Source organism: Nonomuraea sp. NBC_00507, from assembly GCF_036013525.1.
In the GTDB taxonomy this organism is placed as follows: Bacteria; Actinomycetota; Actinomycetes; order Streptosporangiales; family Streptosporangiaceae; genus Nonomuraea.
Map to the genome: position 1 here is coordinate 8,594,112 of NZ_CP107853.1, position 108,680 is coordinate 8,702,791.

Genomic DNA, 108,680 nt, shown 5'->3' on the forward strand with positions numbered 1-108,680 from the left:
CCAGATCGTCGGCAGTCTGCGCAAGAGAGCCCCCAATGCAGCCGTCGAGGCCCCGCCCGGACTCGCGTCACTCGACACCTTGATCGCGCACCACTCGGCAGCGGGGTTGCACGTGACAGTCGCCACCTCCGGCTCGCCGCACGTCCTCAGCGGCCCCGCCGACCAGGCCGCGTACCGGATCCTGCAGGAGGCGCTCACGAACGCGGCCCGCCACGGAACGGGCACGGCCGGGATCGAGTTGACCTTCGGCGAGACGGCCGTCAACGTCAGCGTCACCAACCCCGTACGGGTCAACAGCATCCCCCGCAGGAGCGGAGGGCATGGGCTGATCGGCATGCGGGAACGCGCCACCCTGCTCAACGGTAGCCTTGCCGTCGAGCACGCCGACGACAAGTTTCGCGTACGCGCGTGCATCCCCTACGGAGGCCACCGCCCATGACGCGGGTGCTGATCAGCGACGACGACGACCTGATGCGCGCCGGACTCATCGAATTGCTGTCCAACGATCCGACGATTCAGATCATCGGCCAGGCCTCGACCGGGCGGGAGGCGATCGAGCGTGCCTGCCGACTCAGGCCCGATGTCGTGCTCATGGATATTCGCATGCCCGACCTCGACGGGATCGCGACAACCCGCGAGCTGTCACGTATGGCCCCGGACGTGAAGGTGCTGATCCTCACTACCTTCGACCAGGACGACTACATCTTCGGCGCGCTGCGCGCCGGCGCTTCCGGCTTCCTGCTCAAACGCACCCGACCCGAAGAGCTCATCACCGCGGTGCATGTGATCGCCGCCGGCGATTCGCTCCTGTCGCCGCCGGTCACCCGGCGCGTCATCGACCGCATGGCGCAGCAACCCACCCCCGACCTCACCGATCAAGCCCGGGTGGCCGGGCTGACCCCGCGCGAGAGGGAAGTTCTCCAGCTCATCGCCCGGGGCCTGTCCAACCGCGAGATCGCGGCCGCCTTTGTTGTCGAGGAATCGACGATCAGGACCCATGTCAAACGACTCCTCATGAAGCTCGATCTACGCGACCGCGTCCAAGCCGTGATCTTCGCGTACGAGAGCGGCCTGAACCAGCTACAACGGTGAGCTAGCCTCCATATCTACGACAGCCCCGCGTTGAGCCTGGGCACGCTCGTACCGCGTGAGATCTCCTCCGCGCCCAGGCGAATGTCCCCCGGGCCTTAACCGGGACTCCCCACGTCTCCCCGGAAGGCCGCTGGCAGGCAGGCGAGCACCTGCTCAGCCGAGAGTTGCCATGAGATCCCGGCAGGCACGCTCGCAGTCGCGGCATGCCTGAGCGCACACGGCGCAGTGGGCGTGCATGCTGTGCCGCTCGCACTCGTCGCCGCAGGCCCTACATGCTTGAGCGCATGCTTCGAGGACGGCACGGGTGAGGTTTGCATCATAGCCGGTGTGCCGTGCCAGCACTCGTGCGGTCGCCTCGCAGATGTCCGCGCAGTCGAGGTCGGTGCGGATGCACTTGGCCAGTTCCTTGACGTTTTCCTCGCTCAGGCAGGCGTCCGCGCACGCAGTACACGCCTCGGCGCACCGGAGGCATTCCTCGATGCACTTGGTGAGCTTCTCCCGGTCAACGCGGCCGAGATCCCGAGGGTAGGCGGAGAGCATCTCCGCGACTTGCAGTGTCATGTGTTCCTCCTGGTTCTGTGTGACCGCGCCTACCCAGGAGCCGGAGCGACCTAACGCGGATCTACTATGTCTATCCGTAGGAGCAATCTTTCCGGTACTCACCATGTCGAAGGGGTAGAAGGGCCTAGCCAATACGAGATCTACGATGAACCATCGTGAAGCAGGCAGCTTCGTGTGGAGGGGGACAGTCCATGAGCGACCACGCCCAGGCCCAGCATGACGACGGCAAGACACGCAGCACCGCGGTCCTCGACGTCAGTGGGCTGCAGTGGGCCTCCGAACAGAACGTCGTCGTGGCCACGCTGAGCCGCCGCCCTGGTGTGCTGCACGTGGAAGCCAACCCCGTTGCCCAGACGGCGACGGTGAGCTTCGACCCGCGCCGGACCTCTCTTGCCGAGTTGCGCACGTGGGTGATCGAGTGCGGGTACCACTGCGCCGGGCAGTCGGTGCCCTCCCACATCTGCGATCCGATGGCCGAACCCGACCCGCCGGGTACGGCTCCGGTGGAGGCTCCGCACGCCGGTCACCCGGCTCACACCGAAGAAGCGACCTCCCCCCACGACATGATGGGGCACGGCGGGCATGCCGGGATGTCCATGGCCTCGATGGTGGCCGACATGCGGAACCGCTTCCTGGTCGCCGCGCTCTTCTCCATCCCGATCGTGTTGTGGTCGCCGATCGGGACCGAGGTGTTCGGGCTGGACCTGCCAGTCCCGTTCGGGCTTCGCCAAGACGTGTGGGCGCTGCTGCTCAGCCTGCCCGTGATCTTCTACTCGTGCTGGATCTTCTTCGACGGAGCCGTACGCGCGCTTCGAGCACGGACGCTGGACATGATGGTGCTGGTGGCCGTCGCGGTCGGCGCGGGCTGGCTGTACTCGCTGATCGTGACCCTCACCGGTGGTGGCGAGGTGTTCTACGAGGCCGCGACCGTGCTGGCCGCTTTCGTGCTGCTGGGCCACTGGTTCGAGATGCGGGCGCGGGGTGGCGCCAACGACGCCATTCGCGCCCTGCTCGATCTGGCGCCCCCGAAGGCGACGGTCATTCGCGGCGGCCAGACCGTAGAGGTGCCGACGGCCGAGGTGATGGTCGGCGACCTGCTCCTGGTACGTCCCGGCTCCAAGATCCCCGTCGACGGAACGGTCGAGGAGGGTCAGAGCGAGGTGGACGAGTCGATGGTCACCGGCGAGAGCCTGCCGGTGCACAAAGAGGTCGGCTCGGCGGTCGTCGGCGCGACCATCAACCGCAACGGCACCCTGCGAGTACGCGCCACCAAGGTAGGGGCGGACACTGCCCTGGCGCAGATCGTCAAGCTGGTCCAGCAGGCCCAGAACTCCAAGGCGCCGGGACAGCGGCTGGCCGACCGGGCGGCGTTCTGGCTGGTCCTGGTCGCCTTGATCGGGGGCGGTCTCACGTTCGCGGTCTGGCTTCTCCTGGCGGGTCAGCCGTTCGGCGTCGCGATCCTGTTCGCCATCACGGTTGTCGTCATCACCTGCCCGGACGCGCTTGGGCTGGCGACCCCCACGGCCATCATGGTCGGCACCGGCCTTGGAGCCAAGCGCGGGGTGCTGTTCAAGAACGCGATGGCGCTGGAGACGTCCGCCCGCATTCAGGTCGTGGTGATGGACAAAACCGGCACGTTGACGAAGGGCGAGCCGGAGGTCACCGATGTCGTGGTCGGCGACATCGTGGCGGAGGATGAGCTGCTGCGCCTGGTCGCGGCCGTGGAGCGAGAGTCGGAGCATCCGCTGGCGGAGGCGATCGTCCGGCATGCCGACGGTCTGGGCCTGGATGCGGTGAGAGCCGAGCGGTTCGAGAACGTTCCTGGCCATGGCGCCATCGCGGAGGTGAGTGGGCACAAGGTGGTGGTCGGCAACCGGCGGCTGCTGGAGCGCGAAAGCGTGGCGCTCGGGAAGATGGCGAGCAGGAGACAGGAGCTGGCGGAGGGCGGCCGTACGGCTGTGATGGTCGCCGTCGACGGCATAGCGGCTGGCGTCATCGGCATCGCGGACGCGGCTCGCGAGTCCTCCCCGGCAGCGGTGGCCGCCATGCACGAGCTCGGCGTCGAGGTCGTCATGCTCACGGGGGACAACGCCGCTACCGCGGAACGCATCGCCCAACAGCTCGGCATCGACACTGTGATTGCCGAGGTGCTGCCGGGAGACAAGGCGGCCAAGGTCGCCGAGCTTCAGAAAGGCGGACGCAGGGTCGCCATGGTGGGAGATGGCGTCAACGACGCCCCGGCCCTCGCCCAGGCCGATCTGGGCATCGCCATCGGGGCCGGCACGGATGTGGCCATCGAGACGGCGGACGTCGTGCTGATGCGGTCGGATCCTCTGGACGTGCCCACGGCACTGCAGATCGGCCGTGGCACCCTGCGCAAGATGCGGCAGAACCTCGCCTGGGCGATCGGCTACAACACGCTCGCCCTGCCCATCGCCGCCGGGGTGTTCGAGCCGGCGTTCGGGCTCGTACTCCGGCCTGAGATCGCCGCGCTGTCGATGTCAGGCTCCAGCGTCATCGTCGCCGTCAACGCCCTGGCGCTCAAACGACTGCGTCTGCCCGCTACGTGAGAAGTCCGGGCAGGATGACCGTGACGAGACGGCGGGCGGCGTCCTCGGAGGGCAGTTCGCCGGCCGCGGAAACGGCGTGCAGGCAGAAGGTGGCGAGTTCTTCCGGTGCGACGTCGTTGCGGAAAGCGCCGGCTCGCGCGCCTTCTGCCAGGAGGTCCCGGATCATGTCGTGGAGCTGTCGCTGGGCTTGGGCGACCTGCTCGTCGCGGTGCAGGAACGACACGAGCGCGTTGTCGCCGTGTCCGCGGGACCGCTGGGTGATGAGGGCGTAGGCCTCCAGCACGGCTCGAAGCCGCGATTCGGCGTCGCCGGCCCTATCGCGGACTCCGGCGAGGTGTTCGAGGTGGGTGGCGATCTGCCGTTCGTGCCAGGCGAGCAGGATCGTTTCCACGTCCGGGAAGTATTTGTACAGGGTCGCGCGCCCGATGCCGGTCTTCTCCGCGATCTGGGACATGGTGACCGATCGCAGCCCGTGCTCGGCCACGAGCGCCGACGTGTGGTTGAGGATCGCGTCGCGTACGTCACGGCGATGCGCCTCGATCGTCTCGTTCCACAGTCTCGGCACGACATGAGCATACGGCATGACATGGTCGATACGCGATGCATTGACGAAGACATAGTGTTTCGTAAAGTATGGGGCCGCGCCCGCTCCCGCCGACCATGGAGGACAGTCACATGGCAGACGCACACGACCGAACCGACGGCGATGTCGGCATGCCACGCTGGGTGAAGGTAGCGGGGATCATCGCCGCCGTTCTGGTTGTGCTCTTCGTCGTCCTGCTGCTCACCGGCGGCCATGGACCCGGCCGCCACTTCGCTGCGAACTCGGCCATTGCCGTCCTCATGCCCTCATGAGGACGATGGCGCCTGCGCTCCGCAAGCTGGTTCTCACCACCCACATCACCTCGTCCATGGGCTGGCTGGGCGCGGTCCTCGTCTTCATGGCTCTCGCCATCATCGGACTCACCAGCCGGGACGCTCAGACAGTCCGGGCCGTCTACCTGGTGATGGAGCCGGCCGCCTGGTACACCCTCATCCCGCTGGCCGTCGCCTCGCTGCTCACCGGGCTCGTCCAGTCCCTGGGAACCACGTGGGGTCTGTTCCGTCACTACTGGGTCTTGTTCAAGCTCCTGATCAACGTCGGGGCTATCATCGTCCTCCTGATGTACACCGAGACGCTCGCCTATCTGGCAGGGGTCGCAGCAGTACCGGACTCCGCATCGGGCATGCTGAAGAGCCCCTCCGTCCTGATCCACGCCGTTCTCGCACTGGTGTTGCTGCTGTTGGCCACCGTGCTGGCGGTGTACAAGCCACGCGGCCGCACTCGATACGCGATCAGGACACGCCCCGGTTCGGCGGCCGGCGGACTGCCCTCACAGGACGCGCGCATGTCGGCAGGTGACCGGAGTGCGGACCTTGACGCTAGGTGAGCGGGATGGGCAGGCTCTGTTCGCTGTCCTGACGGGGCCGAATATGCGGCGTAGCGCCGCGGTGATCGCCAGGTCGTTGATGCCGGCTTCCCGCCGTCGCATCAGCCCGCCTGCGTCGAACTCCCAGAGCGCGTTGCCGTAGCTGCGCCGCCATTGCCCGTCGGTGTCGTGCCATTCGTACTGGAAGCGGACGGCGATCCGGTCATCGGTGAAGGTCCGGAGCTCTTTGCGGAGCGCGTAGTCGAGTTCCTTGGCCCACTTGCGGGCCCAGGAAGGCGATGATCTCCTCGTCAAGGTGGACCTGCTCCACCTGCCCGGCACCGGCGGCGGTGATGACGCGGCACAGCCGGGGATTCTCATGATCAAGTAGCGTCCCCGGCGATGGCGAAGGCCGCCACGATTCGTCGATGGCTCCGAGCCGGTGTTCGCTCGGAGCCATCGACGGACCTCCTACTTGAATCGGCGTAGCCGCAGGCTGTTGCTGACCACGAACACGCTGGAGAACGCCATCGCCGCCCCCGCGATCATGGGGTTGAGCAGGCCGAGGGCCGCCAGCGGCAGGGCGGCCACGTTGTAGGCGAAGGCCCAGAACAGGTTGCCCTTGATCGTGCTGAGGGTGCGGCGCGACAGCCGGATGGCGTCGGCGGCCACCCGCAGGTCGCCGCGGACCAGGGTCAGGTCGGAGGCCTCGATGGCGGCGTCGGTGCCGGTGCCCATCGCCAGCCCGAGGTCGGCCTGGGCGAGCGCGGCGGCGTCGTTGACGCCGTCGCCCACCATGGCCACGACCTTGCCCTCGTTCTGCAGTTCCTTGACCACGTCGACCTTGTCGGCGGGCAGCACCTCGGCGATCACCTCGTCGATGCCGACCTCGGCGGCCACGGTCTTGGCCACGGCCTCGTTGTCGCCGGTCAGCAGCACCGGGGTGAGACCGAGGGCACGCAGCTGCGTGATCGCCTCCTTGCTCGTCGGCTTCACCACGTCGGCCACCACCAGCACCGCCCGGGCCTGGCCGTCCCAGCCCACCGCGACCGCGGTACGCCCTGCGGCCTGCGCCGTGAGCAGGGCCCGCTCCAGGTCGGGGGTGAGGTGCTGCGACCACTCCTCCAGCAGCCGAGGCCGGCCGACCAGGACCGCGTGGCCGTCGACGATGCCCTGCACGCCGAGTCCTTCGATGTTGGCGAAGTCTTCGACGGTGGCGTCGGAGCCGGCGGCGCGGGCGATGGCCTGGGCGATCGGGTGCTCGGAGGCGTGCTCCAACGCGCCCGCCAGGCGCAGCACCTCCTCCCGGCTCTCACCCTCGGCCACGACGTCGACGAGGGTCATCTTGCCCTCAGTGACCGTGCCGGTCTTGTCCAGCACCACGGTGTCGATCCGGCGGGTGGACTCCAGCACCTCCGGCCCCTTGATCAGGATGCCGAGCTGAGCTCCCCTGCCAGTGCCGACCAGCAACGCCGTCGGGGTGGCCAGGCCGAGCGCGCACGGGCAGGCGATGATCAGCACCGCGACTGCGGCCGTAAAGGCGGCGCCCACGCCGTCGCCGGTGCCGAGCCAGAAGCCGAGCGTGCCGAGAGCCAGCGCGATCACGATCGGGACGAAGATGCCCGAGATGCGGTCGGCCAGGCGCTGCACCTGGGCCTTTCCGGTCTGGGCGTCCTCGACCAGCTTGGCCATCTGGGCGAGCTGGGTGTCGGCGCCGACGCGGGTGGCGCGGACGATCAGTCGGCCGCCCGCGTTCACCGTCGCACCGGTCACCCCATCGCCGGGCTTGACCTCGACGGGCACGGACTCGCCGGTCAGCATCGAGGCGTCGACCGCCGAGGTGCCTTCCTCGATCACCCCGTCGGTGGCGATCTTCTCGCCAGGGCGGACGATGAACCGGTCCCCGGCTGAAAGCTCCTCGACCGGCACCCGCCGGCCGTCGGCCAGTTCCACGTCTTTGGCGCCCAGTTCCAGTAGGGCTCGCAACGCGGCCCCGGCCCGCCGCTTGGAGCGGGCCTCGAAGTAGCGTCCGGCCAGGATGAAGGCCGTCACCCCCGCCGCGGCCTCCAGGTAGATGTTGCCGGAGCCGTCGGTGCGCTCGATGGTGAACGCGAACGGGTGCGTCATCCCGGGGGTGCCTGCCGTGCCGAAGAACAGCGCCCACAGCGACCAGCCCAGAGCGGCGATGGTGCCGATCGAGATCAGCGTGTCCATCGTCGCGGCGCCGTGCCGCAGGTTGGTCCAGGCGGCCTTGTGGAACGGCCAGCCGGCGTACACCACCACAGGCGCCGCCAAGGTCAGCGACAGCCACTGCCAGTTGGTGAACTGCAACGGCGGGATCATCGCCATCGCGATGACCGGCACGGCCAGCACCACAGAGGTGATCAGGCGGTTGCGCAGGGGGCGGAGTTCGTCCTCGGGCTCCCGCTCGGCCGCCTCCGCCTCAGTCTTGGGCGGTGCAGGTAGGGCGGCGGTGTAGCCGGCCTTCTCCACCTCGGCGATGAGCTGCTGTGGGTCGACCCCTTCGGGGAAGGTGACCTTCGCCTTCTCGGTGGCGTAGTTGACCGTCGCGGTCACGCCGTCCATCTTGTTGAGCTTGCGTTCGATGCGGTTGGCGCAGGACGCGCAGGTCATGCCGCCGATCGAGAGCTCGACCGCGTTGGTCCGGTCATCGGTGAGGGAGGACATCACCGTTCTCCTTTCTCTCGCTCAGTGGCTGTGGTCGCCGTGCCCGCTGGCACTGGGCGTGGGGGTGGCGTCCGGGATCGCCGGCCGCTCGCCCGCACCGAGGGTGAAGTCGGCGGTGCGGACCTTGCCGTCGTGCTGGAAGTCGAGGAAGAGCCGGTAGTCGCCGACGCTGGGCACCTCGGCGAAGAAGACGATCTCGGGGCCGGCCATGGTCTTGCCGTCGCCGGGCTCGCCGTCCGGGTGGACGTGCAGGTAGGCGAGGTCTCTGGCGCGCAGGGCCACCAGGTGGCCGTAGGCGCCGAGGTAGGGCTGCAGGTCGGTGACCGGCTTGCCATCCTTGCTGACCTTGAGGGTGAGCTTGCTCGCCTGCCCTGGCGCCAGCTCGCCGTCGAGGGTGACCTCGTATCCGTCGACGCTGGCCGTACGGCCGGTCTCGGGAAGCGCCTTGGGCTCGTAGTCGCCGGCGACGAGCAGGTCAGTGCCCAGGGTCAGAGCGCTGCCGCCAGTGGGGGCGAAATCGGCGAATGCACGATACGTTCCCGCGTCGGGAAGGGTGAGCTTGACCGACCAGACGCCGTCGGACGTCATCTCGGGGTGGAGGTGCTGGAAGGTAGTCAGGTCGCGGGAGACGACGATGAAGTGCAGCTTTTTGTCGTGCTCGACCTGGTAGTCGGTGACCGGCTTGCCGTCCGGACCGGCCACGGTGAAACGGTAGTCGGTGGGCTCATCTGGCTTGATCGCCGCGGTGAGCGGGGTGAGGGTGTAGCCGTTCTCGGACACTTGGAGCCCTCCGGGGGTATCGCTCTTCGCCGGCTCGGTGGCGTGCTCCCCATGTCCCGCGCTCGCCGTCGGCGTCGCCATGGCCATCGTGGCGTGGTCCTCGGCCTGAGGCGTCCCGACCGGTCCCACCACCGTGCCCACGCCCAGAGCGCCGCCGAAGACGACCGCCAGCCCCAGGACGTAGGAGCCGAGCTTGGCCGCGGTGTTCACGGGTTCGCCACCTCATATCCAGCCTCCTCGACCGCGGCGACGATCTTCGCCGTGTCGATGGGGGCGTCGCTGTCCACGGTCAGCAGGCCGGTGGCCAGGTCCACCTCGACGTTGGTCACGCCGGCCACTTCGCTGACCTCTTCCTTGACCGAGCTGACGCAGTGGCCGCAGGTCATGCCCTTGACGGTGTAGGTGGCGGTGCTCATGGCGATCTCTCCTTCGATCAATGCGGTCAGGAACGGACAAGTCTGGCGATGGCGTCGGAGGCTTCCTTGACCTTTGCGTCGGCCTCCGGGCCGCCCTTCTTCGTGGCCTCGGCCACGCAGTGGGCCAGATGCTCTTCGAGCAACGACAGGGAGAACGACTTCAGCGCGCTTGTGGCCGCCGACACCTGAGTCAGGATGTCGATGCAGTACTTGTCCTCGTCGACCATGCGCTGCAGGCCACGGATCTGACCTTCAATGCGGCGCAGTCTCACCGCATGGTCCTGCTTGGTGTTGGCATATCCGGGCATGTCGGTCCTCCCTCGGGTTCGTCACCCAGGACAACACTATACCCCCCTATGGTATTTCTAGAAAGCCCGGTGAGTTTTCAGGGCAGCTTGCCCGTCCCCGCCGGCACCCAGAACGCAGCCATCCATCGCGAAACCGAGGAGATCGACATGCCACACGTGATCCGCAGGCCAGGCGTTCTCGGCGGGACATCGCTCGCCGTCTTTCTCGCCACTGTTCACTTCGTCAACGACGCGATCACCGCGATGCTGGGCGCCTTGCTGCCCACGTTGCAAGCACGATTCCAGCTCGGGCCGACCTTGCTGGCCCTGATCGTCGCCGTCTATTCGATCTCGTCATCGTTCACCCAGCCCTTCTTCGGCGCGGTAGCGGAAGATCGCAGCTTGCGCCTGGTGGGGGCCACGGGCGTGCTGCTGGCCTCGTTGTTCCTCAGCCTGATCGGCGTCGCGCCCACACTCGTGGCGGTCTTCGCCCTGCTGATCGTCGGTGGCATGGGCTCGGCCGCGCTGCATCCCGTGGGTACGGCGATCGCGGGCGGCCCGACCGTGCCGAACCGGGTGCTCGGCGTGGGGTTGTTCACCGCCGGCGGGATGATCGGGTTCGCCCTGGGCCCGGTGCTGATCCTTTTCATCGTTTCGGCGTTCGGTATCGCTGTCACCCCGTGGCTGATGGTCCCGGGCGTTGTCCTCGCCCTACTGGTCTTCGTGCTCCTGCCCGACTGGGAGCCGCATGGCCACCGGCCTCTGCGGACGCTTCTTCAGCCCCGGTTGCTACGCGGGCCCATCGGCGGGCTCACGCTCGCATCCAGCCTGGCGAGCGTCGCCTTCGTCACCTTCACCAGTTCGGTCCCCATCTGGCTGGTCCGCGAACACGGCCTGGCCACCGACGACGCACTGATCGGATGGACGCTGGCCGCCTTTTCGCTGGCGGCAGGGGCGGGTTCGCTACTGGGCGGCGTGCTCGCGCCGCATCTCGGCCGCCGGACGACGTTGGTGGGCTCGCTGCTCGCCGCCGCCGTGCCGCTGATCGCCATCGTGTGGCTCGAACCGGGCGGCGTCCCATACTTCGTCGCCGCCATCCTGGCGGGCGCACTCCTGTATGTGAGCAGCCCGATCAACGTCGTGATCGCACAGGACCTCGCGCCCGATGCGCCGGCGAGCGCAGCGGGCATGGTGCTCGGGGTGTCGGTCGCCGTGGCGGGAGCCCTGTATGTGGCTCTCGGCTGGCTCCAGGAGCTCGCGGGGCTCGGCATCGGGATGGTCGTCGGGTTCGCGCTGGTCATCCCAGCTGCGGCGATCGCCCTGGCGGTTCTGTGGCGGCACCCGGAGGCCAATCGCACTTGACATATACCCCCGGGTGGTATTGATTAGCCGTCGTTCTCATACCCCTTGCGGGTATAGCGAATCTCATTCGCTATACCCTACCCCGGTAGGGATGATCGAGGAGAATGCTCATGTCCGCACCATCCCCCCGGCGATGGGCCGCCCTGGCCCTGATCGCCACCGCTCAGTTCATCGTCATCATGGACACGTCGATCATCGGCGTTGCCCTCCCCCGCATCCAGGAAGACCTCGGCTTCTCCCAGGAGAACCTGTCCTGGGTCTTCAACGCCTACGTCGTCGCGTTCGGCGGCCTCCTGCTGCTCGGCGGACGCCTGTCGGATCTGTTCGGCGCCCGCAGACTGTTCGGGGCCGGCTGGCTCATCCTGCTCATCGGCTCACTCATCGCGGGCATCGCCCCCGAGGTGTGGGTCGAGCTGACCGGCCGCGCCGTTCAAGGGGTTGGCGCCGCGCTGATCGCGCCATCGGCCCTGACCCTGCTCATGATGCTCTTCGGCCACGACCCCAAGGAGCTCACCAAGGCTCTGGCCCTGTACGGCGCCGCCGCGCCCGCAGGCGGCACCGCCGGAGTCTTCCTCGGCGGCGTCATCACCGAATACCTCAGCTGGCCCTGGGTCTTCTACATCAACATCCCCATCGCACTCGTCGCGCTGCTGGCCACCGGCCCGCTGATGCCCGCCGCCCGGCCCCAGCGCGGCTCCGTCGACATCACGGGCGCACTGACCGTCACCCTCGGCCTCGGCGCCGCCGTCTACGCCATCGTCCGCGCACCGGAGATCGGCTGGGGCTCCGCGCAGACCTGGCTCGCACTGGCCGGCGCCGTGGTGCTGCTCGGGGCGTTCATCGCCATCCAAGCCCGCCGCCGCCAGCCACTCATGCGCCTGTCCATCTTCCGCACCCCGAACCTCGCCGCCGCCAACCTCACCCAGCTGCTGCTCGGGGGCGCATGGATCCCGATGTGGTTCTTCCTCAACCTCTACCTGCAGCAGGTCCTCGGCTACAGCGCCTTCCCCAGCGGCGCCGCTCTGCTGCCGATGACCGTCCTCATCATGATCGGCATGATCGTCCTGGCGCCCCGGGCCATCAACCGGTTCGGCCCCCAGGCCACGACCGTCACCGGCCTGGCCCTGCTCGCCGCCGGCATGGCCTGGCTCGCACTGATCAGCCCGGACGGCAGCTTCGCCGCCGACGTCCTGCCCGCCAGCCTGGTGGCCGCCCTCGGCATGTCGCTGGCCTTCATCCCCTCCCTCGGCACCGCCATCTCCTCCGCCCGGCCCGAGGAAGGCGGCCTGGCCTCCGGCATCGTCAACACCAGCTACCAGGTCGGCTCCGCGCTCGGCCTGGCCGCCATGACCGCGGTCGCCGCCGCCAACGGCGCCGCACAACTCGGCAACCTGCCCGCCCTGACCAGCGGATTCTCCGCCGCGTTCATCGGAGCCGCCGGCATCGCCCTCGTGGGTGCCCTGCTCGCCGCGGGAACCCTGCGCTCGCACACATCCGTGCCCGCTGACGAGGTCGCCACCTCCCACAGCTGACACCCCATACGCGAAAGGAGAATCCCCATGTCCACGCCCATTCTCATCGCCTACGACGGCTCACCCGACGCGAGGCACGCCATCGAGGAGACCGCACGGCTCTTCCCGGGCGCCTCTGCCGTCGTGCTCTACGCCCGCCAGCCGTTGGAGAGCCTGGCAGCCCACCTCGAGGGCCATCCCGCCCTGGAAGACCTGCGTGACATCGACGCCAAGACCTTCGACGCCTCCGAACGGCTCGCAGCCGAAGGCGCCGAGCGCGCCCGGGCTCTCGGGCTCAAGGCCGAACCTCGCGTCGCCTCCATCCCGGAGGAGATCGTCGCCGACGCCATCGTCGACGTCGCCGAGGAGCTCGACGCCTCACTGATCGTCCTTGGCTCCCGCGGGCGGCACGGGGTGCGGGCGGTGCTGTCCGGCAGCACCTCCACCCGCGTTGTGCACTCCACCGGCCGACCCACGCTGGTCATCCCGTCCACACCACTCGCGGCTGCCCGCCGCGCCGATCGCTGAGGCAGCGTGCCCCCGGCTCCGGTACTGTCGCGGAACCGGGGGCACGCCACTGAACGTCGTGTTCCCCCTGCGTCACGGATCCTGCACGCCGCAACCGGCGGCCTCGAACGCCGCCTCGACGAGCCCCTGGTCTACGGGACCGTCGGTGAGCACGCTCACACGCGAGCGCTCCGGGGTGACGTCCACGCCCACGACGCCTGGGACCTGGATGAGCTCGGACCTCAAGGCCGATAGGCAGTGCTCGCACGTCGCCACCGACAGGCCACTGACCTCGTAGGTGACCAGGCTGTACGCAATCGTGATCAACCGGATTCCTCCTTCGCGCCGGGGCGGTGATCGGATCTCGCGCCCTCCAGACGGATCGTGCATCAAAACGGGAGGCCCGGGAGCCATCGGAGGCTTCCGGCATACGCCATGGCGGAAACCGGAAGCGGCTTTGCCGGAGCAACGCCAGATATGTCATGGTTCGGCGGGAATCATTCTGGAAGGGAGTGCGGTGGACGATTCAACGGACGATGACGTCGCGCAGGCCCTGTACGCACGCATGCACGGCCGCGGCGAATCGCTGCCCGAGGCCGCGCGGGGACTGAATCTGGCCGTCGCGGAGGTTGAGCGGGCGCGTGACCAACTCACCCGGCTCAACCTGCTGACCCCCGATACACAGACCGCCGTCAACGCGACCGCCGCGCTCGCCCGTACCCTCCAAAGCAGCCATCGCACGCTCGACCGCCTGGTCGAGCAGCACGTCAGGACGGCGGCGCTGGCCCAGCACTACCTCGACCTGCCCCGGCAGGCAGGCGGCGACGCACACGTCGAGTTCTTCCCCCGCGCCGACCTCGCCCGCCTGAACCAGCGCATCAACGAGCTGGCGGAACTGAGCAGCCACGAGGTCCTCGGCCTGCACCCACCGGCCGACTGGACGCGCGAGAACCTGGAGGCGGGCCTGGCGCGCACCAAAGTCACCACGGGCAACGGGGCGCGGACCCGGGCTCTGTACGCGCAGATCTCCCTGTCCAACCCGCTGATCCGCGAATACATGGGCCACTGGCGACAGCACGGCGTCGAGGTGCGTGTCGCACCGGTGATCCCCACCCGCGTGCTCGTCTACGACCGGCGAACCGCGATCATGCAGGCCGACCCGGACGACCTGGAGGCCGGCGCGGTCCTGATCAGCGGCTCGAGCGTGGTCAGTTCGATCGCGGCGATCTACGACTACTGCTGGATGACAGCCTCGGAGCCAGAAGAGGTGCCGGGGTCGCCGGACGGCTCGGCACTCACCGACCAGCAGCGCGCCGTGCTTCGCCTGCTGGCCACCGGCGCCAAAGACTCGGCCATTGCGCGCAGCCTGGGCGTCTCGACACGCACGGTCACGCGCCTGGTGAGCGAACTGACGGCGGCTCTCGGGGCGAGCAGCCGGTTTCAGGCGGGGGTGCGGGCGGCCCGGCTCGGCTGGCTCGACTGACCGCCCGGCCCACCGCCGCTGGCGAGCACGGACACCTTCTCTCGTGAAGCTAGGGGGTTACGTCGCTGAACGCCACGCAGCCAGCACGCGTATCTCCCTATAGCCGGTGCTATCGCGGCTAGTAGATATCGGCCTCCCTGCAGCGAATTACTGCGATCGGGCCAATCACCCGTTGCACTTCTGTACCATTTCGCCCAGGTTTGGAGACTTACGAGGAGGCATCGTAGTGGTCGTGCTGGCAAGGCTTGGTCGAACAGCGTTGGCCGCAGCGTTCGCCTTGATCGCACTGACCACGAACGCCCATGCGGAGCCATCACCCGTCAAGGCCAGGGCAAAGCTGGTGAAGCTGAACGAGAAGGCTGACCAGCTCGTCGAGCGGTACAACCAGGCCACGGAGGCGTACAAGAAGGCCAAGAAGAAGTACGACACCGTCAACACCGAGTACGGCCGCAAGGGGGCGCAGGCCGACGCCCTGCGCAGGGACCTCGTCACGGTGGTGGTCAACGATTACCAGTTCGGCCCTTCGACGGGCTGGCAGCGCTTCGTCGCCCAGGGCAGCCCCGAGCAGATCCTCGCCGGCATCGCCACCGTCCAGCAGATCGCCCAGGCCAGGGCGGAGAAGGTGCGGGCCTTCGAGGCGGCGACCATGGAGCTGCGCGACCGGCGGGAAGAAGCTCAGAAGGCCCTGGCAGAGGCCGAAACCGCACGCGCCAAGGTAGGCGACGATAAGGCTGAGGTCGACAAGATGGTCAAGGAGCAGATCAAGCTCTTGCGCAGGCTCGGCGCCTTCCAGGCCGGCAACCCCACCAGCCCCGGCATCCAGTACACCGGCCCGGCCTCCGGCAACGCCCGCTCTGCCCTGGAGTTCGCCTTCGCCCAGATCGGCAAGCCCTACCAGTACGGCGGCACTGGGCCGGGCTCCTTCGACTGCTCCGGCCTCACCCAGGCCGCCTGGCGCACCGCAGGAGTCGAACTGCCCCGCACGACCTATACGCAATGGGCGTGGGGCGCCAGCCGCCGCGTCTCGCTGGACGCTCTGGAGCCTGGCGACCTGCTGTTCAGCAAAGGGCTCGGACACATGGGCATGTACGCCGGCAACGGCAAGATGGTGCACGCGCCGCAGACCGGCGACGTCATCAAGGTGTCCGAGCTCGACGACTACTGGCGCAACCGCCTCCTCGGCGCAGTCCGCCCATAACAGTGCCGGCCACCCGGCTAGCCGTCCACCTGCAGGTCGAGGCGGAGGTCGACTGTGCCAGAGGCGAGTTCGGTCAGGAAGGCGACCGGGTCCACCAGTTGCTCGATGTGCCGGACGCCCGGCGGCATGGCGGGCAGGTCGCGGATGAGCAGTGCGGCGGCGCGTCCGGTGGCGCGGCTCTGCAGCCGCCCGCTGAAGGATGCCTGCGCCGTGCCTGAGCTGACCGTCACGGCGAACCCATCGCTGCCGAGGTGGATCTTCTCCAGCGCCTTCAGCAGCAGGTCGCGAACCGCGCGGCGGCGCAGCAGGCGGGCGACGGCGGGCCGCCCGGCCGCAGCCAGCAGGCCGGTGAACAGGCGGGAGTCCAGGCACAGCCCGGTGCGCGCGGACGGCACGCCGAGTGTGGCAGGCAGCGTGTACTGGTCGGAGAACGGGAACCGGTGGACGGTACGCGTGCCGTACGGCGCGGGAAAGCTCATTGTCCACGAGCCGTCGAGCGCGCCCAATCCGTCCAGGGTCCAGGCGATCGCCGCCGGGCCGTGCTGCTCTCCTGAGCCAAGCAGCACCCCGATGTGTACCTCCGAGGCCGGTGAGCGCTCGGCACAGATGCGGGCCAGCAGATTGGTCACGCCGGGGACAAGGCCAACGCTGAGGGCCGCGGTCGCGCCGCTATCCCGGGCCACATCGTCGAGGTCCTGAATGCCGGCCAACAGGCCGTGGGAGGCCGACACGTCCACGTACCCGATGCCGCGTTCCAGGCAGGCGCGGGCGACCCGAGCGTTGTCGATCTCGGCGCACATGAGGACGGTAGTGACGCCATCCAGCGCCCTGGCCAGGTCGTCGGGGTCGGCGGCATCAACACGCATCGCGGCGGTGGCGGGGCCGGGCCGGGCCCGGCCAGGGTTGCGCCCGGCCACGATCACCCAGGTGTCGGGGTATCCGGTCAGCGCGGCCGCGGCCTCACGGCCGACCGCCCCGTACCCGCCGAGGATGAGAACGCTGTTCATCGCAGAGGTGCTCCTTCACGCTGTACGGGGGAGGCCGCCGGGTCCGTTTGGGGGAGGATCCCGCCGAGCGGCATGGCGCTCCACACGCCGAACACCCGCCGGTAGGAGGCGGGCTCGGTGAAGATCGCCGCCAGCAGCGCCAGCTCGGCCGGGACGACGAGCGCGACGCCCTGCACCGCGCGGCCCGCCAGGAGCGTCCACTCGTCCGGCGCGCGGCCGCACGGCAGAGACCCGATGGTGAACAGCGCGATGCCGGCCTGGAACATCCGCCCCCGGCCGAGCACGTCGGCGGCACGCCCGCCTACCAGCTGAAAGCCCCCGAACGTCAACTGATAGGCGTTGACCAACCAGGCCAGGCCCGCACTGGTTAAAGCCAGGGAGGCGCCGATGGCGGGCAGCGCGACGTTGACGATCGACACTTCCAGGAACACCACGAGCTCGACAGAGGTCAGGAGGAGCAGTGCCGCGAAGCCGCCCCGACCCAAAGTTTCTGTAGTCACACTATAAGAATGTTTTTAGAGTGGCGCTATAGTCAAGTCGTGAGCGAAACACCACCACGACGGCACGACCGCGACGGACGGGCTCCCAAGAAGGAAGATGGGCGGGCCGCGCGGGCCCGATCCACCCGCGCCCGCATCATCACGGCAGCCACCGACCTGTTCACCACCGCCGGGTACACCACCACGAGCATCGCCGCCATCGCGGCCAAAGCGGGGGTGAGCGAGCAGACCGTCTATTACGCCTTCAGCACCAAACGGGCCATCCTCACCACCGCCCTCGACCTGGCCATCGCCGGCGACGACGAACCCATCCCCACGCTCCAACGCCCCTGGGCCCGCGAGGCCATCGCCGACGCGGACCCGCTCGGGCAGCTCGGCCGCCAAGTAGCCGGCGCCGCCGACATCTACCTGCGCGCCGCGCCGCTGCTGGACGTCGTACGCAGCGCCGCCACCACCGACCCCGACCTCGCCGAGGTTTGGGCCACCAACATCCAGCAACGCCTCACCGTCCAACGCGCCTTCGCCGACGCCCTGGCCCGCAAGACGCCCCTGCGCGACGGGCTCACCGCCGAAGCCGCCGCCGACATCGCCCTGGCCGTCCTGTCCCCCGAGACCTACAACCTGCTCGTCCACACGCGAGGATGGAGCCGCACGCGATGGCGGGACTGGACCCTCGACGCCCTCGTCGGCCAGCTCACCTCCCTGCCCCGCCTCACGTCATCGCCAGATGGATGATCAGCCGCTCGATGAGAGCCGGCACGTCGACCAGGGATCATTTGCATCGCGCCGAGCGCGTCAGCAAGCCGTGCCAGAGGCAGCTTCACACCGTGCGGGTCCTGTTGGAGCAGCACCTCCAGCGTTGCCCCGGGCACATCCTCAACCACTGCGATGTCCGCCGGGTAGTGGCTCTTGCTCTGGTCAGCCAGATGAATTCGCGGGGTGCGGAGGATCCCAAGGGCGTCCAGGCGCCTGTGAGCGGCCTCGAAAAAGTCCATGCCTGAGGCGTGCATCGACCTGCGTTGGTCGTCAGCGTCTGCGGGCGGCGAACGCCAGCACGTGTAGGCGCCAGGGATACCGGAAGGCGAACCACCGCTGAGGGGCTGATCGCCATCACGCTGTCCCCCGCTGGCCGGCGGTGGTGAGGGTGAGGAACTGCTGGGAGAGCAGCGGATCGGTAAGGAACCGGCCGCCGACGTGCACGGTGGAAGTGAGGGCCGTCTCCATCCGAACGCCGCGCATGCTCATGCACAGGTGCACGCCGCGCACCGTGACGGCCACGTCCTCGCTGCCGATGGCGGCGACTACCTCGTCGGCGAGCTGGCGGGTGAAGCGCTCCTGCATCTGGAGGCGCCCGGCGTGGCGCTGCGCAATCCGGCCGAACTTCGATAGCCCCAGGACAGTGCCGTCGGCGCGGTAGCCGACGTGCGCGTGAGGTCGACGAGCAGCGGCACCCCGGCGCCGGTGCGGTCGAAGTCGTCCAGCGTGAGGTCCACACCGAGCCGGCCGGCGATGGCGAGCAGGTGCACGACGGCGTTGGTGGAGCCGCCGACGGCGGCCAGCGTCACGATGGCGTTGAGGAACGAGCCATCGTGGAGGCGGTGCCCATGGTGTTGCAGTGGCCGCGACTGCGGATCACGAACGACTCGGACACGAGGAACGCCTCCCGGGAGAGCGTCCCGGCGCACCTCCCCGCTGAGCCGCCACACGTCGGTGCCGCAGCCGAGCGGAGTGCCCGGAAGTGGCCGGTCAGCATGGGGCCGCCGGGGACCACGACGGCGGGCAGGTCCACGGAGGCGGCGGCCATGGCGGCCAGGTTGCGCCAGAGCATCGCGGTCGGGCGCACGTTCGTCTCGCCGAGCGAGACGACGGGCAGGTTGAGCGGTACGCCGCCGGCCTCCCACTCGCCGTGCATGACGCTCTGCGCCACCTCGTTGAGGTGGGAGTTGCACGGGGTGAGGTCGGAGGCGGTGTGGGCGATATTCGGCACCTTATGGGCGGTTCGGGGGATTCAGCATGTTCTGTGGAGGAAGCAGCAGGGGCATGGACCATATAGACGCGTACTGGCGGGCGGCCAACTACCTGTCCGTCGGGCAGATCTACCTGCTGGACAATCCGCTGCTCGCCGAGCCGCTGCGCCCGGAGCACGTCAAGCCGCGCCTGCTCGGCCACTGGGGCACCACGCCGGGGCTCAACTTCTGCTTCGCCCATCTCAACCGGGTCATCAAGGAGCGGGACCAGGACATGATCTACATCTGCGGTCCGGGGCACGGCGGCCCCGCGGCCGTGGCCCACGCGTGGCTGGAAGGGTCGTACTCCGAGCGTTATCCGGACGTTTCGCAGGACGTCGAGGGGATGCGGCGGTTGTTCCGGCAGTTCTCCTTCCCTGGCGGGGTGCCGAGCCACGTCGCCCCGGAGACGCCGGGCTCGATCCACGAGGGCGGCGAGCTGGGGTACGCGCTCGCCCACGCCTACGGCGCCGCGTTCGACAACCCGGACCTGGTGGTGGCGTGCGTCATCGGGGACGGCGAGGCCGAGACCGGCCCGCTGGCCGCGAGCTGGCATTCCAACAAGTTCATGGACCGCCGCCGCGACGGCGTCGTGCTGCCGATCCTGCACCTCAACGGCTACAAGATCGCCAACCCGGCCGTGCTCGCCCGCATCCCCGAGCAGGACCTGCTCAAGCTCATGGAGGGGTACGGCTACCGCCCTCACCTGGTCGGCCCCGACCACCAGGAGATGGCCGGCGCTCTGGACGCCGCGTTCGAGCAGATGGCCGACTACAAGAGCGGCGACGCCGACCGGCTGCCGATGATCATCCTGCGGACGCCGAAGGGCTGGACCGGCCCGCGTGAGGTGGACGGCAAGCCCGTCGAGGGAACGTGGCGCGCGCACCAGGTGCCGCTGGCCAAGGTCCGCGAGAATCCGACGCACCTGGCCATGCTCGAGGAGTGGATGCGCTCGTACCGCCCCGAGGAGCTGTTCGACGCCGGCGGCCGACCCAGCCAGGACATTCTCGGCACGGTGCCGCGGGGGACGCGCCGGATGAGCGCGAACCCGCACGCCAACGGCGGCGAGCTGCTGGAGCCGCTGCGGCTGCCGGACTTCCACAGGTACGCGATCGAGGTCAAGTCGCCCGCCACGCAGACGAGCGAGCCGACCAGGGTGCTCGGCGAGTTCCTGCGCGACGTGATCGCGGCCAATCCGCGCACGTTCCGGCTGATGGGCCCCGACGAGACGGAATCCAACCGGCTGCAGGCCGTGTTCGAGGCGACGGACCGGGCGTGGGACGCCGAGCTGCTGCCGACCGACGAGCACTTGGGCGCGGGCGGCCGCGTGATGGAGGTGCTGTCGGAGCACCTGTGTCAGGGCTGGCTGGAGGGCTACCTGCTGACCGGCCGGCACGGGCTGTTCAACTGCTATGAGGCGTTCATCCACATCGTGGACGCCATGTTCAACCAGCACGCCAAGTGGCTGGAGTCGTCGCAGAAGATCTCGTGGCGGCGGCCGGTGGCGTCGCTGACGTACCTGCTGTCATCGCACGTGTGGCGGCAGGACCACAACGGCTTCAGCCACCAGGACCCGGGCTTCCTCGACGTGGTCGTGAACAAGAAGGCGTCCGTGGTCCGGGTCTACCTGCCACCGGACGCCAACACGCTGCTGTCGGTGGCCGACCACTGCCTGCGCTCCCGCGACTACGTCAACGTGATCGTGGCCGGCAAGCAGCAGGTGCTGGACCTGTTCACCATGGAGGAGGCCGTCGCGCACAACACGCGCGGCCTCGGCATCCTGCCGTGGGCCTCCACCGACGAGGGCGTGGAGCCGGACGTGGTGCTGGCCTGCGCGGGCGACGTGCCGACCATGGAGACGCTGGCCGCCGCCGCGCTCATCCGCGAGCACCTGCCCGAGCTGAGGGTCCGGGTGGTCAACGTGGTCGACCTGATGCGGCTGCAGCCGCGGTCGGAGCATCCGCACGGCATGACGGACGCCGAGTTCGACACGCTGTTCACGACGGACAAGCCGGTCATCTTCAACTTCCACGGCTATCCATCGCTCATCCACCAGCTCACCTACCGCCGGCACGGGCACGGCAACCTGCACGTGCGCGGTTACAAGGAGGAGGGCACCACGACGACGCCGTTCGACATGGCCATGCTCAACGACATCGACCGGTACCACCTGGTCATGGACGTCATCGACCGCGTCCCCGGCCTCGGCTCCAAGGCGGCGCACCTGAGGCAGTGGATGAGCGACGCCCGGCTGCGCGCCCGCGCGCACACCCGTGAGTACGGCGAGGACCCCGTGGAGATCAGCTCGTGGACATGGCCGGCCGCATCCTCGTCCTGAACACCGGCTCCTCGTCGATCAAGTACGAGCTGGTGGACGTCCGCACCCGGGACCGGCCGGCCCGAGGGCTGGTGGAACGCATCGGCGAGGCCGGCCCGGGGCGGCTCACACACCGGGCCGGCGACGGTCCGCCGTACGTGCGCGAGCGGCCGTTCCCCGGGCACGGCGAGGGGCTGGAGGCGATGATGGAGGCGTTCGCCGTGGCGGGACCCGACCTCGCGCCCGTCGCGGTCGGGCACCGCGTCGTGCACGGCGGCACCCGCTTCACCGAGGCCGTGCTGATCGACGACGGGGTGATCGCCGCCATCGAGGAGCTGGCACCGCTCGCGCCCCTGCACAATCCGGTCAACCTCACCGGGATCAGGGTCGCGCGCAAGGCGTTTCCCGGGGTCCCGCAGGTGGCCGTGTTCGACACGGCGTTCCACCGCACGCTGCCGCCGGAGGCGTACACGTACGCCGTGCCGCGCGAGTGGAGGGTGCGGCGCTTCGGCTTCCACGGCACCTCCTGCGCCTACGTCTCCCGCCGCGCCGCCGCGTTCCTCGGCCGTGACCTGGCGGACCTCGACCTGATCGTGCTGCACCTGGGCAACGGCGCGAGCGCCACCGCGATCTCCAGCGGACGCAGCGTCGACACCTCCATGGGCATGACGCCGCTGGAGGGCCTGGTCATGGGCACCCGCTCGGGCGACGTCGACCCGGCCCTCGCCGGCTACCTCGCCCGGGTGGACGGGCTCGACGCCCAGCAGATCGAGCAGGCGCTCAGCCGCCGCGGCGGCCTGCTCGCGCTGACCGGGACCGGCGACATGCGCGAGGTACGCGGCCGGGACGACGAGGCGGCCCGGCTCGCGCTGGAGATCTACACCCGGCGGATCCGCAAGTACGTCGGGGCCTATTACGCGCTGCTCGGCCGGGTGGACGCGATCGTGTTCACCGGCGGGGTGGGCGAGCACGACGCGGCCACCCGCGCCGCGTCCCTGACCGGGCTCGACCGGCTCGGCATCACCGTTGACCCGGCGCTCAACCTGGCCGGCGCGAGCGGTGAGCGGGCCGTCTCGCCGTCGGGGGCGGAGGTGCCCGTGCTGGTCATCCCGACCGACGAGGAATGGGAGATCGCCCGCCAGGCCCTCTCCCTCATCCCCGGCTCCCCCTGACGGCCCCCACCCCCTCCGCCAGCGATGTTCGGGGTGAGGACGGGTCACCGTGGGAGGATGGGGATCGTGTCCTCCGCGTCCTCAGCGCTGCGGCTGTCGAGGGCCGTCGTGTTCGCGACGGTCTGCGGCGCCGTGTCGGCCGGCGGTCATGCGCTGGCGGGCGGCGGGCTGGTGCCGTTCGAGATCTACCTGGCCGGCGTGCTGGCGGTGCTCGCGTCGGCGTACGTGATCGACGGCCGCGAGCGCGGGCCGGTCGCCGTGCTCGCCGCGACCGCGGGCGCGCAGACGGTGCTGCACCAGCTGTTCGAGCGGCTCGCCCCGGTCGCGGGCGGGGAGGCCGGGCACGGGCATCCGGCGCCCGGCATGACGCTGGTCCACCTCACCGTGGCGGCGTTGACGGCGTGGTGGCTGCATCGGGGCGAGCGCGCCCTGTGGCTGATGATCCGCCTGTACGGCACGCCGCTCCCGCTCATCCGCCTGCTCGTCACCGTCCCGGCCGCCTGCGCCGTGCCGGTGGGGCGGCCGGTGAGCACTCCAGAGGTCCCCATGCACGCGGGAAGGATCGTGTCCCGCGCGGTCAGCAGGCGAGGCCCGCCGGGGCGCTTCAGCTGAAGCACGTCCCAGCGCGCCGGCTCTTCGGCGCGTGCCTCTGCCCGCACCCCGGACCGTGCGGTCCGGGCGGCCATCTCTGGAGACCGGACCATGACCTTTTCCCTGCACCGTCACATCCGCACGGCGGCCGCGGCCGGGCTGGCCTGTGCCGCCTTCCTGGCCGCGACCCCGTCGCCGGCGTTCGCCCACGACGCGCTCAAGAGCAGTTCGCCCGCGAAGAACACGCAGGTCTCCGCGAGCTCGCTGGAGGAGATCGAACTGGAGTACACCGCGCGCGTCAAGTTCCCGTTCGTCGTGCTGCGCGACGCCAAGGGCGCGCAGGTGCCGCTCGGCAAGCCACGACTCGCCGGACCGAAGGTGGTCGCCGACGTCAACGGCCCGCTCACGGCCGGCGCGTACGTGATCGCGTGGCGGGTCGTCTCGTCGGACGGCCACCCCATCGAGGGCGAGATCCCCTTCCGTGTGAAGGGATCACCCTCGCCCACGCCGACCGGCGAGAGCACATCCTCTCCGTCGTCCGCCCCGCCCGCCTCGTCGCCCGCCCAGGCGTTGGCGCCGTCGGCCGCCGATGGCAGCACGCCCGCCGCCTCGTCGGCCGGCGTCCCCGGCTGGATCTGGGCCGCACTGGCCGCGCTCGTCGCGCTGGGAGCGTTCATCGGGCTCAGGGGTGCGCGCCGTGAGCCCGAGCGGGAGGACGTGAACGCGGATTGACCAGGCCAGACATCTCGCGCGGCGCTGGGTCGCGGAGGAGGGCGTCGCCCTGCCCGGGTTCGGCGGCGCGTTCCTGACCGGGTCCGCACGCGACGTCCTCTGCGACTACCACCTGGCCTGCAGCTTCCGCCTCCCGTGCGTGCTCGCGGACCCCACGGGGCAGCTCACCGAAGTGCAGCGGGTCGTGGCCCGCGACTTCGCGGCCCAGCCCTGGATCCTGGCCAGATGCCGCAACGCCATGGACCGGGTACGCACGTGGATCACCGGCATGGACGCCTCCGCGCCCCTGCACGGCGGCTCGACTATCACGAGGTGCTGCTGGACCTGCTCGGATGCGCGGAGCTGAGCCCGGAGCGCGTGCAGCGGCACCTCGTGGCGCTGGAGAGGGCGTTCGCCGTGCATGCGCCCTCCTACCGGTTCGCCTCGGACATCAGCGAGGCGGGCTGAGGGGTCAGCGGCCGTCGAGGCGGTGGATGGCGTCGCCGTACAGGTCCGGGCTGCGGTCGCAGGCCTCGATGAAGTCACGGGGGAAGCCCAGCTCGAACTCCACCGCCGACTCCAGCCGCCGCACCGCCTCCTCGGGTAGCGCGAGCCCCGCCGCACCCAGGTTGTCCTTGAGCTGCTCGGCGCTGGAGGCCCCCACGATCGGGTGCACGCCCCGCCCCAGCACCCAGGCCAGCGCCACCTGCGACGCCGTGGCGCCCACTTCCCCGGCGACCTCCACCACCGCCCGCGCCGCGGCCAGGTCGCGGTCACCGAGCGAGTCAGGCGACACCCGCGACGCCGGCGCCCCGGGGTCGTTGTACCGGCCGGACAGCACGCCCCGCTCGAGTGTCCCCCACGCCGCCACGCTCATCCCGTACGCCTCCGCCATCGGCAGCAGCTCCCGCTCCACGTCCCGCCGCAGCAGGCTGTAGGGCGCCTGCAGCCCCGCGAACGGCGTCCACCCCCGGAACTCGGCGACGGTGTTGGCCCGGCTGACCAGCCACGCCGGAGCATCCGATATGCCGACATAGAGCACTTTCCCGGACCGCACCACGTCGTCGAGCGCCCGCATCGTCTCCTCGACCGGGGTGTGCCGGTCCCACACGTGCACCCAGTAGAGGTCGATGTAGTCGGTGCGCAGCCGCCGCAGGCTCTGCTCCAGCGTCAGCACCAGGTTCTTGCGGTGGTTGCCTGCCGCGTTGAGATCGGTGCGGTCACGTGTGCCGGTGTACTTGCTGGCCAGCACGAAACGATCACGCCGCCCCTGCAGCAGCTCGCCGACGACGCTCTCGCTGTCGCCGTACATCGACGCCGTGTCGATCACGTTGCCCCCCGCGTCGGCGTACGCGTCGACGATGCGCCGCACCTCCGGCGACGCCGAGCGGAAGGTCATCGCGCCCAGGAACAACTCCGAAACCCGCAGCCCGGTACGGCCGAGCAATCGGTAACGCATCACGTCAACTCCTCCCCTGCACGTCAGGCCTGGTACGGCGTGGCGAGGCGGGCCTCGCGCAGCACCCTGCTCCACCAGCCGAGCTGGTCCAGCATGGCCTTGGCCGCGCCGTCCGGCCCCTCAGGATCCATCAGCCGGCCCTCGGCGTCGAACCGCGTCCAGTGCTGGTCGAGACTGATCCAGTTGCGGATGGTGACGGCGTGCATCTCGCAGAAGACCTGCCGCAGGTGCTCGGCCGCGCGCACGCCGCCCCCGTAGCCGCCGTAGGACACCAGCGCGACCGGCTTGGCCTGCCACTGGACGGGGTGCCAGTCGATGAGGTGCTTGAGCGAGGCGGGGAAGCTGTGGTTGTACTCCGGCGTCACCACCACGTACGCATCCGCCTGTTCCAGCCGCGCGGCCAGCCGCCTGAGGTCCTCGGGACGGCCGTCCACGTCGTAGAGCCGCTCTGCTGTGCCGGGCAGTTCCAGCGGCAGCGGCGTGTCCGCCAGGTCGACGACGTCGATGTCGAACAGGCCGTGCTGTCGCGCGTGTTCGGTGAACCACCTCGTGATCGTCGGGCCGAAACGGCCTTCGCGAACGCTGCCGGTGATCACCGCGAGTTTCATGTTCGTCATGGCGTCCAACCTGCTGCGGTTCGCGCCGCCGAGGAAGGCCGGGCGGAGACTGGCCCTGGCAGGGCCACGATAGGGCCGGGCCGGCCGCCGTACACTCGGGGCGTGAGTGACAACGAGCTGGGGGCTTTCCTGCGGGCCCGCCGTGAGGCACTCAAGCCCGCCGACGTCGGGCTGCCCGACGGACCCCGGCGGCGCACGCCTGGGCTGCGCAGGTCGGAGCTGGCCACCGTGGCGGGACTGAGCGTCGAATACCTGACAAGGCTGGAGCAGGGCCGCGACCGCAACCCGTCCATGCAGGTGCTCACCGCGCTCGCCGACGCCCTGCGCATGACGCCGGAGGAGCGGATCCACCTCCGCTCCCTCAACAAGATCGCCAGCGGCGCCATCGGGCTGTGCCCCGGGGCCGGCCATGGGCCGGCCCGCACGGTGCGGGCCACCGTCCGTGCGGTGCTCGACCGGCTGGAACCCGCGCCCGCCGCCGTGATCAACCGGCTGAGCGAGGTGGTGGCCCGCACCACCGGCCACGAGCGGCTCTTCGGCCCCGTCGGGCTGCTGGACGGCGACCCGCCCAACATGATCAAATACGTTTTCGCCGACGTGCGCGCCAGGGTCGCCTTCCCGGACTGGGATCGAGTGGCCGACGAGTACGCCGCCGCCCTGCGCCTGGAGGTCGGCCAGGGCGACGAGTACGCCTCCGAGCTCGTCTCCGAGCTGTCCTTCGCCGCGGGCGAGCCCTTCACCGAGCGGCTGTCGCGGCCGCCCGAGCCGCCGCGCATAGCCGCCGTGGAGCGGCTCGCGCACCCGCAGGCCGGCCAGCTGCGCCTGGCCCGCGAGGTGCTCGACCTCGACGGCGGCGAGCTGCGGCTGCTCGTCTACCTGCCGGCCGACGCGGCCACGTCGGCCGCCCTCGACCGCCTCACCGGCCGCCACCCGGGCGCCCTGCGCGCCGTCACGGCGTAACCGGCCCGGCCTCGGCGCTGCCTCGGCGTGCTGATCGCCCGCCGCCCGCCTCGCCGCCGCAACCGGCGCGCCCCGGGCTTCGGGCGGCGCTACTCGCGGACGATGAGGCCCAGCGCCGTGGCCACGACCGTCGCCTGGAACGGATCGATGATCGCGTCCTTGAACGTGACCTGCTCCAGGTCCAGCGTGCTGAGGTCGCTGCCGCGCAGGTCGCACTTGGTGAGGTCGGCTCCACGCAGCCACGCCCCCGACAGGTCGGCCCGCCGCAGCTCGGCCCCCTCGAGCCGGACCCCGTTCAGGTCGGCCTCGCGCAGCCGGGCGCCGTCGATGGAGCTGCCGCGCAGGTCCGCGCCGGACATGACGACGTACGACCAGTCGCCGCCCTCAACCTTCAGCAGCCCGTACGTGCACCCCTCGAACACGCTCCCGGTGAGCTTGCACCCCCTGAACGTCGCGTCGAAGAAGGAGCAGCCGATGAACGTGCAGTTGAGGAACTGCGCGTCATCGTGCTCCGACACGTTGAACCGCACGTTGCCGAACGTGCACTCCTCGAACGAGCAGCCCCGGTCGAGCAGCTCGGTCAGGTCCACGTCCTGGAACAGGACTCGCCGGTAGCTCTCGCCGGTGAGCTCCAGGGGATCGTCCCAGTCGGCGGCGCCGATCGTCTTCTCGATGGGGAACGCCGGTCTCCTGTTGGCCATGCGAACAAGTTATCGGCTCAGGCCCGCTTGGCGATGGCCGTGATGAAAGGTTGCACGAGTTTGGCGGCGAGCGGGCCGAACGCCGCCAGGATGAGCACGTACGCCGCCGCCAGCGCCCCCAGGTCGGGGTGCACGCCCGCGCCGACCGCCAGCCCGGAACACCGCCGCGAACAGGTCCCGCAGCGGCGCCAATGGTCGTCAGCACCGGCAGGTAGACCGCCATCGTCAGGTCCTCGAACACCAGGAGCGACAGCACCGTCGGCGTCTCCCTGTTGCCGATCCACCCCAGCTCGGACAGCACTTTGGCGGCGATGCCGGAGGAGGTGGCGTAGGTGACGCCCGCCATGGCCACCGCCGCGACCGGCCCCCAGCCCAGCAGCAGCGCGCAGATCGCGCCGGGCGCGGAGTTGAGCACCAGGTCGACGAGGCCCGCGCGGGCGTTGCCGGTCAGGCTCGTCACCAGCTCGTCGGCGTTGTACTCCAGGCCCAGCGTCAGCAGCAGCAACACCACGCCGAGCTCGGCGCCGACGGAGATGAACTCCTCGCTGGTCGCCAGCGGCAGCACGCCGCCGGTCCCGAACGCCAGGCCGGCGATCAGATAGAGCGGGATGGGAGAGATGCCGATGCGCAGGGCCAGCGCGCCGAGCACACCCAGGCCGAGAAGGACAGCACCGAACTCGAGGAAGATGACCGCGGTTTCGTGCAACCCGCGCCCCTACCCTCGCGCCAGGACGCCGGCCGCCTCTGCGGTGCTGTCCTCACTGCCCACGATGACCACGACGTCGCCCACCTGGAACAGGAAATCGGGCCCCGGGCTGGCGACCACCCGCCACCGCGCACGACCGCGACGGTGGAGGCGCCGGCGCGGGTGCGCACGCGAGCCTCTCCCATGGGGCGGCCCGCGTAGGGGGAGCCTGCGGGGATCGGCAGCCGCACGCTGACCAGGCCCTCGACCTGCTGTTGCAGCTGGTTGAGCCGCTGCACGATGCGCGGCGCGCCGAGCAGCTCGGCCAGGGCGTCGGCTTCCTCGTCGTTCAGCTTGACCGTCTGGCAGGCGCGGTCGGGATCGTCGTGTCGCGTTTCAGCCCGTTTCCGGATAGCCCTACCAATAGAGCGATCAGCGACTTCCCGCGCGGCGCAGCGGACGGCCCACCTCGTGCAGGTGGCGCATAGCCTGCCCCCACGACGCGAACAGGCCGCACTCGGCGTAGTCCACGCCGATCGACCGGCAGTAGTCGCGGACGATCGGCCGGGCCTTGCGCAGGTTCGCCGTGGGCATGCTGGGGAACAGGTGGTGCTCGATCTGATAGTTCAGCCCGCCGAGCGCGGTGGTGACCAGCCGGCCGCCGCGCACGTTCCTGGAGGTCAAGACCTGGCGGCGAAGGAAGTCCAGCTCGTCCTCGGCGGTGAGCACGGGCATCCCCTTGTGGTTGGGCGCGAACGTGCACCCCAGGTAGACGCCGTAGCACCCCAGATGCACGGCGAGGAACACCAGCGCCTTGCCGGGAGAGAGCACCAGGAAGACCGCGCCGAGGTAGGCCAGGTTGTGCGCGACCAGCAGCAGCCCTTCGACCTTCCGGTTCTTGAGCGACTCGCGGCGCAGCGCGCGGAAGCTGGCGACCTTCAGGTTCAGCGCTTCCAGCGTGATCAGGGGAAAGAACAGGAACGCCTGCCAGCGGCCGATGATCCTGGCAAGCCTGCTGGCGCCGGCAGCCTGGTTCTCCGACCAGACCAGCACTTCGGGCGAGACGTCAGGGTCGTGGTCCTCGTGGTTGGGGTTGGCGTGGTGCCGCGTGTGCTTGTCCATCCACCAGCCGTAGCTGAGCCCGATGGCCAGATTGCCCACCAGGAGCCCGGCCATCCTGGACGTGCGCCGCGACCGGGAGATCTGCCCGTGCGCCAGGTCGTGGGCCAGCAGCGTCACCTGGGCGAACGCGACGGCGAGCAGCAGCGCGACCGGCATCTGCCACCAGGAGTCCCCCACTGCGGCGAACAATGCCCAGCCCCCGGCGAACAGGCCCGCCACGAGGCCGATCCTGGCCGTGTAGTAGCCGGGACGCTTGTCCAGCAGCCTCGCCTCGGAGATGCGACGCGCCAGCCTCGCGAAGTCGCTCCCCCGCTCCCCCGATGGCCTGGCGCGGGAGGTGTCCACTACAGTCACATTAATCTCCGATGCTGGTGAGTCGTATGCGAATACCCATCAGCATCGCTGGGCTGGAGTCTATGCGAACCCCGGCGGTCACCCGTCCCTGTGGTAGTGCAGGCCCTACCACACTGACGGCACGCTGCGGGTAACCGGGTCGCCGTTCACCAGGAGCAGGTCGGCACGTAGTCCGGGCGCGATCCGGCCCCGGTCCGCCGCTCTCGTCGCGCTCGCTGATTCCTCGTTGGCGTGCCCGCGCACGTGTTCAGCAGGTCGAGGAGGCTTCATACCGTCCGCTCAGAACATTCCGTGGGGAACCTCTGCGGCTTCTGGCACCGGCTGCACGACATCCCAGTGCTCAACGATCTCCCCGTCGACCAGCCGCCAGATGTCGACGACGGCGACACCGCGCGGGTCGTCGTCCGTGGCCATGTGATAGTGCATCACGACATGATCGTCGTCGGCGATGACCCGTTTGAGGTCGAGCCGGGCTCGGGCCACGCGAGCCTCGGCGATGAACGCGATGAACGCCTCCCGCCCGGAGGGATTTCCCGGACTGTGCTCGACGAAGTCCTCGTGCACGAGGGTACGGAGCACGTCGATGTTCCCCGCCGCGAACTGGGTGAAGCCGTGGAGGGCGAGGTGCTTATTGCGTGCGGCTTTGCTGCTGTCGCTCATGAGGGCAACCGTCCCAGCCGCCGCCCGGCCCTGTCGATTACCTGGCGTGTAATCGAGATGATCAACGCAGCGGGGCGATAATCGCCGCATGATGCAGGACCGGCCGGTCGGCGAGCTGCTGCGCGAGTGGCGGCGCCGCAGAGGGCTCAGCCAGCTCGATCTGGCGATCCAGGCAGAGGTGTCCACCAGGCACGTCAGCTTCGTGGAGACCGGACGGACCATCCCCAGCAGCGCGATGGTGTTGCGTCTGGCCGAGCAGCTGGGCGTCCCGTTGCGGGAGCGCAACCGCCTCCTGGTCGCGGCCGGCCACGCACCCGTCGTCCGGGAACGGCCACTCGAAGATCCGCACCTGGCGTCGGCGCGGAATGTCCTGAAGCAGATCCTGCGGGGGCACGAACCCTACCCGGCGCTCGCCGTGGACCGTCGCTGGAACCTGCTGTTCGCCAACACCGCGATCGACGTCTTCCTGGAGGGCGTCGATGCGTCTTTACTGCGACCGCCGATCAATATGATGCGGCTGGGCCTGCATCCGAACGGGTTCGCGCCGAAGCTGCGCAACCACGGACAGGTCCGCGCTTACCTGCTGCCCCGGCTCGCCCGCCAGGTGGCGCAGACCGGTGATCCCGAGCTGAGCGCGCTGTATGAGGAACTGCTGTCCTACGGCCCCGAAGGTGACCAGGCGCCGCCCGACCCCGCCGACATCGCGCTGCCCATCCGCATCTGCCATCGCGGAGCGGAGCTGTGCTTCATCAACACCGTCACGACGTTCGGCGCCGCCTTCGACGTCACGCTGGAAGAGATCGCCGTCGAGGCATATTTTCCCGCCGATGACAACACTGTCCGCTTCTTCCGGACAGGAGCCGCAACCAACCGTGTTCATCGACCCCCTCGCTGACATCAGCCTGCCGGCGCACCCGGCGCCTGTGCCGGGAGGCCGCCGCCTCCACCCGCAAGTACGGAGTCGGGTTCGTTCGTCGGTGGAGCAGCGGCGGACCCTGGCCGGTGTGGAGGTGGGTACACGGGAAGGGCGGATGGTCGATTGTTCGACGCACATGAGGGGCGCGCTCAGTCTTTCCACCGATACGGCCGGCTACTCGTCCACTTCCTGCGACTGCGGCACGTCGACCTCCCGGTCGGTATTGAGGTCGCCGCGCAGGATGACTGTCCCCGTGCGCGCGAGTCGCCCGGCCAGATCGTCGAGGATCGCCGCAGTCGCGGTGGCGCCGAACCGGACGGCGCCCGCCGCGGTCATCGCCAGCAGGACGTCAAGGGTGCGTACGCCGCCGGCGGCTTTGACCTTGACGCGCTTGGAGACATTGGCGCGCATGAGGCGGATGTCGGCCAGGGTGGCGCCGCCGGGGGCGAAACCGGTGGAGGTCTTGACGTAGGCGGCGCCCGCCTGCTCGCTCAGGTGGCACGCGCGGATCTTCTCGGCGTCGGTCAGGTAGGCGTTCTCGAAGATGACCTTCACCACGGCGCCTGGAGCCGCTTCCACGACCGCCCGGATGTCGGCGAGCACGGCCGCGTCGTCACCGCCGCGCAGGCGCCCGATGTTGAGCACCATGTCCAGCTCGCGGGCGCCTTCGGACACGGCGGCACGGGCCTCGGCGGCCTTGGTGCGGGAGGACGAGGAGCCGTGCGGGAAGCCGATCACCGTGCCGGTCGCCACGCCCGTCCCGTCGAGTCGCGTGGCGGCGAGCGTCACGTCACACGGTTTCACGCAGACCGAGGCGACGGCGTAACGGGCGGCCAGGTCGCATCCCGCGCGCACGTCGTCGTCGGTCAATTCCGGGCGCAACAGGGAGTGGTCGATCATCTTGGCGATATCGGCGACGGTGGAGGGCATGAGCGTGGCTCCTTCGCACGGGAGGCTCGGCAGAGGGCGGGTCACGGGTGGACGGTGTCCATGCCCGGGGACTCGACGGTGAAGGCGACGTCGAGGCCGTATCGGGCGGCGACGTACAGGGAGTCGGTGAGCTCCAGCGGCTCGTCGTTCTGGTCGAGGATCAGGCGATGCTCCACCAGAAGCGGCGCGCCGGCGTCGACGGCGAGCAGGCCGGCCTCACGCTCGCCCGCGACGGCGGCTCCGATGCGGGCGTGGCCGCGGGCCGGGGTGCGGCCGAGCGCGTTCAGAGCAGCGTGGAGGGAGCCCTGCTCGAGATCAGCCTCTAGCAGGGCGCGCAGGCTGCCCGGGAACACCGCCCTTTCAAGAGCGACCGGCAGGTCGTCGGCGAGCCGGACGCGCTCCACCGCGATGACCTGTCCGCGTCTGCCCAGCCGCAGCCTGTCGGCCTCCTGCGGGGTGGCGGCGCGGGTGGTGGCCGACAGCAGCCGAGAGGAGGGCCGCTGCCCCCGGCGGCGGATCTCCTCGCTGAAGCGCACCAGGCTCTCGGCGCGGCGGCTGCTCGGCGGTGGGGCCACGAAGGTGCCCCGGCCGGGGCGCCGGACCACCAGGCCGTCGGCGACCAGGCGTTGCACGGCCGCGCGGGCGGTCATCCTGCTGACGGCGAACTCCTCGCTCAACTCGCTCTCCGAGGGCAGCGCGTCGCCCGGCCGAGCGGCGGCCACGCGCTCGCGCAGCGCCTGTTCGATGACGAAGTAGCGGGGTGCGAAGTCCTCGAGCCGCTTGCCTGTCGCGTTCATCCCTCGATTATAACGCTAGCTGTCTATACAGCTATACTAGCGATGCAGTCCAGAGGAAAGGTGAACATGAGGCCGGAATTCGAGCACCCCATCCGCCAGATCTCCACGAGAGTCGCCTACACGTCCCCGTACATGCGGCTGCGCGAGGACAGGATCGTCCGCCTGGACGGCTCCGAGGGCATCTACACCTACGTGGACAAGCCCGACTTCGCGCTGGTCATCGCCGTGGAGGACGGCGGCTTCCATCTGGTGGAGCAATACCGGTATCCGGTGCGCTCGCGGTCGTGGGAGTTCGTGCAGGGGTCGCTGCCCGGGCTGGCCGTGGGCGACCCCGAGTCGCTGGCCCGGCAGGAGCTGCTGGAGGAGACCGGCATCACGGCACGGGTGATGCGCCGCCTGGGACGGCTCAACTGTGCGACGGGCATGTCGTCGCAGGGGTTCGATGTCTTCGTGGCGTCGGAGCTGTCCCACGGTAAGGCCGAGCCGGAGGTCGAGGAGCAGGACCTGCGCCGCCAGTGGTTCTCGCGGGCGGAGCTCGAAGGCATGATCCGCGACGGGCTCGTCACCGACGACTCCACCCTGGCCGCGTACACCCTGTTCCTCCTGCACATGCCGTCGGCCTAGGCGCTACAGCGGAACCTGCGAGCCGGGAGGGCTCATGGCGTGAAAGGGCGCCCCCGCCGCCTGTGGGATCGGGCTGCCCAACCGCACTCAGCGGGGCACTGGACGACCTCACCGGTTCGGGATAGCGGGCGGCGGGGGGGCGCCTGCTCAGGTGAGCTGCAAGGCCGGCATCTCGGCCGGCGCGGCCGCTTCGCCGTAGATGTGCAGGTCCGGGCGGAAGGCGGCCAGGTACGCGTCCCGGTCGCGGAAGGTCGCGGCCAGGGCGTCGCCGTAGTCGATCAGCTCCCGGTGCGCGTGCCTGCGCGGCTCGTACCGGGCGTACAGCAGCCGGTCCAGCAGTTCCGCGTCACCTCCTGCCGCGCTGATGACGTCGGCGAGGATCTCCGCGTCGTGCAGCGTGTAGCTCATCCCCATGCCCGTCATCGGGTGGCAGGCGAACGCGGCCGAGCCGAGCAGGGCGGCGTTGCCCTTGTGGTACGCCGACACCCGCAGCGACGAGACCTTGATCAGCTGCCACTTGGCGGGCTGGAGCGCGTTGAAGGCGTCGGAGCTGTCGGTGACGAACTTCTTGAGCTCGTCGATCAGGGCGGGGATGCCGTCCTGGAAGATCTCCTTGTCGTCGTCGGGGGGCAGGCCGACGAACACCCTGGCCTGGTCCCTGTTGAGCGGGTAGAGGTAGGTCAGCCAGCCGTCGGAGCTGAAGTACAGCCGGTTGAGCCGGGCGACGCTGGCCGTCAGCGGCACGGTGGCCACCCGCATCAGCAGCCGCTCGTACGGCATCGTGACCTGCTCGATGCCGAGCGCCTGGCGTACGGCGGACTTGGTGCCGTCGGCGCCGATGACGACGTCGGCCCGCAGCCGCCGCCCGTCGGAGAGGATGAGCTCCTCGACCCGGTCGTCGCCGACCGCGATGTCGGCGATGTCGGCGTCGAACCAGAAGTCGACGCCTTCCATCGCGCAGCACGTGTAGATGAGCTCGACGAGCTCCTTGTAGGGGCGGATGAGGAAGCCGCCGTCGGGGAAGCGGCATTCCCTGATCGGGTCGCCGTCGTGGTAGTAGCGGATGATGTCGCGCCGCAGGCCATGGCGTTCGACGAGGTTCGCCAGCCCGTGACGGGCGAGCACCCGCAGGCCCGGGGGTTTGAGGAAGTCGGCGCCGGCGCTGGGGATGGAGGGTCCCTGCTCGATGACGACGACGCGCCGGCCGCGCCGGCCCAGGAGTAAGGCCAGGAAGCAGCCGCCGAGCCCGGCGCCGACGATGGCTACGTCGCACGATGTGGTTGCCATGACGAGAGCCCTTTCGGTGGTTCGAACTAGTGCGTATTCCCGCGGGTCCCGGCGAGCGGTCCGGCCTCGGCCGCCCGCGGCCGCGGGATGTGGTCCATGGGGGGTGTGCGGGTCTCGACAGGCAGCAACGCGTCCGCCTCCGCCGCGACGGTGGCGAGGGTCATCCGCAACTCCAGCAACATCCGGCGCGGCACCTTGATCATGACGTCGCCGGGGTCGGGCCGCAGCCGGGTGATCTTCGTGAGGGCCAGCGCGCCCATGAGGACCGAGATCGCCACGCAGATCGCCAGCGCGCCGGCCAGGCCGGCGAAGGGTCCCGCGAAGGGCCCGGCCACGAAGGGGTGGTCGATGACGACTGATACGACGGCGATGCCGACGGCCCCGCCGACCATGCGGGCCATGGTGGCCGCGCCGACGGCGGAGGCGTACTGCTGCGGGCGGGCGGCCAGGGTGGTGGCCACGGAGGTGCCCGGCGCCAGCGCGCCGACGCCCATCCCGAGCACGACGCTCGCGACCAGTCCCCAGACGGTGGGCCCGACCTGGGTGAGCACGAGCACGCAGGCGCCGCCGCAGAGCAGGGAGCCCGCGTAGATCAGGCCGTACGCGCCGATCCGTTTGACGATCTTTCCGGCCAGGAAGCTCGTCACGACGACGGCCACCGACGTGGGCGTCAGCCACATGGCCACCTCGAGCATCGGGTAGCCGAGGTGGAGCAGGTACAGCGGCTGGACGGTCAGCAGCCCGTACGAGAGCGCGCCGAACCCCCAGGTGGCCAGCCAGCCCCAGACGAACTTGGGCCGCCGCCACAGCGCCAGGTCGATGGCCGGCAGGCGGTGGTGCTTGGCCTGCGCGAGCGCCCCGCCCAGCAGGAGGAGGGCGGCGAGCGCCAGCCACACCACGTCCATGCCCCAGGCCATGGCCTTGGAGATGGCCAGCACGACGACCGCGATCCCGGCGGCGAGCAGCCACGCGCCAAGCACGTCCGGCAGGCCCTTGGCGCCGGCGCGCCTGCCCGAGGGCAGCCCGAAGCAGGCGATCAGGAGCGCGACGCCGATCACGACGTCCGGGATGAACAGGGACCGCCAGCCGACGGCAGCGGCCAGCCAGCCGCCTCCCGCCTGCATGAGCAGGCAGCCGAGTCCCGAGGCGGAACTCCATAGCGCGATCGCGCCGCGCCGCTGCGACTCCGGCAGCTCCCCGAGCAGCAGCCCGAGGCTGGCCGGGATCATCGCCGCGGCTCCCGCGCCCTGGACGGCCCGCGCGGCCAGCACGAGCGACCAGGAGTCCACAGCGACGGTGGCGATGCCGCCCAGCACGAACACCACCAGCCCGACCGCCAGCACCCTGCGGCGGCCGAACAGGTCGGCCCAGCGGCCCGCCGTGGCCAGCAGCGCCGCGATCGGGATGAAGGCCGAGCTGGTCAGCCAGACCAGGTCGCCGAGGGGCATGCCGGCGCCTGCCGGTGTGTAGCGCAGCACCCCGACCGCCAGGGTGGTGGCCGTGGTGTCGGCCATGACCGTGAACATGACACCCGCACCGACCAGCCGCAGCATCACCGCGTGGCGGCGGCTGACGCCGGCCGTGCTCGTCCCCCGTGCCGGTGACGAACGCACGTGGTCACCTCCAAGCTATGCGTGGTCTCCGCCGGCCGGCACACTCCGGCTGTGCGACCGGCGAGGATGGACATGTCGTTGATGGCGAAATAAGTCAGGCGCCGTACCGGCCAGGTGAGAGCAGGCCGTCCGGGTCGAGCGCGGTCTTGAGCCGGTGGAGCATGCCGAGGCTGGCGGTGCTGGTCTCGGACCAGACGTCGGCCGCGGCGTGGTCGATGTCGGAGCGGTAGATCGCGCAGCCGTGGCCACGCAGCAAGCAGTTGCCGTCGTTGCGGAGCTGGTGCGCCCGGTAGGGAGCCTCCGGCGCGCCGCGTTCGAAGAAGATCTGGATGACGCCGTTGGCCATGTGCGTGCTGACAAGATTCCACTCGACCATGAGGGCGGTGGTGTGCGCGTCCACGGCCGTCTGCAGGGCGGCCACGATCTGCTCGGTCTTGCGCGCGTTCGTCGGCATCAGCGGCATCAGCGCCAGGAAGCCCATCCGGCCTTCGTCGATCTGGTCGCAGGAGCTCACCCCGAGCGCGTTGCGTACGCCCAGGCACGTGGGGATGCCCTGCGCCATGAGCGACCTGGCGTACAGCGGGTCGCCGGGCCGCACCTCGGCGGCGTCGAGAACGCGCAGCGCCTCGGCGCCCTCGACCTCGACCAGCGCCTTGCGCAGCAGCTCCTCGGCCAGTTCGACCGCGGCGTCGCTGCCGAACAGCGGCCCCATGATGGTGAACAGGCCGGGGTCGGCGCCCTTGGGCAGCAGCCAGTCGCCGTGGCTTGGGACGAGCGCCAGCTCGCGCACGCGCAGCATCCCGTCGGCGGGGTTACCGCGGCGCAGGAAGCCGGCCATCGCGTCGAGCGCGACGCCGGCCTGGTCGCGCGGGATGCGGCCGTGCACGAGGCCGACGGTCTGGGGACGCGGCACCAGCGCGACCGCCATGGCGGTGACGATGCCCAGGTTGTGCTGGACGAACGCGGACGTCAGGTCGGGTCCGGCGACCCGGCCGTGGTAGCGGCCGGACGGGTCGAGGCCGCCGGTGGTGACCACGCTGCCGTCGGCCAGCACGGCCTCCAGCCCGGCCACGTCGTGGACGCGGGAGCGGAAGGTGCCGTCGCCGCGGTCGAGGGCGTTGCCGACGACGGAGGTGTCGGCACAGGAGTTGGTGACGTTCAGCATCCACGGGGTGTCGCGCAGCACCGCGGCGAGCTGCGCCTGCGTGACCCCGGGCTCGATGACGGCGAACCCGGCCTCCAGGTCGAGGCTGCGGATGCGGTTCATGCCGCTGAGGTCGACGACGACGTTGTCATCGGTGACCGGCATGGACGAGCCCATTCCCCAGTTCCTGCCGGTGCTGATCGGGTAGAGGCGGCGCCTGGCCGTCGTGGCGCTCCGTACCAGGGCGCGGACCTCGTCGAGGGTGCGCGGCGCCTCGGTGCCCGCAATGGAGCGAGGCTGGTGCCCCCCGACGTCACGAGGCATCAGCTCCACTCGCGTGAGCTCCTGCATGTCTCTCCTCAGGCTTTCTACGGGCTAGGCGGTGTGCTGGAGCAGGTCGTCGATGGAGCCGATGGCCTGGTTGGACATCTCCCTGATGCCGAGCAGCCGCTGCTCGACGAAGATGTCGGCGTCGGGGAGGGCGTCGGGGATGTCGAGCGGGCCGGAGCCCGCGGAGCCTGCGGAGCTCGCGCGCGGCGGGGACTGCACGGGAACCTCGTGCAGCGCGTAGGGGTGACGCCGCGGGCGGACGGTGTCGGTGTCGTGGGACTCGTGCCTGGCGCGGCCGGGCAGGTGCGGGGGGGTTCGCATGACGGGAGCTCTCCTACCGGATGTGAATGGGGTTTTCCGGGCGGCCGCTCTCCGTTGAGCGGCGTCAGTGTCAGCGCGCCGGAGCTCGGCCCTCCTCGTGACCGGGATGTCCGGCCCGTGGGCTGACCGCCGCGGGGATGGCCCGCGGCACGCCATGGTTGATGACGCTCGCGGCGATCCGGCGTTCCGCCAGCCCCATGTGGGGGCGGCCGCCGCCGGTGGAGCTCGGCCGGGCGGCCGAGCCACGGATCATGGAGCTGGCGTGCACCCATCGGCGTGACTCGGCCAGCACGTCCCGTTGTGCGCGGCGCAGGTCGGAGTGCCGCGCGTACTGCTCGCAGACGGCGCCCGCAAGCACCCGCGCCATGACGAGGTGCTCGTCGCAGGCCGTCGCCAGTTTCGACTCAAGGCCGATGACCTGGGCCAGGAGCAGCTGCAGGTGGGGCAGTCCTGAGCTGCGCTCGAACCCGGCGAGCTCGGCCAGCCGCTCGGGCCAGCGCAGCCGGCGCTGGATCGAGGCGCACGTGGCGGCCACGACCTGCGCGGCGGGCTGGTCGTCCGGGTTGTGTCCCTCGAGCTGCACGGCCCGCTGGGCGGTGTGCTCGAAGTCGGACAGGCGGCGCAGGCCGCTCTGCAGCAGGCGTACGCGGTTGTGCAGGCAGGCGGCGCTCCAGCCGAGCACCAGCAGCCGGTTCTGGTCGGCCTCGCAGTGCCAGCCGACCAGGGACACCTCGCGGGCCATGCGGTGGTAGAGCACCCAGGCCTCCGGCGGGGCGGGCGGCGCGGGGGTGTCGATCCACACCTGCAGGCCGCCCGGGGGCAGCTCGCCGACGCCGATGTCCATGCCGTCGGGCGCGACCCTGGCGCAGATGCGCCGGACCACGCTCGTATGCTCCGGAGCCGCCGGTACCGGGCCTTCTAAGACAGGCGGCACTCGCTCGGGGGCCACCTTCGCCCTTGGCTCGATGCTCATCTGAGGCCACCTCCTGACCCGAGGGCCATATTCGATCTCTGTAAATTCACACTTAATGTTGCCGCTCTGATCGTGAGCAGCGGGCGGTTTTCTGTCAACTGGCACTTAACAGATACGGTATGGATCCCTCGCCCCGAGGCCAGGCGGCGGCGTGAACGGGTGACTTCCCGCAGGTGAATCCGGTGTTACGGGCCGTGGCCGATCCAGAGTCCGGACGGTTCCGGCACGCGCGAGGGACCGGCCGGGAGCGGTCCGCGCCGGCGCCTGGAACAGTGGTCGCGACCAGGTCGCCGGCCTTCGTACGACCCCTCGGCGACCGGCGCGGCGCTGACAGGAGGCGGCTACTGCCCGCTACCGCGGCACTCCCCCAGGTCCCGGCTCTTACCTGATCGATAGTGATTCGTCACTAGACCGGATTCGTCGCAATCGCCCGCCCTGCGCGGACCCGGCTACAGCGGATTGTCGTGGTCGCCGGTGCGCTGCGCCGGAATGCTCGGCCCCATTCCGTAATGGCGGTAGAGCTCGATCTCCTCCGCCGCGCTCAGGTGCCCGTCGACGTCGATGTGCGGCGCCGTGTGAACCGTTTCCCGGTCGAAGGGAATCTGGATCTCGTGGCCCGCGCGGTGACTGCCGGCCAGCGGCACGAAGGTCTGCCTCATCCCGAGGAACCCCGTGCGCACGGTCACCCACTCGGGCTCGTCGGTGCGCTCGTTGAGATAGACCTGGCCGACCTCGCCGATCGGCTCCCCGTTCGGCCCGATGACATGGCATTCGAGCAGGTTGCGAATCTCGGTCTGCGTGGCCACGACGATCCCCCCGATGCGATGACCCTGCCCTAAATGGGGCGAATACCCCATATCACCCCATTTGCACACTCACTCGCCATGGGCGCCGCGCAGCGCGGACAGGTGCTGCTCGAGCGTCGGGGCCACCTCCTTGGCCAGGGCGACGACCGCCGGGGACGATCCGCGGGAGATCTCCATCTTGGTGGCCGCGATCGCGGCCATGTGCTCGTTGGTCATGGTCGCGAGGAACTCCTGGTCGAAGTCCTTACCGACGGCGGCCCGCAGCTGGAGGATCTCCTCCCGCTGATGGGCGGAGATCGACTTGGGCAGCTGGACGCCCAGCCGCGTGGCGAGCTGGGCGACCTTGATGTCGAAGGCGGTGTGGTCCTGGACGAGCGTTTTGCCGATCGCCTTGATCCGCTTCGTGGAACCCTTGCCCTGCGCCAGCCGCCCCGTCTGGATCTCGGCGACATTGCCCTGATGGATGGCCCGCATCCAGGCCCTGTCCTGTTCGGACGGCGGCGTGTCGGTCTTCGGCGCCAGGGCCGCGGTGTTGGTCGGCGCCTCGGCGCATCCGGCCAGCGCGGCGGCGGCCAGCAACAGGGTCAGGCGTGTACGCATGGGCGGTCCTATGACATGGCGACACTTTTCCACTACGCACAGTAACCGCAACCCCGTGGACGACCCAGGCATTCCGGGGGCCCGGGCGCGCCCCGCGCCCGGCCGGCCGGTTCCCCCGCCGCCAGGGATCGCCCGATGACGGGGGCGATCTCGTCGAACGGCACCGTGACCATGCCCTTTCCGCCCGGGGCCGGGTTCACCGCAGAGCGTGCAGGCGTGGCGGGAGGCCGACGGGATGGGGCAGGACGGTCAGCGGAAGCTCAGCTCCAGGGTGGTGTGCTGCTTGCGGATGACGATCCCCTCGGCGTCCGCCTGCCCCGGGTAGGCCGTCACCCGCAGGTCCCCCGCCTGCGGGCGGCCCGCCTCGTCCCAGGCCGCGACGTGCGCGGCCAGCTCGGCCGCCAGCCTGGCACCGGCGCCGCCGTGGCCGCGGGCGACCAGGAACCCCTCGGCCGCCAGCACGGCAATGCTGTCGCCCTCCACGATGCCCGCGCTGAACGTCGGCCCGGCGGCCGTCTGACCGCTGAGCGCGCACCAGCGCGGCTCGTGCAGGGCCAGCCACAACGACATGCCCATGCCGATCACGGGCATGGGTGCGGGCTCCTCGACCTTGGTGGTGATCTCGGTGGGCACCGCGTCGAGCGCGGCGGCCACGTCACCGAGCTTGCGCGGCCCGGGAAGCGCCATGATCAGCTCGGGATCCCGCCGCAACACGATGATCACCTCGGGACCGGCGAACGGCCCCCGCATCCGCATGAACCCGCACGGCGCCACCGACCGGCTCACCCAGTGCCCGTCCTCGCGCTCCATGGCCACGGACACCTGCACGCCGCGCAGGTCCAGCGGCACCACCAGCCGCCCGTCCGGGCGCAGTTGCTCCAGCCAGGCGGGCGCCAGGTCCCACACGCCGACGGTGGCGATCAGGCGGTCGTACGGGGCCAGCTCGGGGTGGCCCGCGGCGCCGTCCCCGTGCACCACCTCCACCCGGGACTCCCCCGCGGCCGCCAGGTGCTCCCTGGCCCCGGCGACCACGTCCTCGTCGAGGTCGAGGCTCACGACACGCCCCTCGGGACCGACGAGGCGGGCGAGCAACGCCGCGTTGTAGCCGGTGCCCGCGCCGATCTCCAGCACCCGGTGCCCGAGGGCCACGGCCAGCTGGTCGAGCATGGTGGCCATGATGGCCGGCTGCGACGAGGAGCTGATCGGCCGGCCCTCGTCGTCGCGTTTGGTCACGATGGGCTCGTCGCGGTAGGCGTCCTCGGGGGCGACGCCGGGCACGAAGAGATGGCGCGGCACGGCCCGCATGGCCGCGGCCACGGGCTCGCTGACGTCCTGGCGCTCCCGCAGCAGCGCCACCATGGCTTCCCTCTGCGTCGCGACGTCCATGCCCCCATTGTCGCGCCTGCAGCACAGAGAATTGTTGGTAAAGAACGAGTCATGAAGGGTTGGGAGCCGATTGAGGGGGAAGGGCAGCCAACTCCTGACCGTCGACCGTGAGGAGGAGCCGTAGTGCTCACCCTGACAGCCAACGCAGCCCAGGCGATTCGCGATTTGACCGCGTCCGCGCCCGAAACGGCCCAGAGCGGGATCCGCATCTCGTCTCAGGGCGAGGGCGCGAGCTCGCTCACCCTTTCGCTGGCCACCGCACCGGAGCCGGCCGATGCGATCGTGGAGGCCGAGGGGGCGCGCGTCTACCTGGATCCCGTCGCCGCCACCGTACTGGAGGACAAGTCTCTCGACGCCGGAGCCGATGACCAGGGAAGCGTGTCGTTCCTGGTCACCGACCAGACGGCCTGACTCCACACGGGCGCGCCCCCGCCGCGGCCTGCCAGGTCGCGGCGGGGGCGGTCGCTCAGCCGCCGGACAGCAGCTTGTGCAGATAACGCAGCTGCTCCTCGGACTGGAAGCCGCCGCCGCCCTCGTGGTTGTTCCAGGGCCAGACTGTGATCTCCTTGGGGCCCTGCCAGTGGTTGTATCCGGCGAACACCGTCGACGGTGGGCACACGTCGTCCATCAGCGCGACCGAGTACAGCGCGGGCACTCGGCCACGGGCGGCGAAATTCAGGCCGTCGAAGTATGACAGCGTGCGGAACACCTGCTCGGCGCTGTCCCTGCGGGTCGCCAGGAACCTGACCAGCTCCTGGTACGGGTCACGCCCGGTGATCTCGACCGCCCTCCGGAAGTGGGTCAGGAACGGCACGTCGATGAGGGCCGCCTTGACCGCCGGGTGCAGCGCGGCCGTGGCCTGGGCGATGCCGCCGCCCTGGCTGCCGCCGGAGACCACGATGCGGCTCGCGTCGACCCCCGGGTGCGCGAGCGCCGCGTCCACGGCCCGGACGGCGTCGGTGAAGACCCGCCGGTAGTAGTAGTCCTCCGGGTCGAGGATGCCGCGGGTCATCATGCCCGGAGCCTGCGGGTTGGCGCTGCCGTGCGGGTCGCCGGTGGTGCCCGGGCTGCCCACGTTGCCGCCGCCGTGGCCGCGGGTCTCCATCACGAACACCGCGTACCCGGCGGCGGGCCAGAACAGGTGGTCCTTGGGGAACCCGCGGCCGCCGCTGTAGCCGATGTAGTGCATCACGCACGGCACCGGGCCGTCGGCGCCGCGCGGCAGCAGGAACCAGCCGTTGATCCGGTGCCCGCCCCAGCCGGCGAACGACACCTCGTGCACGTCCACGGCGGCGAAGGGCAGGTCGTACGGGACGTACTCGGCGGCCAGGTCGTACTGCCCGGCCTCGGCCAGGGTGCGGGACCAGAAGTCGTCGAAGTCGGCGGGCTCGTCGCGGTCGGGGAGGTAGGCGCGAAGCTCCTCGAGCGGCAAGTCGAACAGTGGCACGGGTTCTCCAATCCCATCGAAAGATGGTGATATTTCATCCCATCGTGACGGAAAGCGCTATCCCGGCCCTCCAGCTTTCCGCAGCAGCCGGTGAAAGCGACGCTCCTGGGTAGAGGCGATCACGTGAGCAGACACGTCGTCCAGATCCCCTACTCCCACCTCCATCCCGGCCTGATCCTGGACGCCCCCGCGGGCGCCCACGACTTCCTGGTGCACTTCGGCGACGACTCCGAGTCGCGGGCGCAGTTGCTGAGGGACGACACGGGGCGGCCTGTGCTCAGGATGGGCGGCTACATGACGGCCCAGGGCACGGTCGTCGACGAGCGCGTGTGGACCGTACGCGAGGCCGCCCGGCACGGCGACCACATCCGGCTCCGCCTGGGCCGCTCCCTCGCCTAGGCCTGGCCACGCCGGGCCGTGTGAGCGACCGGGCCGGTGAGGCGGTCCTGCGCGGGGCGCGGCCCCGGACAGGGCGCGTGCCGGTTCAGGATTGGGCCTGGGGGTGGGGGGACGGACGGGCGGTGCAGGAGCCGGCCTTCGTGGAGGCGACCTTCCACTCCGCCCCCGGGAACGGGCTCATGAAGTGCGTCAGCAGGTCCACCGCGTAGTCCGGCGCCTGACCGCCGGGATCGAGCAGGGACACCATCTGGGGCCCGTCGGCGCCGCGCAACGTGATCGAGTTGCCGGTGCCGCCGGCCGCGAAGCCCGGCTTGGCGTCGACGGTCACGCAGGCCAGGCTGATCCCGGCCGCCTCGATCTCCTGCTTGGCCCCGATCCGCCGCATCCGCTGGTCGTAGCGGCGCAGCGCGAGCGACGTCGCGGGCCCGAGCCGCATGGAGTCGCGGAAGACGTCGTTGCCGAGATCCCTGCTCAGCTTGACCTCCATGGCGACGTCGGGCCGCAGGTCCACGCCCTTGGCGGAGATGTCGAGCCGCTCGTAGTTCCCCTCGAAGCCGGGGGCGACGTACCCGAGCGCCGGTGGCGCCTTCAGCCCGAAGGGGATCTTCCCCGGGCGGACGCGCAGCCACGACACCCGCCGGGCCGACAGCCTCAGGTCCTCGACCGAGCTGGCCCCCAGCCCGAAGCTCCCGCCGAGGTGGTACGTCAGGAACCCGGTCGTGTACGGGATCTCCTGGCTCATCGTGATGCTCTGCCGGGCGACGGGGTCCAGCTTGAGCCCGCCGCGCACCGCGATGCGGCCCGTGGGCACCGGCCTGGAGACGAGGTCGAGGGTCTGGTCGGGATTGAGCCTGATCGTGGTGTCGGCGGCCAGATCCTGCACGGAGAGCGACACGTCCCCGTACCGCCCCGAGGGATCGACGAGGCCGCCCTCCACGCCGAGGTACCCGTCAAGGGTGCTGACGCCGCCCTCCGCCTTGTACGTGACGGCCGGCACGCCGAGCGCGGCCGCCGAGGCGTCGGCGTCCACGCCGAACGTGCCGGGCACGTCGCCGAGCCGCAGCTCGCCGGTGCCCTTGCCGGCCAGCGTCACCTTGGCGACGAGGCGCTTGACGGCGGCGGAGTTGCGTACGCGGATGCGGGTCTGCGCGCCGTACGTGCCTTGGACGGACACGGCGGCGGGCACCGGGTCGATGGCCACGTGGCCGCGCAGATCCCCGGCCTCGGCCGTCACGGCGAGCGCGCCGAGCGTGGCCGCGGGCTCGATGCGGTACGAGGCCTGGACCGTGTTGCCCTGCCCGACGCCGAACGGCCCCAGCGACATGCTGGTGATCTTGGAAGGCAGACCGGTCAGCGTGGCCTTGGCCTTGATCGGCACGGGCGTCAGGACGCTGCTGGCGAGATACACCCCCAGGCTCCGGCGACGGGGGCTGAAGCCCGAGAACGCGAACGTCTTGTTCGCCAGGTCCACCGACACCTGATCGGGCAGCCCGGTGACGTCGAGGTAGCCCTGCAGCCCGAAGCAGCCGCGGTCGGGCGTGCAGAAGGGCCCTGGGGCACAGCCGGATGAGCCGGGCGCGCAGCCGCCGTCCACCAGCGACACCCCGCCCGGCAGGGCCGGCGCGGCGCGCATCTTCTGCAGCGCCCCCGTCTTCCCGAGCCAGGCGCGGGCGCGCACGTCGAGGCGGGAGCCGGAGTACGTGAGCTTGCCGTCGGCGACCGAGACCGCCAGGCGGCCAGGTACGGGCCCGAGACTGCCGGCCAGGCCGAAGCGCACGTCGCCCTGCGTGACGTCGGCGTCCACGGCGAGGGTCTGCCTGGCCGAGCGGAAGTCGGCGGTGAACCCCTGCGCGGCCGGGCTGAACTCCACCTGCGACAGCCCCTTGACCAGCACGCTGGCGTCCAGGTCGCCGGACGCCTGGTCGTAGTGCGCCGCCAGGTGAGGCCCCGTGGGCGACGTGGCGTCGTCGTGGTTGGTGAAGGCCAGCGCCGCCGAGCCGACCGGGCCCGACAGGCCGCGGAAGCGGTACGACGCGGCGTTCCACGAGGCGTCGAAGCGGGCGGGCACGCCGGTCACCTCGGCGGCGGCCCTGGCGTAGCGGTCGCCGAGCTTGGCTCTGGCAAGGGCCGACACCTTGGCGACCGGCGTGTCCGAGTTCCAGGTGAGCGTCTGCGCCTTGGTGTCGGCGACCAGCTCGACGTGCTTGCGCACGCCTTCGACGGTGGCCCGCAGGTCGTCGCCGGTGCCACCGGTGGAGGTCACGTGCTCTTTATTGGCATAAATCTGTATTTGGCGGATCTTCGAGGACGCGTCGATCTTGACCGTCGTGCGTTCGCCCAGCTGCCACGACGCCTTCACGTCGTCGCGCACGCCGAGCACGGTGCCGTCGATCGTGGGTCCCGACTTGACGTTCGCGTACGCGGCCCGCAGCTTGTCGATCAGACCGCTGGCCTGGTATTCGGCTTTCCTGGCCGCCGGGTCGAGCGTGACGTCCACGGTGGCGGGCGTGTTGGAGATCTCCAGCCGGGCCAGATGGGCGCCGTCGATGCTGGCCGCGCCCACGAACGACCGGCCGCTGGAGTCCACCTCCAGGTGGACGTGGGGCGCGGCTCCGTACGTGACCTCGAACCCGGACAACCCCGTCAGCAGCCCCGACACCCCGACCGCGGCGCCGTTCTTGATCATGGTGACGTGGCCGCCACGCGGGCTGGAGATCGCGCCCTCGTTACGCTGCAGCACCACCGCGAACCTGCCGATGGGCGAGCTGGTCGAGTGCGTGACGCGGTGCTCGGCCAGGTTGTTGACCAGGCGCACCTTGGCGGGCAGGTCGCTCAGCTCGGCGCGCAGGACGGTCTTGTCGGCGTTCCTGTCGAAGAAGAGCAGCTCGGCGGCGCCGGCGCGGGGGCGGCCTGAATCGACGGACAGGGTCTGGCGGCCGTTCGCGGCGGCGTACTTGGCGGTGAGGGTGGGCGGGACCTTCCGGAGCTCGGCGCTCACCGCCCTGGCCAGCCGTCCGTCGCGGTAGGTGTAGTGGTGCACCCGGGCGCGGGCGACGGGCGACGGGCCGGCGAAGCGGATCTCGCCGCCCGCCAGCCGCACTTCGGCACGGGTGGGCATCCGGTCGAGCACGGCCTGGGTGAACTGGCGTCCGGTCACGGCCAGCGCCTCCAGCTTGGCGGGCGCGGAGGCGGTGACGTCGAGTGTGGGCGGGTCGAGCGCGGCGCTCACGGTGAGCTTGTCGGTGGCCGGCGTTTGGCGCAGGCTCACCGCGCTGCGGCCCGTCAGCCCCGCGATCACGGCCGCGGACGCGCCCGGATCCTTACGCCGGACCGAGGCCTTGACCCGCTTGCCCGCCAGGTCCACGGTGAAGGTGCCCCAGTCGTAGTCCGACAGCGACGAGCCGCGCCGCAGCCCGTCGAACCCGACCGACACCTTGCCGTCGTACTCCGCCCAGACCTGCGCCTTGAGGTTCTCCCGCGTCAGCCGCTTGACCGCGAAGCCCAGCCCGACCGCGCCCTCTGCGGGCATGGCCGCCGGGACCAGGTCGGCGGCCAGGTCGGGCAGGCCGTCGCCGGTGACGTCGGCGGCCGCGGGCACGCCGACGGGTTGCTGGATCGAGCAGGACACCGGCACCTCGGCGCTCTGGACGCAGAGCCGGTACGTCAGCCCCGGCACGGCCTTGCCGAGCCCGTCGAACACCTTGACCACCGCGGCCAGCGGCTTGATCAGCGACAGCGTCTCGGCCTGCGCGGTGTCCGGCAGGATCTTCCGCACGTCCGGCACCTGCCCGCCCACGCCCTCCTCCTCCAGAACGGCGGCGGCGTCGGCGGTGACCTGGTTGATCAGCCCGGGTCCGGCGGCCGTGGTCACCTCGGGCTCGGCGGGGCCCACCTGCGCGTTCACCGCCGGCCGGACCGCGAGCGACGGCCGCGTGGGAACGGTCACCGTGGCGGCCGGCGGCTCCTCGACGGCGGGCACCGGCCGGACCGTGACGGCCGTCCCCGCTGATGTGCGCACCTCTGCCTGGGCGGCGGGCGGCACGGCCACCAGGACGGCGGCGGCGATGGACGTCGAAGCGAGCACGCGCAGAAGGGCGTGCGGCATGAAGCTTTCTCCCCCGGACCGGTCTAATTCATCCCATCAGAAACAATGGTCACGAGACGACCATATTTCCTCACCGGTAGTCAAACCGTCACGGAAATGGAACTCCAACCTCCGGGAGAACCGCAGACCCCTCAGGAGTGCTACGGACGCAACCGCGGCCACCACCCAGGCACGTGAGCGCCGAGCGGGAGCGGCTTGCCGCGGCGTCAGGACGCGTCGCCGGGCGGCATCACCACCGCGTCAGGGCCCGGGAAGACGAGCTGCTCGTGCCCGTCGTCGTAGCGGACGACGAAAGGCGGCGAGCCGCCGGCGCCGCGGACCTCGATGATCTGGCCCTTCCTGTCTTTCTGACCGACGACGTGGCCGTGCACGAGCAGGATGTCACCGACATTCGCGTGCATGATCGCTCCTCTCAGCTGGACAAGGACAACTTTGAGGTTCCTCCCCACCTTGCATCAGCCGTAGCACCGAGGGAAGGCCGGCATCCGGGACCTCGGCATCTTCTCCGGCGTGGCCTAAGGTTGACGTATGAAGGCTTCTTCAAATAACCAGGTGTCGGATCTTGAGAGCTGCAGCACCCGGGTGGTGGACGCCGAGCGGGTCGCGGTGGTGCGCTCGCGCATGCCCGGTGACGGTGATCTGGCGGACACCGCGGATGTGTTCGGCCTGCTGTCCGATCCCGGCCGGTTGCGGCTCTTGCTGGCGCTGCTGGAGGGCGAGCTGTGCGTCTGCGATCTCGCCGTGGTGAGCGGGCTGAGCGAATCGGCCACCTCACACGCGCTGCGGCTGCTTCGGGCGCATCGCGTGGTGTCGGTGCGGCGGGCCGGCCGGATGGCCTACTACCGGCTCGACGACGCGCATGTCCGGATGCTGCTGGATCTGGCGGTGGCGCACACCGAGCACACGCAGGCCATCCATCCTGAACGCGACGGGCGCAAGCAGGGCTGAGCTCGCCTGCGGCTCGGCGGCGGCCGACAGCCCGTCGTGTTGACAGGCCCGTGACAGATGTCGCTATCGTTCATATGTGAACAGCTATTCAGGAGTTGAGAGCGCAGGCCGGCCCGCCCGCCACCGGCCTGGCGACGTGCGGCTCGACCTGTCCGGCAACGTTCGCATGCATCTAGGCTCTCGAGACGGCGAGGTCACCGGATGAGCGCCGGGCACGGACACGGACATGGCCACGCCGGCGGCCGCCACCGCTGGCGGCTGGCCGTCTCCTTCGTGCTCATCGGCCTTTTCTTCATCGTCGAGCTCGCCTTCGGGCTGCTGTCGGGATCGCTGTCCCTGCTGTCGGACGCCGGGCACATGGCGGCCGACGTGGTCACCCTCGGCGCCGCGCTGGTCGCCACCCGCATCGCCACCCGGCCCGACACCACCGGCCGGCGCAGCTACGGCTCCTACCGGGCGGAGGTGTTCGCCTCGTTGCTGGCCGTGGCCATGATGCTCGGCGTCGCCGTCTACGTCGTCATCGAGGCCATCAGCCGCATCGGCGGCACGGCCGAGGTGTCCTCCGGGCCGATGCTCGTCGTCGGCGCGATCGGCCTGATCGTCAACGTCGTGGCCCTCCTCCTCCTCCGGTCGGGCGCCGCCGAGAGCCTCAACGTGAAGGGCGCCTACCTGGAGGTCGTGGCCGACACCGCGGGCTCGGTCGGCGTCATCGTCGCCGGCTGGCTCGTCGCCACCACCGGCCAGCCTGTCTGGGACACCCTCGTCGCCCTGGCCATCGGCGCCTTCGTCGCCGTCCGCGCCGTCTCCCTCGGCCGCCAGGTCTTCGCCGTGCTGGGTCAGCACGTGCCGGAGGGCGTCGACGCCACCGCGGTCGCGGCCGACCTGTCCGCCATCGACGGCGTATGCGACGTCCACGACCTCCACCTGTGGACGCTCACCTCCGGCATGAACGTCGCCACCGCCCACCTGGTCACCAGCGACCCGAACGACAACCACGCCGTCCTGGACCGGGCCCGCGACGTGCTGCTGCGCCGCCATCACATCGCCCACGCAACCCTGCAGGTCGAGCCGACCGATCACCAAGGATGCGACGAACTGGGCTGGTGAGTGGTTAAGGGCGCAAAAAAAACGGGTGGTGCAGGAGTCTTTCCTGCACCACCCGTTATTTTCTGGCGACCTGCCTTGGGGTCAGGCCTTGTACTCGGGGTAGCCGTAGCCCACGACGTGGGCCTTGGGCCGGATGCGCTGCTCGACCTTGCCGTTTCCGGTGTTGCCCTCGATCGCGGTGATGGTGCCGTCGCCGTTGTCCTTCTTGACCATGCCGACGTGGTCGATGCCGTCGGTGCCCTGGCCGTTCCAGTCGTAGAAGACGACGGCGCCGGGCTTGGCCTCGGCGCCCCAGTGCTTGTTGGCCTGGAACCACTTGGCGTAGCTGACGGTGTAGGCGTCCCAGCCCATCGTGGGGCGCGCGCCGGCCTGCTCGCCGACCCAGGAGACGAACATGGCACACCACGGGGCGTTGGCGTAGGCCTGCAGGCTGCCGCCGTCGCGGGCGACGGTCTCGGCTGCCCGCGGGGAGGACATGTACCAGCTGTGGAAGGGGGTGCCGCCGCCGGCGGCGTTCTCGCTCACGCCGATCTGCGACTCGGCGATCTTCAGTACGGTGTCGGCGCTCACCTGGCCGGCGCCCTTCTGCGGGATGGCCTGGGAGGCGGGGAGGTTGGACCGCGCGGGTTGCGTGGACTGCTGGTCGGCGGCGAAGGCCGGGGATCCGGCGACGACGGTCGCGGTCATCCCGGCGGCGACCAGGGAGAGGCTTGCGGACGTCAGGGCACGAGCGAAGACGTTCTTGGCCATGGGTGAAAAATGCTCCTAGCTTCCATGCCGCCTACCGGGTTAGCTGACGGGTTCGGGCGTGGAAGTGCCCTACGGGGCGCTCGTATCGAGCGCGCCGATTCACCCCAGATGAAGTGGGTCCCCGGTTCCGCAGATTGCGAATTCGGCGGCCGCGTCATGGTCACGGACTCGAAGGTCCATGCCGATGAGACGCGGTCTCGGCAATACGGAGGACGTTACGCGGCACTGCCAGGCGTACGTCCTGATTCCTCAAGGTAAGCGAACGGCATAGAGAGATGCAAACCCCGATGGGGTGCAGGCAACAGAATGCCCTATGAGATAGGCGATCGGGGCGAAATCTTTTACCTACTCCGGGCCGTTGACGGGGTTTGCCAAAGGCGCCCGGCAACGGCGACTTCTGCCCGGCCAGGAACCGTCATGGCGAGCGCTGCGTGCCTGGTCATAGCCTCACGGGAATGCATTGGGCCCCGCTTGCGCTATCTGTGGATAGATATATACCTTTTGCGTAATCGCGGTATACGTTGTGGCGAGCTGTCGTCACCGTCGTTGCCGTTTTGTTGACCGGACCGCGCGTCCCGAGGGGATCTCTGGGATGGCGTTCGTCCGCCGAATCCGCGCCTCGCGGAGCCGGGGATCCCCATCTTTCTGCGCGCGTAGGGCGCTTCCACGCCCGAACCCGTCAGCGAGCCCGGTAGGCGGCATGGAAACAAGGAGTCAATACCCCATGCCCAAGCCCCGGCTTGCCGCAGTCGCCCATTCCCTCAAGGCCCTCAAGAACCGTCTCGACCTTCCCACCAAGGCGCTCAGCCTCGCCGTCGGTGGCGCGATCCTGGCCGCAACCGCCGCCCTCACGGGTGTGGTCGGCACAGCCATCGCCTCATCCCCTGAGCACAGTCCGGTGCAGGAGGCTCAGCCCGCGTCCCGATCCCTGGCCTTCGGCCTGGACATCTCCAACCACGAGCCGCTGTACGACTGGAGCGCGAGCTCGGCCCAGTTCGGCATCATCAAGGCCACCGAGGGCACGAGCTTCCGTGACGCCTCGTTCGCCAGGCACTGGCGCGAGCTCGACAAGAAGCAGATCGTGCGCGGGGCCTACCACTACGGCCACCCCGGCAACGACCCCATCGCCGAGGCGGAGCACTTCCTGTCCGTGGTGAACTCCCAGCCCGCCAAGCAGGGCGACCTGCTGGTCCTGGATCTGGAGACCACCGACGGCGAGTCCGCCGGCGAGGTCAACGCCTGGGCGAAGGCGTGGTTGTCGCACGTCAAGGCCAAGACCGGGGTCACCCCGATGTTCTACAGCGGCTGGAACTTCGCCGACACCTACGGCAAGGGCCTGGCCGAGTATCCGCTGTGGGTCGCCCACTACAGCAAGCCCAAGGGCGCGCTCACCCCGCCCGCCGACTGGAAGTCGTGGACCATCCACCAGTACACCGACGTCCCGGTCGACGAGAACGTCTCCGCGCTGACCACCGAGGAGCTGCGTGACCTGGGCCGCCCCGCCGCCTGACACCCTCCCCTCGGCCCACGGTCGCGGACGCCGGGGGTGGCGTCTCCCCGTTCGCCACCCCCAAGGCCCTCAGGGACGGATGAGGACCTTCAGCGCCTCGCGGGCGGCCATCGCCCGATAACCGTCCGGCACGTCCTCCAGGCCGACCGTGCGGTCGAAGACACGGCCGGGCTCGATCGTCCCGTCGAGCACCTCGGGAAGCAACTCCTCGATGTACGCGCGAGCCGGCGCCACCCCGCCGGTCAGGGTGAGGTTGCGCAGGAACTCGGCAAATCCCATCGGCACCTGCTCATACTGCGGCACACCGACCCGGCTCACCGCTCCGCCGTCGCGGGCCACGGCGAAAGCCGTCACGATCGCCTCTTCGGTGCCGACGCACTCCAGCACCGCGTGGGTGCCGTCGCCTCCGGTCAGCTCACGTACCCGTTCGACGCCCTCCTCGCCCCGCTCGGCGACGACGTCGGTGGCGCCGAACTCGCGCCCCAGAGCGGTGCGGCCCTTGTGCCGGCCCATGAGCATGATGCGCTCGGCACCGAGCCGCTTGGCCGCGAGCACCGCGCACAACCCGACCGCGCCGTCGCCGATCACCGTCACCGAGGTGTGCGGCCCGACGCCGGCCGTCACCGCGCAGTGGTGGCCGGTGGGGAGCACGTCCGACAGGGCGAGCAGGGACGGCAGCAGCGGAGAGTCCTCGCCGACGGGCAGCTTGACCAGGGTGCCCTCGGCCTGCGGCACGCGTACCGCCTCGCCCTGGCCGCCGTCCACGCCGTCCGCCGCCCAGAAGCCGCCGTGCCGGCAGGACGTCTGCAAACCCTCGCGGCAGAAGTCGCAGGTGTTGTCCGACCACACGAACGGCGCCACCACCACGTCGCCGGTCTTCAGCCGGGACACCTCCGCGCCGACGTCCTCCACCACGCCGAGGAACTCGTGGCCGATGCGTTCGCCCAGCTCGGTGGCGGGCCTCGCCCCGTACGGCCACAGGTCGCTGCCGCAGATGCATGAGCGCAGAACGCGCACCACGGCGTCCGTGGGGTGCTGGATCTCCGGGTCGGGGACGTCCTCCACGCGAACGTCACGGGCACCATAGATCAAGGTTGCTCGCATGAGGGCCTCCCCGTCGTGATTCTCCCGTCGTCACAGGTACCCGGGGCCGGCCGAGATCGCGTGATCGGCGCGTCTGCACCAGGTCCGTTGTCGTTAAAAACGCCCCGCATTGACATGCAAGTCGCTACTTGCCTATCGTGGGGTCCGTGGGCGACGTGTTCAAGGCCTTGGTCGACTCCACCCGGCGCAAGATCCTCGACGAGCTGACCGAGAAGGACGGGCAGACCTTGTTCGAAATCTGTACGCGCCTGGCGATGAAATATCAGCTCGGCTCCTCGCGGCAGGCGATCTCCCAGCACCTGGACGTTTTGGAAGCCGCCGGCCTGGTGGAGACGCGCCGCGAAGGCCGCTACAAATTCCACTTCATCAATACGGCGCCGCTCGAGCCCATTGTCGACCGATGGCTCAGGCGCGCCCCGAAGGAGTCACCATGAAGATCCACCTGTCCAGCGTGTTCGTGGACGATCAAGAACAGGCCATGCGCTTCTACACCGACGTGCTGGGCTTCACGGTCAAGCACGACATCCCGCTGGGTGAGGACCGCTGGCTCACCGTCGTGTCGCCGGACGACGTGGACGGCACCGAACTCGTCCTCGAGCCCTCCAGCCACCCCGCCGTGCCGCCCTTCAAGGAGGCACTGGTGGCGGACGGCATCCCGATGACCTCGTTCGCGGTGTCGGACGTGCATAAGGAGTACGAGCGTCTGAAGGGCCTCGGCGTGCGCTTCACGCAGGAGCCGGCGGTCATGGGACCGGTCACCACGGCCGTCTTCGACGACACCTGCGGCAACCTCATCCAGATCGCCGCCCAGGGATAGCCACCAGCGGACCAAAGCGCTGTTCTCTGCGCCGATGGTGCCGCGCCGGGGCCCGGTGAGGTGGTGGCGCTTCTCCGATGGAGCACCCCAAGGAAGGCGGGTTGAGCGGAAGAATGCGTCCTATGTCTCAGGCGACCCTGCGCACCGACCGCATCACGCTTGTTCCGCTGTCCGACGAGCACCTTGAGCACGAGATCGAACTCGACGCCGACCCCGAGGTCATGCGTTACCTCGGAAACGGCCGTGCCCGTAGCCGTGAGGAGGTTGAGGTGCTCCATCGCCGGCGGCTCGCGGTCGCGAGCCGCGTGGCGGGGCTTGGCTTCTGGGCCGGTCTCGTCGACGGGGAGTTCGTCGGCTGGTGGATCCTGGAGCCGCCCACGCGCACCGACCAGGGCCCGGTCGAAGGACAGGCCGAGCTCGGGTATCGGCTCCTGCGGCGCCGCTGGCGCCAGGGTCTGGCCAGCGAGGGAGCCCGCGAGCTGATGCGCCATGGGTTCGAAGACCTTCGGCTCACCCGGATCTTCGCCGAAACCATGGCGGTCAACACCGCCTCCCGCGCGACGATGTCGGCCATCGGCATGCAGCACACCCGTACCTTCCACATGGACTGGGAAGATCCGCTCCCCGGCAGCCATCTTGGCGAAGTCGAGTATGCGATCAGCCGGGAGCAATGGCTCGCCCACCGAGCGGGCACCCCATAGGGCCACGTCAGCGGCGGCCCTCCCGGCATCGAGGACGGGCTACGTCACCGCGACCACCGCGTAACGTTCGTCGTCGATCTCCTTGCCCCACAACGCCGGGTCGGCGAGCACCTCGACGCGCACGTCCGCGAGGTCGGCGACGGTCAGGCGCACCGCCGCCACCAGATCGCCCGCACGCACCCCGCCGTCCCACGGCATGCCCGCCTCTGATCCCGCCTCACTCCGCGAGCCCTCACCGCTCTCGCCGGGCGTGCTCCAGCGCCCCTCCACGAGGACCAGCCGTCCGCCGGGCCGCAGCAGCGCCGCCCAGCGGGTCAGCGCGGCCTCCGGATCGGGGATGGTCCACAGCAGGTGCCGGGCCAGCACCACGTCGAAGCGCCGCTCCCCCACGGGTGGCCGGGCGGCATCCCCGACCAGCACGATCGCGTCCGTGCCCGCCAGCTTCGCCCGCGCCCGGGCCACCATCCGGGGCGCCAGGTCCACGCCCACGACCCGATGCCCGCGCTCGGCCAGCAGCAGCGACAGCGACCCGGTGCCGCACCCCAGGTCCACGACGTCGAGCCGGTCCTCGGGCAACCAGGCGGCGAGCCGATCGGCCCAGGCGTCCCTGACTCTGGGGTCGCGCAACCCGTGGTCCGCCTCCTCGTCGAAAGCGTCGGCGGCGGCGTCCCAGTGTGCGGCGATGTCATGCATGGCGCCCATCGTGGCACCCGGCACCGACATTTCGCGGAGGCAGACACCTGGTGCACTGGTCAGACCAGTCGATAGTCTGCCTGTCATGGGATATGACGCGCTGTTCCGCCTGGACGGGCGGCGAGCCGTGGTGATCGGGGCAGGGAGCGGGATCGGCAGGGAGGCGGCCCAGGCCATGGCCGCCCACGGGGCGTCCGTGGTGTGCGCCGACCGGGACCTGGCCGCGGCGGAGGAGACCGCCGCCGCGTGCGGGGGATCCGCACGGCTGCTCGACGTGCTCGACACCGGGGCCGTTGGCCGGGCCGCCGCCGACCATCCGGCGGACGTGCTGGTCTTCACCGCCGCCACGAACGTCCGCAAGCGGCTGCTCGACTACTCCGGCGAGGAGTTCGACCGGGTGGTGGGGCTGAACCTGCGGGCCTCGTTCGACGTGGTGCGGGCGTTCGGCGCGGGCATGGTGGAACGGGGACGCGGGTCGATCATCGGGTTCGCGTCGATCCGGGCAAGCGTCACCGAGCCGGGGCAGAGCGTCTACTCGGCCACGAAGGCCGGCCTCGTGCAGTTGCTGCGCACGGCCGCCGCCGAGTTCGGCCCGCACGGGGTGCGGGTGAACGCCATCGCGCCCGGCGTGGTCGAGACGCCGCTGACCCGCCAGATCAAGGACCACCCCGACTGGTACGCCGCGTACGCCGCCAAGAGCGCGCTCGGCCGCTGGGCGTCCGCGGAGGAGATGGCCGGAGCGGTCGTCTACCTGGCGAGCGACGCCGCGAGCTTCGTCACAGGATCGGTGTTGTACGTGGACGGCGGCTGGACCGCCGTGGACGGCCGTTTCGACCCGCCGAATTGAGATGAATATCCCTGCCGCACCAGGGCAGCGGGCACGGTTCCGTCCCAAGCAAGAAGGAGGGACCTGACCGATGAGTACAGCACGGAAATTAGCACCCGCGACCCTCGCGGCCGTGCTGGCGTTGACCATCGCCCCAGCGGCGCAGGCCCAGACGGCCGCCGCCCCCGTGAACGCCTCCATCGCGGAGTCCGGCACGGCTCTGCACCTGTCCAGGCAGGACAAGTCGTACCTGCGGCAGGCGCATCGCGGACACCTCGCCGAGATCGCGGCCGGCAGGGCCGCGCTACGCGAGTCCCGCGACCGGGGCGTGCGCGAGATCGCCTGGCGGCTGATCCGCGATCATCGCAGGCTGGACGCCCGGCTGCGCGACGTCGCAGACCGGTTCGACGTCCGGCTGCCGGACGCGCCGAGCGCCGAGCAGCAGGCCGCCCTGCGTGACGTGGTCGCGAGGTCCGGTGAGCGCTTCGACCGGACATGGCTGCGGCTGCAGGCCGACGCCCACTACCGCTCGCTCCGGCTGGTCCAGGTGGAGCTGCGTCTGGGTCATTCGAACTGGACGAGGGACCTGGCGCGGGACAGCGCGCCGGTGATCCGGCACCACCTGCGGATGATCCGCGCCGAGCAGTAACCGGCGCATTCCCCCGGTGGCCGTGGCCCGCACCCACACGGGCGGGTCACGGCCGCACGGCGGTCACGAGCGGGGAAGGAGCGGCCCGAGAGGGCCCAGGTCGATGGTGAGGTCGTCCGGCGTCAGGTCGAACCGCTCGCACAGCTCCGTCATGGCCTGGGGTTTCGGGCTGATGCGGGGCGCCTGCTTCCTCGCGAGCCCCGTAAGCCCCTGTGGTTGCCTCTGAAATGGGCACACAAACACATATTTGGCGATAAAGGGCGTCCTAATCCCGGTGTACGGCCGCCTCTCAGCGGGAGTGGGCGCATCCGAGAAGCGCGTAAGCGCCGGATCTTCGGGCAGAGGGAGTGCTGCGATTGCAGGACCTCGGACAATGCGCCGCGAGGGGGAGGCTGATATGGCTCGGAAGGAAAAGGCCAGGGGGAAGGCCGAGGAGGTCAAGGGCACGGCCAAGGAGCGTGCCGGTGACCTCACCGGCAACGAGTCTCTGCAGGCCAGAGGCAAGGCAGAGAAGGCCAAGGCCAATCTGAGGCAAGCGAAGGAGAAGGCGAAGGACGCCTTCAAGAAGTAGCGATCCTCCGGCACTGAACGACCGCGGCGCAAGGCCTTCGGGGAGTGCCTTGCGCCGCGGTCGGCTGGAGGCGGCCCGCCGTCCGGGATGCCTCGCGCGCGAACGCCGTCACCTTTCAGGGACGGATGATCGCCATTCTGGTGACCGTCAGCTCCTCGATCGCGAAGCGGGGGCCTTCGCGGCCGGTTCCCGAGTCCTTGACGCCGCCGTACGGCATGTTGTCCGCCCGGAAGCCGGGCACGTCGTTGACCACCACTCCCCCGGCCTCGATGCGCTCGATCGCGGCGAACGCCGTGGCCAGCGACCGGGTGAAGACCGCCGCGTGCAGGCCGTACCGCGAGGCGTTGACCGCGGTGAAGGCGGCCTCCAGGTCGGGCACCGCGCGCACGCACACCACGGGGCCGAAGATCTCCTCGTCCCAGGCGGCGGCCCCGTCGGGGACGTCGGCGAGCACGGTCGGCGCGATGGCGCGGCCGTCGCGGAGCCCGCCCGTGATCGGCTCGGCCCCGGAGGCGGCGATCCACTCCAGCACCCGGTCCGTCGCGGCCTCGTCGATGAGCGGGGCCACCCGGGTCCCGGGCAGGCGCGGGTCGCCGACCGCGACGGTCTTGACGCGGTCGGCCAGCAGGGACAGGAACGCCTCGCGTACCGGCTCCTCGACCAGGACCCGCTGGACCGAGATGCACGCCTGGCCGGAGGCGTAGTAGCCGCCGCGCACAACCGCGTCGGCGGCGGCCTCCAGGTCGGCGTCGGCGGCCACGATGAGCGCGGCGTTCGAGCCGAGCTCCAGCAGGACCTTCGTGGGGGCGGCGCCGCGGGCGATGGCGTGGCCGGCGGCGGCCGAGCCGGTGAACGAGACCGCGCCGATCCGCCGGTCCTCGACGAGCGTGCGGCCGACCTCGACGTCGCCGGTGACGAGCTGCACGGCCGCGGCGGGCAGGGCGCCGGTGGAGCGGAGGAGGTGGACCAGCCAGAGCGTGGCGAGTGGGGTGGCCGGGGCGGGCTTGACGATCACGGGGCAGCCGGCCGCCACGGCGGGCGCGATCTTGTGGGCGGCGAGGAGCAGCGGATAGTTGAAGCCCGTGATGCCGACGACGACGCCGATGGGGCGACGCGTCCAGAAGCCGATCAGGCCCTCTCCGGACGGCAGGAGGTCGAGCGGCACGGTCTCGCCGTGCAGCCTGGCCACCTCCTCGGCGGCGGTGGCGAGCGTGACAAGCGTCCTGGCCACCTCGACCTTGCAGTCCACGAGTGGTTTGCCGGTCTCCATGACGAGCAGGCGCTCGAACGCGTCGCGGTCGGCTTCGAGGGCGTCGTGGGCCTTCATGAGGGCGGCGCGGCGGGCGTGCGAGGGCAGCGCGGCCATGGCGGGGGCGACGGCCAGGGCCTCGTCGACGGCTCGGGCGGCGTGGGCGGGGGTGCCCAGGGGGGCCGTGGCCACGCCGGAGCCGTCGTAGGGGAAGATCACGTCCGAGGTTCGGCCGGTTTGCACCCACCCGTCGCCGATGGGCAGGCCGTCCGGCCAGGTGGTGTCGATGGTCATGAGATTCCCCCTGTGGTGGCTGCTGCGCTCGGGAACACGTCGAGGTACGCGGGCGCGCCCTCGCGGCCGGTCGCGGCGAGGACGGCGTGGGCGACGGCGCGGCTGAAGACGTCCGCCGCGGCCGCCAGGATGTCCTGGAACTCGTCCTGGGCGGGGGCGGGGGCAGCGCACGTGGACAGGCCGAAGATCGTGTCGCCGTCGGTCATGGTGTGGGCCGGTCGGATCGCCCTGGCCAGACCGTCGTGGGCCACCGCCGCCAGCTTGCCGCACTGGGCCTTGGTGAGGGTGCGGTCGGTGGCGACCACGCCGATGGTGGTGTTGAAGGACGGCGCCTTCTGCGGATTCCAGGCGTGGACTTCGTGCGGGGCCGGGGGGTGGAGGTGGTCGAACTCGCCTGGGAGGCCGTACCGGGCGCCGGCCAGGGTGCCGTCGGCGGGGTCCAGGACGGAGCCGACGGGGTTGGCGACGGCCAGGGCGGCGACGGTGGTGCCGTCGGGGAGGACGGCGCTGGCCGTGCCGATCCCTCCCGCCAGGCCGCCCGCCATCGCCCCGGTCCCGGCCCCGATCGACCCGCTCGCCGTCGGGGGTGCCGTCCCAAGGACGGGTACGGCTTCAGGACCCGCCGCGACGTTCCCGCCGACCGGGGTTGGGGTCCCTTCGGAGGGAGAGGCGTGGGTGAGTGCGCCCGACGCGCTCCCAACGCCGTCCGCGCCGCCCGACGCGTTGGGCACCGCGTTGGGCACCGCGTTGGGCACCGCGCCGGGCACCGCATTGGGCACCGCATTGGGCACCGCGTTGGGCACCGCGTTGGGCGTGGTGGCGGGTGGCGCACCGGGCTCCACGTCTGGCGTCGTGGCGGGCGGCACGGCAGGCGCCGTGGCGGGCGGCGTTGCCGACGGCATGACGGGCGGCATGACGGGCGGCACGGCAGACGGCGTGGCAGGCGCCGTGGCAGGCGCCGTGGCAGGCGGCATGACGGGCGGCACGGCAGACGGCACGGCAGACGGCACGGCAGACGGCACGGCAGACGGCACGGCAGACGGCACGGCAGACGGCACGGCAGACGGCACGGCAGACGGCACGGCAGACGGCACGGCAGACGGCACGGCAGACGGCACGGCAGACGGCACGGCAGACGGCACGGCAGACGGCACGGCAGACGGCACGGCAGACGGCACGGCAGACGGCACGGCAGACGGCACGGCAGACGGCACGGCAGACGGCACGGCAGACGGCATGGCAGACGGCGTTGCCGGCGCCGTGGCAGACGGCGTGGCAGACGGCGTTGCCGGCGCCGTGGCGGCCGGCGGCGGCGTGGCGGGTGGCGCGCCGGGCACCACGTCTGGCGTCGGGGCAGGCGCCGTGGCGGCTGGCGTCGTGGCGGGTGTGGGAGGGCCGGAGGCGAGGGCGTTCGGCGCAGGTGCGGGGTGGGTGGCGGCGTCGTAGGCGGCGGTGCCGAGCGAGGCGTCGGGGACGGCGCGGAAGGCGCCGCCACGGCCCAGGTCGAAGATGACGGCCGCAGGGACGATCGGCACCACGCCGCCGCTCACCGGGTAGCCGATGCCCGCGTCCGCCAGCCGGTCCACCACCCCGCACGCCGCCGCCAGCCCGTACGCGCTCCCGCCCGTCAGCACCACGGCGTGCACGCGTTCGACCAGGTTGCGCGGGTCGAGCAGCTCCGTCTCCCGCGTCCCCGGCGCGGCCCCGCGCACGTCCACCCCCGCCACGGCGCCCCCGGCGGGGGCCAGGATGACGGTGGTGCCGGTGCGGTGGCCGGCACCCACCCGGTGGGCGTGGCCGACCCGCAGCCCCGCCACGTCCACCAGCGAGTTCGTGGGACCGGGACGCATCAGAAGTCGCCGTTCAGGAACCGCCGCGCCGCCTCGGCGAACACCCGGGTGCACCGGACGATCTCCTCGACCTCCACGTATTCGTCCGCCTGGTGCGCGATCCACTTCCCCCCGGGCCCGTACACGACGGACGGGATCCCGCCCCAGTGCGTCAGCACGGTTCCGTCGGTCGACCCGGGCACCCCGCCGTACACCGGCTCCTCCCCCGTGACGGCGCGGTGGGCGGCGGCCAGCGCGGCCACCACGGGGTCGGACACGGGCACGTCCACCGGCGGCCGGTCCACCAGCACCGACACCTCCGCCCCGATCCCGTCGCAGGAGGCCAACGCGGCCACCCGGTCGGCGATGTCCTTGTGCTCGACGCCCGGGATGGTCCGCACGTCCACGAACACCGAAGCGCCGGCGGGGATGACGTTGACCTGCTCCTCGGAGCCGGCCTGGAGCACGGTCGGCGTCACGTAGACCTCGCCGAGGTGCTCGTGCGCCGGATGCCGCCCCTGCAGCTCCTCCTGCAGCGCCCGCAGGCCGACCAGCAGCGGGCCGATGGCCTGGATGGGGTTGCGGCCGTGCTGCGGCATCGCGCCGTGCGCCATCTTGCCCGCGAGGTCCACGCGCAGCCGCAGCGCGCCCTTGGCGACGGCGCAGATCTCGCCCGCCTCGGGTTCGGCCACGATCGCGCCGTCCACGCCGGCCGCGAGCCCTTCGGAGACGAAGTGGTGGGCGCCGATCATGAGGCCTTCCTCGTCGGCCAGCGCGCACACCTTGATCCGCCCGGGGAACGGCCCGGCGAGCTGCAGGGCGCGGGTGGCGTACAGGGTGGCGGCCAGGCCGGATTTCATGTCGGCGCTGCCGCGTCCCCACAGCCTGCCGTCGCGGATCTCCCCGCCGAACGGGTCCACGGTCCACTCCGACAGGTCGCCTTCGGTGACGACGTCCGTGTGGCCCTCGAACATCAGCGTCGGCCCGTCACCGCCGCCGCCCTCGACGACGGCCACCACGTTGGGCCGGCCGGGCGCGGCTTCGTACACGGTGGGCTCCCAGCCCCAGTCCCGCATGCGGGCGGCCACGAGTTCGGCGGCCGGCTGCTCGCGCCGTCCGGGGTCGTTGGTGCTGGGGATGCGCACCAGCGCCTGCGTGAACGCCACCACTCCATCGGCATCGACGTCGATCACAACAATCCCTCCAGAGTCGGTACGGCCTGCAGCAACGTTTGGGTGTAGGGGTGGGCGGGCGCGGCCCACACCTCGTCCACGGGCCCGGTCTCGACGATCTCGCCCTGGCTCATGACCGCGACCGTCTCGCAGACGTGCCGCACCACGGACAGGTCGTGCGAGACGAACACGAGTGTGAGCCCGAGCTCGTCGACGAGGTTGGCCAGCAGGTTGAGTATCTGCCCACGGACGGAGACGTCCAGAGCACTGACGGGTTCGTCGGCGACGAGCACCTTCGGGCGGGGCGCGAGCGCGCGGGCGATGGCGATGCGCTGCCGCTGCCCGCCGGAGAACTGGTGCGGGTAGCGGTCGGCGGCGGCCCCGGGCAGGCCGACCTCGTCGAGCAGTTCGGCGACCCGGTTGCCGACGGGCAGGCCGAGGGCGACGAGCGGCTCGGCGACGAGGTCGCGCACCCGCATGCGGGGGTCGAGCGAGCTCATCGGGTCCTGGAAGACGATCTGGAGGTTCTCGCGCAGGAACCGCAGTCTCCGCTCGGGGCGGCCGGTGATCTGCCGGCCGTCGAACGTGATGGTGCCGCTCGTGGGCTGGTCGAGCGCGCAGAGCAGGCGCAGGAGGGTGGACTTGCCGGAGCCGGACTCGCCGACGATGCCGTACCGCTCGCCCTTGCCGATGGTCAGCGACACGTCGTTCAGCGCGTGGACGGCGGCGCCCGGCTGGGTGAGCGAGGTGCGGGGGCGGCGGTAGACGCGGGTCAGGTTGCGGGCGTCAATCAGCGGGGTGCCAGCATGCGTGGGCATGGCCGTCTCCTGTCAGCGCCGGTGCCGTCTCACAGTCGGGGGCGGCGTGCGCGCAGCGGTTGCTGAACACGCAGCCGCCGGGGAAGTGCCCGGCCGCCGGGACACTCCCCTGGATGGTGGGCAGGCGGGTGCCACGCGGGGTGAGCTTCGAGGCGGCCAGCAAGCCCTCGGTGTAGCGGTGGCGGGGCCGGGTGAAGACCTCGCGGATGGGGCCGCTCTCGACGACGCGGCCGCCGTACATGACCAGGACCCGCTCGCAGACGGAGGCGACGACGGCGAGGTCGTGGGTGATGAACAGCAGCGCGGGCGCGACCTCGGCGATCAGGTCGAGCATCTGCTTCTGCACGGTGACGTCGAGCGCGGTGGTGGGCTCGTCGCAGATGAGCAGCTGGGGCTCGTTGGCCAGGGCGATGGCGAGCATGACGCGCTGGCGCTGCCCGCCGGACAGCTGGTGCGGGTACGCGCGGGCGATCTGCCGGGGTTCGGGCAGGCGGACCCGTTCGAGGAGGTCGTACGCGCGGGTGTGGGCCTGCGGGCGGGGGACGCCGTGCAGGGTCATGACCTCGGCGACCTGGGCGCCGATTCGCATGAGCGGGTTGAGCGCGGTCATCGGCTCCTGGAAGACCATGGAGAGGTCGCGGCCGCGCAGCCGCTTCAGCCGCTTCTCCGGCACGCCGACGAGGTCGCGGCCGTCCAGCGCGGCCCGCCCGGAGGCGGTGACGCCTTCGGGGAGCAGGCCCATGAGCGACAGCGCGGTCAGCGACTTGCCGGACCCGGACTCGCCGATGAGCCCGACCCGCTCGCCGGGCCCGATGTCGAACGACACGTCGCGCAGGAGCTCGACCGCGTCCGCCCGCACGGAGAGTCCCTCAACCTTCAGCACGGATCCTCCTGAGCTTGGGGTCGAGGTAGTCGCGCAGCCCGTCGCCGAGGAGGTTGAAGCCGAGCACCGCGAGGGCGATCGCGATTCCGGGCCAGAGCGCCAGGCGCGGGGTGGAGAACAGCAGCTCCTGCGACTCCTGCAGCATGCGGCCCCAGGACGGGGTGGGCGGGCGGGTGCCGAAGCCGAGGAACGACAGGGCCGCCTCGGCCAGGATCGCGATCGCGAACGACACCGACGCCTGCACGATCAGCACGGATCCGATGTTCGGCAGCACGTGCCGCACGGCGATCGCGGTGCGGCGGCGCCCTGCGGCACGGGCGGCGAGGATGTAGTCGGTGACCATGACCTGGAGTGTGGCGGCGCGGGCCACACGGGCGAAGGCGGGCACGGTGGCCACGCCGATCGCGATCATCGCGGTGAGCGTGCCGGCCCCGTAGACCGCGCCGAGCATGACGGCCAGCAGCAACGCGGGGAAGGCGAACACGAGGTCGTTGACCCGCATGATCAGCTCGGACAACCAGCCCCACGGCGACATCCCGGCGATCATTCCCAGGGGGACGCCGAGTACGGCGGCGATGCCGACGGCCACGATGCCGACGTAGAGGGTGGTGCGGGCCCCGACCATGAGCTGGCTGAAGGTGTCGCGGCCGAACTTGTCGGCGCCGAGGAGGTTGCCGTCGCCGGGCGCGCGGAGTTTGCGTGCGGCGTCGACGAGCGTCGGATCGTGCGGCGTCCAGAAGAACGACAGCAGCGCGGCCAGCACCACCAGTGCCACGAGCGTGCCGCCGACCAGCAGGGCGGCGTTCATGCGGCCTCTCATCGCAGCCTCGGGTCGAGGAGGTGGTAGGTGATGTCCACCACGAAGTTGATCAGCAGGACGGCGGCGACCAGCACCATCACCACTCCTTGGACGAGCAGCAGGTCGCGCCCGGCCACGCCGTTGAGCAGCAGGTCGCCGAGCCCCGGGATGACGAAGACGCGCTCGACCACGACCGCGCCGATCAGCAGCGTGGCCAGTTGCAGGCCGAGCACGGTGACGACGGGGATCGAGGCGTTGCGCAGGCCGTGCCGCCAGAGCGCGCCGGTGCTGCCCCGACCCTTGGCGCGGGCGGTGCGCAGGTAGTCCTCGCGCATCACGTCCAGGACGGCGCTGCGGACGTAGCGGGTGAGCACCGCGCCCTGGACCAGGCCGAGGGACAGCCACGGGAGCAGGAGGCTACGCAGCCACTCCCCCGGGCTCTCGGCGATCGGCACGTATCCGCCGGACGGCAGTGCCTGCGCCTGCACCGCGAACACGAACACCAGCAGGATGCCCGCCAGAAAGGCCGGGACGGCGATGCCGACCTGGCTGGCCGCGCTGATGGCGGCGCCCAGCGGGTTGCGGTGGTGCACGGCGGCGAAGGTGCCGAGCGGCACCGCGATGACCAGCGCCACCACCATGCCGCCGAGCACGAGCACCGCCGTCACCCCCAGGCGGTCGCTGATCTGGGGGCCGATGGGCGAGCTGGTCACGTACGAGGTGCCGAAGTCGCCCTGGGCGAGCCCGCCGGCCCAGTCGAGGAACTGCGCGACGGGCGGCCGGTCGGTGCCGAACTGCTGGCGTAGCTGGGCCACCGCCTCCGGGGTGGCGTTGACGCCGAGCGCGATCTCGGCCGGGTCGCCGGGCAGCAGTCCCATGAACGCGAACACCACCACGGCGGCCACGACGGTGCTCGCGAGCAGCACCGCCAGCCGTTTGAGCAGGTAAACGATCACTGCTTGGCGAGCGCGGTGAAGTCGAAGGACTCCGCGATGGCGTTCTTCGGCAGCCCGGTGACGCCCTTCTTCGCCACGATCAGGTTGGGGAACAGGAACAGCCAGTCGGCCGCGGCGTCGTCGGACAGCAGCTGGGCGGCCTTCTTGAGGTCGCCGGTCTGCTGCTGCTCCGTGCCCTCGTCGGCGGAGGCGAGCAGCTTGCCGAACTCGGGGTTGTCGTAGTGGAAGTAGTACGACTTATCCGCGAATATCCCCATGTCACGGGGTTCGACGTGATTGATGATCGACAGGTCGTAGTCGCCCTGCTTGAACACCACGTCCAGCCAGCGGGCCGGGAACTCCAGGGGCTCGATGTCGGCCGTGATGCCCACCTGGGCCAGCTGCGACTTGACGACCTGGGCGCTCGCCACCGCGTACGGCAGGTTCGGGATGCGCATCTTGACCGTCAGCGTCTTGCCGCCGAGCAGTTCCTTGGCCTTGGCTGGATCGTACGGGTAGTCGCCGGTGCGGTCCTCGTACCACGGGTCGGTGGGCGGCACCATCGAGCCGATCAGCTGGCCGCGCCCGGCCCAGGCGGTGTCCAGCAGCGCCTTGTGGTCGATGGCGTGGCGCACGGCCTGGCGGGCCTTCTTGTCGTTGAACGGCGCGCGGGCGTTGTTCATCGACAGCACGACCTCGCCGTTCGTCGTGCCCTCGACCGTCTGGAAGCGGTTGGGGTCGGCGAACTGCTGCAGCGACTCCGGCGCCTGGACGCTGGAGATGACGTCGATGCCGCTGGTCAGCAGCGCGTTGTTCATCGCCGTGGCGTCCTTGAAGTACTTCAGCGTGATCGACGACAGCGGCGGCTTCGTGCCCCAGTAGGAGGGGTTGGCGTTGAGCTGGATGGAGTCGCCGCGCCGCCACGAGCCCAGCACGTAGGGGCCGGTGCCGACGGGCTTGTTGGCCAGGTCGGCGACGCCGGTGCGGCTGAACATCGCGCCGAGCCTGGTCGCCATCGAGTAGAGGAAGCCGTTGCTGGGGCGCTTGAGCGTGACGACGGCGGTGGAGTCGTCCTTCTTCTCCACCTTGTCGACCACGTCGAGCTGCGACTTGATCTTCAGCTTCCAGTCGGTCTTGACCCGGTCGAGCGAGAACACCACGTCATCGGCGGTGAAGGCCGCGCCGCTGCTGAACTTCACGTTCTTCCGCAGCGTGAACGTGTAGGTCTTCCGGTCGTCCGAGACCTCCCACTTCTCGGCCAGCAGCGGGACGATGTTGCCATCCTGGCCGAGCTTGACCAGGCCCTCGTAGACGTTGACGAGCAGCGCCTGCGGGATGGCGGCGCCTTCGGTGGCGGTGAAGTCCAGGTTCGCGGGCTCGGCCACGAATCCGACGGAGAGAGATTGGGCCGCGGGGGTCGAAGTGCCGCCGCCGGCCTCGCCGCCACAGGCGGCCGCGCTCAGCAGGAGACCGCCCACGGCGATCCAGATTCCGATGCGCCTCATGTCTTGCAGCCTCCTGGCTAGTGCACTGGTCCGACCAGTAGGCTAAGCACATTGCCAGCCGACGGCGGCGCGGGTCAAGGGGGACATCCATGAGTGGTCCGCAGTTCGAGCCGGTACGCACCGTACGCGCCTATGAACGGGTCGTGGAGCAGATCGAGGGGGCGATCGAGAGCGGCGCTCTGTGCCCGGGCGGGCGGCTGCCCAGCGAGCGCGAGCTCATGGTGCAGTTCTCGGTGAGCCGCTCCACCGTGCGCGAGGCGCTGCGGGTGCTGCAGGCACGCGGCCTGGTGCGCTCGCGGCCCGGCGACCCGAACGGCGCCGAGGTGCTGCCGTTCACGCCCGCCGCCTTGCACAAGTCGATGACCACGCTGGCCCGGGTGGCGGAGTTGTCGCTGGGCGAGCTGGTCCAGTTCAGGATGGTGCTGGACGCGGCGGCCATCCTGCTGGCGGCGCGGCTGCGCACCGAGGAGCAGCTGGAGGAGATGGCGGCGGCCGTGGAGCGCATGAAGGAGGCCGCGGCCGTGGAGCGCATGAAGGAGGCGGACAGCGCGGCCTTCAGCGCCGCGGACGTCGCCTTCCACGACGCGCTGGCGCGGGCCAGCGGCAACACGCTCATCCAGGTCTGCACGGACGTCGTCCGGTCGGTCGTGGTCGACCTCATCGCCGGCCGGATCGCCGCCGCTCCCGACCAGGAGGCGCTGATGCGCCGGAGCATCGCCCACCACGAGGAGGTCCTGGCCGCCGTGCGCGCCGGTGACGGCCCGCTGGCCGCCCGGCTGTTCCGCAGGTCGGTGTACGACTACTACGCCGGCTACGTGCCCGAGGAGGAACGAATCGCTCTGCAAGCCCTTCTGGAGTGATTTGCCCCACACAGTGCTATCTTGCACGCGTGGGCCGCGGGGACGACAACGGGCTGACAGAGGCCTTCCTGCGCGAGCCGCGCCGCTACACCAGCCACCAGGTCGCCGAGATGGCGGGGGTTCCGGTCTACCGCGCGCGGCGCTTCTGGCGTGCCCTGGGGTTCGCCAACGTGGCCGACGACGCCGTCGAGTTCACCGACTCCGACGTCGAGGCGCTCAAGACGCTGCTCGGCATGGTCAGCTCCGGCCTCTACGACGAGGAGCACGTGCTGCTCATGGCCCGCTCGCTCGGCGGGGCCACCGCGAGACTGGCCGAGTCGCAGGCCGAGCTGGGCGTGGAGGCCCTGGACCAGGCGGGCGTGCCGCTGGCCGACCGGCCACGGGCCTGGCGCCGGCGGGCCGAGCGGGTGGTGCCCGACCTGGCGAAGCTGCTGGTCTACGCCTGGCAGCGCCAGCTCGCCGCCGCCGCGGGCCGCATGGCCGACCAGGACATGAGCGCGGTACGGCTGGCCGTGGGCTTCGCCGACCTGGTCGCCTTCACCCGGCTGAGCAGGCAGATCACCAGCAGCGAGCTGGCCCGGCTGATCGACAGGTTCGAGGGCGGATCCGCCGACATCGTCACCTCCACCGGCGGCCGGGTGATCAAGACGCTGGGCGACTCGGTGTTGTTCGTGGCCGACAAGGCGCACGTGGCGGCGGAGATCGCGCTGCGCCTGGTCGAGACGCACGCGCGCGTCAGGGGCCTGCCGGAGCTGCGGGTGGGGCTGGCGTCCGGGCCGGTGATCTGGCGGATGGGCGACGTGTTCGGCACCACCGTCAACCTGGCGAGCAGGCTCACCGCGCTGTCGCTGCCCGGCACGATTCTGGCCGATCCGGCGCTGGCCGAGGAGCTCGAGGGCGACCGGGCCTTCCGGCTGCGGCCGGTCGACAAGCTGTCGGTGCGCGGGCTGGGCGAGATGGCGCCCTTCACCGTCATGCGGGCGGGAGCCCGCTGACGTGTCCGGCATGATCGCGGGGCATCCGCTGAAGTGATCCGCGGTTTCGGGCGGCGGGCTGAGCGGGCATGGACTCCCGGCAACGACTTCACCTGACCCCCGGGACATCTCTCCGTCCCCGTCGAGAGAGGCCGCTGACCGCATGCCGAGCTTCCCTGAGATCATGCATCGTACGTTCTTCCGCACGCTGTCCCTGCTCTCGCCGGCGGCGCAGGGCGTGCTGCTGCGCCGCTACTTCAACTGGTGGCACCGCAACCCGGACCCGTGGAAGCTGGCGACCGACAGCTACGAGCAGCAGAAATACCTGTCCACGCTGCAGCTCCTGCCGCCCAGGCCGTACCAGCGGATCGTCGAGGTGGGCTGCGCCGAGGGCGTGTTCACGCACGCGCTCGCGGCGGCCTACCCGGACGCCGAGATCACCGGAGTGGACGTGTCCGAGCGGGCGCTGGCGCGGGCGCGCGAGCGGGTGCAGGGCAACGCGCGGGTGCGCTTCGTGCAGGCGGACATCCTCACCCACCGCCCGGACGAGCGCTTCGACCTGGTGTTCTGCTCGGAGACCCTCTATTACCTGGGCCGCACGGAACGCCTGCGCCGGGCCTCGGCGCGGCTCGGCGAGCTGCTCGCGCCCGGCGGCGTCCTGGTGGCGGTCCACCCGTGGCCGGAGGCCACCCGCCTGCACCGCTACCTGGACAGGTCGCTGCCCCGGCTCGGAGAGGAGGTCTACACCGCCACCTACCGGCCGTTCGCCGTCTCGATCTACGGCACGGATCCGATCTGACGCTTGCCCAGCAGGTCGGCGGCGATGTCCCGGACCACCACGCGCTGGATCTTGCCGGTGGCCGTCTTCGGCAGCGCGTCCACGACCAGCACCTCGCGCGGGCGCTTGAAGGAGGCCAGGCCGTCGCGGCAGAACGCGACCAGCTCCGTGGCGTCCACGGCGCGGCCCGCCGCCGGCACCACGCAGGCCACCGGCTTCTCCAGCCCGTCGGGGTCGATGTAGGCCACCACCGCGCACTCCCCCACCGAGGTGTGCTCCAGGAGCCTGGCCTCGACCTCCATCGGCGACACCCAGATGCCGCCGGCCTTGATCAGGTCGTTGGAGCGGCCCAGGCAGTGATAGAAGCCGTCCGCGTCGCGGGTGTAGGTGTCCCCGGTCCGCAGCCACTCCCCCTGAAACACCTGGCGGGTGGCGGCGGTGCGGCACCAGTAGCCGGTGGCGATGGAGTCGCCCCGGACGTACAGGTGGCCCGGCTCACCGTCGGGGACCGGCGCGCCGAGGTCGTCGAGCAGCCTGGCCTCGTAGCCGGGCACGACCGTGCCCGAACTGGCCTGGCGTACCTGGCCGGGGCGGTTGGAGATGAAGATGTGCAGGGCCTCGGTGGAGCCCAGGCCGTCGATGATGTCCACGCCGAACCGCTCGGTGAAGCGCCGGTAGATCTCGGCGGGCAGCGCCTCGCCGGCCGAGACGGCCAGCCGTACCGACTCGAACGCGTCGTCGGGGGCGCCGGGGGCGAGCAGGGCCGCGTAGAACGTGGGGCCGGCGAAGAACAACGTCGGCCGGTCCGCCGTCACCCGCGCGATCACCCCGGCGGGAGTGGGCCTGGCCGGGTCGAGGATCGCGGTCGCGCCCGCGGCGAGGGGGAAGAACAGGGAGTTGCCGAGTCCGTAGGCGAAGAACAGCCGGGCGACGGAGAAGCACCGGTCGCCGGGGCGGATGCCGAGGACCTGCTTCCCGTAGGTCTCGCAGACGTCGCGGATCGCGCCGTGCCGGTGCATGGCGGCCTTGGGCGCTCCAGTGGTGCCGGAGGTGTAGAGCCAGAGGGCGGGCGAGTCGCGCCAGCTGTCGTACGCGGCCCCGGCGCCCTGGCCGTGGGCCGCCACGGCGCCGCGGCCGGCCTCCAGCACGTCCGCCCAGCGCCGGACCCGCACCCCGGCATCCCACGCGCCCGCGTCCTCTACGGCTGGGGCCCCTTCGTCCGGGTCTGTCAGGACGAGCGTCGTTACGTCGGGGGCGGTTGCCAGCGCCTCCCGCACGGCCGGCGCGAACTCGGGCGTGGCCACCACGACCCGCCCCCGCGCGTCCCGGAACAAGGTGGCCAGCTCGGCGCCGTTGTACATGGTGGAGATCGGCACGGCGACCGCCCCCATCCGCATGACCGCCAGGATGGTGACCACCGTCTCGGGGCGGTCCGACATGACGAGCAGCACCCGCTCCTCAGGCCGGACGCCCAGCTCCCGCAGTCCGGCGGCCAGCTCGGCGACGCGGGCGGCGAGCTGCGCGTACGTGACGGAGCTCGGGGCGCCCGCGGGCCCCGTCACCGCGATCTGATCACCTCGGCCGGCTTCGACCTGCCGGTCCACGAGGTAAACGCTGGCGTTGAACGACTCCGGCATCGTGGCCGTCCCCATCCGCAGGCGGACATTCGTAGGCGCATCCTCCACAGAGAACAGATGATCCGTCAACCGCCTGTAGCATCACAGATGCACGTACTCGTAGTCGAACGGCCGCCCGTTGATCCCGTTGCGCGGCGGCGCCACCCAGGCGGCGATCTTTCCCGGCTCGTACACGGGCCGCATCAGCGCCTTCACGTGCGCTTTGTCCGCGCCCGTCGGCAACCACCGGCCCCTGGCCGCCTCCCATGACCCTCCGTCGAGGACGCGCCCGCCCGGGGAGATGTGGTGCCCGGCGAACACGCCGACCCGGCGGTTGAACCCCACGTGCGGCAGATAGAGGGTCGCGTCGAGGCCATGCCCGGCGAGGATGCGGTTCCACCGGTTCACGCCGGTGGCGCAGTCGGCGATGTACTCGCCGCGCAGGTCCGCGTTGAGCGCCGTGAGCGCCGGAAGGTGCACGTCCACCAGTCGGCCCCGCTCGACCTGCGGCACGACGGCGAAGGCGTCGGTGAGCCGGTGGTCGTCGGCGCGCCGCTCCTCCTGCCAGCGGCCCTTGAGCCCGGCCGTGAAGTAGTTGGCCACATTGGTGGACGTCTCGCCGCCGAACAGGTCGAGGCTCACGCTGTAGTGGAAGTTGATGTACTTCTGGATGACATCCAGCGGGATCCCGCCGTACGGCCCGATGTCGTCGGTGTCGTGCTCGCGCATCAGCTGCGCGGTGCGCTCCACCACCCGGTCCACGCCCGTGGTGCCCACGAACATGTGGTGGGCCTCCTCCTTGAGCATGAACTCGCATGTACGGCTCAGCGGATCGAACGCCGACTCCTTGAGCGTGCCGAGCTGATACTTCCCATCCCGATCGGTGAAGTACGTGAACATGTAGAACGACAGCCAGTCCGGCGTCTCCTCGTTGAAGGCGCCCAGGATGCGCGGCGAATCCTCGCTGCCCGAGTTGCGCTTGAGCAGCTGCTCGGCCTCCTCACGGCCCTCCCTGCCGAAGTAGGCGTGCAACAGGTAGACCATGGCCCACAGGTGCCTGCCTTCCTCCACGTTCACCTGGAAGAGGTTGCGCAGGTCGTACAGGGACGGGGCGGTCAGCCCGAGCCGGCGCTGCTGCTCGACGCTGGCCGGCTCGGTGTCGCCCTGGATGACGATGAGCCGCTGCAGGTCGGCGCGGTGCTCACCGGGCACCCGCTGCCAGACCGGCCGGCCCTTGTGCTCGCCGAACGCGATGCGGCGGTCGTCCTTCGGCTCGGCCAGGAAGATGCCCCAGCGGTAGTCGGGCAGCGGCACGTGATCGAAGTGCGCCCATCCCTCGCGGCCGACCGAGACGGCGGTGCGGAGGTAGACGTCCCTGGTCGGCAGCGCCGGGCCCATCTCGGCCCACCACTGCAGGAAGCGCGGCTGCCACGACTCCAGCGCCCGCCGCAACCGGCGGTCCTCCGAAAGGTCGACGTTGTTCGGTATGCGCTCGGTGTAGTCGATGGACACCTCTCAAGCGCAACATCGCCATGTAGTCGCGTCAAGGGGATGTAGACCAATGGTGCTGGGCGAACGGGATCCGGCCGAGGATGTTCGCGATAGCCGCGGCCGGATAGTCGATCATGTCGGCGGGCAGGGCGTGGACGGGCCACCAGGCGATCTCCGAGCACTTGTGGGGTTCGGCGTTGTACGGCTCGCCGGTCCACTTCCCGGTGGTGAAGAAGAGGCCGACCCGGTCGGGCGCCCGGTGCATGACGTGGGCGAACGTCAGGTCGGCCGGGTCGATGGTCACGCCCAGCTCCTCGGCCGCCTCCCGGGCGGCGCCATCGGTCGCCGGTTCACCCTCCTCCAGGTGTCCCGAGGGCAGGTGCCAGAGCCCGTCGCCGTAGCCGGTGCCGGAGCGGCGGGCGAGCAGGAGCTCGTCGCCACGCAGCAGCACCACGTGGACGTCGACGATGGCCCGGAAGCGGTCCGGCGACGCGGCGGCCGAATCAGCAGAGGGACGGCCGAGGACGTCCCTGCGCTGGTCGGAACCGGCGGGACCCTGCTCGAGGCCGACAGGGCACTGCTCGAGACCAGTTGGGCGGCGGTCGAGGGCTTGGGCCCATTTGACGGCCACGGCGGCCACCTGGATCAGCTCGGCACGCAGCCGGTCCGGGTCGGCTTCGGCGAACGCCTCCAGCACCTCCTCAGCCAGGACGTGCCTCCAGGTCAGCGCCCCGTCCTTCGCCGCCGTCGCCGTCTCCTGCCTGGCCAGGTCGGACTCGGCCGTCGTACGCGCACCTCCGGTGCCGTCGGGCAGCTCCTGCATGCCCCACCTCTCGTCCTGGGCCGCCCGCTCAGCCGCCACCTCGGCGAGCACCCTCGCCAGCGAGCCCGGTACGCCCGCGTCGCCGTCATGTGTCATGGCCCCCAGTGTGGCCTGGAGACTCAGCTCACGAGGCAGCGGGCCGGAAGCCGGGGCCCAGGTCCATGGTTTCCGAGCACACATGGTCGCGGAACGCCCGCGCCGCCGGGGTCAGCCGATCTCCCGCGGGCCAGCTCACCCCGATCGTCCGGAACATGGGCGGCGACAGGGGGATCTCCACGACGCCGGAACCCGGCATGGCCGGACGGGGTCCCGGCTGGGAACGGGGCAGGACCGCGACGCCGAGCCCCGCCGCCACCAGCCCGCGCACGGTCTCCGACTCCTGGCACTCGAAGGCGACCAGCGGCTCGAACCCCGCCGCCGCGCACAGGTCGTCGACGATCTGCCGCAGGCCGTACCCGTGCTCCAGTGCGACCTGCGCCTCCCCCGCCAGCTCCGCGGCCCGCACCCGCTCGCGCGTGGCGAGCCGATGTGCCACCGGCACGGACAGGACCAGCTCCTGATCGGCGAGCGGCCGGCTGTCCAGGCCCGGGTCGTCCAGTGGCATCGGGGCGACGAACACCAGGTCGCTCTCGCCCTCGTGCAGGTTCCGGAGCATGTCCTGACGCGAGCCCTGCGCCAGGCTGAAGCGGGCGCGCGGGTGGCGCTCGCGGAAGCCGCGGATGAGCGACGGGACGAGCGTGCGGCCGAGCAGATGCAGGAAGCCCAGCAGGATGCGGCCGCTGTCCGGATCGATCTCCTCGCGTACCTCGCGGGCCGCGCCGGTGACGGTGCTCAGCGCGCGGGCCGAGGCGGCGGCCAGCGTACGGCCCGCCCTGGTCAGGCGGATGCCGCGGCCGGCCGGCAACACCAGCGGGGCGCCGACCAGGTCGGACAGGGCGGCGAGGCGGCGGCTGGCGGTGGGCTGAGGGATGCCGAGGAGCTCGGCGGCACGCGTCACGTGACCGGTCTCGCCGACCGCGGCCAGCAGGGCGAGGGTGGGCGCGAGGTGGGCGGCCAGCTGTTCATCAGATTCATCCATCATGGTATGAATTATTGCTCATTTCAGTATTAGACGTATTTATTAGTCTTGCTTAGCGTTGTGCGGGTGGTCATCCAAGCGCAGAGCGCGCCTCCACAGGTGGACACCCGGCGGGTGGGCGCGGCCGTCGCGGCGGCGGGGCTGTCGTCGTTCGCGCTGCTGTACGCGCCGCAACCGGTGTTGCCGCAGCTGGCCGCCGCGTTCCGGCTCGATCCTGGCAGCGCGTCGCTCGCCATCGGCGTGGCCACCGGCGCGCTGGCGGTGGCCGTGCTGCCGGTGGCCGCGCTGGCCGAGACCTTGGGGCGGCGGCGGATGATCGTCTGGTCGGTGGTGGTGTCGGCGGTGCTCGGGCTGCTGCTGCCGCTGGCGCCGTCCTTTCCTGTGCTGCTGGTCATGCGGGCGGTGCAGGGGGTGGCGATCGCCGGGTTCGCGGGGGTGGCGGCGGCCTATCTGGCCGATCAGGTGGGCATCGGACGGCTGGCGGCCGCGGTGGGCACGATGATCGCGGGGAATTCGGTCGGGGGGATGCTGGGGCGGCTCGGCACCGGATTCGCCGCCGGGCCGCTGGGCTGGCACGGCGCTCTGGCCGTGGTCGCCGGGGTCGCGCTGGCGTGCGCGCTGTTCGCGTCCCTGACGCTGCCCCGCACCCCGAGTCCGCTGCCCGCCCCCTCACCCGCCCATGACCCCACGTCGGCGCGCAACCCCGCGTCCTCCGGCGAACCGGCCGACGCGGCGGCGCACGCCGTGCGCTCCCCGCCGCTCCAGACGCACGCCGAGCGGCCCCCGCTCGGCGTGGCGCGGCTCGGGCTGTCCAGAGCCGGATCGGGCAGTGGTGGCGTGGGCGTAGCCGGGCGGACGCGTGGCGGCGTGGGCCGGGCCGGGCGGAGAAATGCCGCGGCGGGGGTGCTCGTTCCGTGTGTGGTCGGGGCGCTTGCCACGGGGGCGTTCGTCGCGCTCTACAACGCCGCCGGGTTCCGGTTGGCCGCGCCTCCCCTCTCGCTGGCCCCGGCCGCCGCCTCTCTGGTCTTTCTCTCCTACGCCATGGGCACCGCCTCCTCGGCCGCCGCCGGTCGGCTGACGGCGCGCCTGGGCCGTACGGCGGCCCTGGTCACGTCGCTGCTCGTCACGATCGCGGGTGCGGCGCTCACCCTGCACGCCTCGTTGCCCGTGGTCGCGCTCGGCTTCGCCGGGCTGACCGCGGGGTTCTTCGCGGCCCACGCCATCGCCAACGCCTGGGTAACCGCCCAGGCGACCCCGCGGGCCCGCGGCAGGGCCGCCGGGCTCTACACCCTCTGCTACTACCTGGGCAGCGGCGCCGGCGGCACGGTGGGCACCGTCGTGTTCGGCCACGCGGGCTGGCCCTGGCTGATAGCCCTGACCTCAGCCTGGCTGCTCCTGGCGGCACTCGCCGTGCTGCTCGCCCGCAGCCCGGCCGCTGTCTTGAGCCGGTGACTCACCGATGGCCGCCCCACCGGCCGCCTGGTGGCGAGCCGGCTCGGCCTTGACCGCAACTACTCCCGCTACCAGGAGATGAGCGCCGGATGGGCGGTGATCTTCGACCAGCGCCCCGAGGCCCCACCGCCCTCCACCAGAATCCGATGGCCCGCCGCGCAACCTAGCCAGGCGGGGTGTGCAGCAAGGCCGGGCCCAGCCGCGTGACGGTCACCGTGATCTCCTGGCGGCTCCCCGGCGGCCCCTGGTAGATGCCCTTGAGCGGCGGCACGTCCGAATAGTCCCGCCCCCGGGCCACCACCACGTGCGCCTCCCCCACGTACGTCCGGTTGGTGGGATCGAGCGGCAGCCACTCCCCCGCCCAGTACTCCACCCACGCGTGGCTCTGCCCCGCGACGGGCTCGCCGATCCCGGCGGTCGGCCGCGGATGCAGGTAGCCCGAGACGTACCGGGCCGGCAGCCCGGCGGCCCGCAGCAGCCCCGCGGTGAGGTGCGCCATGTCCTGGCAGACGCCCTTCCCCAGGTCCCACGCCTCCTGCGCGGAGGTCTGCACACCGGTCGAGCCGGGCATGTACTCCACCCGGGCCGTGACCAGCTCACAGATCGCCTCGGCCGTCTCGTGCGGGTCGCGGCCCAGCGCCTGCGTCTTGGCCAGCTCGTCCAGCTCGGCGTTCACGGCGGTCATCGGGGTGCGCCGCAGCAGCTCCTCCATCGACGGATGGGCCAGCGTGACGGAGACCTTCGGCGTGCGCGGCCCGCTCGTCTCCACCCTGCTGACGGCCTCGACGGTCAGCGACCGGTGCGGCTCGGGCACGTCGAACGCCGTCACCGTGGTGCCCCAGTAGTCCTCGTACGAGTAGGTCGGCACGGCCGGGGTCACTTTGACGCGGCTGGACAACACCCCGTACGCGGGCGTCATCCTGAGCTCGTTGTAGGAGGAGCGCGCCTCACCGTCGTACTCCACGTGCGTCACGTGGGAAACCTTCACGCGCCAACCCATGCCATCGCCTCCCTGTGCTGGAAGAACCGCTTCGTGATCGCCTCGCCCGCGGCCGCGCACGCCTCCTGGAGGGTGCCGAGCAGCTCCGGCAGCCGGTCGCTGAGCTCGTCCAGGTCGCTGTACTCGAGCCCGGCGCGCACCCGCCCGATCGCGGCCTGCGCGGAGTCGGCCACCCCGGCCCTGGCCGTGTCGGGGGCGAGCGCCCGCAGGCACTTCTCCGCGGTCAGCAGCGAGTAGACGACCGAGCGCGGGAAGAGCCGGTCGAGCAGCAGGAACTCCAGCACCGCGCCGTCCCTGGCGCCGTGCGTCCTGGTGAACGACTCGTCGGCGCCGCTGGCCTGCAGCACCAGCCGCCAGTCGCTGGCCAGGTGCACGGCCAGGAGCCGGGTGGTCATGTCGACGCGTTCGAGGCTGCGGCCGAGCACGATGAAGCGCCAGCAGTCGTCCCTGCTCATGGTGGCATCGGCGAGACCGAAGAACAGGGCGGCCCGCTCGCGGACGAACGCCAGGTAGGCGTGCGGGGGCAGCGTCTCCAGCTTGGACAGATGGTGCCAGGTGACGTTGAGGCACTCCCACACCTCGCTGGACAGCACCTCGCGCACGCCGCGCGCACTGTCCCTGGCCGATCTGACGGAGGAGGCGATCGAGGCGGGCTCGTCCAGGTCGTAGGCCAGGCGCCGGATGGCCGCCTGGGGACTGGCGGGAGCAGCGGGGCTGAGACCGAGCACCGCGTAGAGGGAGTGGTTGGTCTCGGGCTCGTCGAGCATGCGGTGCACGGACACGTCGAGGAGCCGGGCGGTGTCGTCGGCACGCTCGACGTACCTGCCGATCCAGTAGAGCGTCTCGGCGATGCGGCTGAGCAGCGGGCGCGTCATTGCTGTTCCCCTTCCCAGGCCGCGGTCCTGCTGGGACTCCACTGCGCGGCGCTGGGCGCGGCCACCGCGACGGAGGCGGCGGGCGCGCTGGCCTCGCCGAGCACCCACGTGTCCTTGGAGCCGCCGCCTCTGCTGGAGTTGACCACCAGCTCGCCCTCCGGCAGCGCGACGCGGGTCAGCCCGCCGGGCAGCAGCCACACGTCGTCGCCGTCGTTGACGGCGAACGGCCGCAGGTCGATGTGGCGCGGCGCCGGGCGCTCGCCGACCAGGGTGGGCGAGGTGGAGAGCAGCACCGGCCGCTGGGCGATCCAGCCGCGCGGATCCTCGCGTACGGCCTGTCGCACGGACGCGAGCTGCTCGGGTGTGGCGACGGGCCCGATCACGATGCCCTTGCCGCCCGCGCCGTCCACGGGTTTCAGCACCAGCCGGTCGGCGTCGGCCAGGGCCTGGTCGCACACGTCCGGCTCGTCGAGCCGGTAGGTCTCCACGTTGGGCAACAGCGGCGTCTCCCCCAGGTAGTAGGCGATCAGGTCGGGCACGTACGTGTAAATGAGCTTGTCGTCAGCGACCCCGTTGCCCACGCCGTTGGCGATCGTGACGTTGCCGGCGCGGGCGGCGTTCACGATGCCGGGGCAGCCGAGCACGGAGTCGCCGCGGAAGTGCAGCGGGTCGAGGAAGTCGTCGTCGACGCGGCGGTAGACGACGTGGACGGGGCGGCGGCCGTACGTGGTGATCATGTAGAGGCGGTTGTTCTCGCAGACCAGGTCGCGGCCCTCGACCAGTTCGATGCCCATGAGGCGGGCCAGCAGCGCGTGCTCGAAGTAGGCGGCGTTGTAGACGCCGGGCGTGAGCAGCACCACGGTCGGGTTCGCGACGCCCGCGGGCGCGGCGGCGCGCAACGCGGCCAGGAGCCTGGCGGGATACTCCTCGACCGGGCGCACGAACTGCTCGGAGAAGAGCGTGGGCAGCGTGCGGGTCATGGCGAGCCGATTCTCCAGCACGTAGCTGACCCCGCTGGGGGTGCGGACGTTGTCCTCCAGCACGTGCAGGACGCCCTGCTCGTCGCGGATCAGGTCCGTGCCGCCGACGTGGATGCGCACGCCGTTGGGCGGGCGCCAGCCGTGGGCGACGCGATGGTAGTGGGGGCTGGAGTGCAGCAGGCGCCAGGGGACCACGCCGTCGTGGAAGACCTGGCGGTCGCCGTACACGTCGTCGAGGAACGCCTCCAGGGCGCGGATCCGTTGCCGCACGCCGCGCGTCACGAGGTCCCACTCGGCGGCGTCGATAACTCGCGGGATCAGGTCGAGCGGGAAGGGCCGCTCGACACCCGCGTAGTCGAAGGTGACCCCGCGATCGGTGAACATCCTGGCGAGCTGGTCGGCCCTGGTCCGCAGCTCGCGGGCGCCGAGCGGCTGGAGCGCGGCGAACAACGCCTGGTATTGGCGACGGGGCACGCCCGGCCGCTCGAACATCTCATCCCACGCTCCGGCCATGACATACGTATCAAAGATGTCCGCCATGACCGATTTATAGGAAAAGTATGTTTCGGACAATGACGTCGTATGTTACATAGAACGCCACCCTTCAGAGTTCAGCGGGACGAACGTTGTTGCTCGACGTACTGCTCGATGATCGACAGGGGTGCTCCACCGCAGGACGCCGTGAACTAGGACAGCGACCAGAAGTGACCATGCATGTTGGCCGGTTGACGCGTCCCGTGAACTCCTTGCGCAGGCAGCGCGGCCCGCTCGGCCGCCACGACCTCGCCCACGGAGCGTTCTCCATCAAGCACGCGTCTGATGGAGACGAATCCGAGCCCGAGCCCGCGCAACCTCCTGACCAGGCCGAGCCGGTCCACGGCCGCCGGGTCGAATCTGCGGTGCCCACCCGTGCTCCGCACGGAGTCGATGAGGCCCTCGTCGCAGTAGAAACGGATCGTCCGCACTGGCACGCCGACCAGCCGGGCCAGGTCGCCGATTCCGAGGGTGTCATCCCGTAAAGGCACTTGAACCTCCACTTGAGCGCCGTCGTGCCCGACTGGAGGCGGCCGGGGTGCCGGACCGGCGGGCAAGCTGAACGTTCCCTGTGAACGAAGTGGCACGGCCGGGCCAGCCCACCCAGGTGTCCGCTTGGCCGCGCGGCCCGCGCCGCCCCGGCTATTGACCGCTCACTATTCTCGGTTCACCATCGAGGCTGCCAGGAATTCTCGAATAGAGGGAGGTCCGAGCATGAGGCTACGGTTCCTCGGCAGCACGTCGGACGACGGCCAGTGCCCCACCTTGTACGAGACCGACCGCGGCACGATCGTGGTCCAGGGCGACCAGGTGACCGACCCGGAGGCGCTCGAGCACCTGCGCAACGTCCTCCCCGGCGAGACGTTCGTCGAAGTCCCCAAGGAGCTCTTCCGCTTCATGGAGGGATCCTGAGTGCCCCTGCTCTCCCCTGCTGAGTTCGGCGAGCTCTGGGACACCTTCCAGCACACCGCGTTCAAGTTCGAGGCCCGCGACCGTTACGACGTGCCCTCCGAACACGAATCGTTGCGCCGGTTCCTGGCTGGCGAGCCGGATCCTGAGCGGGCCACGCGCCCGTGGCTCGCCAAGATGAAGGCGGCGACCGGGGAAGGGAAGCGCGTCGAGCGCGTGCGCGTGGTGACGGAACCACACACCGACTACGTGCGCTTCCTGCTGGCTGGCACACCGCTCAACCTAGAGTCGGGCGAGGACATCCGGTATCTGCCCCGCGCGCGTGCCGCAGACCTCGACCTGCCAGCGCACGACTTCACGATCTTCGACTCCGCCCGTCTCGTTCTCCTCCACTTCGACGATCAGGACCGCCCCCTCCCGCACGAGCTGGTCACCGATCCCGAGACGGTGCTCCTGCACTGCCAATGGAGGGACGCGGCCTGGCACTACGCCATGCCGTGCGAGCAGTACACGGGAAGGTAGACGCGCCATCCCGTGACCCGCGTGCAAGAGGCCCGCGAGGGCCTGGGACGGCAGCTCCGCGAGGCCCGCCAGAGCGCCGGATTCACCGGCACGGCCCTCGCGGAGTTGCTCGCCTGGCCACAGTCCAAAGTCTCCAAGATCGAGACCGGGCGGCAGACGCCGACCAGGGACGACATCCTCGCCTGGACACGGGCCACCGGCTGCGAGGGCGACGCGGAGCGGCTGCTCGCCAGGCTGGAAGTCCTGGAGACCATGTACGCCGAGTGGCGCCGCCGACTCGGCGCAGGCACATCAGCCCGCCAGCAGGAGAGCATCACGCTTGAGGCCGGCGCCACGCATATTCGCGCGTTCGAAACGACGGTGGTCCCTGGCCTCCTGCAGACTCCCGACTACGCGCGCCACCGGATCGCCCAGTCGGTGGAACGGCACGGGCTCCCGGATGACGTCGACGAGGGCGTACGGGGCCGCATGCAGCGGCAGGAGGTCCTCTACCGGCCAGGGAAGCGCCTGCACTTCGTGCTGACCGAGGCGGTACTGCGGTACCGCCTCTGCCCTATTGACGTCATGGCGGGTCAGCTCGACCGGCTCGTGGCGCTGTGTGCCATGAGCACCATCCATGTGGGCATCATCGGATTCGACGCGGAGCTGACCGAATCTCCCAAGCACGGCTTTTGGATCTTCGACGAAAAGCGCGTCCTGGTTGAGACGATCGGCGCCGAGTTGACGCTGACGCAGCCCCAGGAAATCGAGCTGTACGGGCGCGTCTTCGACAAGCTGGCCGCCAGCGCCAGCTACGGCGCCGCGGCGCGGCATCTGATCACTCGCGCGCTGGATGAGCTGCCCCGCTAATTCTCCGCTTTCTCGCCTCGGATCATGCTTCAGTGGAATTCGAATATTCGAGAATAATCGTTGCCCGGCCAATACCGGCCGCTTACCGTCCTGCACATGGACAGTCACGGGTCCGCATCCCCCACACCTTCGCCCGCACAGGGCGCCACGAGCAGGTCTACCGGCGGCGACGTGACTCGGCGCCGGCAGCCCGGGCCAGATTCGAGCGCTTGCCAGATCCCCGGGTTCCGAGACGTAAAGCGGCGGTCGGACGGCATGTGGACTGCCGTTCACAGAGCCAGTGGTGAGGTCATCACGGCGGCGACATTCGAGCGGCTGGGGGCCAAGGCACCGCAGGAGCGCCTCGCCCACACCTGGCGGCGAGCCTCATGAGTGGCCAGGCGACCCCAGACCGGCACGGCGGCGATAGCCCCCAGGCGTCCGCCGTCGTGCCGCCGCGCCCAGGGTCGGCGCGGCCGCGGCGGCACGACACCGACTACAACATCGCTGCTGGTAGTTGTGCCGCCGCATCCATGAAGCGGCTCCGTCCGGCGCGGGCCCACTCCGGCGAGATCTCATTCCAGGCGGGAGACCTGCCATGACCTTCGCGCTAGGTGAAGTGCAGACGCCAGACACGTCCAAATGGTCACGCCACGCTGTGCGCACCGAGGAATCCAGACCGAGCTCATGGGCGCGCGGCATATGCCCGGCTCAGCCGCTCGTGTGGGTGCATGAGATCGCTGGTGAGCCTGTGCCGTTCCCTGGCTACGTTGACGCGCTGGCCGCAGGCGAAGCCTGCCCGGAGTGCACGATGCTCACGGCGGACGCCAAGAAGACATACCTGCGCGGGTTCCGCCCGGAACGTTGAAGACTCCAGCCTGAGCCTCAGGAGGCATGACCGTGACCATCGCACCTCCTGAGCCCGAACTGGGCTTTCTCTGGCTCGAAGTCACCGGCAAGTGCCAGCTTGAGTGCGCGCACTGCTACGCCGACGCCGGTCCAACCGGCACCGACGGCAGCATGGGCTATGACGACTGGGTCGCCGCGATCGACCAGGGCGCCGCCCTCGGCGTGTCCACGGTGCAGTTCATCGGCGGGGAGCCCACCTTGTACGCCCGGCTGCCTGGGCTGGTCTCCCACGCGCTCAGCCTGGGCGTCGAGGTGGAGGTGTACTCGAACCTCGTACACGTCACCGACGTCATGTGGGAGCTGTTCGCCCAGCCCGGCGTCAGGCTGGCCACCTCCTACTACACCGACGACCCCGGCCAGCACCGGCAGATCACCGGCCGCAAGAGCCTGCACCGCACCCGCGCCAACATCGCCCAGGCGATCGCCATGAACATCCCGCTCCGGGTGGGCATCATCGGCCTCGGCGACGGCCAGCGCGTCGAGGAGGCCCAGGCGCAGCTCGCCGAGCTCGGCGTCACCAACATCGGCATCGACCGGATGCGCCTTCTGGGCAGGCCCGCCCGGCGCGCCTGCGACTCCTCCGAACTGTGCGGCCGGTGCGGCGACGGGGTCGCGGCGATCCTCCCGGACGGCAGCGTCACGCCGTGCCCGCTCGCACGTTGGCTGGCCGCCGGGGCCATTACCGGTGCCCCACTCGCCGAGCTCGCGCCCCGCGTGCGCCAGCTGGCCGACCGTCACATCGTGCCCGCGCTGCCGCAGGCGTGCCGACCGCCGTGCGAGCCGCAGTGCACGCCGGGCTGCGACCCGTCGGTCAACAAGCCCGGCGGCGGCGACGGCTGCCTGCCGCAGAAGAACTGCGGCCCGAACCAGCCCTGTAAGCCCAAGGCTGCGTGCCAGCCCGACGTATCCTGCAAGCCCCGGTAGAGGTGAACGCCATGAGCATCGATCCTTGGGTCGCCGGGCGCATCAGCGACCTGGCCGCCTACCTGACCACCTCCGGCGTGCTGTCCCCTGGCACACCCGATGGCGCCTGCTGGCTGACGGCGCTACACCAGGTACCCCGCCACCTCTTCGTGCCCGCCCGGGCGTGGATGCAGCCGCAGGATGAACGCTCCGAGGGCCTGATCGACAGGAACGCTTACAGCGACTCCTGGTGGCGCGCCGTCTACTCCAACACGGCGATCATCACGCAGCGCGGCGACGGCCAGCCCAGCATCACCGACACCAGCGCCGCGCCGACGTCGTCCACCTCCTCGCCACACGTCGTGTTCGACTTCCTCCGCCTCCTCGATCTCGACCACCATCACCGCGTGCTCGAGATCGGCACCGGCACCGGCTGGACTGCCGCCATGCTCTCCTGGCGGCTCGGCGACGACCTGGTCACCACGATCGAGGTCGATGAAGCCGTGGCGGCCACTGCGACGGAGAATCTCAAGGTGGCCGGCCTCTCACCCACGCAGCTCGTCGGCGACGGTGCACTCGGGGCACCGGATGGCGCACCCTACGACCGGGTGCACGTCACGTGCGGGGTGCGCGACATCCCGTATGCGTGGATCGAGCAGACCCGGCCTGGAGGCGTCATCGTGCTGCCGTACATGCCGCCCCACGGCGGATGGGGCGAGCAACTACGGCTCGACGTTCTCGACGACGGCACCGCGGTCGGCGCGTTCCGCTACGGCTGCCGCTACATGATGATGCGATCCCAGCGCGTCGACACGTGGCCGGCGTACCAGGGCGACGGCGTCGAGAGCAGCACGCGGCTCGACCCTCGCGCCCCCTGGGCGGCGCTCGACTACGGGTTCGGGCTGGCCCTGGCCGCCGCGGCGCCACATGTCACCATCACCACCGCCGGTTGGGAGGGCCAGGACGGCCACGCGGCGGCGTGGGTGATGCGGCTGCGGGACCTGCAAGGCGACGGGTGGGCGATCATCATTATGCGCCCCGGTGAGGACACGCACGTGATCCAGAGCGGCGGTCGGCAGCTCTGGAACGCACTGGAGGGCGCCTTCATGGAGTGGCTGGGGGCTGGACGGCCCGGCCGCGACCAGTATCGGATGATCGTCACCCCAGCCGGGCAGGATATATGGCTGCCCTAGTCGCGCTGGACGACGTACACGCCCATACCGACCACAGTCTCGACCAGCCCCTCCTCCTTGAGGACCTTCACCGCCTTGCGCAGGGTGTCGCGGGCGACGCCGAGCTCCTCCTCCAGCTCCACCAGGGAAGGGATGCGGCGTCCGGGCGGGATCTTCCCGGTCTCGATGCGCTGGCGCAGCGTGTTCGAACCTGCTTGTACGGCGGAATCGGCCCCTCCCTGTCGATCATGAACAGAGCCCATGGGCCCATGGCCGACAGACCATAGCTAGCGTGGACCACCCCAGGGGCTAGCCGGGCCCCTCCCCCACGCCGTCTCGGTGCCTGCCTCGTCCAGGCCGCGCAGCTCGCCGAGCGGCACCACCTCAGCGAGCGCTTCCACGTCGCGGTAGTAACCCGCGCCCACGGCCTGCCCCTGCGGGCCCGTCACGCGGAACCACTCCTCGCCCTGCCTCGCCTGGGGGTCCACGAGCCGGGCGAACAGCAGGTGAGCACCGGTCAATCGTACGGGCTCCACACGGATCCCGCCCAGACCAACCAGGTAACGCGCCATCGTCAGCCGGCCACCGCGCGGATCTGGTCGTGCCGCAGCTCCATCAGTTCGTCGGTGGCGGCGTCGACGGCGGTCCCGACCCGACCCCGCGGAGTGCTCGCAGCGCCTCGGGGACGTCTGTGCCCGTCGAGGCCCGCGACCGCCTCGTGCACCTGCCGGAGAATTTCGGTGATGGCCTCTCATTGGTCGTCCATAAGGCGACGTTACGTCTGGCTCGCCGCCTCGTCACTAGCGGACTCGACTGTCAGGGTTTGGCGGGCTTTCGTGCCGCCGCTCGCCGCCATCGGCGCAGCCTCCTCAGCCGCAATTCAGTGAAGATCGCCGCCGACCTGCACAACGCGAAGAAGCCGCCCTCCCCATGCAGGGGGAGGGCGGCTTCTGGTTTGTCCTACAGGCCCTTGCACCACATCCAGACGCCGTCGATCTGGCATTTGTACCAGCCGTCATTCGCCGGGTTCCACGCGTGCGCAGGACTGCTCGCCATACCGATGGTCAGCATGGTGGTGACGGAGACGAGGGCCAGAGCCAATGCCCGGCGGATGCCCCGGGCCGCAAACATGTTTCTCATGGCCCTCATGCAACACGCCGCCCCTTGGACTCCCCTGGGGTTCCGCTGGGCCTGACTTGGGCCCCTCCTGAGAGCTGCCTTGTCTCGGGGCCTGGCGATCAGGCAGCCAGGTCGTAGTTCGGCTTCTTCCCGGTCAGCCCGGCAGCGAGCAGGGTCCGGCCGCCCGCCGGCCGATTGCCGTCATCCTTCGGGAGCGGGCCACTGGTGACCCTCGCACCACCGCGCGCCACGACCGCCCCCTCTCCCTATGAGCTCGACGGATCGGTTCAATCAGCGTGCGAGCGGTCTGAACCCGTACAGAAAAAGAGCAGCCTGGCGGACGGGTCCTTCCGCGCGGGCATTTTCGCGATGCCGACCCCGCCCCCTACCCCTTGGGCGTGGCCCGGTTGCCGCGGGACAAGTTGCAGGTTGCGCATGCTGGAACGTAGTTGTCGATCTCGTTCGATCCATTGTGCGAGCGATGCTGCACTTGGCGGCGGCTCTTGGTGGGGACGGCTCGCTTGGCCGGCTGGTGTGAGGGGCGGAAGCGTGGCATGGCCACCTCCCGCAGTTACTCCCGGGTCTGTTTCACCTGGCTGTAGTCGACGCCGGGGACTTTCTCGACTTCGTGGGCGCAACCAGACCGCTCGGGGCTCTCGGAGGCCGCCGCGGTAGCCGGGAGCGTCTTCGACGATCTCGACGAGCGCTATCCGTTCGCCATCGGCTTTGCGGTGCCACTCCAGGAGGGTGCCGACATTGACGTGGTGGCCGGGCAGTTTGACGGCGGGTGGCAGCGACACGCTAGCGAGCATACCCAGCGTGCGAACGCGTATTCGAGTGCGGCTAGGAGGCGAGCAGGTCGAAGTGGAAGCCCAGCAAGAACAGCCCCAGGGATATCCACCGCGCCACCGGAGAGAACTCGGGATGCTGAAGTGCGAATCCGATCATGACAGTTGCCGCGCCAGCTGCGCCGCCGGCGGCGGTCGCGAGCCAAAACCGCAACGGGGAGTCTGTCCCCATTGGTCCAGTGGCCACGTCGACGAGCACTCCCGCGATCACCCCTGCGAAGAGCCCAGCAATGAAGGGGCGTAGAGGGCCCTGGGCCATGGACCGTACCAGGCGGTCGCCATACCGGAAGAGCTTCTCTGGGCCGACCAAGTCGATCAGGACTGCGGCACCGGCCAGAAATGAGAGGATCTTGCCGAACCGGCCCCACCAGATCACCGGCATCCCGAGCATGTCGTACCCGAGAGTGGATCGGCCCTGCAGCCATTGGCCCCACGCCTCGAAGTAGCTGATGTCCGCCACGAACGGAGCATAGAAGCGGCCCCGGGTGGCTACCTAGGAGGCAGGGCCGTTACTTCTTGTCGCGGTCGATCAGGATGTGCCAGCCGAGCCACACCAGCCCGCCGAGGAACGCGAGACCAGCGGCGATGCCCCAGGGCTTGCCGGGTTCGAGCCCGAGGATGAGCCGCAGGTGCGCGCTGAGGGTGTTGTCCATGTCGCCGGACGCGAGCGCCAGGCCCTCGATGATGGCGAAGCCCAGCACGGTGAGAGCGCCCAAGATGATCCATGCGCGCCGGTACGGAGACATGAACGTCACCTCCGTCAAGCCGCGAGCTGTCTCCGAAGTTCGATGTAGGCCACCAGGTCGTCGCCGGGCTGGAACCACTCGCGCAGACGCCGTCCACCCGTTTCCGTGCCTACGCGGAGATGGCGAAACGCGCGATGGAGCGCCGCCTCGTCCTTCTGCGTTCCGGGCTGCACGTGGAGGACCTCGTCGGGGCGGAGAGCCTTCATTCGCGATCGAATGTTCGTCGTCCAGCCGATCTTGATGAGGCCGTCGCGCTTGATGAAGTAGACGTACTCAGGCATCGGCTGCGACGGTGATGGTCCTCGCTGGAGGAGTGCTTGACGTGCCTCGTCCATGGACTCCCGGACGAAACGGTATGCAGCAACGAGGTGCTTCAGACAGATTGGGGAAGGGCGTGCCCGGGCACGATGTCCCAGTCGCATCCGCTTGAATCGGCGGCGGCGAGGTGGCAGTGCGCCGCTTCGTCGGTCGGCTCCCAATCGGACGACTCGATGTAGCCGGCCTTCCTCACGACATGCTTGGCTCGCATTACGCTCATGGTGTCGGCGCTCCTCAGACAGCGTCGGCCCACCCCAGGACCAGTGACGTGATCGTTACCACTGTGAACAAGAGCAGCCTGACGACGGCTGGACGTACGTCTTCACTCATCCGCTAGCAGCAAGAGTGAAGACCCCAAAGGAGGCCATTCCTTTGGATGGGCTATCGGAATATATTCGCGATAATAACCGAATTGTTGTGTAGATGTGTGACAACTTTCTGTATAAAGCGCAGACACCGACTTCGAGCTAATCATCGATATAAACGACAGCGGAAAGAATGACTCCCTCGCCATACGGGGCCGATGGCTCGATACTTTGAGCATCTAATCCCCTTGTCTACAACAGCGCGGGAGATATCATCCGCACCGACGGGCAACACGCTGGTCGCCCCTTCCGAAATCCTGGATATCCATCTACCGGCTGGAAAACGCAGTTCTCTTGCGACGTTGGGGAACCATGCTTTCGATACTAGGCGAAGCGGAAATGCCAATGCGTCGCCACTATGCTGCCCGAAAATAGGCCAAGGCCAACACGGGCGCGCATGACGACGGCGTGCGCTTCCTGGAGTGCGCTCGGGTCGTACGTCGGGAGCGGCCGGCCCCGCCGCCCGGTACGGCGAACGCCAACGGCCGAGATCCCGAATAGCTCGATCATTGCGCGCACCTCAGTGGCGGCCAGCATGGGGTACAGCAGCGCCGCCGCGTCGTCGATCGTCCAGGCGTCCACGTCATCATGATGCCCCGCCTGGGGCGGGCTCGTCTCGGCCACGCTCTACAAGCTCGCGTCCCACTGCAATGGCCACGCTCTGTGCGTCGAGCCTTCTCCTGCCAAGGGCATTGATCAGCATAAGCCCAATCGGCAACGCGATGGAGGCCACGATCAGCATTATGAAAGACCTATCGATCAGGATGCCCGTCGGGACACCAGTCATGATCGCCAGTAACCACGCGGCGTACCAGATCGACTCAACGGTGCTCAGATGCATGAAAGCGCGATGCGCAACGGGATTGTCTATGTAGAACTGGACCCTTTCGCGAAGCTCGCGCTCCCTCTCTGCTTTATTCGTCGCAGCCGTTCGGCTCCGCTTGGCGTTCCAAGCCTGGAACTTGGGCGTCAGGATGTTCGCGAGGATGCTCAGGGGGATGCTGATCAACGCACCCACGATCAAGCTCGTCATGTCCACGAGCAGGACACTAAGCCCGCAGGCAAGCGCCAGATGTCGGCCTTGTCCATTCCGTAATACCCAGACGTGCCTGAGGGCCGGAAGCGAGTCGGCGGGACGTTATCCCGGTCGCGTATCCGGGCCTCAGGGGTTCGGGTGGTCAGGGCCCGCTGTGGTGCGCGTCGCCGGAGTCGTCGTCAACGGCATGGGCCTCGATCCAGATGGTTGCGAGGTCGGGGCGTCCGAGCGCGGTCAGTAGCTCGGCGAGCGCGTCCACCTCCTCGCAGTTGAGGCGGATGGCGTCGTCGTGCGCGCAGGAGCCGTCGAAGGTTTCGACGAACGAGGCGGCGACGGTGTCGGGGATGGTCACGGGGCGGCCTGCTGTTCGAGTCGTCGGCCAGGCGGGCGATGATGTTCAGGATGTTGGCTCCGTCCATGCCGTGATGGGCGAACGGGCCCAGTGAGAACGCGACGTGCAGCAGCACGTCCACGGCGCCGGGGTTCGGCCCGAGCTCGCGGACGAACTCCGGCCGGATCATGGCCACGGCGTCGTCGATGGCCTGCGAGGCGTCCTCGTGGGCGTAGCGGCGGCGGCTCTCCCGGATGCTGTCGAGGATGCGCTGGCGGTCGTAGCCGTCGATGGCGACCAGGCCGCGCTGGGCGTAGTAGGTGGCGATCTCGTCGGGCGTCATCGGTTTCTCCTCAGGTGAGGGGCGGCCCGCCCTCCAAACAGGCCGCCCGGGGGTGGTCAGCGGCGAACCAGGGTCATGAGCCGCTTGTGGGCCGTGTTCTTGATCTCGTCGTCCGCGCCCTCCAGCAGGGCAGTGGCGCGGGCGATCTCCTCGGTCATGGTCTTGGCCGGGGCGGCGCGGCGCGACGTGGTCCAGGTAGGGTGACCACGCGCTCCGCGGCGTACGCGGTCCGCCCGAGGCGCTCCGACTCGGCGCGGTACATCGCACCGAGCTGCTCGCTGCGGCGGGCGGCGGCGTTGCGGGTGCGCAGAGGCCGCGTCGTCCTTGAGCGGCCACAGGTCCGTGACCAGCCGCTCGAAGTCCCGCATGGCGATCTCGGTCTGCGCGAGAAGGGTCTCCTCGGCCGCCCACTCTTCGTAGTACTCGACGGTAAGCCCGAGCGTGCGGCGGGCCTCGGCGATCCGGTCGAGGGCGCTCGCAGTGTGGCGGACCTTCCACGTGCTGTGCGCGTCACGCACGGCGAACCGCTTGGTGTTGGCGCAGACGACCCGCCACGGCGTGACGAGGGCCTGCGCCGGTGAGCGTCCGCAAGCCGATCGCCGAGCTGGCCGCGGACAAGAACTGGTTGGGCATCGCGGTCCGGCGGTGGCTGGCCACTTGGGAACGCAAGAGCGGCCGACCTCGAGCGTCGTGGGGCTTACTCAGCTACGCACGATCCGGTAACAGATCGCCCAGAGCGCTCCGCTATGCGTGATGATGTCGGCTGTGCTCAGCCAGCTCACCCCCTCACCAGCTCCGACCGTCACTGTGACCGAGACCGTTGTGGTGGCACCGGCCCCGCCGGTCGTGAACGTTCAGATGCCGCCAGACACGCTCGATGTGTGGAAGGACATCGTCTGGGGTGACTTCGGCGGCGCTGTGCTCGCCGTACTCGGAGGGCTCGTAGCCGGGTGGCTCGCCTCGCGCCTCGTCGTACGCGCCGATCGCCGGGCGCGGGATGAGGACAATCGACGGACCCTTGCGCTGGAGTACGCCGATGCATCCCGACAGCTTGCGAAGCTTCTGTACCCGGGTGTTCAGTCCAACATCCTGGAAGACGCGCTGGAGAGATTCGAACTGATCACCGGGCGGATAGCACGGTTCTACTCAGAACATCGCGAGCACGAAAGGTACGCCAGTTGGATCAAGTTGTCCGCCAGTCCCATCGGCACCCGCCTCTACCTCGCCATGCAGGACACTGAAACTGCCTATGGCCCTACCTCCGATCCGGACAAGCTGGCCGAGCTTTCCGAACTACGGACGGACCTGAAGGTCATCGAGCACAGCACGTTGGAGTGGGTCAGGTCCCCCGAGAACTGGAAGCTCGACGAGTCTGCCCGCGAGGCGCACACGCGGGTGAAAGAGATGTTCTCGTCCTCGCCCGCGGAAGACCCACCTTCCGAATGAGGCGCTAGAGGTCCGGATGGCGTTCTGACGCGGCTCATCTGGTTTCGACGGGGCGGATCTCGACGGTGGGGCAGGCCGGCCAGGTGCGCACCATGCGCAGCGCCTCGTCCAGGTCCTCGACATCGATCTCGCAGAACCCGCTGACCACCTCTTTGCCCTCGACGAACGGCCCGTCGGTGATCATCGGCTCCGCGTCGCCCCGCAGGCGAACGGTGGTGGCGGTGTGCGGGGGCTGGAGCTTGCCGCCCATGCGGGCCTTGCCCGCGTGGGCGGCGAACCACCGCTCCACCTGCCGCACGGCCTCCGCGCGTTCCTCGTCGCTCATGGCCGCCAGGTCCTTCTCGTACGGCTCGGTGTCGGCGAACATCAGCACGAATTTCATGGCATGTCTCTCCTTCTGCTCTTTATCAGAGAGACGATCGGCGGCACCTGGCATTCGACACCCGGCTCGGATGCTGCTCGAGATGGTCGCTAGACGAGGGCGACGCGCACCACCGGTGACCAGCGGGTGCAGCTCGACTTCTGGCCGGGAATGCCCCTCCTGCAGAGCTGGACCATGACGTCCACGTACGACCCGGCGGGAGCCGCGAAGGTGAACTTGCGGGCGACACCCGCCTTCACCTCCCGCTGCGCTCCTGCACCGGTGCGGAGGTTGTAGTAATAGCCGGGCGCGTCACCATAGCCGCCGTAATACAGGGTGACGTTGTTCGTGCACGAGTTGTACCGGGCGCCCAGGTACGGGGTGTCGTTGTACTCGTACCTGGTGGGGTTGCTGCCGGTCCGGTAGCCGGTCCGCGACGTGCCGTCCCGGATGTCGCAGTTCTGCGCCGTGACGGCGGCCTGTACCGTCGTGGTGGCCCCTGCCTGCGTTGCGGATGCCGACAGCAACCCGGCGGCCATCAAGGACGACGCCATGGCGGCGCCGGCGAGCATTCTTGCCTTCATGAGATTCCCCTGTGTCGGAACTTCCTACTCCGATGACTTTGAAGGCGCGGCACCCCGGGCCGCATGAGTAGCCCCTACTCAAAAACCGGCGGGGCTCCGCGTCGGAGGGATGGCCGAAGGTCCGTGCGCACACCGACGAGGGGTTGGTGGCGGCCGAGCGGATCAGGGCGGACCATCCTGGGGTCGGGGTGCTCGTGTTGTCACAGTATGTCGAGCCGGGCTACGCCCTGCGGTTGCTCGAAGAGCGCCCAGAACAGGTCGGCTACCTGCTGAAGGAGCGTGTGTTCGACCCGGTCATCCTGGTCGACGCGCTGCGCCGGCTGGCCGATGGCGAGACCGTGATCGACCCGACGATCGTGTCCCGGATCCTCGGCCGCCGCCGGGTCAAAGACCCGCTGGACGCCCTGACCGACCGCGAACGACAGGTGCTCGGCCTGGTGGCGGAGGGCATGTCGAACAAGGCCATCGCCGTCCGCCTGACCATCACGGACCGCACCGTCGAGGCCCACGTGGCCCAGGTGTTCGCCAAGTTCGGGCTGGCCGACGACCCGGCCTCGCACCGTCGCGTCCTCGCCGTCCTGGCCTTCCTCCGCTCAGCCGGCACCCGCTGACCCACGGACGATTCGGACGCTCGCCCCCCGCCGAGACCTGCCTGGCATCCCTGCCGTCTCAACTGTCGAGGAAGCGCAGGATGGCGAGCACGCGGCGGCTGTAGCCGGGGTTGCGGGGCAGGTCGAGCTTGTCCATGATGGCGTTGACGTGCTTTTCGACCGTACTGAGCGAGACGTGCATACGCGCGGCGACGGCGGTGTTCGTCAGACCTTGGGCGAGGTGCCGCAGCACCTCGGCTTCGCGCGGGCTCAGCTTGCTCAGCGGGTCGGCGTGGGTGGTGCGGGCGAGGAGCTGGCGCACGACCTCGGGGTCGAACACGGTGCCGCCCGTACGCACCCGCTCCAGCGACTCCAGGAAATCGGCCACCTCCGAGACCCGGTCCTTGAGCAGGTAGCCGAGCCCTTCGGGGCGCCCGGCCAGCAGCCTGGCCGCGTAGTGCTGCTCGACGTACTGGGACAGGACGAGCACGCCGACCTCCGGCCGGCGATCGCGGATCTCCAACGCCGCTCGCAGGCCTTCGTCCTTGTGGGCGGGCGGCATACGCACGTCGATCACGGCCACGTCCGGGCGGTGGTGTTCGACTGCGTCGAGCAGCGCGGCTGCGTCCCCGACGGCGGCGACGACCTCGTGGCCGGCGTCGTCGAGCAGCCGGGTCAGGCCCTCGCGCAGGAGCACGGAGTCGTCAGCCAGGATCACCCGCACGGCACGGCCTTCGGCAGCGTGGCGACGATTTTGGTGGGGCCGCCGGGCGGGCTGTCCACGACGAACTCGCCGTCCAGCGCCAGCACCCGCCTGGCCAGCCCGGACAGCCCGCCGCCCGACGGCTCGGCGCCGCCCTTGCCGTCGTCCGAGATCGCCACCCGCACCGTCCGCTCGTCCTCGCTCAACACGACCAGGATGTCACGTGCTCCGGCGTGCTTGACCGCGTTCGTGATGGCCTCGCGGGCCACGAAGTAGACAGCGGTCTCGATCTCGGAGACCGGCCGCTCGGCCAGTCCGTCGTGCACGGTCACCGGCACGATCGACCGCTCGGCCACGCCGGCGAGCGCCGCACGCAGTCCCAGCTCGTCGAGTGCGGTGGGGTAAATGCGCCAGGCCACGCTCCTCAGCTCGTCGAGGAGGTGGCGCGACTCGGCGTAGGCCTGGGCGACCAGCTCGCCGGTCGCGTCGTGGTCGCTGCTGTGCTGGGCGCGGCCGAGCAGCATGGCGAGGGCCACGCCGCGTTGCTGCACTCCGTCGTGCAGGTCGCGTTCGATTCTGCGGCGCTCGTCGTCCACGGCCTTGACGATGCCGGAGCGGGTCGCGGTCAGCTCGGCGATGCGTCTGCTCATCTGCTCGTGGCGGTCGGGGCCGAGGAAGCGGCCGGCCAGCCGCCGTTCGAGGGACCCGACGGCCAGGATCATGAGGGCGGTCAGGGCCAGCAGCGCCAGGCCGCTGGTCACCCCGAGCACGCCGCTGCTGGTGACCACTTTCACTCCCGGCAGGTTCACGGGCACCTGCTCGGACTCGCCCCAGGCCAGGTCCCACGACCCGCCGAGCAGGAGCAGACCGGTGAGGAACAGGGCGGAGGCGCAGACGTACCCGCCGAACACGCCCAGCGTGGCGCGGGCGGCGAGGAAACCGTAGCCGGCCTCCCCCGACGTCTCGTGGCCGAACCATCGGGCGAGCCTGGCACGTTCGACGGACACCAGCCTCGCCAGGCCCCGCGCGGCGGCGGGGCGGATCGCCGGCACCATCGACGCGGGCCACGCCACGCTCAGGAAGGCCAGCTCGACGACGCCCAGCGCCATCCCCAGGAACACGCCGACCAGCACGCGGGCGACCCGCTGGCCGTGATCCGACGCTGCCACGGCCCGAGTCTAGGCGTCGCGGCGGCGCAGCACCGCGTGGCCGATCGCCAGCGCGGCCGCCGTCCAGGCCAGCAGCCAGGCCAGTCCTTCGCCCGCCGAGTACGGGATCGGCCCGCCGGTCAGGTTGTCGGTGCTGCCCATGAACGCCAGCCCCGCGAACAGCGGCATACGCAGCGACGCCTCCAGCGCCGCCTGGCTCCCCGTCATGAGCAACAGCAGAGGCAGACCCATGAGCAGCATGAACACGACGGTCAGCGTGCCTGCCGCACTGCGCATGGCGGTGCCCACGCCCACGGTCATCACCGACAGCAGCGCGAAGAACCCGCCGACGGCGAGCAGGTCGGCCACGACCTCGCCGGCGGGCAGCACGACCAGCCCGCCGAACGCGTCGGCCGACAGCAGCAGGTAGACGGCCGCCGTCGCCACGGCACCCGACAACACGCCCGCCGCGGCCATCGCCGGCACCACCACCAGCGCCTTCGCCGCCAGCATCACACCGCGGACCGGGACGGCCTGCAGGGTGACACGGACGGCGCCGGAGGAGTACTCGGAGGTGATCGTCAGCATCGCCAGCGCCACGAGCGCGAACTGGGCGAACGAGGCCGCCGACACCACAGGCTCGCTCGCGACGACCGGCGTGGCCGCGCCCTCCCGCAGCAGCGCCTCCGTGGCCGTCGCGCCGCCCAGCGTCAGAGCGCTGAGCACCATGAGCACCGTCGCGGCGGCCAGGCACCACCACGTCGACCGCACGGACCACAACTTGCCCCATTCGGCGCCGATCGCCTGCCACAACGTGCTCACACCTCCGCCTTTCCCGCGCCGTACTCGACGCTCTGCGCCGTCAGCTCCTGGTATGCCTGCTCGAGCGACGCCTCCCGGGTCCGCAGCTCGTGCAGCCTGATCCCCGCCTCGTGCGCCAGGTCGCCCACCCGCTCCATCGGCGCCCCTGTGGCGACCAGTTCGTTCTCCGCCTGGCGCGCCACCTCGACCCCCGCGGTGCGCAGTCGTGCGGCCAGTTCCCTGGCGTGCGGGGTACGGACGACCACGGCCGTCAGCGAGCTGCCCGCGATGACGTCCGCGAGCGGGGCGTCCATGAGGAGCCGCCCCTTCCCGATCACCACCAGGTGGTCGGCGGTCAGCTGCATCTCGCTCATGAGGTGGCTGGAGACGAACACCGTGCGGCCCTCCGCGGCCAGTGACCTCATGAGGCCGCGTACCCACCGCACCCCGTCGGGGTCGAGCCCGTTGACGGGCTCGTCGAACATCAGCACCTCGGGGTCGCCCAGCAGCGCCGCCGCGATGCCGAGCCGCTGGCTCATGCCGAGCGACAACGTCCCGGCCCGTTTGCGCGCCGCACCGGCCATCCCGACGGTCTCCAGCACCTGCGCGACGCGCCGCCGCGCAATGCCGTTGCTGCGCGCCAGCGCCGCCAGGTGCGCGTACCCGCTGCGGCCGGGGTGCAGCGCGCGTGCGTCGAGCAGCGCCCCCACGGTGCTCAGCGGGTTCCTGATCTTCCGGTACGGCCTGCCTCCGATGAGCGCCGTGCCTGAGGTGGGATGGTCGAGCCCGAGCACGAGCCGCATCGTCGTCGACTTGCCGGCTCCGTTCGGCCCCAGGAAGCCGGTCACCGTGCCGGGCTTCAATTCCAGCGACAGGTCGTCGACGACGAGCCGGTCGCCGTAACGCTTGCTCAAACCCTTGAGACTGATCACGCCGCCCCACGCTAGGCAGCGGCTGCCCGGATGACCATGGAGGCGGCCCGCCGAACTCGATGGCGGAAAACCGTAACGGCGGGGCCGGAGGCAAACGGGGACACCTCCGGGCCGGCTCGAGAAACGTATTCGGCGCCTGTGCGAGGACGCGGCCCACGGTCTGGCGCCGGCGCTGCGGGACATCGAATTCACGTGCAGAGAAGCTGGATCGCCTCCGAAATCTTCAGCAAACTCGATATCGAAATGCTCTGAAGATAATCGGAGAGCGCCCCTCTTAATCTCCCGAATCTCACTTCCGGATCGGCATTGAGCCAAGGCGCACGTGCAGACACTCCTCCGAGAGGATCGCTCACCGCATGCGGACGCTCTGGCTCAGGCGCTCACCGCCGCACGTCGAATTGCGGACTGAGAGGGCCTTGCTCGCCGCCAAGAAACCGATCTTCCTGGACGTGGTGGTCGCCTGACGGGTCAGCGCTCGAAGAGCGTCCTGGCCACGTCGAAGGACTGGCCGGCCACGTCCTCCTCGGCCCGCCGGTACGCCTCGATCACGGCCTCGGCCAGCGCCTGCGACCCCAGCCGCAGAGCACGGGGATCGATGCGCAGCGCGGTCAGTGACCCGCTGGGCGACAGCTCGACCGCAACCTGGCCGCCGGCGCTCTCGCCCCGCCCTCTGGTCTCGGCCAGCAGGCGGGTCGCCTCCTCGAACCCGGCCGCGTGCGCCGCCAGCTCCGCGAGGGCGCGGTCGATCTCCGGATCGCCGGAACGGGGTGTCGTCATCGTGGTTCCTTACTTCACCGCTTGAAGATGAACGCCCTCGGCGCGTGCGCCAGGGCCGAGCGCAGCGCGCCCTCGTCCGACAAGCCGCCGCTGGCGACGAGCGGGTAGATGGTGGCGGCCGACAGCGTGCGGCGGAAGAACTTGCCCGCCGGGCCCGCGCCCAGCAGCGTCTCGGTGAGCTGCGTCTTCGGGATGAACTTGCGGACGTCGCTCAGGGCCTTGATGCCGCCGTTGTAGGCCATCTCGGCGGCGAAGTGCTTGCCCGCGTACGCCCAGAGGTTGCCCATCGGCTGGCCGGTCGCGGCCGAGCTGGCCGCGTGCACGCCGGTCTTGAGCACGGTCCACAGCACGGAGTCGGCCACCGCGTCCAGGCCCTCCCGCACCAGGTACTCGCCGACCTTACGCTTGCCGATCCGGTACTGGAGGATCCACTGGACGGTCTTCTGGAAGATCGTGCGCTCCAGCCTGGCCCTGGCCTGCAGGTACCGGAAGGCCCTCAGGGCGGCTTCCCGCGCCGCCGGGTAGACGAAGCCGAACATCATCGTGAACGCCATGGCGGCGAGCATGGTGCCGATGATCCACAGCTGTTCCCGGTGCTCGTCCACGGCGTTGGCGTAGTCGTCGCAGCCGTCGGCCAGTTCGCGCAGCTCCTCCTGGAGCGCGGCGTAGCGGGGGGCGAGCTCGTACGGCCACACGTCCGCGAACCGGGACACGGCCTGGCTGTCGTTGGCCTTGCGTACTGCGGCGACGCCGGTCTCGGTCTGGCGGGCGAGCTCACCGATGGAGTCGGCGAACTCGCGCAGCTCCCGGGCGCGGGCCCGCAAATTGGACGAGTCGGCCTCAGGCACGTACACGCCGGCGAACCAGGCGAGGGCCTGGAAAGGGTCGAACATCAGGCACCCTCCTTGCGTGGCGGAGCCTGCGGGATCGGCGCGTCCGGGATGTCCGGGATCTTCGGGAGCGTGTTGATGATCTGCTGCTCCAGGTAGTCCCACATCTTGTCGAAGTCACGCAGGTTGCCGGCCCACGTGAAGTTCTTGTCGGCGATGCGGCGCAGGGCGCCGGTGAGGGAGTCGTAGCCGTCGGCGTACCACTCGGCGAAGCGCCGGCCGTCGTCGTCGCCGCCGACCAGGCCGGAGGTGCCGGCCAGCGACGTGGAGGCGCGCTGCCGCGCCACCACGTCGTCGCCGGTCTTGTCGAACAGCCTGGCCAGCTCGCGTATCGACGTCCAGTCGATCAGCACCCCCTGCCCGGAGTTCGGCGCGGGGCCCGGCTCCCGGCTCCGGTCGTCGGGAACGTGCGGGACTTCCGCCGTGGGGAAAGGGGTGGGCGTCGGTGCCGGGGTGGTCGGGCTGGGCGCCGGCGTCTCCGACGGGCTCGGACTTGGCGTGCCCGAAGGCGTCGGGCTCGGGGTGCCGGAGGGCGTCGGGCTCGGCGTCCCCGAAGGGGTCGGACTTGGGGTGCCGGAGGGCGTCGGATTCGGCGTGTCCGAGGGCGTCGGGCTCGGCGTCCCTGAAGGCGTCGGACTCGGGGTGCCGGTGGGCGTAGGCGTGGCCGAGGACGTCGGGGTGGCCGAGGACGTCGGGGTGGGCGTGGACGTGGGGCTGGCGGTCGTCGTCGCCGTGGGGCCTGGACCGGTCACGGGGCTCGGCCCATCGGACGAATCCGCCATTAACACTCCATTCACTACAAAACCACCAGTAACAATGACATCAGCACGATAACACCAACAAATTTCCCCAGTGTTAACCGTGGCGTTTACATCAAGGCTGGTGCGCGTTCATCCACTCAGGGGTCTCCCTGAGCAGCTCGTCCAGGTCCTCGAGGAGTTCTTCCTCGACGCGCCCCGCCCGCGCCAGCTCCTCCACCCGCTGGCACAACGCGGCCTCGCGCCCGGCCCCCACGGTCGCGCAGCTGCCCTTGAGCCGGTGCGCCAGCGCCGCCACCTCCGGCAGATCCCCGTCCCGCGCCGCCCGGAGCAGATCCTCGAAGGTCCGCCGCGCGGTCGCGAGGTACGCCTGCGCGACATCCGCCACCGCCTCCGCCGACAGGCCCGCCAGCTCGGGCGGAAGACCGGCGTAGGAGGCCCACTCCGGAATCCTGGCGAGCACCCGCGGCCAGTCCACCGGCTTGGCCAGATGGTCGTCCATGCCGGCTTCGAGGCACCGGATCCGGTCGTCCGGCATGGCCGCCGCGGTCATCGCGATGATCGGGGTACGTGCCTCCTCGCGGCCCCTGATCTCCTCGGTCGCGGCCAGCCCGTCGAGCACGGGCAGCTGGCAGTCCATGAACACCAGGTCGTAGCCGCCGGCCAGCACGGCCCGCACCGCCTGCTCGCCGTCCTCGACGGTGTCCACCTCGTGCCCGGCCTGCCGCAGGACGAGCATGGCCACCTGACGGCTGACCTCGTCGTCCTCGGCCACCAGGATGCGCACGCCCTCAGCGGCGCCCGCCGCGACCGGCGTGCCCTCGCGCGGCTCCCCGGAGCACTCGGCGGTGCCCAGGGCGTTCTCCACGGCGGCGAGCAGGCGGCGCCGGCTGAGCGGCCGGGTGATCGACTGCACGGGCCGCTCCCCGGCGGACGGCCAGGCGAAACGGGCCCGGCCCGGCGTGACGACCACGACGACGCTGGTGGTCTGAAGCAGCGGGTCGCTGAGGATGGCGTGCGCGAGCGTCTCACCGTCCTGGGCCGCGCCGAGTTCTGCGGGGCCGAAATCTCCGGAGCCGAGGTCGAGCGCGACCACGGCCAGCTCGTACGGGCTGCCGCCGGCGGCCGCGTCGTGCAGGCAGGCCAGCGCGGACCGGGCGTCCCTGGTCTCCTTCACGGAGAGCCCCGCGTCGGAGAGGTAGCGCCCGGCCAGCGCCCGGTCCTCGGGGCGCGGGTCGGCGACCAGCGCGCGCCGCCCCTCCAGCGCCCCGGCCCCTGGTTCGGACCACGTCAGAACGTCCACCGGCAGCCGCACCCAGAACCGGCTGCCCACTCCCTCCACGCTGTCGAGGCCGATTTCCCCGCCCATGAGTTCGGTGAGCTGCCTGGAGATGGCCAGGCCGAGGCCGCTCCCGCCGGTCCGGCGCGTGATGGGCGAGTCGACCTGGCGGAAGACGCCGAAGACCCGCTCCCGGTCGTCGGGGCCGACGCCGATGCCGGTGTCGGAGACGGCGAACCCGAGCACCACCCGCGAGCTGCCCGGCTCGCCCTCGTGCAGCGTGACGTGCAGGTCGACGCCGCCCTGGACGGTGAACTTCAGCGCGTTGCCGATCAGGTTCGTGAGGATCTGCCGCAGCCGGGCCGGATCGCCCGCCACCTGCCGTGGAACGTGTTCGTCGAGCCTGAGCGTGAGCCAGAGGCCCTGCTCGTAGGCGAGCGGCGCGAGCGGCGCCACCACTTCGTCGCACAGCCGCGGCAGATCGAACGGCGCCGCGTCGACCTGCAGGTGGCCCGCCTCGATCCTGGACAGGTCGAGGAAGTCGTCGAGGAGGCGCAGCACGTTCTGGGCCGACTCCTGACCGGTGGTGGCGTAGTAGCGCTGCTCGTCGTCCAGCCGGGTGCCCATGAGCAGCGAGTTCATGCCGAGCACGCCGTTGATCGGGGTGCGGATCTCGTGGCTGATCTTGGCCAGGAACTCGGATTTGGCGCTGGAGGCCTGGACCGCCTCGTCCCTGGCGTCGGCGAGTTCGGCCGCGTACCTGGCCAGGGTCGCCTGCGCCCGGCGGCGGCCGCGCGTGGTGTGGATCTGGATGCCCAGGCCGATGAGGATGAGCAGGGCGAGCAGGGCCGCCACCGTCATCACGTTGCCGCGCAGCTTTTCTGCGGAGGCCAGCGCCTCGGATGCGGCGACCTCGGCGGTCACCGTCCAGCCGACGCCCGGGATGGGCTCGGAGGCCGACAACACGGTGCCGTCGATGCCGTGGAAGGGGCCGTTCCAGGTGCGGGCCATCAACGCCGCGTCCACCCGTGGGTCCTCGCGCAGGGAGGTGAGGGCGTACAGCTGCCTGCCGGGGTCGGCGACGAGCACGCCGGCCTGGTCCGTGATCAGCAGCCGGATGTCCTGGGCCTCGGCCGCGTCCTTGGCGAACCGCTGGATGGCGTCCAGGCTGTAGACCACGGTGAGAATGCCGATCATGCGCTTGCCGTCGGCGCTCGGGATGGGCACGGCCACGGCGACGGCTCTGGACAGGTCGCGCATCGTGGGCGTGTAGGCCTGCGAGACGTACGGCTGGCGCTGGTCGCGCACCGCGCGGTACCAGTCGGTGTTGCCGATGTCCTGGGGCAGGGCGCTCTGCGGCTCGGCGCCCAGCATGTCGCCTTCAGGGGAGATGAGGATCAGGCCGCTGACGCCGTCGCGCATCTGCTTCAGTTCGCCGAGGTAGCCCTGCAGGGTGGCGGCGGTGGCGTTCTCGACCGCCTGGCGCACCCGGGGCTGCTGGGCGAACGCGCTGACGAGCTGCTTGAGCGAGCCCATCTGCTGGTCCACCACGACCCTGCTGACCGTCGCGGTGGTCTTGACCCGGTCGGTGACCTCGTCGCGTACCGCCTGCTCGGTCAGGGAGATGCTGGAGGCGGTCAGCAGCGCCAAGGGAAGCAGCCCGAGCAGCGTCCACAGGGCCGTCACCGCGAGCAGCCATCTCACCGGCGTCCGTCTCCCTGTCGCTCGAGCCTGTCACTCGGGTACAGAGTAGGAGGGATCGGGCGCGCGTGGGAGGATCGCCGTGAGCAGAATGCGCTAAAGTCGATCTTATTTAACAAAAGCCTCCTAAGCTGCTCAGAACCGCTGTCAGTAGAAGCGAGGAGTGTGGCGATGCCTGTATCCAGGGACATCACCGTTCTCATCGTGGACGACGACCCGGTGGTGACCGCCGCGCTGCAGGCGCAGGTGAACCGGGTCCTCGGGTTCCGAGTGGTGGGGATCGCGCACAGCGGGCACGCGGCGCTGGCGGCCGCGGCCCGGTTCGCGCCGCGGCTGGTGCTGCTCGACCTGCATCTGCCGGACCTGCCCGGCCTGGAGGTCGCGCACCGGCTGCGCCGGCCCGACCAGCCACCGGCCGACGTCATCGTGATCTCCGGGCGCAAGGAGTCGGCGACGGTACGCGCGGCCATCCAGCGCGGCGCCCTCTACTACCTGGTCAAGCCGACCAGGGCCGGCACGCTCGAGCAGACGCTGCTGCGCTACGCGGCCACGGCCGCGCAGCTGGAGTCCGGCGGCCGGTTCGCCGAGCAGCAGGAGATCGACCGGATCTTCCGCCTGCTCCACATCGACCACGTGGACCGGCCGAAGAGCATTTCCGCAGCCACCGAGCAGGCGGTGCTCGACGCGCTGGCCGAGGTCGAGGAGGACGTCTCGGCGCACGAGCTGGCCGCCTCGATCGGCGTCAGCCGTGCCACCGCCCGCCGCTACCTGGAGCATCTGGCCGACCGGGGCCTGGTGGAGGCCCGGCCGCGGTACGGGCCGACCGGCCGGCCCCAGCACCGGTACCGGTCGCGGTGACCAGGCTCAAGGTCCTGCTCGCCGTACTCCTGTGTCTGCTGCCCGCGGCCTGTGCGAGCTCCGGCGAGGCGCGGGCGTTCCCCGAGGGCTCGACCATGGCGCGCATCAGGGACCGCGGCTGGCTCCTCGTGGGCATCAAGTTCGACCAGCCGATGTTCGGCTACAAGGACCCGGCGACCGGGCGGATCACCGGGTTCGACGCGGAGATGGCCCGGCTCGTGGCCAAGGACCTGACCGGCAGCGAGCGCAACATCCGCTTCGTCGAGACGGTTTCGCGCGAGCGGGAGAACTTCATCTCCCAGCAGGTCGTGGACCTCGTCATCGCCACGTACTCGATCACCGAGGCCCGCTCCCAGCTGGTGACCTTCACCGACCCCTACTACTACGCGGGGCAGGACCTGCTGGTCAGGGCGGCCGACACCCGCATCGACGGCGTGTCGGATCTCGCCGACAAGAAGGTGTGCACGGCCAAGGGCTCCACGTCCGTCGAGCGGCTGCTCGGCGAGCTGTCCCGCGAGAACCTGGCGATCGTGGACGGCTACAGCGAGTGCGTGCCGGCGCTGCTGGCCGGCCACGTCGACGCGATCAGCACTGACGACACCATCCTGCTCGGCCTGCAGGAGCAGCATCCGAGCGCGCTGCGGCTGGTCGGCAAGCCGTTCGGCAAGGAGCCGTACGGGATGGGCATCCGCAAGCACGACACGGCCTTCCGCGACTACCTCAACGGGCTGATCGCCCGCTGGCTGGCCGACGGCCAGTGGGACCGGGCCTACCGGGACACCATCGGCGTCTCCGGGGCGACGTCCGACCAGTCCAAACCTGCTCGCCGCTGACCAGAACCGCTGATCTCTGAGCAGAACGATCACAAGCCTTTTCGCGGAACATGCGGCTCCTACGGTTACGCCAACGCTGACCGACAGCAAGGAGCGTGACGCATGACCCCGGCGGACCTCATCGTCCTGGACCAGGTCAACAAGCGCTACGGCGAGCACCACGTGCTCAGGGACGTGAACCTGAGCGTCCGGCGGGGCGAGGTCGTCGTGATCATCGGCCCGTCCGGAGCCGGCAAGTCGACGCTGTGCCGCGCGATCAACCGGCTGGAGACCATCGACTCCGGCACGATCACCGTGGACGGCACGCCGCTGCCGGCCGAGGGCAAGGCGCTGGCCCGGCTGCGGGCCGAGGTGGGCATGGTCTTCCAGTCCTTCAACCTCTTCGCGCACAAGACCGTCCTGGACAACGTCGTCCTCGGGCAGGTCCACGTGCTGAAGAAGCCGAAGGGCGAGGCCGTGCGCAAGGCCCGCGAGCTGCTCGACCGGGTCGGCATCGGCGGCCAGGCGGCCAAGTTCCCCGCCCAGTTGTCCGGCGGGCAGCAGCAGCGGGTGGCGATCGCCCGCGCGCTGGCCATGGAGCCGAAGGTGATCCTTTTCGACGAGCCGACGTCGGCACTCGACCCGGAGATGGTCAACGAGGTGCTCGAGGTGATGACCTCGCTCGCCCGCGAGGGCATGACCATGGTCGTCGTCACCCATGAGATGGGCTTCGCCCGGCGGGCCGCCGACCGGGTCGTCTTCATGGCCGACGGCGAGATCGTCGAGCAGGACAGCCCCGACGGCTTCTTCGGCGCGCCGAGCAGCGAGCGCGCCCAGTCCTTCCTCGCCAAGATCCTCACTCACTAAGGAGCCCCCCGTGTTTGGAAGATCCCTTTTCGCAGTCTTCGCCGTCATGGCCGCGACCACCGCGTGCGGCGGCGGGTCGGAGTCGTACGCCTCCGTCGTGGACAAGGCCAAGAACGACAAGAAGCTGGTCATCGGGGTGAAGGCGGACCAGCCGGGTCTGGGACTGCGCACTCCGGACGGCGCGTTCGCCGGGTTCGACATCGAGGTCGCCAAATACGTGGCCAGCGAGCTGGGCGTCGACCCCGCGAACATCACGTTCAAGGAGACCGTCTCCGCCAACCGGGAGGCGTTCATCGAGCAGGGCCAGGTGGACCTGGTCGTGGCGACGTACTCGATCACCGACGCCCGCAAGCAGAAGGTGTCCTTCGCCGGGCCGTACTTCGTGGCCGGGCAGGACCTGCTGGTCCGGGCGGACGAGGCGGCGCTGACCGGCCCCGAAGCGCTCAACGGCAAGAAGCTCTGCTCGGTCGCCGGCTCGACCCCGGCGCAGAAGGTCAAGACGGAGTACGCCAAGGAAGTGCAGCTGCAGGAGGAGCGGACGTACTCGGCGTGCGTGGACCGGGTGCTCGGCGGCCAGCTCGACGCCATCACCACCGACAACGTCATCCTGGCCGGCTACGCCGCGCAGCACGCGGGCAAGCTGAAGGTGGTCGGCAAGCCGTTCAGCACCGAGAAGTACGGCATCGGGCTGAAGAAGGACGACACCGCCGGCCGCAAGGCGGTCAACGACGCGCTGCAGAAGATGTTCTCCGACGGCAGCTGGACGAAGGCGCTGCAGGCCAGCGTGGGCGCCTCCGGCTTCGCCCTGCCGCAGGCGCCGCAGCTGGAGCGGTACTGATCCTATGGAGGCGTTGCTCTTCGAACGCGACACCATCCTGGCCGCGTTCTGGATGACGGTACGGCTGACGGCGATCAGCGCGCTCGGCTCCCTGATCCTGGGGACGGTGCTGGCCGCCATGCGGGTCGCCCCGCTGGCCTCCCTGCGCGGGGCCGCGAGCGTCTACGTGTCGGTGGCCCGCAACACGCCGCTCACGCTGGTGCTGCTGTTCACCGGCCTCGGCATCGGCGCCAACTTGGGCGTCGAGCTGTCCGACGACATCGCGACCAACAACTTCTGGCTCGCGGTCATCGGGCTGACCGCCTACACCTCGGCGTTCATCTGCGAGGCGCTGCGCGCCGGCCTCAACACGGTGCCGGTCGGGCAGGCCGAGGCGGCCCGGTCGCTGGGGCTGGGCTTCGTCAAGACGCTGCGGCTGATCACGTTGCCGCAGGCGTTCCGCGCGGTCGTGGCGCCGCTGGGCAGCATCCTCATCGCGCTGACCAAGAACACCACGATCGCGCTGGTGGTGGGCGTCAGCGAGGCGTCCGTGCGGATGCGCGAGATGATCGAGACGTACGGGGACCAGGTGATCGAGATCTTCCTCGGCTTCGCGGCCGGGTTCGTGCTGCTGTGCCTGCCGATGGGGCTGCTGTTCGGCTGGCTGTCGAAGCGGATGGCGGTGGCCCGATGAGCTTCGCCAATCTGTACGAGGCGCCGGGGCCGCGCGGGATCCGCCGCAACCGGCTGCTGGCGGCGGTCGTCGCTCTGGTGCTGCTGGCGGTCGCGTACGTCGTGTACGTGCGCTTCGACCAGAAGGAGCAGTGGGCGGCCGAGAAGTGGCTGCCGCTGCTGAGGGGCGACGTGTGGGCCACGTTCATCCTGCCCGGCCTGGCGGGGACGCTGGGCGCGGCCGTGGCAGGGGTGGTGCTGGCCGGGCTCTTCGGGATCGTGTTCGCGACCGCCCGCATGTCCGACCATCGGTGGATCCGGGTGCCCGCCGCCATGGTGGTGGAGTTCTTCCGCGCCGTCCCGCTGCTGCTGCTGATCTTCTTCGCCTTCTTCGGCTCGTTCGTGCTCATCGGCGTGAACATCTCCGCCTTCGCCGCCGTGGTCTTCGGGCTCACGCTCTACAACGGCTCGGTGATCGCGGAGATCATCCGGGCCGGCGTGCAGAGCCTGCCGAAGGGGCAGCGGGAGGCGGCGTACGCGGTCGGCATGCGCAAGGGGCAGGTCATGCGGCTCGTGCTGCTGCCGCAGGCGCTGCGCGCGATGATGCCCGCCCTGGTCAGCCAGTTCATCGTGCTGCTGAAGGACTCGGCGCTCGGGCTCATCGTCGGCTACGACGAGCTGGTCGACCGCGGGCTGAACGGGATCGCGGCCAACTTCTCCAACGTCATCCCGGCGGCGATCCTCATCGCGGCCATCTTCATCCTGATCAACGTGTCCCTGGATCGGCTGGCCCACCGGCTCGGCGCGGCCTGATCGGGGACAATGATCCCATGGCGCTCACCCCCGATCACTTCACCGGGCCTTTTACCGGCCGTACCATCGCCGGCCTCGCCGAGGACCTCCGCCACGGGCGGGCCACGTCGGCCGAGCTCACCGGGGCGGCGCTCGACGCGATCGCGGCGCTCAACCCGGCGCTCAACGCGTTCGTCACCGTGGACGCGGAGGGCGCCATGGCGGCGGCGCGGCGGGCCGACGACGAGCTCGCCGGTGGGGTGGATCGGGGGCCGCTGCACGGCGTGCCGGTCGCGGTGAAGGACCTCATCATGATCGCCGGGCTGCGGGTGACCATGGGGTCGCGGCATTTCTCCGAGCACGTCCCGGAGGCCGACGCGGCGTGCGTGGCGCGGTTGCGGCAGGCCGGGGCGGTCATCGTGGGCACGACCACGACCCACGAGTTCGCGTACGGGCCGACCGGCGACCGCTCCGCCGGCGGGCCCGCGCGCAACCCGTGGGATCCCGGCCGAATGACGGGCGGTTCCAGCGCAGGCAGCGGGGCGGCCGTCGCGGCTGGCCTGGTGCCGCTCGCGCTCGGCACCGACACGGGCGGCTCCGTCCGCATCCCGGCGGCACTGTGCGGAGTGGCGGGCTTCAAACCTGCGTACGACGCGATCCCCGCGGACGGTGTGTTCCCGCTGTCGCGGACGCTCGACCACGTCGGCGTCCTGGCGGGCAGCGCGGAGGACTGCCTGCTGGCCTACACCTGCCTGACCGGGCCGACCGGTCGCGAGGATGGGGGCGTGCGCGTGGCTTGGCTCGATCCCGACGGCCTCTTCCCCGGCGATCCTCGGGTGGTGCGGACGGTGCACGCGGCGGCCGGTCCGCTGGAGGAAGTGCGCCTGCCCGAGGGCATCGCGGACACGCTGCGGGAGACGTACACGACCATCCAGAGTTGTGAGACGGCGGCCGTGCACGCCGGCCGCCTGGCCACCGCGCCTGAGTTGTTCGACTCCGAGGTGCTCGAACGCCTGCGCGTGGCCGCGGAGGTGCCCGGCTGGCGATACGTCCGCGCCATGGACACCCGGGCCGGGCTCGCCGCTGTCGTGGGCGCGTTGTTCGACCGCCACGACGTGCTGGCGCTGCCGACCGTGCCGATCACCGCCCCGCCGCTGGGCCTGCGCGAGACCGAGATCGACGGCCGACCGGCCGCCGTCCGCGCCGCCCTGCTCGCGCTGACCAGCCCCTGGAACGTGCTGGGCCTGCCCGCACTGACCATCCCGGCCGGTACGGTGGACGGCCTCCCGGTCGGGCTGCAGCTCGTCTGCCCCCTCGGCCGGGAGCCAGTGCTCTTCGAAGCCGCCCGTGCGATCAGGTCAGCCCTGAGGCAGGGTTGAGCGGTACGAGGATAGCGGTGTCCAGGCCGGTCCGATGGCCGATGCGGCAGGCGACGACGACTGGTGGTGGTGGTCAGGACGGTCAAGCCCGGGCGCGGTCCTCACGCTACTCGTTGAGAGCCGTTGCGCCTGGCGGCGG

123 protein-coding genes, 4 pseudogenes and 2 riboswitches (2 of these 129 cut by a window edge) are annotated in these 108,680 nt (G+C 70.4%); of the genes and pseudogenes, 50 read left to right on the forward strand and 77 right to left on the reverse strand.

The window, feature by feature from the left end:
- Positions 1-439: the 3' portion of a sensor histidine kinase gene (locus OHA25_RS41425; protein ID WP_327582371.1), read on the forward strand. Its footprint begins 797 nt before the window's first position; only the last 439 of its 1,236 coding nucleotides appear in the window; the start codon falls outside the window, past its left edge; it ends in the stop codon at positions 437-439.
- On the forward strand, positions 436-1,092 hold the full coding sequence (locus tag OHA25_RS41430) for a response regulator transcription factor (RefSeq protein WP_327582372.1): 657 nt from the start codon (positions 436-438) through the stop codon (positions 1,090-1,092). Before OHA25_RS41425 ends, OHA25_RS41430 begins: the two co-directional genes overlap by 4 nt.
- A gap of 153 nt (positions 1,093-1,245) precedes the next feature.
- Here the strand turns inward: OHA25_RS41430 and OHA25_RS41435 are convergent, their stop codons facing one another.
- Positions 1,246-1,647, reverse strand: coding sequence for a four-helix bundle copper-binding protein (locus OHA25_RS41435; RefSeq protein WP_327591118.1), 402 nt, complete (start codon positions 1,645-1,647; stop codon positions 1,246-1,248).
- Between the two features lie 197 nt (positions 1,648-1,844).
- Here OHA25_RS41435 and OHA25_RS41440 point away from each other — a divergent pair, with 197 nt between their 5' ends.
- On the forward strand, positions 1,845-4,223 hold the full coding sequence (locus tag OHA25_RS41440; protein ID WP_327582373.1) for a heavy metal translocating P-type ATPase: 2,379 nt from the start codon (positions 1,845-1,847) through the stop codon (positions 4,221-4,223).
- Here OHA25_RS41440 and OHA25_RS41445 read toward each other — a convergent pair.
- Positions 4,216-4,788, reverse strand: a complete 573-nt coding sequence (locus OHA25_RS41445) for a TetR/AcrR family transcriptional regulator (RefSeq protein WP_327582374.1) — start codon at positions 4,786-4,788, stop codon at positions 4,216-4,218. The genes OHA25_RS41440 and OHA25_RS41445 overlap by 8 nt on opposite strands.
- 110 nt (positions 4,789-4,898) lie before the next feature.
- Here OHA25_RS41445 and OHA25_RS41450 point away from each other — a divergent pair, with 110 nt between their 5' ends.
- Together OHA25_RS41450 and OHA25_RS41455 are read left to right on the forward strand one after the other, a co-directional pair.
- The gene (locus OHA25_RS41450) at positions 4,899-5,078 is read left to right on the forward strand and encodes a hypothetical protein (RefSeq protein WP_327582375.1); all 180 of its coding nucleotides are present in this window, start codon (positions 4,899-4,901) and stop codon (positions 5,076-5,078) included.
- Positions 5,079-5,083: 5 nt separating this feature from the next.
- Positions 5,084-5,653, forward strand: a complete 570-nt coding sequence (locus OHA25_RS41455) for a hypothetical protein (protein ID WP_327582376.1) — start codon at positions 5,084-5,086, stop codon at positions 5,651-5,653.
- Here the strand turns inward: OHA25_RS41455 and OHA25_RS41460 are convergent.
- From OHA25_RS41460 to OHA25_RS41480, 5 genes and pseudogenes are all read right to left on the reverse strand, one after another.
- Positions 5,646-5,942 (reverse strand): annotated as a pseudogene (locus OHA25_RS41460) (DUF1348 family protein); the annotation flags it as partial. The gene OHA25_RS41455 and the pseudogene OHA25_RS41460 sit on opposite strands and share 8 nt — an antisense overlap.
- A gap of 161 nt (positions 5,943-6,103) precedes the next feature.
- Positions 6,104-8,320, reverse strand: coding sequence for a heavy metal translocating P-type ATPase (locus tag OHA25_RS41465; RefSeq protein ID WP_327582377.1), 2,217 nt, complete (start codon positions 8,318-8,320; stop codon positions 6,104-6,106).
- Between the two features lie 21 nt (positions 8,321-8,341).
- The gene (locus OHA25_RS41470; RefSeq protein ID WP_327582378.1) at positions 8,342-9,310 is read right to left on the reverse strand and encodes a hypothetical protein; all 969 of its coding nucleotides are present in this window, start codon (positions 9,308-9,310) and stop codon (positions 8,342-8,344) included.
- The gene (locus OHA25_RS41475; RefSeq protein ID WP_327582379.1) at positions 9,307-9,516 is read right to left on the reverse strand and encodes a heavy-metal-associated domain-containing protein; all 210 of its coding nucleotides are present in this window, start codon (positions 9,514-9,516) and stop codon (positions 9,307-9,309) included. Before OHA25_RS41475 ends, OHA25_RS41470 begins: the two co-directional genes overlap by 4 nt.
- A 26-nt stretch (positions 9,517-9,542) precedes the next feature.
- Positions 9,543-9,824, reverse strand: coding sequence for a metal-sensitive transcriptional regulator (locus OHA25_RS41480; protein WP_327582380.1), 282 nt, complete (start codon positions 9,822-9,824; stop codon positions 9,543-9,545).
- Between OHA25_RS41480 and OHA25_RS41485 the strand changes: the two genes are divergently transcribed.
- The 3 genes from OHA25_RS41485 (at position 9,792) to OHA25_RS41495 (ending at position 13,204) form a co-directional block, all read left to right on the forward strand.
- Positions 9,792-11,165 (forward strand): MFS transporter, encoded by a 1,374-nt coding sequence (locus OHA25_RS41485; RefSeq protein WP_327582381.1) that lies wholly within the window; start codon positions 9,792-9,794, stop codon positions 11,163-11,165. The genes OHA25_RS41480 and OHA25_RS41485 overlap by 33 nt on opposite strands.
- A gap of 110 nt (positions 11,166-11,275) precedes the next feature.
- A complete protein-coding gene (locus tag OHA25_RS41490; protein WP_327582382.1) occupies positions 11,276-12,697 on the forward strand; it encodes an MFS transporter in 1,422 nt (473 codons plus the stop codon).
- Between the two features lie 27 nt (positions 12,698-12,724).
- Positions 12,725-13,204: a universal stress protein gene (locus tag OHA25_RS41495; protein WP_327582383.1), complete on the forward strand. Its 480-nt coding sequence runs from the start codon at positions 12,725-12,727 to the stop codon at positions 13,202-13,204.
- A gap of 72 nt (positions 13,205-13,276) precedes the next feature.
- Here OHA25_RS41495 and OHA25_RS41500 read toward each other — a convergent pair whose 3' ends face one another.
- Positions 13,277-13,510, reverse strand: coding sequence for a heavy-metal-associated domain-containing protein (locus OHA25_RS41500; RefSeq protein WP_327582384.1), 234 nt, complete (start codon positions 13,508-13,510; stop codon positions 13,277-13,279).
- Between the two features lie 190 nt (positions 13,511-13,700).
- Between OHA25_RS41500 and OHA25_RS41505 the strand changes: the two genes are divergently transcribed.
- Entirely contained in the window at positions 13,701-14,666 is a 966-nt protein-coding gene (locus tag OHA25_RS41505; RefSeq protein WP_327582385.1) for a helix-turn-helix transcriptional regulator, read from the forward strand.
- A gap of 340 nt (positions 14,667-15,006) precedes the next feature.
- Positions 15,007-15,864 (forward strand): C40 family peptidase, encoded by an 858-nt coding sequence (locus tag OHA25_RS41510; protein WP_327582386.1) that lies wholly within the window; start codon positions 15,007-15,009, stop codon positions 15,862-15,864.
- A gap of 17 nt (positions 15,865-15,881) precedes the next feature.
- On the opposite strand, the gene OHA25_RS41515 is transcribed toward OHA25_RS41510, so the two are convergent.
- Positions 15,882-16,871 (reverse strand): saccharopine dehydrogenase NADP-binding domain-containing protein, encoded by a 990-nt coding sequence (locus tag OHA25_RS41515; RefSeq protein WP_327582387.1) that lies wholly within the window; start codon positions 16,869-16,871, stop codon positions 15,882-15,884.
- Positions 16,868-17,371, reverse strand: coding sequence for an MFS transporter (locus OHA25_RS41520; RefSeq protein ID WP_327582388.1), 504 nt, complete (start codon positions 17,369-17,371; stop codon positions 16,868-16,870). The genes OHA25_RS41515 and OHA25_RS41520 overlap by 4 nt, the downstream gene beginning before the upstream one ends.
- 39 nt (positions 17,372-17,410) lie before the next feature.
- Between OHA25_RS41520 and OHA25_RS41525 the strand changes: the two genes are divergently transcribed.
- Positions 17,411-18,106, forward strand: a complete 696-nt coding sequence (locus OHA25_RS41525; protein ID WP_327582389.1) for a TetR/AcrR family transcriptional regulator — start codon at positions 17,411-17,413, stop codon at positions 18,104-18,106.
- Positions 18,107-18,129: 23 nt separating this feature from the next.
- Here the strand turns inward: OHA25_RS41525 and OHA25_RS61630 are convergent.
- The 4 genes and pseudogenes from OHA25_RS61630 to OHA25_RS41540 form a co-directional block, all read right to left on the reverse strand.
- Positions 18,130-18,381: pseudogene (locus OHA25_RS61630) on the reverse strand (phosphotransferase); the annotation flags it as partial.
- Positions 18,382-18,481: 100 nt separating this feature from the next.
- Complete coding sequence (locus OHA25_RS41530; protein ID WP_327591119.1) at positions 18,482-18,766, reverse strand: GTP cyclohydrolase I; 285 nt, start codon at positions 18,764-18,766, stop codon at positions 18,482-18,484.
- Positions 18,673-18,936: a dihydroxy-acid dehydratase domain-containing protein gene (locus tag OHA25_RS41535; protein WP_327582390.1), complete on the reverse strand. Its 264-nt coding sequence runs from the start codon at positions 18,934-18,936 to the stop codon at positions 18,673-18,675. Before OHA25_RS41535 ends, OHA25_RS41530 begins: the two co-directional genes overlap by 94 nt.
- Positions 18,933-19,358 (reverse strand): dihydroxy-acid dehydratase domain-containing protein, encoded by a 426-nt coding sequence (locus tag OHA25_RS41540; protein WP_327582391.1) that lies wholly within the window; start codon positions 19,356-19,358, stop codon positions 18,933-18,935. The genes OHA25_RS41535 and OHA25_RS41540 overlap by 4 nt, the downstream gene beginning before the upstream one ends.
- Positions 19,359-19,411: 53 nt before the next feature.
- On the opposite strand from OHA25_RS41540, the gene OHA25_RS41545 reads away from it, so the two are divergent.
- The 5 genes from OHA25_RS41545 (at position 19,412) to OHA25_RS41565 (ending at position 24,636) form a co-directional block, all read left to right on the forward strand.
- A complete protein-coding gene (locus OHA25_RS41545) occupies positions 19,412-21,715 on the forward strand; it encodes a phosphoketolase family protein (protein ID WP_327582392.1) in 2,304 nt (767 codons plus the stop codon).
- A complete protein-coding gene (locus OHA25_RS41550; protein WP_327591120.1) occupies positions 21,691-22,866 on the forward strand; it encodes an acetate/propionate family kinase in 1,176 nt (391 codons plus the stop codon). Before OHA25_RS41545 ends, OHA25_RS41550 begins: the two co-directional genes overlap by 25 nt.
- A 57-nt stretch (positions 22,867-22,923) precedes the next feature.
- On the forward strand, positions 22,924-23,478 hold the full coding sequence (locus OHA25_RS41555) for a hypothetical protein (protein ID WP_327582393.1): 555 nt from the start codon (positions 22,924-22,926) through the stop codon (positions 23,476-23,478).
- 90 nt (positions 23,479-23,568) lie between these two features.
- On the forward strand, positions 23,569-24,189 hold the full coding sequence (locus tag OHA25_RS41560; protein WP_327582394.1) for a copper resistance CopC family protein: 621 nt from the start codon (positions 23,569-23,571) through the stop codon (positions 24,187-24,189).
- A 225-nt stretch (positions 24,190-24,414) separates the two neighbouring features.
- Positions 24,415-24,636, forward strand: a complete 222-nt coding sequence (locus tag OHA25_RS41565; protein ID WP_327582395.1) for a hypothetical protein — start codon at positions 24,415-24,417, stop codon at positions 24,634-24,636.
- Positions 24,637-24,640: 4 nt separating this feature from the next.
- Here the strand turns inward: OHA25_RS41565 and OHA25_RS41570 are convergent, their stop codons facing one another.
- Both OHA25_RS41570 and OHA25_RS41575 read right to left on the reverse strand, forming a co-directional pair.
- Positions 24,641-25,627 (reverse strand): aldo/keto reductase, encoded by a 987-nt coding sequence (locus OHA25_RS41570; RefSeq protein ID WP_327582396.1) that lies wholly within the window; start codon positions 25,625-25,627, stop codon positions 24,641-24,643.
- 23 nt (positions 25,628-25,650) lie between these two features.
- The gene (locus tag OHA25_RS41575; protein WP_327582397.1) at positions 25,651-26,244 is read right to left on the reverse strand and encodes an NADPH-dependent FMN reductase; all 594 of its coding nucleotides are present in this window, start codon (positions 26,242-26,244) and stop codon (positions 25,651-25,653) included.
- A 102-nt stretch (positions 26,245-26,346) separates the two neighbouring features.
- On the opposite strand from OHA25_RS41575, the gene OHA25_RS41580 reads away from it, so the two are divergent.
- Positions 26,347-27,204 (forward strand): helix-turn-helix domain-containing protein, encoded by an 858-nt coding sequence (locus OHA25_RS41580; RefSeq protein WP_327582398.1) that lies wholly within the window; start codon positions 26,347-26,349, stop codon positions 27,202-27,204.
- A gap of 89 nt (positions 27,205-27,293) precedes the next feature.
- Here the strand turns inward: OHA25_RS41580 and OHA25_RS41585 are convergent, their stop codons facing one another.
- The 4 genes and pseudogenes from OHA25_RS41585 to OHA25_RS41600 all read right to left on the reverse strand — a co-directional run bounded on the left by OHA25_RS41585 (position 27,294) and on the right by OHA25_RS41600 (position 30,726).
- Positions 27,294-27,905, reverse strand: coding sequence for a pentapeptide repeat-containing protein (locus OHA25_RS41585; protein WP_327582399.1), 612 nt, complete (start codon positions 27,903-27,905; stop codon positions 27,294-27,296).
- A gap of 247 nt (positions 27,906-28,152) precedes the next feature.
- Positions 28,153-28,554, reverse strand: a pseudogene (locus OHA25_RS41590) (cation:proton antiporter domain-containing protein); the annotation flags it as partial.
- A 468-nt stretch (positions 28,555-29,022) separates the two neighbouring features.
- Complete coding sequence (locus OHA25_RS41595; RefSeq protein ID WP_327582400.1) at positions 29,023-30,066, reverse strand: fatty acid desaturase family protein; 1,044 nt, start codon at positions 30,064-30,066, stop codon at positions 29,023-29,025.
- 279 nt (positions 30,067-30,345) lie between these two features.
- Entirely contained in the window at positions 30,346-30,726 is a 381-nt protein-coding gene (locus OHA25_RS41600; RefSeq protein WP_327582401.1) for a nuclear transport factor 2 family protein, read from the reverse strand.
- Between the two features lie 88 nt (positions 30,727-30,814).
- Between OHA25_RS41600 and OHA25_RS41605 the strand changes: the two genes are divergently transcribed.
- On the forward strand, positions 30,815-31,621 hold the full coding sequence (locus OHA25_RS41605) for a helix-turn-helix domain-containing protein (protein ID WP_327582402.1): 807 nt from the start codon (positions 30,815-30,817) through the stop codon (positions 31,619-31,621).
- 195 nt (positions 31,622-31,816) lie between these two features.
- On the opposite strand, the gene deoC is transcribed toward OHA25_RS41605, so the two are convergent.
- Complete coding sequence (gene deoC, locus OHA25_RS41610) at positions 31,817-32,572, reverse strand: deoxyribose-phosphate aldolase (RefSeq protein WP_327582403.1); 756 nt, start codon at positions 32,570-32,572, stop codon at positions 31,817-31,819.
- A gap of 41 nt (positions 32,573-32,613) precedes the next feature.
- On the reverse strand, positions 32,614-33,369 hold the full coding sequence (locus OHA25_RS41615) for a GntR family transcriptional regulator (protein WP_327582404.1): 756 nt from the start codon (positions 33,367-33,369) through the stop codon (positions 32,614-32,616).
- Positions 33,370-33,435: 66 nt separating this feature from the next.
- Here OHA25_RS41615 and OHA25_RS41620 point away from each other — a divergent pair, with 66 nt between their 5' ends.
- Positions 33,436-33,993 carry an NUDIX hydrolase gene (locus tag OHA25_RS41620; protein WP_327582405.1) on the forward strand — a complete coding sequence of 186 codons (558 nt, stop codon included), beginning with the start codon at positions 33,436-33,438 and terminating at the stop codon, positions 33,991-33,993.
- Positions 33,994-34,140: 147 nt separating this feature from the next.
- Here OHA25_RS41620 and OHA25_RS41625 read toward each other — a convergent pair whose 3' ends face one another.
- From OHA25_RS41625 to fxlM, 8 genes are all read right to left on the reverse strand, one after another.
- Complete coding sequence (locus OHA25_RS41625) at positions 34,141-35,280, reverse strand: FAD-dependent monooxygenase (RefSeq protein WP_327582406.1); 1,140 nt, start codon at positions 35,278-35,280, stop codon at positions 34,141-34,143.
- A 26-nt stretch (positions 35,281-35,306) separates the two neighbouring features.
- Complete coding sequence (locus OHA25_RS41630; protein WP_327582407.1) at positions 35,307-36,893, reverse strand: MFS transporter; 1,587 nt, start codon at positions 36,891-36,893, stop codon at positions 35,307-35,309.
- A 94-nt stretch (positions 36,894-36,987) separates the two neighbouring features.
- Positions 36,988-38,388 carry an FAD-binding oxidoreductase gene (locus tag OHA25_RS41635; RefSeq protein WP_327582408.1) on the reverse strand — a complete coding sequence of 467 codons (1,401 nt, stop codon included), beginning with the start codon at positions 38,386-38,388 and terminating at the stop codon, positions 36,988-36,990.
- 24 nt (positions 38,389-38,412) lie between these two features.
- Positions 38,413-38,688 carry a hypothetical protein gene (locus OHA25_RS41640; protein ID WP_327582409.1) on the reverse strand — a complete coding sequence of 92 codons (276 nt, stop codon included), beginning with the start codon at positions 38,686-38,688 and terminating at the stop codon, positions 38,413-38,415.
- Between the two features lie 70 nt (positions 38,689-38,758).
- Entirely contained in the window at positions 38,759-39,571 is an 813-nt protein-coding gene (locus tag OHA25_RS41645) for a hypothetical protein (protein WP_327582410.1), read from the reverse strand.
- A 539-nt stretch (positions 39,572-40,110) separates the two neighbouring features.
- The gene (locus OHA25_RS41650) at positions 40,111-40,467 is read right to left on the reverse strand and encodes a PRC-barrel domain-containing protein (protein ID WP_327582411.1); all 357 of its coding nucleotides are present in this window, start codon (positions 40,465-40,467) and stop codon (positions 40,111-40,113) included.
- Positions 40,468-40,536: 69 nt separating this feature from the next.
- The gene (locus tag OHA25_RS41655; protein WP_327582412.1) at positions 40,537-41,067 is read right to left on the reverse strand and encodes a DUF4142 domain-containing protein; all 531 of its coding nucleotides are present in this window, start codon (positions 41,065-41,067) and stop codon (positions 40,537-40,539) included.
- Positions 41,068-41,316: 249 nt separating this feature from the next.
- Positions 41,317-42,453, reverse strand: a complete 1,137-nt coding sequence (fxlM, locus tag OHA25_RS41660) for a methyltransferase, FxLD system (protein ID WP_327582413.1) — start codon at positions 42,451-42,453, stop codon at positions 41,317-41,319.
- A gap of 123 nt (positions 42,454-42,576) precedes the next feature.
- On the opposite strand from fxlM, the gene OHA25_RS41665 reads away from it, so the two are divergent.
- The gene (locus tag OHA25_RS41665) at positions 42,577-42,864 is read left to right on the forward strand and encodes a Fe-S cluster assembly protein HesB (RefSeq protein ID WP_305920507.1); all 288 of its coding nucleotides are present in this window, start codon (positions 42,577-42,579) and stop codon (positions 42,862-42,864) included.
- A 55-nt stretch (positions 42,865-42,919) separates the two neighbouring features.
- Here OHA25_RS41665 and OHA25_RS41670 read toward each other — a convergent pair whose 3' ends face one another.
- Positions 42,920-43,900 carry an acetylxylan esterase gene (locus OHA25_RS41670; RefSeq protein ID WP_327582414.1) on the reverse strand — a complete coding sequence of 327 codons (981 nt, stop codon included), beginning with the start codon at positions 43,898-43,900 and terminating at the stop codon, positions 42,920-42,922.
- Positions 43,901-44,023: 123 nt separating this feature from the next.
- Here OHA25_RS41670 and OHA25_RS41675 point away from each other — a divergent pair, with 123 nt between their 5' ends.
- A complete protein-coding gene (locus OHA25_RS41675; RefSeq protein WP_327582415.1) occupies positions 44,024-44,299 on the forward strand; it encodes a hypothetical protein in 276 nt (91 codons plus the stop codon).
- An 85-nt stretch (positions 44,300-44,384) separates the two neighbouring features.
- Here OHA25_RS41675 and OHA25_RS41680 read toward each other — a convergent pair whose 3' ends face one another.
- Positions 44,385-48,404: a hypothetical protein gene (locus OHA25_RS41680; RefSeq protein WP_327582416.1), complete on the reverse strand. Its 4,020-nt coding sequence runs from the start codon at positions 48,402-48,404 to the stop codon at positions 44,385-44,387.
- Positions 48,405-48,610: 206 nt separating this feature from the next.
- Positions 48,611-48,805, reverse strand: coding sequence for a DUF1918 domain-containing protein (locus tag OHA25_RS41685; protein ID WP_327582417.1), 195 nt, complete (start codon positions 48,803-48,805; stop codon positions 48,611-48,613).
- 151 nt (positions 48,806-48,956) lie between these two features.
- On the opposite strand from OHA25_RS41685, the gene OHA25_RS41690 reads away from it, so the two are divergent.
- Both OHA25_RS41690 and OHA25_RS41695 read left to right on the forward strand, forming a co-directional pair.
- Positions 48,957-49,352: an ArsR/SmtB family transcription factor gene (locus tag OHA25_RS41690; protein WP_327582418.1), complete on the forward strand. Its 396-nt coding sequence runs from the start codon at positions 48,957-48,959 to the stop codon at positions 49,350-49,352.
- A 201-nt stretch (positions 49,353-49,553) separates the two neighbouring features.
- Positions 49,554-50,459, forward strand: a complete 906-nt coding sequence (locus OHA25_RS41695) for a cation diffusion facilitator family transporter (RefSeq protein WP_327582419.1) — start codon at positions 49,554-49,556, stop codon at positions 50,457-50,459.
- Positions 50,460-50,540: 81 nt separating this feature from the next.
- On the opposite strand, the gene OHA25_RS41700 is transcribed toward OHA25_RS41695, so the two are convergent.
- Positions 50,541-51,209 carry a CHAP domain-containing protein gene (locus OHA25_RS41700; protein ID WP_327582420.1) on the reverse strand — a complete coding sequence of 223 codons (669 nt, stop codon included), beginning with the start codon at positions 51,207-51,209 and terminating at the stop codon, positions 50,541-50,543.
- A gap of 13 nt (positions 51,210-51,222) precedes the next feature.
- Positions 51,223-51,367, reverse strand: a riboswitch (cyclic di-AMP (ydaO/yuaA leader).
- Between the two features lie 436 nt (positions 51,368-51,803).
- Positions 51,804-51,922: riboswitch (cyclic di-AMP (ydaO/yuaA leader) on the forward strand.
- Between the two features lie 11 nt (positions 51,923-51,933).
- On the opposite strand from OHA25_RS41700, the gene OHA25_RS41705 reads away from it, so the two are divergent.
- Positions 51,934-52,719, forward strand: a complete 786-nt coding sequence (locus tag OHA25_RS41705) for a glycoside hydrolase family 25 protein (RefSeq protein ID WP_327582421.1) — start codon at positions 51,934-51,936, stop codon at positions 52,717-52,719.
- Between the two features lie 69 nt (positions 52,720-52,788).
- On the opposite strand, the gene OHA25_RS41710 is transcribed toward OHA25_RS41705, so the two are convergent.
- Entirely contained in the window at positions 52,789-53,823 is a 1,035-nt protein-coding gene (locus OHA25_RS41710; protein ID WP_327582422.1) for a zinc-binding dehydrogenase, read from the reverse strand.
- A gap of 146 nt (positions 53,824-53,969) precedes the next feature.
- Between OHA25_RS41710 and OHA25_RS41715 the strand changes: the two genes are divergently transcribed.
- The 3 genes from OHA25_RS41715 to OHA25_RS41725 all read left to right on the forward strand — a co-directional run bounded on the left by OHA25_RS41715 (position 53,970) and on the right by OHA25_RS41725 (position 55,341).
- Positions 53,970-54,257 (forward strand): ArsR/SmtB family transcription factor, encoded by a 288-nt coding sequence (locus OHA25_RS41715; RefSeq protein ID WP_305920497.1) that lies wholly within the window; start codon positions 53,970-53,972, stop codon positions 54,255-54,257.
- Entirely contained in the window at positions 54,254-54,640 is a 387-nt protein-coding gene (locus OHA25_RS41720; protein ID WP_327582423.1) for a VOC family protein, read from the forward strand. The genes OHA25_RS41715 and OHA25_RS41720 overlap by 4 nt, the downstream gene beginning before the upstream one ends.
- Positions 54,641-54,762: 122 nt before the next feature.
- Positions 54,763-55,341: a GNAT family N-acetyltransferase gene (locus tag OHA25_RS41725; protein ID WP_327582424.1), complete on the forward strand. Its 579-nt coding sequence runs from the start codon at positions 54,763-54,765 to the stop codon at positions 55,339-55,341.
- A gap of 39 nt (positions 55,342-55,380) precedes the next feature.
- On the opposite strand, the gene OHA25_RS41730 is transcribed toward OHA25_RS41725, so the two are convergent.
- On the reverse strand, positions 55,381-56,034 hold the full coding sequence (locus OHA25_RS41730) for a class I SAM-dependent methyltransferase (protein WP_327582425.1): 654 nt from the start codon (positions 56,032-56,034) through the stop codon (positions 55,381-55,383).
- A gap of 85 nt (positions 56,035-56,119) precedes the next feature.
- On the opposite strand from OHA25_RS41730, the gene OHA25_RS41735 reads away from it, so the two are divergent.
- Positions 56,120-56,881: an SDR family NAD(P)-dependent oxidoreductase gene (locus OHA25_RS41735; protein WP_327582426.1), complete on the forward strand. Its 762-nt coding sequence runs from the start codon at positions 56,120-56,122 to the stop codon at positions 56,879-56,881.
- A gap of 70 nt (positions 56,882-56,951) precedes the next feature.
- A complete protein-coding gene (locus OHA25_RS41740) occupies positions 56,952-57,509 on the forward strand; it encodes a DUF4142 domain-containing protein (RefSeq protein ID WP_327582427.1) in 558 nt (185 codons plus the stop codon).
- Between the two features lie 63 nt (positions 57,510-57,572).
- Here OHA25_RS41740 and gvpK read toward each other — a convergent pair whose 3' ends face one another.
- On the reverse strand, positions 57,573-57,662 hold the full coding sequence (gene gvpK / locus OHA25_RS41745; protein WP_327582428.1) for a gas vesicle protein GvpK: 90 nt from the start codon (positions 57,660-57,662) through the stop codon (positions 57,573-57,575).
- Positions 57,663-57,906: 244 nt separating this feature from the next.
- Here gvpK and OHA25_RS41750 point away from each other — a divergent pair, with 244 nt between their 5' ends.
- Complete coding sequence (locus OHA25_RS41750) at positions 57,907-58,080, forward strand: CsbD family protein (RefSeq protein ID WP_327582429.1); 174 nt, start codon at positions 57,907-57,909, stop codon at positions 58,078-58,080.
- A gap of 115 nt (positions 58,081-58,195) precedes the next feature.
- Here OHA25_RS41750 and OHA25_RS41755 read toward each other — a convergent pair whose 3' ends face one another.
- The 8 genes from OHA25_RS41755 to OHA25_RS41790 are packed head-to-tail and all read right to left on the reverse strand — an operon-like array spanning position 58,196 to position 67,564.
- The gene (locus OHA25_RS41755; RefSeq protein WP_327582430.1) at positions 58,196-59,623 is read right to left on the reverse strand and encodes an aldehyde dehydrogenase family protein; all 1,428 of its coding nucleotides are present in this window, start codon (positions 59,621-59,623) and stop codon (positions 58,196-58,198) included.
- Positions 59,620-61,473, reverse strand: a complete 1,854-nt coding sequence (locus OHA25_RS41760; protein WP_327582431.1) for a P1 family peptidase — start codon at positions 61,471-61,473, stop codon at positions 59,620-59,622. Before OHA25_RS41760 ends, OHA25_RS41755 begins: the two co-directional genes overlap by 4 nt.
- A complete protein-coding gene (locus tag OHA25_RS41765; protein ID WP_327582432.1) occupies positions 61,473-62,645 on the reverse strand; it encodes a M20 family metallopeptidase in 1,173 nt (390 codons plus the stop codon). Before OHA25_RS41765 ends, OHA25_RS41760 begins: the two co-directional genes overlap by 1 nt.
- Positions 62,642-63,442, reverse strand: coding sequence for an ATP-binding cassette domain-containing protein (locus OHA25_RS41770; RefSeq protein WP_327582433.1), 801 nt, complete (start codon positions 63,440-63,442; stop codon positions 62,642-62,644). The genes OHA25_RS41765 and OHA25_RS41770 overlap by 4 nt, the downstream gene beginning before the upstream one ends.
- Positions 63,411-64,325, reverse strand: a complete 915-nt coding sequence (locus OHA25_RS41775; protein WP_327582434.1) for an ABC transporter ATP-binding protein — start codon at positions 64,323-64,325, stop codon at positions 63,411-63,413. The genes OHA25_RS41770 and OHA25_RS41775 overlap by 32 nt, the downstream gene beginning before the upstream one ends.
- A complete protein-coding gene (locus OHA25_RS41780; protein WP_327582435.1) occupies positions 64,312-65,133 on the reverse strand; it encodes an ABC transporter permease in 822 nt (273 codons plus the stop codon). Before OHA25_RS41780 ends, OHA25_RS41775 begins: the two co-directional genes overlap by 14 nt.
- 8 nt (positions 65,134-65,141) lie before the next feature.
- A complete protein-coding gene (locus OHA25_RS41785) occupies positions 65,142-66,080 on the reverse strand; it encodes an ABC transporter permease (protein WP_327582436.1) in 939 nt (312 codons plus the stop codon).
- Positions 66,077-67,564 (reverse strand): ABC transporter substrate-binding protein, encoded by a 1,488-nt coding sequence (locus tag OHA25_RS41790; RefSeq protein WP_305920481.1) that lies wholly within the window; start codon positions 67,562-67,564, stop codon positions 66,077-66,079. The genes OHA25_RS41785 and OHA25_RS41790 overlap by 4 nt, the downstream gene beginning before the upstream one ends.
- A gap of 89 nt (positions 67,565-67,653) precedes the next feature.
- On the opposite strand from OHA25_RS41790, the gene OHA25_RS41795 reads away from it, so the two are divergent.
- The 3 genes from OHA25_RS41795 (at position 67,654) to OHA25_RS41805 (ending at position 70,197) form a co-directional block, all read left to right on the forward strand.
- Positions 67,654-68,424 carry a FadR/GntR family transcriptional regulator gene (locus OHA25_RS41795; RefSeq protein ID WP_327582437.1) on the forward strand — a complete coding sequence of 257 codons (771 nt, stop codon included), beginning with the start codon at positions 67,654-67,656 and terminating at the stop codon, positions 68,422-68,424.
- 29 nt (positions 68,425-68,453) lie between these two features.
- Positions 68,454-69,419 (forward strand): adenylate/guanylate cyclase domain-containing protein, encoded by a 966-nt coding sequence (locus OHA25_RS41800; RefSeq protein ID WP_327582438.1) that lies wholly within the window; start codon positions 68,454-68,456, stop codon positions 69,417-69,419.
- Positions 69,420-69,582: 163 nt separating this feature from the next.
- On the forward strand, positions 69,583-70,197 hold the full coding sequence (locus OHA25_RS41805) for a class I SAM-dependent methyltransferase (RefSeq protein ID WP_327582439.1): 615 nt from the start codon (positions 69,583-69,585) through the stop codon (positions 70,195-70,197).
- On the opposite strand, the gene OHA25_RS41810 is transcribed toward OHA25_RS41805, so the two are convergent.
- The 4 genes from OHA25_RS41810 to OHA25_RS41825 are packed head-to-tail and all read right to left on the reverse strand — an operon-like array spanning position 70,176 to position 75,187.
- Positions 70,176-71,861 carry a benzoate-CoA ligase family protein gene (locus tag OHA25_RS41810; RefSeq protein ID WP_327582440.1) on the reverse strand — a complete coding sequence of 562 codons (1,686 nt, stop codon included), beginning with the start codon at positions 71,859-71,861 and terminating at the stop codon, positions 70,176-70,178. The two genes, OHA25_RS41805 and OHA25_RS41810, sit on opposite strands and share 22 nt — an antisense overlap.
- A gap of 33 nt (positions 71,862-71,894) precedes the next feature.
- Positions 71,895-73,304, reverse strand: a complete 1,410-nt coding sequence (gene boxB / locus OHA25_RS41815) for a benzoyl-CoA 2,3-epoxidase subunit BoxB (RefSeq protein ID WP_327582441.1) — start codon at positions 73,302-73,304, stop codon at positions 71,895-71,897.
- 31 nt (positions 73,305-73,335) lie between these two features.
- Entirely contained in the window at positions 73,336-74,202 is an 867-nt protein-coding gene (locus OHA25_RS41820) for an NUDIX hydrolase (protein ID WP_327582442.1), read from the reverse strand.
- A 28-nt stretch (positions 74,203-74,230) separates the two neighbouring features.
- A complete protein-coding gene (locus OHA25_RS41825) occupies positions 74,231-75,187 on the reverse strand; it encodes a LysR family transcriptional regulator (RefSeq protein WP_327582443.1) in 957 nt (318 codons plus the stop codon).
- A 63-nt stretch (positions 75,188-75,250) separates the two neighbouring features.
- On the opposite strand from OHA25_RS41825, the gene OHA25_RS41830 reads away from it, so the two are divergent.
- Positions 75,251-76,636 (forward strand): MFS transporter, encoded by a 1,386-nt coding sequence (locus OHA25_RS41830; protein ID WP_327582444.1) that lies wholly within the window; start codon positions 75,251-75,253, stop codon positions 76,634-76,636.
- A 163-nt stretch (positions 76,637-76,799) separates the two neighbouring features.
- Here OHA25_RS41830 and OHA25_RS41835 read toward each other — a convergent pair whose 3' ends face one another.
- From OHA25_RS41835 to OHA25_RS41850, 4 genes are all read right to left on the reverse strand, one after another.
- Positions 76,800-77,636, reverse strand: a complete 837-nt coding sequence (locus OHA25_RS41835) for a transglutaminase family protein (RefSeq protein ID WP_327582445.1) — start codon at positions 77,634-77,636, stop codon at positions 76,800-76,802.
- The gene (locus OHA25_RS41840; protein ID WP_327582446.1) at positions 77,621-78,511 is read right to left on the reverse strand and encodes an alpha-E domain-containing protein; all 891 of its coding nucleotides are present in this window, start codon (positions 78,509-78,511) and stop codon (positions 77,621-77,623) included. The genes OHA25_RS41835 and OHA25_RS41840 overlap by 16 nt, the downstream gene beginning before the upstream one ends.
- The gene (locus OHA25_RS41845; protein WP_327582447.1) at positions 78,508-80,031 is read right to left on the reverse strand and encodes a circularly permuted type 2 ATP-grasp protein; all 1,524 of its coding nucleotides are present in this window, start codon (positions 80,029-80,031) and stop codon (positions 78,508-78,510) included. Before OHA25_RS41845 ends, OHA25_RS41840 begins: the two co-directional genes overlap by 4 nt.
- 146 nt (positions 80,032-80,177) lie before the next feature.
- On the reverse strand, positions 80,178-80,516 hold the full coding sequence (locus tag OHA25_RS41850) for a MerR family transcriptional regulator (protein ID WP_327582448.1): 339 nt from the start codon (positions 80,514-80,516) through the stop codon (positions 80,178-80,180).
- Between the two features lie 223 nt (positions 80,517-80,739).
- Here OHA25_RS41850 and OHA25_RS41855 point away from each other — a divergent pair, with 223 nt between their 5' ends.
- The 6 genes from OHA25_RS41855 (at position 80,740) to OHA25_RS41880 (ending at position 85,289) form a co-directional block, all read left to right on the forward strand.
- A complete protein-coding gene (locus OHA25_RS41855; protein ID WP_327582449.1) occupies positions 80,740-80,937 on the forward strand; it encodes a hypothetical protein in 198 nt (65 codons plus the stop codon).
- The gene (locus tag OHA25_RS41860) at positions 80,938-81,456 is read left to right on the forward strand and encodes a DUF6879 family protein (RefSeq protein ID WP_327582450.1); all 519 of its coding nucleotides are present in this window, start codon (positions 80,938-80,940) and stop codon (positions 81,454-81,456) included.
- A 12-nt stretch (positions 81,457-81,468) separates the two neighbouring features.
- Positions 81,469-82,305, forward strand: a complete 837-nt coding sequence (locus OHA25_RS41865) for a helix-turn-helix domain-containing protein (RefSeq protein ID WP_327582451.1) — start codon at positions 81,469-81,471, stop codon at positions 82,303-82,305.
- Between the two features lie 706 nt (positions 82,306-83,011).
- Positions 83,012-83,152, forward strand: a complete 141-nt coding sequence (locus OHA25_RS41870) for a hypothetical protein (protein WP_327582452.1) — start codon at positions 83,012-83,014, stop codon at positions 83,150-83,152.
- A gap of 26 nt (positions 83,153-83,178) precedes the next feature.
- Positions 83,179-84,117, forward strand: coding sequence for a radical SAM protein (locus OHA25_RS41875; RefSeq protein WP_327582453.1), 939 nt, complete (start codon positions 83,179-83,181; stop codon positions 84,115-84,117).
- A gap of 11 nt (positions 84,118-84,128) precedes the next feature.
- Positions 84,129-85,289 carry a protein-L-isoaspartate(D-aspartate) O-methyltransferase gene (locus OHA25_RS41880; protein WP_327582454.1) on the forward strand — a complete coding sequence of 387 codons (1,161 nt, stop codon included), beginning with the start codon at positions 84,129-84,131 and terminating at the stop codon, positions 85,287-85,289.
- Here the strand turns inward: OHA25_RS41880 and OHA25_RS41885 are convergent.
- From OHA25_RS41885 to OHA25_RS41940, 13 genes and pseudogenes are all read right to left on the reverse strand, one after another.
- The gene (locus tag OHA25_RS41885; protein WP_327582455.1) at positions 85,286-85,531 is read right to left on the reverse strand and encodes a GntR family transcriptional regulator; all 246 of its coding nucleotides are present in this window, start codon (positions 85,529-85,531) and stop codon (positions 85,286-85,288) included. The genes OHA25_RS41880 and OHA25_RS41885 overlap by 4 nt on opposite strands.
- A 24-nt stretch (positions 85,532-85,555) precedes the next feature.
- Complete coding sequence (locus OHA25_RS41890) at positions 85,556-85,789, reverse strand: hypothetical protein (protein ID WP_327582456.1); 234 nt, start codon at positions 85,787-85,789, stop codon at positions 85,556-85,558.
- Between the two features lie 53 nt (positions 85,790-85,842).
- Positions 85,843-85,992 carry a hypothetical protein gene (locus tag OHA25_RS41895; RefSeq protein ID WP_327582457.1) on the reverse strand — a complete coding sequence of 50 codons (150 nt, stop codon included), beginning with the start codon at positions 85,990-85,992 and terminating at the stop codon, positions 85,843-85,845.
- 236 nt (positions 85,993-86,228) lie between these two features.
- Positions 86,229-86,408 carry a hypothetical protein gene (locus OHA25_RS41900; protein ID WP_327582458.1) on the reverse strand — a complete coding sequence of 60 codons (180 nt, stop codon included), beginning with the start codon at positions 86,406-86,408 and terminating at the stop codon, positions 86,229-86,231.
- Between the two features lie 364 nt (positions 86,409-86,772).
- The gene (locus tag OHA25_RS61635; RefSeq protein WP_442941949.1) at positions 86,773-86,943 is read right to left on the reverse strand and encodes an HNH endonuclease; all 171 of its coding nucleotides are present in this window, start codon (positions 86,941-86,943) and stop codon (positions 86,773-86,775) included.
- A 287-nt stretch (positions 86,944-87,230) separates the two neighbouring features.
- Positions 87,231-87,695, reverse strand: coding sequence for a hypothetical protein (locus tag OHA25_RS41905; protein WP_327582459.1), 465 nt, complete (start codon positions 87,693-87,695; stop codon positions 87,231-87,233).
- Between the two features lie 49 nt (positions 87,696-87,744).
- On the reverse strand, positions 87,745-87,981 hold the full coding sequence (locus tag OHA25_RS41910) for a hypothetical protein (protein WP_327582460.1): 237 nt from the start codon (positions 87,979-87,981) through the stop codon (positions 87,745-87,747).
- 14 nt (positions 87,982-87,995) lie between these two features.
- Complete coding sequence (locus tag OHA25_RS41915) at positions 87,996-88,262, reverse strand: GIY-YIG nuclease family protein (RefSeq protein WP_327582461.1); 267 nt, start codon at positions 88,260-88,262, stop codon at positions 87,996-87,998.
- A gap of 92 nt (positions 88,263-88,354) precedes the next feature.
- A complete protein-coding gene (locus OHA25_RS41920) occupies positions 88,355-88,519 on the reverse strand; it encodes a hypothetical protein (RefSeq protein WP_327582462.1) in 165 nt (54 codons plus the stop codon).
- A 469-nt stretch (positions 88,520-88,988) separates the two neighbouring features.
- Positions 88,989-89,246, reverse strand: a complete 258-nt coding sequence (locus OHA25_RS41925; protein WP_327582463.1) for a hypothetical protein — start codon at positions 89,244-89,246, stop codon at positions 88,989-88,991.
- A 4-nt stretch (positions 89,247-89,250) separates the two neighbouring features.
- Positions 89,251-89,703, reverse strand: coding sequence for a hypothetical protein (locus tag OHA25_RS41930; protein ID WP_327582464.1), 453 nt, complete (start codon positions 89,701-89,703; stop codon positions 89,251-89,253).
- A gap of 176 nt (positions 89,704-89,879) precedes the next feature.
- Positions 89,880-90,374, reverse strand: a complete 495-nt coding sequence (locus OHA25_RS41935) for a hypothetical protein (protein WP_327582465.1) — start codon at positions 90,372-90,374, stop codon at positions 89,880-89,882.
- 56 nt (positions 90,375-90,430) lie between these two features.
- Positions 90,431-90,949, reverse strand: a pseudogene (locus tag OHA25_RS41940) (DUF932 domain-containing protein); the annotation flags it as partial.
- 190 nt (positions 90,950-91,139) lie between these two features.
- Here OHA25_RS41940 and OHA25_RS41945 point away from each other — a divergent pair.
- The gene (locus tag OHA25_RS41945) at positions 91,140-91,820 is read left to right on the forward strand and encodes a hypothetical protein (RefSeq protein ID WP_327582466.1); all 681 of its coding nucleotides are present in this window, start codon (positions 91,140-91,142) and stop codon (positions 91,818-91,820) included.
- Between the two features lie 34 nt (positions 91,821-91,854).
- Here the strand turns inward: OHA25_RS41945 and OHA25_RS41950 are convergent, their stop codons facing one another.
- Together OHA25_RS41950 and OHA25_RS41955 are read right to left on the reverse strand one after the other, a co-directional pair.
- A complete protein-coding gene (locus OHA25_RS41950) occupies positions 91,855-92,202 on the reverse strand; it encodes a YciI family protein (RefSeq protein ID WP_327582467.1) in 348 nt (115 codons plus the stop codon).
- Positions 92,203-92,291: 89 nt separating this feature from the next.
- Positions 92,292-92,765, reverse strand: coding sequence for a hypothetical protein (locus OHA25_RS41955; RefSeq protein ID WP_327582468.1), 474 nt, complete (start codon positions 92,763-92,765; stop codon positions 92,292-92,294).
- Positions 92,766-92,911: 146 nt separating this feature from the next.
- Between OHA25_RS41955 and OHA25_RS41960 the strand changes: the two genes are divergently transcribed.
- Positions 92,912-93,376 (forward strand): response regulator transcription factor, encoded by a 465-nt coding sequence (locus tag OHA25_RS41960; RefSeq protein ID WP_327582469.1) that lies wholly within the window; start codon positions 92,912-92,914, stop codon positions 93,374-93,376.
- A gap of 58 nt (positions 93,377-93,434) precedes the next feature.
- Here the strand turns inward: OHA25_RS41960 and OHA25_RS41965 are convergent, their stop codons facing one another.
- The 7 genes from OHA25_RS41965 to OHA25_RS41995 form a co-directional block, all read right to left on the reverse strand.
- A complete protein-coding gene (locus OHA25_RS41965) occupies positions 93,435-94,079 on the reverse strand; it encodes a response regulator transcription factor (RefSeq protein ID WP_327582470.1) in 645 nt (214 codons plus the stop codon).
- The gene (locus tag OHA25_RS41970; protein WP_327582471.1) at positions 94,070-95,227 is read right to left on the reverse strand and encodes a sensor histidine kinase; all 1,158 of its coding nucleotides are present in this window, start codon (positions 95,225-95,227) and stop codon (positions 94,070-94,072) included. The genes OHA25_RS41965 and OHA25_RS41970 overlap by 10 nt, the downstream gene beginning before the upstream one ends.
- 9 nt (positions 95,228-95,236) lie before the next feature.
- Positions 95,237-96,028, reverse strand: a complete 792-nt coding sequence (locus OHA25_RS41975; protein WP_327582472.1) for an ABC transporter permease — start codon at positions 96,026-96,028, stop codon at positions 95,237-95,239.
- Entirely contained in the window at positions 96,025-96,939 is a 915-nt protein-coding gene (locus OHA25_RS41980; protein WP_327582473.1) for an ATP-binding cassette domain-containing protein, read from the reverse strand. The genes OHA25_RS41975 and OHA25_RS41980 overlap by 4 nt, the downstream gene beginning before the upstream one ends.
- Before the next feature lie 468 nt (positions 96,940-97,407).
- On the reverse strand, positions 97,408-97,716 hold the full coding sequence (locus tag OHA25_RS41985; protein WP_305920453.1) for a YbaB/EbfC family nucleoid-associated protein: 309 nt from the start codon (positions 97,714-97,716) through the stop codon (positions 97,408-97,410).
- 14 nt (positions 97,717-97,730) lie between these two features.
- Positions 97,731-98,609, reverse strand: a complete 879-nt coding sequence (locus OHA25_RS41990) for a WXG100-like domain-containing protein (protein ID WP_327582474.1) — start codon at positions 98,607-98,609, stop codon at positions 97,731-97,733.
- Positions 98,609-98,959, reverse strand: coding sequence for a hypothetical protein (locus OHA25_RS41995; RefSeq protein WP_305920451.1), 351 nt, complete (start codon positions 98,957-98,959; stop codon positions 98,609-98,611). The genes OHA25_RS41990 and OHA25_RS41995 overlap by 1 nt, the downstream gene beginning before the upstream one ends.
- Positions 98,960-99,029: 70 nt before the next feature.
- Between OHA25_RS41995 and OHA25_RS42000 the strand changes: the two genes are divergently transcribed.
- Positions 99,030-99,440 carry a hypothetical protein gene (locus OHA25_RS42000; protein ID WP_327582475.1) on the forward strand — a complete coding sequence of 137 codons (411 nt, stop codon included), beginning with the start codon at positions 99,030-99,032 and terminating at the stop codon, positions 99,438-99,440.
- A gap of 39 nt (positions 99,441-99,479) precedes the next feature.
- Here the strand turns inward: OHA25_RS42000 and OHA25_RS42005 are convergent, their stop codons facing one another.
- A complete protein-coding gene (locus tag OHA25_RS42005; protein ID WP_327582476.1) occupies positions 99,480-102,347 on the reverse strand; it encodes a hybrid sensor histidine kinase/response regulator in 2,868 nt (955 codons plus the stop codon).
- 168 nt (positions 102,348-102,515) lie between these two features.
- Between OHA25_RS42005 and OHA25_RS42010 the strand changes: the two genes are divergently transcribed.
- The 7 genes from OHA25_RS42010 to OHA25_RS42040 all read left to right on the forward strand — a co-directional run bounded on the left by OHA25_RS42010 (position 102,516) and on the right by OHA25_RS42040 (position 108,541).
- Positions 102,516-103,202: a response regulator gene (locus tag OHA25_RS42010; protein ID WP_327582477.1), complete on the forward strand. Its 687-nt coding sequence runs from the start codon at positions 102,516-102,518 to the stop codon at positions 103,200-103,202.
- On the forward strand, positions 103,199-104,035 hold the full coding sequence (locus tag OHA25_RS42015) for a glutamate ABC transporter substrate-binding protein (RefSeq protein ID WP_327582478.1): 837 nt from the start codon (positions 103,199-103,201) through the stop codon (positions 104,033-104,035). The genes OHA25_RS42010 and OHA25_RS42015 overlap by 4 nt, the downstream gene beginning before the upstream one ends.
- A gap of 102 nt (positions 104,036-104,137) precedes the next feature.
- The gene (locus OHA25_RS42020) at positions 104,138-104,881 is read left to right on the forward strand and encodes an amino acid ABC transporter ATP-binding protein (RefSeq protein WP_327582479.1); all 744 of its coding nucleotides are present in this window, start codon (positions 104,138-104,140) and stop codon (positions 104,879-104,881) included.
- A gap of 10 nt (positions 104,882-104,891) precedes the next feature.
- The gene (locus tag OHA25_RS42025) at positions 104,892-105,719 is read left to right on the forward strand and encodes a glutamate ABC transporter substrate-binding protein (protein WP_327582480.1); all 828 of its coding nucleotides are present in this window, start codon (positions 104,892-104,894) and stop codon (positions 105,717-105,719) included.
- Positions 105,720-105,723: 4 nt separating this feature from the next.
- A complete protein-coding gene (locus tag OHA25_RS42030; RefSeq protein WP_327582481.1) occupies positions 105,724-106,392 on the forward strand; it encodes an amino acid ABC transporter permease in 669 nt (222 codons plus the stop codon).
- Positions 106,389-107,183 carry an amino acid ABC transporter permease gene (locus OHA25_RS42035; protein WP_327582482.1) on the forward strand — a complete coding sequence of 265 codons (795 nt, stop codon included), beginning with the start codon at positions 106,389-106,391 and terminating at the stop codon, positions 107,181-107,183. The genes OHA25_RS42030 and OHA25_RS42035 overlap by 4 nt, the downstream gene beginning before the upstream one ends.
- Before the next feature lie 17 nt (positions 107,184-107,200).
- Positions 107,201-108,541: an amidase gene (locus OHA25_RS42040; protein WP_327582483.1), complete on the forward strand. Its 1,341-nt coding sequence runs from the start codon at positions 107,201-107,203 to the stop codon at positions 108,539-108,541.
- 101 nt (positions 108,542-108,642) lie between these two features.
- Here OHA25_RS42040 and OHA25_RS42045 read toward each other — a convergent pair whose 3' ends face one another.
- On the reverse strand, positions 108,643-108,680 hold the end of the coding sequence (locus tag OHA25_RS42045; RefSeq protein WP_327582484.1) for an alpha/beta fold hydrolase. It continues 781 nt past the right edge of the window; only the last 38 of its 819 coding nucleotides appear in the window; its start codon lies beyond the right edge, outside the window; it ends in the stop codon at positions 108,643-108,645.

Excerpts from the sequence above, each read along its gene's own strand:
- OHA25_RS42010 (WP_327582477.1), top strand. The coding sequence starts at position 102,516 with ATGCCTGTATCCAGGGACATCACCGTTCTCATCGTGGACGACGACCCG.
- OHA25_RS41705 (WP_327582421.1), top strand. The coding sequence starts at position 51,934 with ATGCCCAAGCCCCGGCTTGCCGCAGTCGCCCATTCCCTCAAGGCCCTC.
- OHA25_RS41735 (WP_327582426.1), top strand. The coding sequence starts at position 56,120 with ATGGGATATGACGCGCTGTTCCGCCTGGACGGGCGGCGAGCCGTGGTG.
- OHA25_RS41885 (WP_327582455.1), bottom strand. The coding sequence starts at position 85,531 with ATGGGCTCTGTTCATGATCGACAGGGAGGGGCCGATTCCGCCGTACAA.
- OHA25_RS41920 (WP_327582462.1), bottom strand. The coding sequence starts at position 88,519 with ATGAGCGTAATGCGAGCCAAGCATGTCGTGAGGAAGGCCGGCTACATC.
- OHA25_RS41875 (WP_327582453.1), top strand. The coding sequence starts at position 83,179 with ATGACCGTGACCATCGCACCTCCTGAGCCCGAACTGGGCTTTCTCTGG.
- OHA25_RS41490 (WP_327582382.1), top strand. The coding sequence starts at position 11,276 with ATGTCCGCACCATCCCCCCGGCGATGGGCCGCCCTGGCCCTGATCGCC.
- OHA25_RS41570 (WP_327582396.1), bottom strand. The coding sequence starts at position 25,627 with ATGCGTTACCGATTGCTCGGCCGTACCGGGCTGCGGGTTTCGGAGTTG.
- OHA25_RS41480 (WP_327582380.1), bottom strand. The coding sequence starts at position 9,824 with ATGCCCGGATATGCCAACACCAAGCAGGACCATGCGGTGAGACTGCGC.
- OHA25_RS41575 (WP_327582397.1), bottom strand. The coding sequence starts at position 26,244 with ATGACGAACATGAAACTCGCGGTGATCACCGGCAGCGTTCGCGAAGGC.
- OHA25_RS42040 (WP_327582483.1), top strand. The coding sequence starts at position 107,201 with ATGGCGCTCACCCCCGATCACTTCACCGGGCCTTTTACCGGCCGTACC.
- OHA25_RS41585 (WP_327582399.1), bottom strand. The coding sequence starts at position 27,905 with ATGGCCAACAGGAGACCGGCGTTCCCCATCGAGAAGACGATCGGCGCC.
- OHA25_RS41725 (WP_327582424.1), top strand. The coding sequence starts at position 54,763 with ATGTCTCAGGCGACCCTGCGCACCGACCGCATCACGCTTGTTCCGCTG.
- OHA25_RS41805 (WP_327582439.1), top strand. The coding sequence starts at position 69,583 with ATGCATCGTACGTTCTTCCGCACGCTGTCCCTGCTCTCGCCGGCGGCG.
- OHA25_RS41560 (WP_327582394.1), top strand. The coding sequence starts at position 23,569 with ATGACCTTTTCCCTGCACCGTCACATCCGCACGGCGGCCGCGGCCGGG.
- OHA25_RS41605 (WP_327582402.1), top strand. The coding sequence starts at position 30,815 with ATGATGCAGGACCGGCCGGTCGGCGAGCTGCTGCGCGAGTGGCGGCGC.
- OHA25_RS41655 (WP_327582412.1), bottom strand. The coding sequence starts at position 41,067 with ATGCGTACACGCCTGACCCTGTTGCTGGCCGCCGCCGCGCTGGCCGGA.
- OHA25_RS41710 (WP_327582422.1), bottom strand. The coding sequence starts at position 53,823 with ATGCGAGCAACCTTGATCTATGGTGCCCGTGACGTTCGCGTGGAGGAC.
- OHA25_RS41555 (WP_327582393.1), top strand. The coding sequence starts at position 22,924 with ATGGGGATCGTGTCCTCCGCGTCCTCAGCGCTGCGGCTGTCGAGGGCC.
- OHA25_RS41450 (WP_327582375.1), top strand. The coding sequence starts at position 4,899 with ATGGCAGACGCACACGACCGAACCGACGGCGATGTCGGCATGCCACGC.
- OHA25_RS41950 (WP_327582467.1), bottom strand. The coding sequence starts at position 92,202 with ATGAAATTCGTGCTGATGTTCGCCGACACCGAGCCGTACGAGAAGGAC.
- OHA25_RS41770 (WP_327582433.1), bottom strand. The coding sequence starts at position 63,442 with ATGCCCACGCATGCTGGCACCCCGCTGATTGACGCCCGCAACCTGACC.
- OHA25_RS41825 (WP_327582443.1), bottom strand. The coding sequence starts at position 75,187 with ATGATGGATGAATCTGATGAACAGCTGGCCGCCCACCTCGCGCCCACC.
- OHA25_RS41740 (WP_327582427.1), top strand. The coding sequence starts at position 56,952 with ATGAGTACAGCACGGAAATTAGCACCCGCGACCCTCGCGGCCGTGCTG.
- OHA25_RS41465 (WP_327582377.1), bottom strand. The coding sequence starts at position 8,320 with ATGTCCTCCCTCACCGATGACCGGACCAACGCGGTCGAGCTCTCGATC.
- OHA25_RS41900 (WP_327582458.1), bottom strand. The coding sequence starts at position 86,408 with ATGAGAAACATGTTTGCGGCCCGGGGCATCCGCCGGGCATTGGCTCTG.
- OHA25_RS41760 (WP_327582431.1), bottom strand. The coding sequence starts at position 61,473 with ATGCGTCCCGGTCCCACGAACTCGCTGGTGGACGTGGCGGGGCTGCGG.
- OHA25_RS41550 (WP_327591120.1), top strand. The coding sequence starts at position 21,691 with ATGGCCGGCCGCATCCTCGTCCTGAACACCGGCTCCTCGTCGATCAAG.
- OHA25_RS41935 (WP_327582465.1), bottom strand. The coding sequence starts at position 90,374 with ATGACGCCCGACGAGATCGCCACCTACTACGCCCAGCGCGGCCTGGTC.
- OHA25_RS41485 (WP_327582381.1), top strand. The coding sequence starts at position 9,792 with ATGGTCCTGCTTGGTGTTGGCATATCCGGGCATGTCGGTCCTCCCTCG.
- OHA25_RS41545 (WP_327582392.1), top strand. The coding sequence starts at position 19,412 with ATGGACCATATAGACGCGTACTGGCGGGCGGCCAACTACCTGTCCGTC.
- OHA25_RS41430 (WP_327582372.1), top strand. The coding sequence starts at position 436 with ATGACGCGGGTGCTGATCAGCGACGACGACGACCTGATGCGCGCCGGA.
- gvpK (WP_327582428.1), bottom strand. The coding sequence starts at position 57,662 with ATGACGGAGCTGTGCGAGCGGTTCGACCTGACGCCGGACGACCTCACC.
- OHA25_RS41440 (WP_327582373.1), top strand. The coding sequence starts at position 1,845 with ATGAGCGACCACGCCCAGGCCCAGCATGACGACGGCAAGACACGCAGC.
- OHA25_RS42020 (WP_327582479.1), top strand. The coding sequence starts at position 104,138 with ATGACCCCGGCGGACCTCATCGTCCTGGACCAGGTCAACAAGCGCTAC.
- OHA25_RS41600 (WP_327582401.1), bottom strand. The coding sequence starts at position 30,726 with ATGAGCGACAGCAGCAAAGCCGCACGCAATAAGCACCTCGCCCTCCAC.
- deoC (WP_327582403.1), bottom strand. The coding sequence starts at position 32,572 with ATGCCCTCCACCGTCGCCGATATCGCCAAGATGATCGACCACTCCCTG.
- OHA25_RS41750 (WP_327582429.1), top strand. The coding sequence starts at position 57,907 with ATGGCTCGGAAGGAAAAGGCCAGGGGGAAGGCCGAGGAGGTCAAGGGC.
- OHA25_RS41795 (WP_327582437.1), top strand. The coding sequence starts at position 67,654 with ATGAGTGGTCCGCAGTTCGAGCCGGTACGCACCGTACGCGCCTATGAA.
- OHA25_RS41845 (WP_327582447.1), bottom strand. The coding sequence starts at position 80,031 with ATGGCGGACATCTTTGATACGTATGTCATGGCCGGAGCGTGGGATGAG.
- OHA25_RS41515 (WP_327582387.1), bottom strand. The coding sequence starts at position 16,871 with ATGAACAGCGTTCTCATCCTCGGCGGGTACGGGGCGGTCGGCCGTGAG.
- OHA25_RS41955 (WP_327582468.1), bottom strand. The coding sequence starts at position 92,765 with ATGAAGGCAAGAATGCTCGCCGGCGCCGCCATGGCGTCGTCCTTGATG.
- OHA25_RS41620 (WP_327582405.1), top strand. The coding sequence starts at position 33,436 with ATGAGGCCGGAATTCGAGCACCCCATCCGCCAGATCTCCACGAGAGTC.
- OHA25_RS41755 (WP_327582430.1), bottom strand. The coding sequence starts at position 59,623 with ATGACCATCGACACCACCTGGCCGGACGGCCTGCCCATCGGCGACGGG.
- OHA25_RS41835 (WP_327582445.1), bottom strand. The coding sequence starts at position 77,636 with ATGGGTTGGCGCGTGAAGGTTTCCCACGTGACGCACGTGGAGTACGAC.
- OHA25_RS41455 (WP_327582376.1), top strand. The coding sequence starts at position 5,084 with ATGGCGCCTGCGCTCCGCAAGCTGGTTCTCACCACCCACATCACCTCG.
- OHA25_RS41680 (WP_327582416.1), bottom strand. The coding sequence starts at position 48,404 with ATGCCGCACGCCCTTCTGCGCGTGCTCGCTTCGACGTCCATCGCCGCC.
- OHA25_RS41730 (WP_327582425.1), bottom strand. The coding sequence starts at position 56,034 with ATGCATGACATCGCCGCACACTGGGACGCCGCCGCCGACGCTTTCGAC.
- OHA25_RS41780 (WP_327582435.1), bottom strand. The coding sequence starts at position 65,133 with ATGAACGCCGCCCTGCTGGTCGGCGGCACGCTCGTGGCACTGGTGGTG.
- OHA25_RS41915 (WP_327582461.1), bottom strand. The coding sequence starts at position 88,262 with ATGCCTGAGTACGTCTACTTCATCAAGCGCGACGGCCTCATCAAGATC.
- OHA25_RS41565 (WP_327582395.1), top strand. The coding sequence starts at position 24,415 with ATGCCGCAACGCCATGGACCGGGTACGCACGTGGATCACCGGCATGGA.
- OHA25_RS41790 (WP_305920481.1), bottom strand. The coding sequence starts at position 67,564 with ATGAGGCGCATCGGAATCTGGATCGCCGTGGGCGGTCTCCTGCTGAGC.
- fxlM (WP_327582413.1), bottom strand. The coding sequence starts at position 42,453 with ATGGACGTCGCGACGCAGAGGGAAGCCATGGTGGCGCTGCTGCGGGAG.
- OHA25_RS41910 (WP_327582460.1), bottom strand. The coding sequence starts at position 87,981 with ATGTCTCCGTACCGGCGCGCATGGATCATCTTGGGCGCTCTCACCGTG.
- OHA25_RS41695 (WP_327582419.1), top strand. The coding sequence starts at position 49,554 with ATGAGCGCCGGGCACGGACACGGACATGGCCACGCCGGCGGCCGCCAC.
- OHA25_RS42035 (WP_327582482.1), top strand. The coding sequence starts at position 106,389 with ATGAGCTTCGCCAATCTGTACGAGGCGCCGGGGCCGCGCGGGATCCGC.
- OHA25_RS41820 (WP_327582442.1), bottom strand. The coding sequence starts at position 74,202 with ATGACACATGACGGCGACGCGGGCGTACCGGGCTCGCTGGCGAGGGTG.
- OHA25_RS61635 (WP_442941949.1), bottom strand. The coding sequence starts at position 86,943 with ATGCCACGCTTCCGCCCCTCACACCAGCCGGCCAAGCGAGCCGTCCCC.
- OHA25_RS41615 (WP_327582404.1), bottom strand. The coding sequence starts at position 33,369 with ATGAACGCGACAGGCAAGCGGCTCGAGGACTTCGCACCCCGCTACTTC.
- OHA25_RS41635 (WP_327582408.1), bottom strand. The coding sequence starts at position 38,388 with ATGCAGGAGCTCACGCGAGTGGAGCTGATGCCTCGTGACGTCGGGGGG.
- OHA25_RS41720 (WP_327582423.1), top strand. The coding sequence starts at position 54,254 with ATGAAGATCCACCTGTCCAGCGTGTTCGTGGACGATCAAGAACAGGCC.
- OHA25_RS41475 (WP_327582379.1), bottom strand. The coding sequence starts at position 9,516 with ATGAGCACCGCCACCTACACCGTCAAGGGCATGACCTGCGGCCACTGC.
- OHA25_RS41700 (WP_327582420.1), bottom strand. The coding sequence starts at position 51,209 with ATGGCCAAGAACGTCTTCGCTCGTGCCCTGACGTCCGCAAGCCTCTCC.
- OHA25_RS41990 (WP_327582474.1), bottom strand. The coding sequence starts at position 98,609 with ATGTTCGACCCTTTCCAGGCCCTCGCCTGGTTCGCCGGCGTGTACGTG.
- OHA25_RS41985 (WP_305920453.1), bottom strand. The coding sequence starts at position 97,716 with ATGACGACACCCCGTTCCGGCGATCCGGAGATCGACCGCGCCCTCGCG.
- OHA25_RS41880 (WP_327582454.1), top strand. The coding sequence starts at position 84,129 with ATGAGCATCGATCCTTGGGTCGCCGGGCGCATCAGCGACCTGGCCGCC.
- OHA25_RS41855 (WP_327582449.1), top strand. The coding sequence starts at position 80,740 with ATGAGGCTACGGTTCCTCGGCAGCACGTCGGACGACGGCCAGTGCCCC.
- OHA25_RS41625 (WP_327582406.1), bottom strand. The coding sequence starts at position 35,280 with ATGGCAACCACATCGTGCGACGTAGCCATCGTCGGCGCCGGGCTCGGC.
- OHA25_RS41495 (WP_327582383.1), top strand. The coding sequence starts at position 12,725 with ATGTCCACGCCCATTCTCATCGCCTACGACGGCTCACCCGACGCGAGG.
- OHA25_RS41685 (WP_327582417.1), bottom strand. The coding sequence starts at position 48,805 with ATGCACGCGAATGTCGGTGACATCCTGCTCGTGCACGGCCACGTCGTC.
- OHA25_RS42030 (WP_327582481.1), top strand. The coding sequence starts at position 105,724 with ATGGAGGCGTTGCTCTTCGAACGCGACACCATCCTGGCCGCGTTCTGG.
- OHA25_RS41640 (WP_327582409.1), bottom strand. The coding sequence starts at position 38,688 with ATGCGAACCCCCCCGCACCTGCCCGGCCGCGCCAGGCACGAGTCCCAC.
- OHA25_RS41840 (WP_327582446.1), bottom strand. The coding sequence starts at position 78,511 with ATGACGCGCCCGCTGCTCAGCCGCATCGCCGAGACGCTCTACTGGATC.